This is a genomic window from Streptomyces durhamensis, assembly GCF_000725475.1.
Lineage (GTDB): Bacteria > Actinomycetota > Actinomycetes > Streptomycetales > Streptomycetaceae > Streptomyces > Streptomyces filipinensis.
Genome location: NZ_JNXR01000010.1, coordinates 54,488 through 169,830, shown reverse-complemented (window position 1 = coordinate 169,830; position 115,343 = coordinate 54,488). Strand labels below are relative to the sequence as shown.

The window sequence follows — 115,343 nt, the reverse complement described above, 5'->3', positions numbered from 1 at the left end:
CGTCGGGCGGCGACGCGAGCACGCGCGCCAGCTGCTCCTGCGCCCCGGCCAGCCGCTCGTCGAACAGCTCGCCTATGACGGAGACCTGAACCCGCTCACGTTCCACCTCGCGCGCGGCAACCTCGTTGATCTGAGACAAGAAAGGGCCCTCTCGGCTCAACCCGCCAGTATTTCGAGGCGCCACTATGCAGAGGGATCCCGGGAAAGTAAATATTGACCAAACCGCAGGGAACGTGTCCTGGGCTCCGGCTGTCGATCGGGGTCCCGGACGCGACGGCTTCCGGGACCCGCCGGAGTTTCCGAGGTGTCAGACCATCAGCAGGATCCGCGTGTTCGGGACGAGCTTCCGGTTCACGCTGGTGCTCTGCACGAAGATCGTGAAGCCGTCGTTGTGGTCCGGCTTGACGCGGACTTCGACGTCCGGCAGGCCGAGCAGGGCTCGGGCCTCGGGCCCCGTGTACACCCGGTCCGTCTTCTTGTCCAGCACCGCGATCTGCTTCCGGGCCTGTATCTTCTCCGACTTGCTCAGCTGGTAGAACGCGCCACCGGTGCGATAGGTGTGCCCGGATTCGACGACCCAGTCCCGGATCGCCGCGTCACGGGTCACGGGGATCAGCTGGTACTGCGACGGGTCCACCGGGGTGAGGCCGGCCGCCTTGATGGTGTCCTTGTTGACCGCCTCGGCACCCATGGAGAACACCGCCCGCGATCCCCGGATGCCCTTGGTGCGGCCTACCATGAACTTCTCGGTGGCCTGCTGGATGACCTGCCCGGCCTCCTCCAGGCCCTGTGTGCTCGTCGCGTCCCAGATGGCGATGTTGTCCTTCGGGAAACCGCACTGCATGGCCTCGCGCTTGCCCATCTGGTCCGGCACGAGGACCGCCAGCGTCCAGTTGTCCTCCTGCGTCTCGAACATCTCGGTCACAGCGTCGACCAGTTCACGCGGATCCCTGGCAGGGGAATCCGGGCAGCGATGACTCGCGTTCTCCTGTCCGTCGGTGAGGACGAACGTCAGAAAGCTGTGGTCGCCGTACAGTTGAGCGGTCTGCGCCAGCTCCCGCTGGGACTTCAGCGCGGCCGCCAGCAGGGCCGTCATTCCACCGACCTGGTACAGCTGCTGCAGCGACGGCATCCGCAGCACGTCCTTGTCGTAGATGACGCACTCCACCTCGTCCGCGAAGACGTACACCGTGACGCGCGTTTCCTGGTCCAGCTCCCTCGATCGGCGGGCCAGATAGGAAATCTGCTGGTCGGCGACTTCGACGACCTTGCGGCTCAGATGCGACATGGACGAACTGGCATCCAGCACAAGGGCAACGTGGTTGATGTAGTTCTGGCTTTTGGACATGACGGCTCCCCCTCATCCCGACTCGATGCTCCTACCGTCTCACGCACCACTGACAATCGATCTTGGCTCCCGAGGGGGGCGTCACCCACCGGTCCGGGCCAGTTGCGCGGCGGTGTGTTCCAGCAGCATCTCCAGGGCGGCCGGGTAGGCACTGTGTGGCATGCGCCGGGCGAGGAGCTGTGCCGTGGCGGCGATGTTGGGATGCGAATCGGCCGGCAGGTGGGCGTAGGTGGAGCGCCACATCTCCTCGTCCACGGCACGGGTCTCGTCCGCCAGCGCGAGGGATCCCGCATCGAGCGCGGCGAAGGCGAGACTCTGGTCGATGAACGCGTGGTACACGCGTACGGCCACCGGGTCGGGCAGCCCGGCACCCCGCAGAATGCCGAGAATCGTCTCGTCCACCGCGATCTCACGGGGCCGGCCCGTGACCCGGCTGGCCGTGAGCACGGCCGCCTGCGGGTGCGCAAGGTAGGCGGCATGGATGGCCCGGCCGAGCGCGCGGAGATCGGCGCGCCACTCCCCGGACGCCGTCCAGCCGGCCAGAGCCCGCCCCATCAGCTCGTCGCCGATGGCCCGGGTCAGCTCGTCCATCCCGGCGAAGTAGCGGTAAAGGGTACTGGGGTCGGCGCCCAGCGCGGCGCCCAGGCGGCGCGCGGTCAGCCCGGTGCTGCCGTGCTCGCGCAGGACGCGCAGGGCGGTGTGGACGATCATCTCCTCGCTCAGCACCGTACCGGCGCGTGTGGGCCGCCGGCGCTGGCGTGCCCCCTCCGGCACGACTTGCTTCGCCATGTGTGTCGTCTCTTCCGTCGCCGGCCGTCAGCCGTTTCTCCCGTCGCCGGCCCTTATGCCAACAGGGTTGACCTTACACCTCGGCATCCCGTTGCATCGAGCCCTGCCGGAGGCGTCCGCCTCCCGGAGGGAAGGTGTGTGACATGCGGGTACTTCTGGTGGGCGCGGGCGGTGTCGGCACGGCCGTCACCCGAATCGCGGCTCGTCGTGACTTCCTCGACCGCATGGTCGTGGCCGACTACCACCTCGACCGCGCCGAAGCCGCGGTCGCCGCGCTCAAGGAGCGCAAGGGCCGGTTCGGCGCGCGGCGGCTGGATGCCTCGGACCAGGAAGCGGTCCGCCGGATGCTCATCGAGGAGCGGTGCGACGTGCTGCTCAACGCCACCGACCCGAGGTTTGTGATGCCGCTCTTCCAGGCGTCCCTGGAGGCCGGTGTGCACTACATCGACATGGCGATGTCGCTGTCCTCGCCGCACGCCTCGCGCCCGTACGAGGAGTGTGGTGTCAAGCTCGGGGACGAGCAGTTCGCCCTGGCCCGGCGCTGGGCGGACGCTGGACGGCTGGCGCTGGTCGGCATGGGTGTCGAGCCCGGCCTGTCCGACGTCTTCGCCCGGTACGCGGCCGACGAACTCTTCGACGACATCGAGGAGATCGGCATCCGCGACGGTGCCAACCTGACGGTCGAGGGCTATGACTTCGCGCCCTCCTTCAGCATCTGGACGACCATCGAGGAGTGCCTCAACCCGCCGGTCGTGTACGAGGCGGAGCGCGGCTGGTTCACCACCGCGCCGTTCAGCGAGCCCGAGGTCTTCGACTTCCCGGAAGGCATCGGCCCGGTCGAGTGCGTCAACGTCGAACACGAGGAGGTGCTGCTCATCCCGCGCTGGGTGGATGCTCGTCGTGTCACGTTCAAGTACGGGCTCGGCGACGACTTCATCGCCAAGCTGAGGACCCTGCACGCTCTCGGCCTGGACTCGACGGCCAAGACGACCGTGCCCGGCGGCGACGGGCCCGTGGAGGTCTCCCCGCGGGACGTCGTCGCCGCCTGCCTGCCCGACCCGGCCACCCTGGGGGACCGCATGACGGGCAAGACCTGTGCCGGTACGTGGGTCAAGGGCACCAGGAACGGGGTGCCGCGCGAGGTGTACCTGTACCACGTGGTCGACAACCAGTGGTCGATGCGCGAGTACGGCTCGCAGGCCGTCGTCTGGCAGACGGCGCTCAACCCCGTCGTCGCGCTGGAACTCCTGTCTTCCGGCGCCTGGTCCGGCAAGGGTGTTCTGGGACCGGAGGCCCTGCCCCCACGACCCTTCCTGGACCTGCTCACCGAATACGGCTCTCCCTGGGGCCTGCGCGAGGACCGCTGAGCCGGGGCCGCCGTAGCGTTCAGTTTCACCAGATTGCAACGCCCGACCGCCTGTCGTCGCGTCAAGTGGGGAGGGCGTTGCAATGATTCCTCTGAGCCGTGGCGCGCTGTCCCGCACGAGCGCACGGAACAGCAACGCAGCCGCCCGAGGAGGCCGTTGCCACAACTACGCGCCGGGGAAGCCGACTTGGTCGAGGTAGAGCGGCATCTCGTGGTCCGCGTCGGCCCGGTTGTCCGCCGCCGGGCTGATCCTGGCCGGTTTCCCGCCCGGGCGGGAACGGGGCCGCGGCAGCCGGGGCGGTGCCGGCTCCGGCGCTCAGCAGAGCGGTCGCGGCGGCGGCACACAGACGGGCTGTCCTCTGGGTCCTGCGCATGGTCGATTCCCGGTCGGAATGCACCGATCCTATCGAGCGGGTGGCGTCACCGCAGGTCGGAACGGGCCGTGTCCGCACCTCGCTGCGTCGCGGCCGAACCCTCGCCGGCGGAAGGCAGATGACGTGGGGAAAGCCCACCGGTGGGGGAGGCGACGGGGCTGTGGCGCGGACCGTTTCCGGCGGGGCGGTGGCTGCCACGGCCGTCGGGCTGACCCTGGTGGCCGGGGCGACCGTCTTCCACGGCGGCCAGCGGCGGCGCGAGGCTCGGCGACGGTCGGGCCTGGGCCCGGCGGGGGCGCGGCCGGCCGGGGCGGTGACGGCCGTGTGGGAGCGGCCCCGTTGTCAGGGACCGCCCCCACCTGCCCGGTTCGGTCAGTGCGCCAGCGACAGCAGCGGGAAGGCGACCAGTCCGGGACGGTGCCCGGCCAGCAGGTCGCGGACCTGTTCGCTCAGCCGCCAGTCGTAACCGAGTGACTCGACGGCGCAGCGCAGGCTCACGTACCGGGCGCCGGGATGGCCGGCGCGCTGGACGTGGAGCCAGGCGTCCAGCTCGCTCAGGAAGGCCCTGCCGTCGGTGAGGTCGCGCGCGGCGTGCCGTCGGACGGCCCGCCGGCGCTCACGTTCGACCTCGTTGAATCCATACAGCTTCAGGCTGACGTCCTCCGCGCCCGCCAGGGTGTCGGGGCGGGTGTCCAGCAGGCCCTGGGCGAGGCGGTTGTGGTCCAGGGCCCGTGCGAGTGGCAGGCTCCAGACGCGGCCGCTGCGGCCGGTGAGCGGGATCGGGCCCGCGCCTTCCCTCGTGAGGCAGGGGCCGCGCAGCCCGGCGGCGGCTGCGGCGAGCAGGGTGCTGGCCTCGGACGGATGCCAGCGCAAGACGTTCGCCGCCCAGTCGGGGATGGTGGGGGCGAGGGCTGTGCCGTCGCCGGTGACGCGGGTCAGAAGGGTCGCTTCGGGGACCTCGCCGTCGAGGCCGGGGCCGGCGATGTGCACGGTGGTGCGGACGCCCGCCAACTGGCAGGCCGCGAGCACGAGCGCGTCGGGCAGGGGGCTCGCGAGGGTGGGTTCGTCGCCGTGGGCGAGGATGTCGCCGCCCATGTCCACGACGTCGATGTGGTCGACACCGAGTGCCCGGGCGGTCCGCCCGATCTGGTCGGCGAGTGCTTCGACGCCCTTGCCGGGGTCGAGGAGCGCGAGCCTCGTCGGCAGGTCGCCGGCCAGCCGCGGCAGGGTGGAGCCGCGCGGAGCGACCGGGTGCGATGAGGCGGTGACGAGTGGCACCGGCAGGGTGTGGTGGTCGAGGCCGGTGAAGTCGTGCGGAGCGACAGGGCCGGGGAGCGGATCCACGGTGAGGCGCTCCCAGCCGTAGGTGAGGACGACGGCATCGGCCCCGCCGCCCAGGCTCGCGTGGACGAGGGCGGTACCGATCGGGTCACCGCCGCCTCCTGCCGCGATGAACAGCTCGGTCACGAAGCCGCTCGCGCGGTGCGGATGCCCGAGATGCCGACCGGCGTGCCCATGTGCTTCCGCGCCCGCCTGTTCTGCTCGTGCAGGCGCTCGTAGTACTCGCGGTCCAGCTGGACGACCGTGTCGGAGAAGAACATCCAGGACAGGATGTCGCGGTACTTGAACCCGTCGGGGGTGAGCTGGACACGGCGGCCGAGGCGGCGCAGCAGTCCCGTCTCCTCGGCGGCGTCCAGGATCGGTTCGAACAGGTGGGCCTTGTCCTGGTAGCCGAAGCGGTCCAGCTCGGCGAGGTCCAGGTCGAAGGTGTCCAGGACGAGCCGCTTGCGGATGATCTCCTCGTCGTCGAGGACGAAGCCGGTGACGGGCCGCAGTGTGTGGGCGGTGGCCTTGGTGATGTAGTCGGTGACCTCGGACATGGACGGTTTGACGGAGCCCGCCATGTAGTCGAGGACGCCGGTGTAGGAGCGGGCGCCGACGCCGAGCCCGAGCAGTGGCACACCGTGGAAGGTGAGCACCTTCTGCTTGTAGCCGCCGCGGCCGAGCTTCTTGTAGCGGACGGAGCCTTCCTGGACGTAGCCGTGGTCGGTGAAGACCTGACGGGCGTAGTCGTAGCGCTCGTACAGGTTCGGGGACTGCGCGTACTGGTAGGCGCCGGTCTTGGAGAACCAGGCATCCGGGCGCACGGTGAGGAAGTACGTGCTGATCGTGGCCGGGTTGAGTTTCGCGAGCTCGTCGACGGAGGTCCGCCAGGTGGCGTCGGTCTGGCCGGCGAAGCCCATGATGAGGTCCGTCGACAGGTCCGGCAGGCCCTTGTCGTGCACGATCTCGATGGCCTTGCGGATGACCTGCTCGCCCGCCTGGCCGCGTCCTGCCTCGCGGATCTCCTTCGGCACGAGGGACTGGATCCCGATGTTGGCCCGGGTCAGGCCGAGTTGCAGCAGGCCTTCGAGGGTGGCCGGTTCGTTGACGATCGAGTCCGGCGTGGCCTCGATCGCCACTTCCTCCACGGTGGAGCGCCAGTTGGGGTACACCTCGTCCAGCGTGCCGAACAGCTGCTCGAAGTGCCGCAGGGACAGCAGGCTCGGGGTTCCGCCACCGATGTAGACGGTGCGCAGCCGACGGGCGCGGATGATGTCGGCGTGGTCGCGCAGCTGGGTGCACAACGCGTTCGTGTACGCCGTGTAGACGTCCACGTCCTCGCTGATGACGGTGTACAGGTTGCAGAAGCCGCACTTGTAGCGACAGAACGGCACGTGCAGATACAGGTTGAGCTCGGGAACCTGATACATGCTCAGGTCCTGCCTCCAGGCCTCCTCGGCGGTCCAGGAAGCGTCGAGCGGCCGGTAGGTGGAGCGCGAGGGATAGGAGTAGTTGTACGGCGGGATGACGCCCTGACGGATGTGGTCGGTGAGCTGTGCGGCGTAGCCGGTCACGCGAAGTTGCCCCTCTCGTACACGTGGGACGGTTTGGGTCGTCGCAGAGTCAATCCGCGATCGGCGGCAGGGGCCCAGGTCCGGTACCGACGAAACCCCGGGCCGTTGGGAGCGGGCCCTCCTGTGTGATGGTCCGAAGTCCTCCGGAGCAGTCGCTTCCGCAAAGCCGGACCCCCTAGGATCCGCGTCTCCGCCGACGGCTGGAGCTTGCTACAACCGTTGTCGTGAAATCACCATCCTGCTCCGGTGGTTACGTTCATGGCTCTGGCCCGGCGGGTGCGGTCTACTGCGCGGCGTGAAGAAGATCCTGCTGATCGAAGCGCTCGCAAACTCGGGCCCCTATGTGCTGGATGCCGCCCGGGCACTCGGTGCGCACGTCTTCGTCGCGACCCACGAGGACATCCACGAGAGCTACCCCGCAGCCCTGCGCGACAAGATCCACGGCACGGTGTTCACCGACCTCACCGACCCGGACCGGGCGCTGGCGGACCTGACCGCGTTCGCCGAGGCCACGGGCATCGACGCGGTCGCCGGCTGCTGGGAGTTCTTCACCCCGCTCGTCGCTCATCTGGCCCGGCGCCTGGGGCTGCCCGGCAACGACCCCCGGCGGGCCCGGGCGTGCCGGAACAAGGCGGAGATGGCCCAGGCCTTCCACGCGGGCCAGGTGCCCGCGCCGAGAACGATCAGCGTGCACACGGCCGGACAGGCGGCACATGCCCTCGGCCGCGCCGGCATCGGATTCCCGGTCGTCGTCAAACCCGCCGAGCAGGGCGGCTCCTGGGGCGTCAGCGTGGTCGAGGACCCCGAACAGCTCGACACCGCCGTACAGCACGCCCAGTCCTGGCCGGTCGCCGCCCCGCACGGCCTGCCCATGGACCAGCGTGTCGTCGTCCAGGAGTACGTCCCCGGACCCGAGTTCAGCCTGGACACCGTGGTCTGGCGCGAGGAGTACTTCCACCTGCCCCTGGTCGAGAAGCACACCACCGGCGGCGCCTACCGGGCCGAGACCGGGCACACGTGCCCCGCCGCCCTGCCGCCCGCCGACCTCGCCGCCGTGCGGACGGCCGTCGAACGGGCCCTTCGGGCGCTCGGCATCCGCAACGGCGTCGCCCACACCGAACTCAAGATCCCGCCCGGCCGGGGCCCCGTGGTCATCGAGGTCGGCGCCCGCCTGCCGGGAGACCACCTCGTGGACGTCGTACGCCGCGCCTCCGGCATCGACGAGGCCCGGGCCTACCTCCAGGCCGTCCTCGACGAGAAGCCGGACGTACCCGCGCCCCGGGAAGGGGCCTGCGCGATCCGGTTCCTCACCCCGCCCCGCGCCGGCACCTTCCACGGCGTGACCGTCCTCGGCCGGCACGACGGCCTGGTCGAGCAGGACATCACCACTCCGCCCGGCGCCGCCGTCGGCAGTGCCCACGACAACTCGGCCCGCCTCGGCCACCTGGTCTTCACCGCCCGCACGCCCGCACAGGTCAACGCCGACGCGGCCCACGCACTCGCCCACACCCGCATAGAAGTGAGCTGACATGCAGCGCATCGCCTTCCTCCGGTCCGTCGACATCCAGCGCGCCGACCCCTACATCCACGGCATCGCCCCCGCCCTGGCACAGCTCGGTGCCGAGGCCCGCCTCTTCCACACCCACGGAGACTGCGGTCCGGAGCTGTTCCCGGGCACGAGCGAGCGGCTCGACCCCGCCGCGACCCCGGACGAGTTCGTCGCGCGGGTGCGCGCCTGGGGCGCCGACGCCGCCGTGGCGATCTCCCTGCCGGACGAGAACGCCCTGCGCGACGCCGTCGTCAAGACCAAGCTCGAAGCCCTCGGCATCCGCACCGTCATGACACCCCTCGCCGCCACCCGCGTCCTGTGCGACAAGTGGGAGACCAAGCGCGCCCTGGAGGCGCACGGCATCACCACCCCGCCCGCCGTACTGGTCGACAGCGACCTCCTCAACGACCGGGCGCTCCCGGTCCCGGCCTACCCCGACACCGTCCGCCTCGCCGCTCAGGACCTCGGCTATCCCCTGATGGCCAAGCCGTTGTGGGACTCCACCAGCATGGGCATCGAGTTCATCCCGGACCCGGCCGCCCTCGACCGCCACCTGGCCGCACGCCCCGCGGCGCACGCGGTCCTGGAGAAGTGCGTCAGCGGACGCCTCTGCTCGGTCGACATCGTCGGCGCCGGCGGCCACTACACCGTCATGCCGCTCATCTGGACCGGCACCGCGGGTGGCCCTCCCGCCTTCACGTTCGAAGACCTGCGCTACGTCGACCCCACCCGGGACGACGGCTTCGGGCCCACCGCGCAGCGCCTCGTGGACCTGTGTACGGCACTCGGGGTCGAGGGATCCGTCAACGTCGACATGATCCACGCCGACGGCGTCTACCACGTGCTGGAGATCAACCCCCGCATCGGCGGCGCCACCACCCTGTCGATCGCCGCGAGCGGACTCAACACCTACGCCGCGCTGCTCGACATCCTGGGGGGCGCCTGGCCGACCCGGGCCGGCGCCCCGGCCGAACGCTTCGCGATCGAGTGCCTCACGGCCAACCCCACCCCCGCGCTGCTCGCCGAACTCCGCGCCCGTATCGACCTGGTCACCTGCCACGACCTGATCATCGACGGCCACGACCACGGCGGCATCCTCACGTTCACCGTGAACCCCGGTGACGAACAGCGGGCCGTGAAGGCACTCACCGCGCTGTGCGCACAGAGCGGCTTCATCCCCGCTCCCATGCTCGACAAGATCCGCCGCCTCCTGACCTCCGCGAGCCGGTGAACGTCCCCACCAGCGGGCGATCGGCGCGCCGCCGCACCCGGCCGGGGCGCGGCCGGCGCCGCGCTGATCTGCCGGGCCGTGGCCGGCACGGCGTTCTGGCGGCCCGGGCCGGGCTGCCCGGACTCACCGGAGCGGGCCGCTTCGTCGCCGCTCACACGGTCGACAGCCTCGGCACCGGGCTCGTCTTCGCCTTCACCGTCGTCTACCTCACCCACGCCACCCACCTCTCCCTGGCCGAGATCGGAGCGGCACTCACCCTGGGCAACCTCCTCGCGCTGCCCGCCCCCGCGCTCGGCGGCCCCCTCCTGGACCGCTTCGGCCCGAAGGCGGTCGTCGCGGTCGCCAACCTCGTCTCCGCCGCCGGGTTCGCGGCGTTCCTCGCGGTCCGCTCCGCGTGGCAGATCAGCCTGGCCCACCTCGTCGTCCAGGCCGGCATCAACCTGTACTGGACCGCGGCCCGCAGCCTGGTGCCGCTGGCCTGCGTGCCCGGCGAGGAACGCCTGTGGTTCGGGTTCGTCTCGTCGCTGCGCAACCTCGGAATCGGTGCCGGCGCGGCCGTCTCCGCCACCGCCCTGGCCCTGTTCGGCCCAAGCAGCCTGTACGTCCTCGTCGCCGCGAACGCGGGCACCTTCCTGTGCGCAGCCGCCCTGTTCACGACCTGGAAGCCCGCCAGAGACCCGGGCGCGCCGACCCCGCCGGACGCGCCGGGCCATCCGGGAGACGGCGGCGGACCGGTCCGGCGGGGGAGCTGGCAGGCGGTCCTCCGGGACGGCCGCTACCTCCTGCTCATCGCGGCCAATCTGGCCTTCGTCCTCGCGCAGATGGTCCCGCCAGTCCTGCTCGCCGTGTACGTCACCGGCACCCTGCACGCGGGCGCGTGGATCCCCGGCACCCTCCTGGTCGTCAACACCGCGGCCGTCGCCGTCCTCACCCCGGCCATCACCCGCCGCTCGGCGCGCCACCGTCCGCAGCGCGCGATCGCCGGCGGGTTCGTGGTCGGCGCCGCCTCCTTCGCCCTCTTCGCCGTACCCCTCGCCACAAGGGGCGCGCCCGGCTGGGCCGTGGCCACCGTACTGGTCGTGGCGATGCTGCTGTTCACCCTGTCCGAGATCCTCAGCTCTCCCGCGCTCAACGAACTCTCGGTCGCCTGCGCCCCCGTCGAGGGCAACGGCCGCCACCAGGCCGCCTTCCAGCTCTCCTGGTCCCTCGGCGGCGCCGCCGCTCCCGTCGTGCTCACCGCGCTCCTGAGCCGGCAGCCCGTCCTGCCCTGGCTGCTCCTCGCCTTGCTCAGCGTGCTCGCCGTGCCCGCGGCCCACGCCCTCGTCCCGCCCGACCGGGAGGAACCGCTGCCGTGATCCTCACCCTCGCCCATGACATCAGGGACGTCCCCGCCGCCGCGTGGGACACCCTCGCCGCCCCGGCCGGCCTCTACCTCTCCCACCGGTGGCTCGCCGCCCAGCAGCACGACCCCACCGCCCGCGTCCGCTACGCCCTGGTCCACGACGACGGCCTGCTGATCGCCGCCGCACCGCTGTACGTGGTCGACACCGAACCCAACGCCCTCTACCGCGTGCACGACCTCGTCCCCGACCGCGCACCGGTCAGGACGCTGCTCGCGGGAGCCCGCCGCGGCTACCTCAACGCCCCCCTCCTGCACCCCCGCCTCACCCCCGACCGGCGACGCGAGGCACTGAACAGGCTCGTGGCGGCGGCCGGTTCGCTCGCCGACGCCCACCAGGCGCGGCCCTGGTGGCTGTACGTCTCCGGCACGGTGGCCGCCGAACTCGCCGACGCCTGCGGCACCGAGCCCGTGCCGCTGGGCCAGGACGCCCGCATCCCGCTGCCCGGCAGCACGTTCGACGACTATCTCGCCGGCCTGCCGTCCAAGCGACGCGTCGCCATCCGCCGCGAACGCCGGGCATTCGCCGAGGCCGGATACGACCTGCGCACCCTGCGACTGTCCGAGTGCGCCGACAGCGCCGGTGCGCTGCTCGCCCGGCTCCAGCAGCGGCACGGCCACGAGGCCGACCCTGCCGCCATGGCCCGGCTGCTGCACGACCAGGCCGACGGCATGGCCGACACCGGAGTCGTCCTCGCCGCGTACGCCGACGGCCGTATGGCCGGCTTCAGCCTCTTCTACCGCCACGCGGGCACCGTCTGGCTCCGCGCCACCGGCTACGACTACGCGCGGCTGCGAGGCGCCCACGAGTACTTCAACCTCGTCTACTACCTCCCCGCCGAGCACGCCTACGCCCACGGCGCCACCGCCCTCCATCTCGGCATGGAGTCCCTCCGCGCCAAGACCCTCCGGGGAGCGGTCACGTCGCCGCTCTGGGCGATCGAAGGGGCTCGCGGCCACCAGGAGTAGCGCGCTCGCTACGGCCCGGAGACCGGGCACGGCCGTCGAAGGGGCCGTTCCCGATCACCGGGACTGTTCCGCGGCTCTCAGGGACCAGTGGCCCATTGATCACCGCGCAGCGCGGGACCACGCTTGAAGACGGAGGAAGAACGCTGTCCGTGACCTGACGACATCAGTGGTGGTGAGCGCCATGGCCGTGCCGGACAAGAACGGACCGGTTCCGACCGCACCGCACGCGGATCCCCGGGGAGACCCGTTTCTGCGGACGCAGTTCGCCATGCCGGCCCGCCCCCCGACGTTTCTGCGCCGCGATCGGTTGGCCGCACACCTCGACGAGGCTCTTCTGACACCGTTGACCGTGGTCGGCGGAGCCGCGGGGGCGGGCAAGACGATGCTGGTCGCCGACTGGGCGGCGGCGCGGGACGGGCCCGTGGCCTGGCTCACCGCGCGGGCGGCCGACAAGGGCTGTGGCACCTTCTGGGCGTGTCTTCTCCAGGCGCTGCGCCTGGCCGGCGTGGCACTGCCCATCGAGATGGATGCCCCCGCCGAGGCCGGCCACGTCGACGACGCACTGCTCACACGGCTCGCCGCCGAGCTGAGCGCTCGGGACGCACCCGTGGTCGTGGTGATCGACGAGTACGACCGGGCGAGGGACCCGGAGATCGCGGACCAGCTGGAATCCGTCCTTCGGTACGCGGGCCGCGGCATGCGTCTGGTCCTCGTCACGCGCACCGAACCGCTCCTGCCGCTGCACCGCTATCGCGCGGCCGGCGCCGTCACGGAGATCAGGAACGACGAGCTGGCCTTCACGTCCGGCGAAGCGGCCGAACTGCTCACGCTGCACGGGCTGCACCTCCCCGCCGGCGACGTCGGTGCGCTGGTGGAGCGCACCCGGGGATGGGCGGCCGGTCTGCGGCTGAGCGCGCTGGCCGCACAGGGAGAGCCGGATCCGCAGACGTACCTGAAGGAGTTCGAGGCCGACCGCACCACCATCGCCGACTTCCTGGTGGCCGAGGTGCTCAAACGGCAGCGGCCCGAGACACAGGATCTGCTGTTGCGCATCAGCATCCTCGAACGGTGCTGTCCGGACCTGGCCAACGCCCTGACGGAGCGCACCGACGCCGGACTCATCCTGACCGGGCTTCACCGCGAGAACGCGTTCGTCGAGTACCTCGGGCACGCCTGGTTCCGGCTCCATCCCCTGTTCGGGGAGATCCTCCGTGCCCGTCTGCGGGTGTGCGCTCCCGGGCTGGAAGCCGAACTCCACCGCCGTGCGGCGCACTGGCTGCGGGGCTGTGGTTCTCTCGACGAGACGCTCGGCCACGCGGCCGCGGCGGGCGACTGGGAGTGCGCCGCCGGCGCCGTGGTCGGCGATCTCGCCATCGGGGAGATCTTCACCGGGCTGCACTCGGACGACCTGTCCGAGCTGTTCTCCCACATGGGACCCGAGCCCAGGAGCCCGGCGACCGATCTCGTCCGTGCGGCCCGCGAACTGGCCCGGTGCGAGGTGGAGCGAGGCCTGTGCCGCCTGGAACGGGCGGCACAGGGCCTGGCCGGGAAGAACGGACCGGGCGAGGACGACACCCCCGAACTGGCCGCGGCCCAGCTGAGCCGTGCTCTGCTGGAAGCCCTGGCCGCCCGGCTGACCGGGTCGCCGGCGCGGGCGGAACTGGCCGCCCGGGCCGCGGAGCGGCTGCGGTGCGAGGTGCCCGGACGGCTCCTGGAAGAGCACCCCGAGCTGACCGCTCTCCTGCTCACCCACCTCGGTGCGACCCGGTTGTGGGCCGGGCGCTTCGGGGACGCGCGAGCAGCCCTGACCACGGTGGTCGACTCCGGCAGGGCCGCGTCGACGGCCCAGGCACGCGGGGAGTGCCTGGGCCACCTGGCTCTGATCGACTATCTGAAGGGGTGGCCGGACAGGGCCGAGCGCAAGGCCCGGGCCGCGGTCGCGAACGGGGACCGCCGCGGGTGCCCCCTGGAGCCCGGGCCGGGCCTGGGATACCTGGTGCTGGCGGCGGTGGCCGTCGACCGTGACGAGCTGGACCGGGCCCAGGCGTTCCTGGACGCCGCGGCGGACGCGTCGCACCCGATGCCGGATCCGGTGGCGCAGGCGGGGCGGGCCATCGTCACCGGGCGGGTCCTCCTGGCCCGCGGGGAGACGCAAGCCGCGCTCGAAGCGGTGGAGCGGACGGTCGTGGCCGATGTGGCCTCTCCCTGGGCCGAGGCGCACAGGGCGTCGGTGGCCGCCGCCGCACACCTCGCCGAGGGCAGGCCGGAGACAGCCGCCAAACTGCTGGAGGAGGAGCCCAGCCACGAGCCGCTGTGCCTCGTCGCAGCCGCACAGGCGGAGCTGGCCGCGGGCAGGACCGGCCCCGCGGTCGCACTGCTCGACCGGGTACGGCCACAGGGCCGCCCGGGCCCCGCGGTGACCGTACGGGCCGCACTGGTCAGGGCGCAGGCGGCGGGGACGTCGGGGGACTTCGCCACCCAGCGCAGACTCGTCGCCCAGGCGCTCCGGGAAGCCCGGCGCGGGCGGCTGCGGCGCCCCTTCCACGAGGCCGGACCGTGGCTGCGGCCGCTGCTCGGCACGGTGCCGCTGAGCGCACTGGCCGAGGGCTGGCTCACACCTGGCCCGCCGTCGCCCGGCTGTCCGGCGAGGCCCGGGGAGCGGTCGCCGTTGCCGGTGGTGGAAGAGCTGAGCGTACGGGAACGGGACGTGCTGCGGCGGCTGGCCGAGATGATGTCGACGGAACAGATCGCGGCCGATCTGTGTGTGTCGGTCAACACGGTCAAGACCCACCTCAAGAGCGCCTACCGGAAACTCGCTGTGAACCGTCGTCACGACGCGGTGCACCGTGCCCGCGAGCTGGGGCTCCTATGACCTTGGCGCCCGCCGGAACGCCCTGGCCGCCGGGGGCGCGGCGCGGTGCGGCGGTATCACCTCCCACGGGTGAGGCCCCTCGGTGGCCCGAGGACGGAGGATCGCCCGTACAGGGACCGGCACGTCTGGCCGAGGAAGGTGGGGGAGAGCAGCCGTGCGCTACGAGATTCGCGTTGACGGAGAGATGACGGAGATGCTGGGCAAGGCGTTTCCGGAGCTGGACTACGTGGTGATGTCCGGTCAGACCGTCCTGTTCGGCCTGGTCGTCGACGAGGCGCACCTGTTCGGGCTGCTGGCCCGCTGCCAGTCCCTGGGGTTGCGCGTGCTGGAGATGCGCCAAGCGCCGGAGTGACCTTACTCCGGCGGTCGCCCCTGCTGCCGCAGACCGGCCCGTACCGCGGCCGCGAGCACCCGTACCGCGACGCCCACCAGCAGCAGGCCGCAGATCATCTGGATCATCACCAGCACCTTGCCCGCCTGGGACCGCGCGACGATGTCGCCGAACCCCACGGTCGTGAACGTGCTGAGCGTGAAGTACAAGGCGTCCGTTCTGGTCAACGGCTCGTCGAACGAGCCCGGAACAGCACGTTCGAGCAGGTAGTACGCGCTCGCGAAGAGGACCAGATACGCGGCGACCGTGATGGCCACGGCTTCGACGGCCTTCAGCCGCGGATGGGGCGAGCGCATGATGAGCCACACCTCCCACCCGAAGACCAGGGCCAGGATCAGCAGGCCGCCCGTGAGGAGGAGCGAGGTACCGACCGTGGCGGGTCTGTCCAGCGGCAACAGGTAGTACGCGGCGACCAGGGCGACCGCGATGCACCCCGCCCGGGCGACGGACAGCGCCGCGGCCCGTCGCCTCGGCCGGCCGGAGGGCACCTCGTGCCCTGACGAGGTGTGCTTGTCCCGGGCAACCGCCGGATCGTTCATCTCGTGTCTCTTCGTCCGCTCCACAGCGGGCCTGCCACCTGCCCGCCGTACCACCTCACCGCCGCGGGCCCGGCGCGCGGATCACCCGCCGAGGGTGACGTCGCGCCAGCGCGCCGGCGGCACGCTGGCCCGGTGGGTCTCCCCACGGCCCCGCCGGCCGTCCGGGAGCGCCCGCTTGATCGCCTGACGAGTGACCAGCCCGCAAAGGAGGAGCCATGGCATCCGGTACCGCCTCCGGACCGTCCGGCTCCGGCACGCCCGCGCAGAACGCCCAGACGCTGTCCGCCGAGGAACGCGCGGAGTACGACCGGCTCCGCCGGGCCGCACAGGTACGCCACCGTAACCTGCGCCGCGTGGCCGCCTCGGTCCTCCTGGTGCTGACGCTCGTCTTCTCCCCCCTGGCGGTCGTCGCCGTATGGGTCCACAACACGGTCGCCGACACCGACCGGTACGTGCAGACCGTCGCACCGCTCGCCTCGACGCCGGCCGTGCAGAACGCCCTGGTGAACCGGCTCACCGACCGCGTGGTGGCGCAGGTGGACGTCCAGGCGGTGACGAACTCGCTGACGAAGCTGCTCGCGGACAACGGGGCGCCGCCCCGCGTCGTCGACACGTCCAAGACCCTCACCGGCCCGCTGCGCTCCGCCGTACAGACGGTCGTCCACCGCGTCATCAACCGGGTGGTGACCAGCGACGTGTTCAAGGAGGCGTGGATCGCGGGCAACCGGCGGGCGCAGTCGGCGGTGGTGGGCATGCTCACCGGAGAGGGGCAGGGAGCCCTCAAGGCCCAGGGCGACACCGTCCAGCTGGACATCGGAGTGGTGATCGACCAGGTGAAGAAGCGGCTCGTCGACGCCGGTTTCGAGAAGGCCTCCGCCATTCCGCAGGTCGACCGCTCGGTCACCCTGTTCCGCACCGACAAGCTCGACAAGGCCCAGAACGCGATGCGTCTGCTCGACATCGTCGGCACCTGGCTGCCCGTGCTGACGCTCGCCCTGGCCGCCGCGGCCGTGTGGGCGGCACCCGGGCACCGGGTGATGCTGATCGCCGTCTCCATCGGCATCGGCATCATGATGATCGTGCTGCTCGTGGGCCTGGCGGTCGCGCGCCGCGTCTACCTCGACTCGGTGCCCCCGTCCACGCTGCCCCCCGACGCCGCCGCGGCGATCTACGACACCGTCATCCGCTTCCTGCGCGACAGCGTCCGTATGCTGCTCGTCGTCTCCGTGATCACGGCGCTGGCCGCCTGCCTGTACGGCCCGAGCAGGGCCGCCCGTGCCGTGCGGTCCGTGGCGGAGCGCGGCACCACGGCGGCGGGGCACGCACTGACCCGCGTCGGCGTCCAGACGGGGCACGCCGGACAGTGGCTGGCCCGGCACCGGTCCTGGACCAGTGGCGTCACCATCGGGGCCGGCGTCCTGGCCCTCGTGCTGTGGAACCGCCCGACAGTCGGTGTGGTGGTCCTCGTCCTCGTCCTCGTCCTGGCGGTGCTGACCATCACCGCGGTGCTCGCCGCCGCCACGGGGCGGACCGCCGACGAGCCGCACCCCTCGGTTCCGTGACCGCCGTTCACCCGCCCCGGGTGAGGCCGCACCGTCCCCGCCCCGCGCACGCTGAGGGCAGCGCAGAAAGGACTACCGGGTGCAGACCCGGAACGGAGGAAGCGACATGAGCGCGCAGACCTATCTCGCGTACGACTATCCGGCGCTGAGCGTCTTCTGGTCCATGCTGGTGTTCTTCCTGTGGATCATGTGGTTCGTCCTGCTCTTCCGGGTCGTCGTCGACATCTTCCGCGACGACGCCCTCGGCGGCTGGGGCAAGGCCGCCTGGACGGTGTTCGTCGTCGTCCTGCCCTTCCTCGGTGTCTTCGTCTACCTGATCGCCCGCGGCAAGGGCATGGGCCGCCGCGAGATCGAACAGGCTCGCGCGCAGCAGCAGGCCGTGGACGACTACATCCGCCAGACCGCCCAGGCAGGTGCGCCTGCCACCCGGGCCGACGAGCTGTCCAAGCTCGCCGACATGCGGGCCCATGGCGACATCACCGACGACGAGTTCCGGCGGGCGAAGGAACTGGTCCTCACCGGCGGCGGCGCGTCCCCACGCACCGGAGCCGCCCCCTCCACCACAGCGCGTTGAGCCAGCCGCTCAGCAGAGAATCGAGGCAGCACGATGACCGCCGCACACACCGCAACCACGCCCACCACCAGAGACGTATGGGCCAGCGGCCTGACCGCTTTCGGGGCCGTCATGCTGGCGCTCGCCGGGCTTCTGGACATCTTCCGCGGCATCATGGCGATCGCCCATGACGACGTCTTCCTCACGACACGCAACTACGTGTTCCGCTTCGACCTCACGGGCTGGGGCTGGGTGCACCTGGTCCTGGGCGTCGTCGCGGTCGTCGTCGGACTCGGACTGCTCAAGGTCGCCGCGTGGGCCAGGGTCTGCGGAGTGGTCATCGCGTCGCTCATCATCATCGCCAACTTCCTGTCGCTGCCGTACTACCCCATCTGGTCGATCGTGTTGATCGCCTTCTCCGCGCTCATCATCTGGGCGCTGTGCGTGGTGCGGGAGGAGGGCACCTCCGGCCTGCTGGACTGAAGGACGGGCTCAGGAGCTACGGAAGTCCGCGCCGTCCGGATAGGTCACATGGGTGCAGCCGCGCTGCTTCGTGATGGTGTCGACGTACGCGCGGAACAGTGTGGAGAGCGTCCGGGGGCCGAGCACGTCGTCGTAGGTGTAGCTGGCGGTGAGGGTGTGCAGGGCGGGCTTGCCCGCGCAGACGGAGGCGGCCCACCAGGCGCCGCTCGCGTGGCCGGCCGTTCCCGGCCTGATGGTCTCGCCCCTTCCGCCGAGGGTGTCGTGTCCCACAGCGCGAGCCTCCGCGCCGAAGTAGGAGGCGGCGGTGTGGAGCCACCAGGGGGAGTGGGTGAGCGCGCTGCGGGCGTAGGCGCGCTTGTCCTCGTCCAGCCCGGCGGCGATACGGCCCACCTGGTCGGGGCCGACCGCCAGCAGGCAGCTCTCGATCGGGTTCGTGTCCCGGACGGGTACGGCGAGGGCGCGGTCGGGCAACCTGCCCTGCCCCTGGCGCTCGATGCGCCGGGCGAACCAGCGGCACGAACCACCCACGGCCCGCGCGGGGCGAAGGGCGGACGGCACGGCTGCCAGCTGGTCGTCGGGCAGGGCGGGCAGCCGGGTCCGGCAGCCGATCCGCGCGGTGAGGACCTCGGTGGCGGAGTGTGCGATACGGGCGAGGCGCTGACGGTCCGCTGCGGAGACGTCCTCGTAGTCGGCCCGCGCGGTGACGTGCAGCAGCCCGGGAGCCGTCGCGCGGCTGCCGGGACCGCACTCGGCGCGGACGGTGGTGTACCCGTTGCCGTACCAGCCCAGGGTGCCGTCGCCCATGGGTGATGACTCGGGGCGCCGGTCGGCGACAGCGGTCACATCGGCTTTCTGGCCGCCGTCGCCGGTCATCGTGTAGAACGGCTCGAGCCGGCTGTCGTCACCGATCCGGTTCAGCGGCGCGTAGGTGTCACTGCTCTGGACCACCAGGGTGAACAGGCTCGTCGTCCTGCCCGGCCCGGGAACCTTGTACACCGTGCAGGAATCGGGCAGCTGACGTGCGTCGAGCCTGTCGTAGTCGCCGGCCTTCGCCCGGACCATGCCACCCTGCAGGTCCATCACCGCGGCTCCGGACACGAGCCGGTCGCACGCCGCGCTGATGTCGCGTTCGCTCACGGCGCGGTCGCGTACGTCGTCGACCGTCAGCCAGCCCGCGTACAGACTCAGCCCGATCCCGCCCCACGCCGTCCAGCGCCACAGCCTGTTCCACCCCGTGTGCACCGCATTCCCCCCGTCCGAGCCCGTCCCCACGATCACCGCCGCGCTGGGCACCGAGCGTAGATGCCCGGCCTCGGGGCGGTCGACGCAGGGCAGCCGGGGACCACGGACCTGCGCCCGGCTTCCACGAAACGACACACCGCCTCAGTGCGTACGGCCGGGTTCGGCTCTCCTCACCGCCACCGAGGCGACGGAACCTCCGCCGTTTGCCCCGCGGATTGAACAAGCGCTTAGTAAGATGGCGGCTGGTGCGTGGCGGCAGGAAGGGGGCAGTGGTGGCGACGTCGCAAGCCGAGGCCTTCTACGAGCGGGAGGCCGACGACCGGTTCCTGCCCACCGCCTACACCCGGGGGCCCTGGGACGCCGATTCCCAGCACGCCGGCCCGCCGGCCGCGCTGCTCGCTCTGGCCGTCGGGCAACGGCCGGGCGCACGGCCCGACACCCGGGTCGTGCGGCTCACGTACGAGATCATGCGCCCGGTTCCCATACGGCCGCTGACCGTGGTCACACGCGTGCTGCGCGCCGGGCGCAGCGTCGAACTCGTGGAGGCCGTGCTGACCCCCGACGGGGGTCGGGAAGTGATGCGGGCGACGGCTCTGCTGATGAAGACCGTGCCGGACTCGGTACCGCAGGTGTCGCCGGGCCGGCAGGTGCCCGGCCCCTCGACCGCGCCCCCGGCGGCGTTCTTCCCGGTGCCGTGGGAGCAGGGCTACCACACCGCCATGGACGTGCGCTTCGCGGCCGGGTCGTTCCTGGAGCCCGGTCCGGCCACCGCGTGGATGCGGATGAGGGTCCCCCTCGTGTCGGGGGAGGAGATCACGCCGCTCAGCCGTGTGCTGACGGCTGCCGACTCGGGCAACGGCGTCAGCGCCGAGCTGGACTTCAGCCGCTACGTCTTCGTCAACGCCGACCTCACGGTCGGCCTGCACCGCCATCCCGTGGGGGAGTGGGTGTGCCTGGACGCCCGGACGATGGTGGACGGTGCGGGCGTCGGTCTGGCCGAGGCGGCCCTGCACGACGAGAAGGGGCCGCTCGGCCGCAGCACCCAGAGCCTCTACGTGGCCGCGCGCGGCTGAGGCCGCGGGGCGGCCGTCTGCGGGTGCCGGAGCGTGCCGAAAGGGGCGCTGACGGGTGATGCACCCCACGAGACCGAGGTCACGTCCTATCGGCGATCGTAGGGCCGCCCCGCCCCGAACAGGCGAGCAAACCGCCTGAACGCCTAATTTTGGACATTTCTCCGTAGTCGGGTAGTACGTCACATTCTTGCCACGGTTTCTGTGCGGCGCTAACCATGTTTCTCGTTGCCGGGAGCCGCGGGACGCACCGGGCCCAGATCCTCAGGCCCGCCCACGGTCCCCTGCAGCACGGGGCCTCGCCCCGACGCCCTACGGGCCGCGACCGACATCCGGCCGGCGCCTCTACGACGTCCCCACAGGAGAGACCCCTTCATGACCGCGATCACCGCCACCCGCCGCCTTGCCCGCCTCCGCACCCTCGCCCTGACCGGCATCGCCACGACCGGCGCCGCGACCGTTGCGCTCACCCTGATGCCGGCGTCCGCGCAGGCCGCCGAGGCGCCGCAGGCGAACACCGTCCACAAGGTGGCGGCCACCTCCAGCGACACCCACGCGGGCCCCAAGGGCACCACCGGTACCGCGGGGACCCTCGACGGCTGGATCAAGCAGTCCCTGGCCATCATGAAGGCCAAGGGCATCCCCGGCAGCTACGAAGGCCTCAAGCGCAACATCATGCGAGAGTCCGGCGGCAACCCCAACGCCCAGAACAACTGGGACGTCAACGCGCAGCAGGGCACCCCGTCCAAGGGCCTGCTCCAGGTGATCGACCCCACCTTCAACGCGTACCACGTCAACGGCACGGCTCACAGCGTCACCGACCCGGTGGCGAACATCACCGCAGCCGCCAACTACGCCGCGCACCGCTACGGTTCCATCGACAACGTCAACTCCGCGTACTGACGCGCAGCCCGCACGCCCGGGCAGCAGCGCCCCTCCACCACGGTGTCGTGGGCGGGGCGCCGCCCGCCACGGCCGCCACCCGCGCCGCGTCCGACGCAGACGATCACGAGCCTCAGTGTGGGAATCCCCGACCGGGGCACCGGAAATGCTGAGGCGTTCCGCTGACCTGCGGACTCGCACCCGAGGGTGTGGGAGGGCACATGGATGTGCTGGCCCGGCTGGACCGGTATCAGAGACGGCACCGGTGGGCGGGGGTGCCGCTCGCGGTCGTGTACAAGTTCTTCGACGACCAGGCCACCTACCTGGCCGCGCTGATGGCCTACTACGGCTTCGTCTCCCTCTTCCCGCTGCTGCTGTTCCTGGTCGCGATCCTCAGCGCCGCCCTGCACGGCAATCCGCAGCTGCAGCACTCGATGCTCCACTCGGCGCTGAGCCAGTTCCCGGTGATCGGTGACCAGCTCGGCCACAACATCCACTCGTTCCGCGGCAGCGGAGCCGCCGTCGTCGTGGGCATCACCGGCAGCGTCTACGGAGCCCTCGGGATCGCCCAGGCGGTCCAGCACGCGCTGAACAAGATCTTCGCAGTGCCGCGGCACGCCCGTCCCGACCCGCTGCGCTCACGGGCGAGGGGCCTGTACTTCCTGCTCCTGCTCGCCGCGGGACTCTGTCTGACGACGGCACTGGCCACCGCCTACTCCGCTGCCACCCTCTTCGGGACACGCCAGGCCACCGGCGTCAGGATCGCCGTCGGGGTCGTGGGAGTCGTCCTCAACGCCGCTCTCCTCCTGCTGAGTTACCGGCTCATGACCAGAAGGAGACTTCCGCTGCGCGTGACGTACGGGCCGGCCCTGGGAGCCGCGTGCGCCTGGCAGGCACTGCAGTGGGGCGGCTCCTACTACGTCGGGCATGTGCTGCAGGGTGCCACCGCGACCTACGGGATGTTCGGCATCGTGCTCGGCCTGCTCGCCTGGATCTACCTCGCCGCCACGGTGTACCTCGCCGCGGCGGAGGTCATCGCCGTGCGCTGCCTGCGGCTGTGGCCGCGCAGCCTGCTGACACCCTTCACCGACCACGTCCACCTCGCCACGGGCGACCTGCGCGCCTACCGCTCCTACGCCGCCACCGAGTCCTTCAAGGGCTTCGAGAAGATCTCCGTCCGCTTCGGCGAGCCGCCACCGCCGGCCGTCGGCGACAAGGGACCCCCCTGACCGGCAGGCGCGCCGAGAGCGGCCGCCGTCTCGCGGGCGTTCCCGCGATCCCCGGCTACAGCGGTGCCGGGGAGGAAGCACCCGGGACCAGCAGGCGGGGGGTGCCCGTGCCGTCCGCGGGCACGCTCCACAGGTCGCTGCTGCCGACCGTGCCGTTGGCGGGGAGCGCGTAGGCGACGGTGCGGTTGTCCAGCCAGGTGGCCTGGTCGTCCACGCTGTGGCGCTCCGCGAGCGCCGTCTCGTGCAGGGTGCGCAGGTCGAGGACGTACTCGTGCCAGAGGGCGGCACCGGACAGGACCCGCTTCTTGTAGGCGACCCGGGTCCCGTCCGGGGACAGCGAGGGACACTCCACGTTCCGGGCCAGGGTGGTGACCGTGCGTCGGGACAGGGAACCCCGGACCAGGTAGGTGCGGTCGGCGGTGTTGAGGGTGGCGTAGAAGGTGTCGTCGTCGGAGGCGAAGGTGACGCCCCAGAAGTTGATGTCCGAGGCGTGGTAGAGCTTGCCGTCCTTGACGACGGAGAACGTCTCCAGGCTGGGAGTCAGCCGCATGGTGCGGGCGTCGAGGATCGAGGTCCGGGTGGAGAAGAAGGCGGACGAGTAGGACTCGCCGGAGACGAAGACGGTCCAGGCGACGAAGCGGCCGCTGGGCGAGACCCGAGCCCGGCTGGGGGTGCCCGCGAGCGGGAACGTGCGCCGGGTGCGCAGGCCGGCGTCCAGCAGCAGGGCGCGGTCGCTCTGTCTGAGGACGCCGGGGTTGGACTGGAGGCAGATGCCGGTGCCGGCCGCCGCGTAGAAGCGCGCGCACCTCAGGTCCGCGGCGGTCCGCCCGGCCTGCGGGTCGCTGGACGGTACCGAGGCGACCGCGGTGCGGTGCGGGCCGGGGGCCGCGTTGACGAACAGCAGGCGGCTCTTCTGGTCCAGCGTCAGCTTGCCCGCGCTGACGGCGGGGCCGCCTGTCTGCGGTCGGTCCGCCCGGTCCGCGCGGGCCGCGGCGTGCAGGACCACGCCGGTGGCCAGTCCCGCGAGGAGCAGGACCGCCGCGACGAGCAGGAACAGGCGGCGGCGCATCGAGGTCATCCGGATCCCTGTGTTTCGTGGAGGCGTGGTGGTCATCGGGTCCTGTCCGCCGGCCGCAGCACCAGGCCCGCGACGGCGGCGCAGCACAGCAGGCCGGCCGCCGAGCCGGCCAGTGCCGGGCCGTCTCCCCACACCGTCCAGGCGGCGCCGAAGGCCAGCGAGCAGCAGAACCGCGCCAGCGCCTGGCTGGTGCCGACCAGGGCGAGACCGCTGGCGCGCAGCCGCTCGGGCACGATGCCGCAGAGCGCGGCCGGGAGCACCCCGTCGGTGCACGCGTAGAACGTGCCGTGCAGGGCGAGGACGAGAGGAGGCAGGACCGGTGCGGCCGGGGCCCACAGCAGGAGCGCGTAGGCGGCGAGCAGGCCCGCGTGTCCGGCGAGGAACACGGTGCGCCGCCCGATCCGGTCGGCCAGCGCGCCGAGGGGCACGGCCAGCAGCAGGAACACCACGGCGGTGCCCAGCGGCAGCAGCGTGAACCACTCCTCGCCGACCCCCGCGCGCCGCTGGAGGAGCAGGTAGACGAAGGCGTCGCTGACGGTGGTCAGGCCGAGCAGCGCGGCACAGCAGGCGAGCGCCCGCAGCCGCGGCAGCCGCAGCAGTGCCAGCGCCTCGCGTACGCGGACGGGCTGCTTGCCGTCCGCCACCCCCGGCGCACCGTGACCCCTGCCCGGTACGAACAGCACCAGCACGAGCACGCCGAGCGCGGCGACGCACGTGCTCACGCCGAACACCGCGTCGTAGCCGTCGGCCGCCGCGCGCAGGATGAGGAAGGCCGCCAGCGGGCCGAGCATCGCGCCGGTGGTGTCCATCGCCCGGTGCACGCCGAAGGCCCGGCCCTGGTCCCCGGCCGGTGTCGACAGGGAGATCATCGCGTCGCGCGGGGCGGTGCGCAGGCCCTTGCCGGTCCGTTCCAGGGCGAGGACGCATCCGAGCGTGCCGAGGCTGCCGGCGAGCAAGAGCAGCGGCTTGCACAGCGCGGACAGCCCGTAGCCGAGCCCGGCCATCAGCTTGTGGTTGCGCACCCGGTCGGCGAGGTGACCGCCGGTGAGCTGGACCAGGGCGCTGACGCCGTTGTAGACACCGTCGAGGGTGCCGAACCCCAGCGGGCTGAACCCGAGCGTGGTGACGAGGTAGAGCGGCAGGACGGCCGTGACCATCTCCGAGGAGACGTCGGTGATCAGGCTGACCGCGCCCAGCACGAGCACCAGCGGAGCGACCTTGGGCCCCGGGCCGCGTCCTCGGCCCTGCTCGGCGTCCGCCCCCGGCGGCGTGGAGCGGTCGGTGAGATACATGGTCGAGGACTCCCGGTGGCGATGCGGATCAGGACTGCCTGCTGCTCTCGTCCCGGAGCCAGGTGCCGAAGTCCTGTGCCCGGATGGCCTTTCGGGCTCCCCGCCGGGCGACGGCCGCGGCCGCGACGAAGACCACGACACCGGTGAACAGCTTCGGCTCCCCGCGCAGCACGGCCAGCAGATCCGCTCTGCTCGTGCGCGCCGAAGGTTCTTCGGGTCTTCGCTGCTGTTCGGCTCGTCGGTGTTGTTCGACCTGGGCGGTGGACACCGCGGCGCGGATCCGCCGCTTGACCAAGTCCCGCCACGTGCGCGGCGGTTGCACCACGACCCTGGCCGTGCCGACCACGAGCCGCTCCCGGGGGGTGAAGGCCAGGGACGCGGCCAGGTCGTCCGCCATCAGCGGCGGCAGTGCGGCGATCCGGGCGTGTCCGGCCTTGGAGACCGCTATGACGCCTCGGCCGAACAGCCCCTCGCGTACGGCGGGCAGCCGCTGCCACACCCGGTAGTAGGCGCGCACCCGCCACGCGCAGGCGGTCAGCGGGATCTGCCGTGCGGGGGCGGTGGCGAGAACGCCGGAGGCGTCGTCCCGCAGCGGCTCGGTCAGCGCCCGTACGTCAGCGGCTGTGATCACGACATCGGCGTCCACATACAGGCGGGGGAAGCCGCGCGCGTGATCGTCGCCGGTCCGCAGGGCAACATGTTTGGAGGGGACGGGAATCTCGACGACCCGGACGCGCGGGGCGCGTGCGGCCGCGATCCGTGCGGTGTCGTCCGTGCAGCCGTTGCACACGACCACGATGTCGGTCTCGGTCTCGGAGGAATCGGCCAGCAGCGCGTCGAGGAGCCGGCCGATGACCCGTGCCTCGTTGTGAGCCGGGATCACGATGCTCGTCACGGGGGCAGTATGCAGCCAATATCGCTCAGGCGATGCGTGTTTCGTCCAACTGTTCCCGTGACTGCGGCTGGTGGTCTAGATTGAGGATCGCCGGACCGGTTTGGGTGGGGAACGTGACCGCATGTCACGGTCCGGCGCGATGAACGGTTTTTGCACTGTCAGTACCAGCATGCTGGGGGCATGAAGGCGGTTGGGGAACCGCCGAAGCCCTCTCGCTTTCCAGTGCCGCTGTGTCGAGGGCACTTCGGTCAGGGTAGCCGTGCATGTGGGGGGAGGCATGACCATTGAGGTCACGCATGAGCAAGTGGTTGTGGAACACAGACGTCTACAAGGTCGCCGAAGACGCTGGGAGCACAGATACCGGATCGTTCTGCTGGTCGCGGACGGGTTAGCGGCCGCTGCCGCGGCCTTCCTGATCCACGCGGCCTACGGCCGCTGGGCGGTGGCTGTGGTGCTGCCTCCGATGTGGATCGTCGCCATGCTCGCCCATCGCACCTACGACCGCAGCACTCTGGGCCTGGGGGCCGAGGAGTACCGGCGGGTGCTGCGCGGCGCAGTCGCCCTGCCGGCGCTGGCCGCGGTCGTCTACTGGCTGTTCATGCACGATTCGGACTTCCTTCATGACATGACCATGGCTGCGGTGCCGGTCACCGCGATCGCCCTGCCGGTCCGCTACACACTGCGCCGTCGCCTGCACCGACGATGGGCGCGGGGCCGGGACCGCAGTGCCACGCTCCTGGTCGGTCCGGCGCGCGGCGTCGTGGAGCTGGTCGCGGTGCTGCGGCGCGGCGGCGTACAGGAACTTCAGGTCGCCGGAGTGTGTCTGAGCGATCCCGAAAACGCCGGGGAGACACGCAAGTTGGGGATCCCCTTCCTCGGTGGCCTGGGCGACATGAACGACGTGGTCCGGGCTATCGGGATCAGCACCGTGGTGGCGCTGCCGGTAGCCGAATCCGATGCCACCGCGCTGCGCCGGATGTCCTGGACGGCCGCCGTACAGGGTGTCGAGTTCCTGCTGGCCCCCGTGCTGAGCGATGTGTCCGCCGCCCGGCTCGCGGTACGGCCCACCAACGGGGTGCCGCTGATGCGGATACAGGCGCCGAACCTCTCCCGGACCTCCCGGCTGCCCAAGGAACTGCTCGACCGGACACTCGCGGCGGCCCTCCTGGCGGTCCTCGCGCTCCCCATGCTGCTGGTCGCCCTGATCGTCCGGCTGGACAGCTCCGGGCCGGCGTTGTTCCGGCAGCAGCGGGTGGGCCGGTACGGCGACCACTTCACCATGCTCAAGTTCCGTACGATGCGGCCGGATTCGGAGGCGCTCAGGGCGGAGCTGGAGCACCTCAACCAGAACAGCGACGGGCTGCTGTTCAAGGTGCGGGAAGACCCACGGATCACCCGGGTCGGATCGGTTCTGCGCCGCAGCTCGCTCGACGAACTGCCGCAGCTCATCAACGTGGTCAAGGGCCATATGTCGCTCGTCGGCCCCCGCCCACCGCTGCCCGAAGAGGTGGAGGGGTACACGCCGGACATCAAGCGCCGGTTGCTCGTCAAGCCCGGCCTCACCGGACTGTGGCAGGTCAGCGGCCGATCCGACCTGCCCTGGGAGGAAGCGGTCCGGCTCGATCTCGGATACGTGGACAACTGGTCGATGGGCCTCGACCTGTCGATCTTGGTGCGCACCGGGTCCGCGGTGGTGCGAGGAACGGGGGCGTACTGATGGATCGAGAAAAGAGGACCACAGTGGAGCAGGAGCCGTGGGGTGTCGCGGTCGTCGGGGCCGGCTACTGGGGCCCCAACCTCGTCCGCAACTTCCAGGCCAGCGAGCGGTTCCGGCTGCGCTGGCTGTGCGACCTCGACGTCGAGCGGGCCCAGCGGGTCCTCGGCGGATACTCGACGGTGCAGGCCACCGCGGACTACGCGGCCGTCCTCGCCGACCCTTCGGTGGCCGCCGTCGCCGTGGCCACGCCCGCGGGCACCCACCTCGACATCGCCCTGGCCGCCCTGCGCGCCGGCAAGCACGTCCTGGTGGAGAAGCCGCTCGCGGCGACGTACGCCGACGGTATGCGCCTGGTGACCGAGGCGGAAGAGCGTGGGCTCACCCTGATGTGCGATCACACCTACTGTTACACGCCCGCCGTGGGCCGCATCCGGGAACTGGTCCGCTCCGGCGAGCTCGGCGAGATCCACTTCGTCGACTCGGTCCGGATCAACCTCGGACTCGTCCAGAAGGACATCGACGTCCTGTGGGACCTGGCCCCGCACGATCTGTCCATCCTGGACTTCATCCTCCCCGACCACGTCGAGCCGGTCGCCGTCGCGGCCCACGGAGCCGACCCGATCGGCGCGGGACAGGCCTGCGTGGCCTATCTGACGCTCCAGCTCAACACCGGCGCCATCGCCCACGTGCACGTCAACTGGCTGTCGCCGACCAAGGTGCGGACCACCATGGTGGGCGGTGCCAAACGCACCCTGGTCTGGGACGACCTCAACCCCCTGCAGCGCGTGGCGATCTACGACCGGGGCGTGGACCTGGCCTCGCCCCAGGAGATCGGCGCGGACGAACGCCGGGACATGCTCGTCTCGTACCGCTCCGGAGACATGGTCGCGCCCGCCATCGGCGAGAAGGAGGCGCTGCGCGGCATGGTCGACGAGTTCGCCGACGCGATCAGGGGACGCCGGGCGCCGCTGACCGACGGCCGGGCGGGCCTGCGCGTGCTGGACGTGCTGGAGGCGGCCTCCCGGAGCCTTGAGTTCCGGGGCGCGGTCGTCGGCCTGCGGGCCGGGCGTTGACAGCCGTAATCCATGAGAGGGAAGTGCAGTTGAGCAGCGTACGAGGCAAGAAGATCCTGGTCACCGGGGGAGCGGGCACCATCGGCTCCAACCTGGTCGACCTCCTGGCCGAGGGCGGCGCCCGCGAGATCGTCGTACTCGACAACTTCGTGCGCGGACGGCGGGCCAACCTCGCCCAGGCCCTCCCCAGCGGTGCCGTGGAGATCGTCGAGGGCGACGTCCGCGACGCCGAAACGGTACGGAAGGCCACCGAGGGCGCCGACGTGGTGTTCCATCTCGCCGCGATCCGCATCACCCAGTGCGCGGAGGAGCCACGGCTCGCCAACGAGGTCCTGGTCGACGGCACCTTCAACGTCCTGGAGGCGGCGGCCGAGGAGGGCGTGGCCAAGGTGATCGCCTCGTCCTCGGCGTCCGTGTACGGCATGGCGGAGGACTTCCCGACGACCGAGCGCCACCACCCGTACAACAACGACACCTTCTACGGCGCCGCGAAGGCCTTCAACGAGGGCATGCTGCGCAGCTTCCACGCCATGTACGGCCTGGACTACGTGGCGCTGCGCTACTTCAACGTCTACGGCCCGCGGATGGACATCCACGGCCTCTACACCGAGGTGCTCATCCGCTGGATGGAGCGCATCGAGGCGGGCGAGCCGCCGCTGATCCTCGGCGACGGCACGCAGACCATGGACTTCGTCGACGTACGCGACATCGCCAGGGCCAACGTCCTGGCCGCCGAGTCGGACCTCACCGACGAGGTGTTCAACATCGCCAGCGGCACCGAGACCTCGCTGAAGGAGCTCGCCGAGGGCCTGCTGGAGGCGATGGGGGCCTCCGGCCTGGAGCCGGTGCACGGGCCCGCCCGCGCGGTGAACGGGGTGACCCGCCGCCTCGCGGACACCTCGCGGGCCGCAGAACGGCTCGGGTTCACGACGGACATAGACCTGCGCACGGGGCTGCGCGACCTGGTGCGGTGGTGGCGCACGGAGCGGGAGACGGCCAAGTGAGCACCGACCGCGTCCCGGTGATGATCCCCTGGCTCGGCGAGGAGGAGGCCCGGGCCGCCTCCGAGGCGGTGCTGTCCGGATGGGTCGCCCAGGGTCCCCGGGTCGCCGCGTTCGAGCGGGCCTTCGCGGAGCGGGTGGGCGCCGAGCACGGCATCGCCGTCAGCTCCTGCACCACCGCCCTGCACCTGTCGCTCGTCGCGCTCGGCCTCGGGCCCGGCGACGAGGTCGTGGTGCCCTCACTGTCGTTCATCGCCACCGCCAACGCCGTCCGGTACGTCGGCGCGGAGCCGGTGTTCGCCGACGTCGACCTCGCCACCGGCAACCTGACCACGGCCACCGTGGACGCGGTCCGCACCCCGCGCACCCGGGCCGTCCTGGCTGTCCACCAGGGCGGCGTACCGGCCGACGTACCGGCCCTGCGCGCCGCCTGCGCCGACTGGGACCTGCCCCTGGTCGAGGACGCGGCCTGTGCCGTCGGCTCGACCGTCGGTGGCAAGCCGGTGGGGCACGGTGCGCTGCTCGCCACCTGGTCCTTCCATCCCCGCAAGCTCGTCACCACGGGCGAGGGCGGCATGATCACCACGGACGACGCCGCCTGGGCGGCCCGCCTGCGCCGGCTGCGCGAGCACGGCATGAACGCCTCGGCGGTGGACCGTCACGTGAGCAACAAGCCGGTACTGGAAAGCTACCTGGAGGTCGGCTTCAACTACCGGATGACCGACATCCAGGCCGCGGTCGGCCTGGTCCAGCTCGGCAGACTCGACGCGATGATCTCCCGCCGCCGCGAACTGGCCGCCCGTTACGACGCGTTGCTGCACGACATCCCCGGCCTCACCCCCGTGCGCGACCCCGCGCACGGGCAGAGCAACTTCCAGTCCTACTGGGTGCTGTTGGACGAGGGCTTCCCCGCCGGCCGGGACGACCTGCTCGCCGCGCTCGCCGAGGCCGGCGTCTCCGCCCGCCGCGGGATCATGGCCGCGCACCTCGAACCCGCCTACGCCGGCCACCCCAGGGCGCCGCTGCCGGCCACCGAGCGGATCACCCGCGACTCGCTGATCCTGCCGCTGTTCCACACGATGACCGAGGCCCAGCAGGACCGTGTCGTCGCGGCGCTGCGCGAACAGGTCCGAAGATGAGCGGGCTGCTGATCGTCGGCGCGGGCGGCTTCGCCCGGGAGACCGCACAGGCCGTACGGGACGCGGCCGACCTGGAGCTGCTCGGGCACCTGGACGACAACCCCGCGCTGCACGGCACCGAGGTGGACGGCGTGCCCGTGCTCGGCGGTGGTGACCTGGTCCACGACCTGCCCGACGCCCGGGTCGTGATCTGCGTGGGCCATCCCGGGGACTACGCGGCCCGCGCCCGTCTGGTCCGCCGGTTCGGCCTGCCCACGGACCGCTACGCCACGGTGATCCACCCGACGGCGGCCGTGTCGGCGACCTCGCGGGTCGGGCCCGGCTCGGTCCTGCTCGCGCAGTGCGTCCTGACCGCCGCCGTCCGGGTCGGCGCCCATGTCGCCGTGATGCCACAGGCCGTCCTCACCCACGACGACGTGGTCGAGGACTACGTCACGATCGCGGCCGGCGTCCGCCTGGGCGGGGGAGTACGGCTGGAGCGCGGCGCCTATGTGGGCTCGGGGGCCCTGGTCCGGGAGGGCACGACGGTCGGCGCCTGGTCGCTGACCGGTATGGGGAGCACCGTGCTCGGCGACGTTCCGCCCGGTGAGGTCTGGGCGGGCAGCCCGGCCCGGCGGCTGCGCGAGGCGGCCGCTCCCGCGCTTGACGAGCTTGCGACGCGAACAATGGGGGGACCCGTCCGATGAACCAGATTCCGCTTGTCGACCTCAAGGCGGCCCACGCGGAGGTCGCCGAGGAGGTACGCGCCGGATTCGACCGTGTCCTGGCCGACACCGCGTTCATCGGAGGCGACGAGGTCCGTCACTTCGAGCGGGCGTACGCGGACTTCGGCGGCGTCGCGCACTGCGTGGGCGTCGCCAACGGCACCGACGCCCTCGAACTCGCCCTGCGCGCGGGCGGGATCGGGCCCGGCGACGAGGTCGTGGTGCCCGCCAACACCTTCATCGCCACCGTGGGCGCGGTCGCCAGGACCGGAGCGCGACCGGTCCTGGCGGACTGTCTGCCCGACAGCGGTCTGCTCGACCCCCGGGCCGCGCTGGACACGATCGGCCCGGCCACCCGCGCTGTCGTACCCGTGCACCTGTACGGGCAGATGGCCGACGTGACGGCACTGGCCGGCCAACTGCCCGACCGCGTACGGGTCGTCGAGGACGCCGCGCAGTGCCAGGGCGCGACCCGCGACGGCCGGACGCCGGGCAGCGGCGGGATCGCGGCCACCAGCTTCTACCCGGGCAAGAACCTCGGCGCCTACGGCGACGCGGGCGCGGTGCTGACCGACGACGGGGAACTGGCCGGCCTGGTACGGGCGATCGCCAACCACGGCGGCGTCGCCAAGTACCGCCACGACGTCCCCGGGTTCAACAGCCGTCTCGACGGGCTGCAGGCCGTCGTCCTGCGGGCCAAGCTGGCGCGGCTCGCGGACGGCAACGCCGCCCGGCGGTCGGCCGCGGCACGCTACCACGCCCTGCTCGCCGGCCTGGCGGCCACCGGCCGCGTCGTGCTCCCGACGACGACGCCCGGCAACGTCCACGTCTGGCACCTGTACGTCGTCCAGGTCACCGGCGCGGACCGCGACGACATCGTCGGCAAGCTCAACGCCGAGGGCATCGGTGCGGGGGTGCACTATCCCACCCCGGTCCACCTCACGCCGGCCTACCGCCGTCTCGGCCACTCCCGGGGCGACTTCCCGAACGCCGAGAAGGCGGCGGAGCGGATCCTCTCCCTTCCGCTGTTCCCGCAGATCACCCCCGACCAGCAGCAACGGGTCGTCGACGCGCTCACCGACGCGCTCCGCGGCTGACCGGTCCCCGCTTCACCGCTCCACCACGACCTCACGGGTCGATCCCGCACAGCACCGCTGAGAGGTACACATGAACACATGGAGCAGACGGATCCGGGGCATCCGCCTCGCCGTCGTGGCGGCATTGATATGGGCGGTGCTCCCCCAGGCTGTGCCCGCCCAGGCGGCATCCGATCCGTGCGGAGCGGGCTCGAACCCGATCGTCTGCGAGAACTCCAAGCCGGGCAGCCCGAAGTCCGACTGGTTCTCGGCCAACGCCTACGGAGACATCAAGGGCTTCACCACCAAGGAGAGCGTCCAGGCCGGCGACACCGTCCAGTTCAAGATCCAGTCGAAGGTCCCGTACCACGTCGAGATCTACCGCCTGGGCTGGTACGGCGGCGACGGCGCCCGCGAGATGTCCAGCGCGGCCCAGGCAGCGGTGACCTACCCCGCCAACTACCTGACCAAGCCGGCCGGTTGCACCACCAAGAGCGGCACCGGCCTGGTCGACTGCGGCAACTGGCCCGTCACCGCCACCTGGACCGTGCCCGGCGACGCCGTGTCCGGCCTGTACATCGCGAACCTCACGCAGACCGACGGTGACGGCCTGATGCCGTACCCGTTCGTCGTCCGCAACGACTCCAGCACCTCGGACATCGTCGTACAGACCAGCGACCAGACCTGGCAGGCCTACAACGACTACGGCGGCCAGGACCTCTACGGCGGCACCGGGCCCGCGCCGGACGGCCGCGCCTACGAGGTCAGCTACAACCGGCCCCTGGACATCGGCGGCGACAACGGCATCTACGGATCCGAGTACATGATGCTGTCCTGGCTGGAACGCAACGGCTACGACGTCAGCTACACGTCGGGCGTGGACGTGTCGTCGGCGGGCGGCGCCACCCTGCTGAAGAAGCACAAGGTCTACATGTCCTCCGGCCATGACGAGTACTGGACGCAGAGCCAGTACTCCAACGTCCTGGCGGCCCGGAAGGCCGGGGTGCGGGAGGCCTTCTTCAGCGGCAACGAGGTCTTCTGGAAGACGCGGCTCGCGCCGAGCATCGACGGCACCAGCACGGCGAACCGCACCCTGGTCTGCTACAAGATGACCAAGATGGCCCAGAACAACGGCATCGCCGACCCCAGCGGCACCTGGACCGGCACCTGGATGGATCCGGCCAGCACCGGCTACGGGCAGACCTACCAGCCGCCGAACGTCCTCACCGGCTCCATGTTCCAGGTGAACGGCTACCGCAGCGACGCGATCACCGTCCCCGGCTCGTACGGCAGGAACCGGCTGTGGCGCAACACCTCCGTCGCGAACCTCACCTCGGGCCAGACCGCCACCTTCCCGACGGGCACACTCGGCTACGAGTGGGACAGCGACCTCGACAACAGCACCCGACCCGCCGGGGCGATCGACCTGTCGTCCACGACGGTGGACATCGCCGACGGCAAGCTCCGCATGGACTGGGGCAACGTGTACGGCAACGGCACGGCGACCCACAATCTCGTCGAGTTCCGCGACCAGGACTCCGGGGCGCTGGTGTTCGGTTCGGGAACCGTGCAGTGGTCGTGGGGCCTGACCGACATCCCGACGTACAACCCCGAGGACACGGTGGTCACCGAGGACGCCCGCATGCAGCAGGCGACCGTGAACATCCTCGCCGACATGGGCGTCAAGCCGCTGACCCTGCAGAGCAACCTCGTCACCACGACGGCCTCCACCGACACCACCGGTCCGGCGGTCACCGTGAAGAGCCCGGACTCCGGGATCACCGTCCCGGCGCTCAAGCCGGTCACCATCACCGGCACCGCCACCGACTCCGGCGGGGGCGTGGTGGCCCGTGTGGAGGTCTCCACGGACGGCGGGACCACCTGGAAGGCCGCCAAGGGCCTGGCGTCCTGGAGCTACAGCTGGACCCCCACCACCCCGGGCCCGGCGTCCGTCAAGGTCCGCGCGGTCGACGACAGCGTCAACATCGGCGCCGTCACCACCGTCCCGGTGACCGTCGGCCCGCAGTCCTGCCCCTGCACCATCTGGCCGGCCTCGGCCGTCCCCGGCACCGTCAACGCGGGCGACGGCAGCGCGGTGGAACTCGGCGTCAAGTTCCGCACCACAGCGGCCGGTTCGATCACCGCCGTCCGCTTCTACAAGTCACCCGCGAACACCGGAACCCACACCGGCAGCCTGTGGACCGCCTCCGGCACCCGTCTGGCCACCGGCACCTTCAGCGCCGAGACCGCCTCCGGCTGGCAGCAGCTGAACTTCGCCACCCCGGTGAGCGTCAAGGCCAACACCACCTACGTCGCCTCCTACTTCGCCCCCAACGGCGGGTACTCCTACGACGGCGGCGCCTTCTCCGACAGCGACGCCGGCCTGGCACCCCTCACGGCACTGAAATCCGGCACCGACGGCGGCAACGGCGTGTACCACTACGGCGCCACCAGCGCCTTCCCGTCCTCGCAGTCCCCGGGCAGCAACTACTGGGTCGACGTGGTACTGGACACCTCCACGGCCAGCACGACCCCGCCCACCGTCACCTCGACCTCCCCGACGTCCGGGGCGACCGGTGTGGCGATCACGGCGCCGGTGTCGACGGTCTTCAGCTCGGCCGTCGACACCGACAGCCTGACGTACACCCTCAAGGGCCCGGACGGCACCACCGTGCCGGGCACCACCACGCTCCCCGCGTCGAACAAGGCCACCTTCACCCCGTCGACGGAGCTGGAGCTGCGCACCACCTACACCGCCTCCGTCCGGGCCTCCGACCTGTGGGGCAACACCATGACGGACCCGGTGACCTGGTCCTTCACCACCAGCTCCACCCCACCCGCGGTCACCTGCCCCTGCACGCTCTGGAACGCCTCCGCCGTGCCGGCCAGCACCGACATGACCAGCGACACCAACTCCGTGGAGCTGGGCACCCGGTTCACCTCCTCGGCGAACGGCTGGGTCACCGGCGTCACCTTCTACAAGGGCACCGGCAACACCGGAACCCACACCGGCAGCCTGTGGGCCGACAACGGCACGCTGCTCGCCACCGGGACCTTCACCGGTGAGACGGCCTCCGGCTGGCAGACGCTGACCTTCGCCACCCCGGTGGCCGTCACCGCGGGCACCCCGTACGTCGTCTCCTACCACGCGCCGCACGGCAACTACGCGGTGGACGGCGGCTACTTCGCGGCAGCCCACCAGTCCTATCCGCTCACCGCGACCGCCGACACCACCGCGCACCACAACGGGCTCTACCGGTACGGCACCGACCCGGCCTTCCCCAACGGCTCCTACGGTTCCGCGAACTACTGGGTCGGCCCCGTCTTCACCGCCGACAACCCCAGCGCCTCGCCGGCGTCGGCCACCGCCGCCTCGGAGGTCACCGCGGCGTCGGTGACACACACCGCCGACGCGGCCGGCGCCCTGGTCATGGCCGTACAGGACAAGGCAGCGGTGTCGTCCGTCGACGCGACCGTGACCATCCTGCGCGGTTCCCGGGCCGCCCGGAAGCTCCACGTCACCGCCGTCACCTCCTACGACCGGGCCACCCACCAGGCGTCCGTCCACCTGTCGGCCCCGTTGCCGGACGGCACCCGCTTCAAGGTCACGCTCACGGCCCGGGACGACCACCGGCACCCGGTGACGACCCGCAGCTGGACCCTGACCGGCAAGACCGCCCGCAAGAAGAAGAACTGACCGACCGGAACCCACCGGTGGCGGCCTCCAGCCGAGCCCGGCACAGGGCCACCACCGGGGATTGGCCTCCTGCATCGATGAGCACCGTCAGCGTTGTGATCCCCTGCTACAAGTACGGCCACTTCCTCGCCGACTGCGTCAGCAGCGTCCTGGACGAGCAGGACGGCGTCGACGTCCGGGTACTCGTCATCGACGACGCCTCACCCGACGACTCGGCGGAGATCGCGCACAAACTGGCCGCCTCCGACCCGCGGATCGAAGTCCGCGTCCACGCGACCAACAAGGGCCACATCGCCACCTACAACGAGGGCCTGCTGGAATGGGCCGACGGCGACTACGTCGCCCTGCTGTCCGCCGACGACCGGCTGGTCCCGGGCGCGCTGGTCCGCGCCGCCGCGCTGCTGGACGCCCATCCCGAGGCAGGCTTCGCCTACGGGCGCCCCCTGCGCTTCCGGCACGGCGGCCCACTGCCGAAGGCCCGCACACAGAGCACCGGCTCGGTCGTCTACCCCGGGCAGTGGTGGCTGGAGCGCCGCTTCCGCGAGGGCACCGGCTGCATCACCTCGCCGGAAGTCGTCGTCCGCACCAGCCTGCAGCGCACGGTCGGCGGCTACGACCCGGCCCTTCCCCACGCCGGTGACATCGAGATGTGGATGCGGCTCGCCGCACACGCCGACGTCGGCTACCTGCGCGGTGCCGACCAGGCCTACTACCGGGTCCACGGCAAGAACATGTCCACGACCGACTTCGGCGGCCAGCTGGACGACCTGCGCCAGCGCCTCGTGGCCTTCGACTCCGTGCTCGTCAAATGCGCCGACCGGCTGCCCCACGCCGACCGCCTGGCCGACGCGGTCCACACCCGCCTCGCCCGCTTCGCGCTGCGCCGGGCGTACCGGGCCTACGACCGGGGGCGCACCGCGGCCGTCCCCGTCGACGCATGCGAGGCGTTCGCCGAGGAGTGCCTGCCGGGATACCGGGCGCTGCCCGAGTACCGCGCGCTGCGCCTGCGCAGGCGGATCGGTCCGAAGGCCATGCCCTACCTGCAGCCACTGGTGTGGTCGGCCGTGGCCGAGCGCGGGCGGGAGTGGCTGTGGTGGGAGTCGTGGAAGCGCCGCGGCATCTGATGCGCGAGCAGTCCGGCTCAGTGGGCCGCGGGAAGCGGACCGGAGGAGTGCCGACGGCGGCCCGGAGGGGTCTTCCCGCGGCGCAGGGCGTACCGGTCGAGCCACAACGCACCGAGCACGCCCCCCGCGGCGCCCAGCAGGGCCATGCCCGCCAGGCCCCTGCTCCGGTCGCCCCGCACCTCGGCGGCGCTCGGGGAGGTCAGGACGGAGGCGGTGATCCGCGACCCGGCCGGGACCCCCTGGGCCGTCTGGAGCGCTTCGACGTGCCGGACGTAGACGTCGATGACGCGGTGGACCGCCGTCACGGCGGCGTCGGGACCGGAGGCCTGCGACTGCACCTGCAGGGAGGGGATCAGATAGCGGGGCGTCGCGCTGGTGCCGCTGTTGCGCGGGACGAGGTGGTAGGTCCCCGGAACACCCGCGGCACGCAGCTCCGCGGCTCCGGCGGGGGACTGCAGCTGCTGGACGACCGCGTAGGAGACCACGGCGAGCGGCGGCTGCAGATTGGTGAGCTGATTGGGCTGGTTCTGCGTCACCGGCGGCTTGAGGACGACCACCGCCGAGCCGACGTACCGGGCGGCCGGGCGCACCACGTGGTACGCCCCGGCGACCGTCAGCAGCAGTGCGACCACCACCACGTACCAGCGGCGGAGCAGCGCGTCGGCGACGTTCCCGGGCGACATGTGGGTTCCTTCCGTCGCCCCCGATACTGGCAGGGCGCGCGGCGGGATGCCACCGAATGGAGGGATGGTTCGTGAGTCTCGGTGAGATAGGGGCCATTCTGCGCAGACGTTGGTATTTCATGGTGCCCTTCACCCTGCTCAGCCTCCTCGGCGGCGCCTATCTGTACGTGACCGTCCCCGTCTCCTACCAGTCGCAGAGCTCGGTCGCCCTGCTGGACTCCTCGGCCGTCGCCCGGCTGGCCCCCACGTTCGGCAACCCCCTCTCGAACGCGGGTGGTTCGCTGATCGTCACGGCCGACGTGTTGATCAGGACGCTCGAATCGAGCGACGCGGCCAAGGAGTTGAGCGCCCGGGGCGTCACGGACCCGTACACGGCCGGCTTCGCGCCGGCCAGCGACAGCCCGCTGCTCGTGCTCGGCGTCACCGGAACGGACCGGGCGAAGGTACTCAGGGAGACCAACACCCTGACCACCTTCGCCGGCGAGCAGCTGACCGCCTTGCAGGAGGCCGCCAAGGTCCCGCCCGCGTACCTGGTGCAGACGGCGCCGATCGTGCTCCCGCAGGCCCCGGTGGCGAAGTCGAAGAGCCGCTACCAGGACATCGCGGCCGTCGTCATCCTGGGCGTCGTCAGCGCGTTCCTGCTGTCCATCCTCATGGAGGGTGTCGCGGTGGTGCGCCGGCGGCGGCACGCCGCTCCCCGGCCGAAACAGGCCCACGCCCCCAGGCGGCTACGCGCGGGCCCGCTGAACCGCCGGGTCGACGCCACCGCGATCCTCACCGTCTACCTGGTCCTGGCGTTCTTCGTCCCGTCGAACCTGGCCCTGCCCGCGCTCGGCGGCGTCGGCACCCCGGCCAACGTCTTCGCCCTGCTCGGACTGCTGTGGTACCTCGCCACCTGGCTGGGCGGCCGTATCCTTCCCGCGCCGGGCACCAGGGCCGCGCGGGTCGTGATGTGCGTACTCGGACTGGCGGTCCTGGCGGCGTACATGGCGGACGCGAGCCGCGAGAGCTCGCACGAGGAGGTCCTCGGGGCCGACCGCGGCCTCATCGGCTTCCTGGTGTGGGTGTCCCTGGTCGTCCTGACGTCGGCGGGCGTGCAGGACCGCGGCCGGCTGGACGTGCTGATGCGCCGGGTGGTGGTCATGGGATCCGTCGTCGCCGCGATCGGCTTCTACGACTTCTTCGCGGCCACCAACATCGCCGACTCCCTCCACGTCCCCGGACTCCAGACCAGCGTGGCCCAGGTGAACGTGATGGACCGCGGCGCCTTCACCCGGCCCCGCGCCACCACGGCCCAGCCGCTGGAGTTCGCCGGCATGCTGGCGATCCTCCTGCCCTTCGCGATCCAGCAGGCCCTGGACCCGGTACGCCGCCACCTCCACGTGCTGCGCCGCTGGAGCCCGGTGCTGCTCATGGGCGGTGCGCTGCCCCTGACGGTGTCGCGGACCTCGATCATCGGCCTCCTGCTGGTGGCCCTGGTGATGGTGCCGCGCTGGAAGCCGGCCCGGCGCTGGGCCGCGATCGGCGTGATGACGGCGTCCGTGGCCGTCTTCAAGGTGCTCATCCCCGGACTGATCGGCACGATCACGGGCCTGTTCGCGTCGTTCCTGTCCAACTCCGACAGCAGCACGCAGGCCCGCACGGTCAAGTACAGCGCGATCGTGCCCTATCTGCGGGAGCACCCGCTGTTCGGGCGGGGCTTCGGCACCTTCACGCCGGACCTGTACTTCTTCACGGACAACCAGTACATGCTGGTCCTGGCCGAGATGGGTGTGCTCGGGCTCGTCGCCCTGCTGACCCTGTTCGTCACCGGCGTCCACCACGGCGGCGCCATCCGCCGGCTGGCCCGCACCGAGTCCGACCGCGAACTGGGGCAGGCGTTCTTCGCCTCGTCGGTCGTCGCCCTGGTCATCAGCGCCACCTTCGACTCACTGAGCTTTCCGATGTTCGCCGGCATGTTCTTCCTGACGCTGGGGGCGGGGGGCAGCTATCTGGGCTTCCTCCGGCGCGAGGCCGCGACCGCCGCCGTCCCGGCCCCCCGCCGCGCCTTTGACGCGCACCTTCCCCGACCAGTGGAGTCCCGTTGAACCGAGTCGCCGTCATCGTCGTCACCTGGAACAGTGCCCCGGTGCTGCCCGGGTTCCTCGCCGCGCTCCCGGTCGGCATGGCCGGCCTCGACTGGCGGCTCGTCGTCGCCGACAACGACTCCGCCGACGACACCGTCGAGGTCCTCGGGACCCTGGCCCCCGACGCCACGGTCGTCCAGACCGGGCGCAACGCCGGGTACGCCGCCGGGATCAACGCGGCGCTGGCCGCCGCCGGCGCGTACGACGCCGTGGTGATCTGCAACCCCGACATCCGGATGCGGCAGGGCTGCGCCGGACGCCTCCTCGACAGCCTCGGCGACGGCGTCGGGATCGCCGTACCCCTGCTGTACGAAGAAGGCCGGGCCACGCCTCATTACTCGCTGCGCCGCGAGTCGAGCGTGTCCCGCGCACTCGGCGAGGCCGTCATCGGCAACCGCAGGGCCGGGCGCTTCCCGCGCCTGAGTGAACTCGTCACCGACCCCGTCGCGTATCAACGCCCGACGCGCGCGGACTGGGCGACCGGCGCGCTCATGGCCGTCTCCGCGGACTGCCTGGCCGCCTGCGGTCCGTGGGACGAGTCCTTCTTCCTCTATTCGGAGGAGACCGAGTACTGCCTGCGGGCGCGGGACCTGGGCTACGCCACGCAACTGGAGCCGACGGCAGAGGCGGTGCACCTGGGCGGCGACTCCCAGGTCTCGCCCCGGCTCTGGACGCTGCTGACCCTCAACCGCGTGCGGCTGTACGGGCGGCGTCACGGCAGCGTCGCGACGGCGTGCTTCAGGGGCGCCGTCTTCCTGCGGGAGGCGTCGCGGGCCGCGCTCGGCAGGAGGGCCAGCCGCGCGGCGGCGGCGGCCCTGTCCAGGCCGGGCGCGCTGCGGATCACGCCAGGGCCGTGAGGCGGGGGCTCAGCCGGACCAGGTCGTGTAGAAGCTGCCGGGGTTCACCAGGTACCGCACGGTGGCGTGCGGTACGTGGCGCACGCTGTGGTCGCGGCTGTACCGGTGGACCAGCTCCCAGTCCTCCCGCGGCAGCACGTCCGGCGTCCGCCGCAGACGGCTGAAGCGCAGTGCTCCGTCGCGCCGCGCGACGAACGCGTTGGTGTCCAGGAAGGACTCCCGAGCGGCCCGGCGGCGGTCGAACGGCACGGACAGGATGTCCCGCTCTGTCCCGTCCGGCAGGACCCGGCGCAGCGCGGTGTAGACGGCGTCGGGCCCGTCGGGGGACTCCAGGACCGCCAACGCCCGCTCCAGATGGTCGGGTTCCCACAGGTTGTCGTCGTCCAGGAACGCCACGTACCGCGACCGGGTGAGGCGGATGCCCACATTGCGCACGACGCCGGCCACGCCCGTGTTGCGCGTCAGCGACACGGCGAACAACCGTGGATCGTCGGGGAGTTCGGGAAGCCCGGCACCGTCGTCCACGACCATGACGACTTGGTCGTGAACGCTCTGGGCCAGGGCCGAGCGTACGGCCGCCCGCAGCTGGTCGGGGCGGCGGTGGGTGGCGATGACCGTGGCGACCAGGGCGTCGGGCAAGGGGCCGGCGGCAGCCGTGAGGCGGCGGGTCTCGGCGGTCTCGAAGCGGCGCAGCCGCAGCGCGGAGGGCGCGAGCAGGACCTTGTTGCGCAGCTCGAAGAGGACGAGCCAGCCGAAGGTGCGCTTGAGGAGTTCCCAGGGGGCACGGGCGATGCGTCGCATGATCCTCTTCCTCAGCCGGCCGGCTCGGGCGTGATCGGGGTGCCGTCGGAGAACCGGTTGCCGCGCCAGACGTTGCCGGAATCGCCGGCGTTCCAGGCGGTGACGGCCCCGTAGCCGCCGGAGTTTCGGTGGTACCGGGTGGAGAAGACGTTGTTCGTCACCTTGATCCCGGTGGCCCCGTCACCACCCCCGTAGAGGGCGTACGCGCCCCCGGCCAGCAAGTTGTCGTCGATGACGGTGTCCGAGACGTGTCCGGTGTCGGCGAACAGGCCGACGGCGGCGGACGCCCCGCGGTCGACGGCCACGGAGTTGAGCAGGGTGTTGTGCCGGATGACCAGCTTCCCCTTGCCGCCGCCGCCACTGATGACCGCGTCGGTGTGCTGCCACTCGCCGCCGTTGTTGCGGAAGGGGACGAGGTCGTGGACGTAGTTGTCGTGGAGGTGGCCCTGGCCCATGGAGAGGGCGTTGCCGAAGACGGAGATGTCGCACCAGCCGACCTCGACGGAGCTGGTGCCCATGTTGGAGACGGCGTAGTCCACGCCGCCGTTGTCCGGGCCCTTGCCGGGGACGGCCGTGACGGTGGTGTGCAGGACCCGCAGGCCGCTGTGGCCGGGCCGCAGGTTGACCCCCCACCAGTTGGTGGAGGTGATCCTGCTGTCGATGATGGTCACGTCGTTCGCGTAGATGTCGAGTGAGCCGGTGATGTCCCAGCCCCTGATGACCGTGCCGTCGGTCCTGACGCTGATGTCGCCCGTGGAGTGCGGTGTGAGGGGGATGCGGGGGCCTGTGGTGCCGGCGTCGGGGAACCCGGCCTCCCCGGGGCGCGCGGGGGACGCGCGCGGCGTGCTGGGGGACGGGCCCGGCGTGCTGTGGGAGGGGCCCGGGGTGGCCGGGGAGGAGCCGGAGCCCCCGGTGCAGCCGGCGGTCAGCACGAGGGCCAGTGCGGCGAGCAGGCGGCAGAGCCTCGTCATGCCGTCTCCGGTGTCCGGGAGCCGAGCAGGAAGCGGCGGCTGGGCAGGACGCACACCACGTAGCAGGCCAGGGCCCCCGCGCCGATGGCGAACAGGACCAGGGTGCCGTCGCCCAGGAGCCGCTTCGCGGCGAGGATCACCAGGGCCATCACCGATCCCCCGAGGAAGGGCCATGCGCAGGCCCTGGCGATGGGGGCGAGGCCGATACCGGCCCGGCCGAGGGCGTGGAGGAAGGCGGGGACGACGAGACCGGCGGCGATGAGGACGTGGGCCTGGGAGACGCCGACGATGCCGCCCCCGCGCGCGCCGACGACGAGGGCGGGGACGAGGGCGACGACCCACAGTGCCTGGGTGAGGACGAGGGCGCGGCGCCGCTCGGTGGCGACGAGACAGTCGTAGGCGAGTTCGCAGCCGATGCGGATCAGGCCGAGGGCCATCAGCCACGGCAGCGCATCGGCGGCGGGCAGCCACGTGCTCCCGTACACGAGGTGCACGACCGGGGCGGCGAGGCCGCCGAGCAGCACGCACAGGGGCACGGTGCCGGTGACCAGCACCCCCAGGGCGCGGCTGAAGCCCTGGGCCAGGGCATGCGGCGAGCCGGCGAGGCGCGAGAAGCCGGCGAACGAGACGCGTCGGGCCGCCTCGGAGATGATGCGGACCGGCCAGCCGGACATGTTGAACGCCAGGACGTAGAAGCCCAGGGCGACCTGACCGAGGGAGGAGCCGACGACCATGGTGTCCACGTTGACGACGGCGAGGGCGAGCAGGCTCGCGCCCGCCAGGGGGAGCCCGAACCTCAGCAGCGCGCGGGCCTGTTCGGGGTCCCAGCCGAACCGCAGGGTGCCGGGAGCGGCCACGGCGCAGCCGACGAGGGCGGCGACGTTGCCCGCGACCGCGCCCCAGGCGAAGCTCATGGCGCCCTGGCCGGCGAAGGCCAGCACCAGGGTCACGGAGGTGCTGAGGACGAAGTTGAGCGCGTCGACGGCCATGCGCTTGCCCTGGGCGAAGTCCCGGGTCAGGAATCCGGCGGGCACCTGTGCCACCCCGTCAATCACCAGGCACAGGCACATCACCCGCAGCACGGTCGAGGCCTCGGGCGAGTCGAGCAGCCCGGCCACCGTCGGCGCCGCGACGAAGAGGGCGGCGTAGAGCAGGCCGCTGGACGCGGTGGCCAGCGTCAGCACGGTGGGCGCGAAGCGGCGGGGATCGCCGTCCCAGCGGACGATGGCCAGGCTGACGCCCAGTTCGTTCGCGGAGAGCAGGACCAGGAGCACGGTCTGGGCGATGCCGTAGACGCCCCACTCGGCGGGTCCGAGGGCGAAGCGCGCCAGCAGGATACCGGTGGCGAAGTTGCCGAGGCGCATGACCATCGTGTTGATCAGGCTCCAGCGGGCCGCGTCGCGCACCTTCCGGCCGAAGGAGACGGGAGCGGGGGTGTCGCCCGGTTCAGCGGTCTCGCTGTCCGGTGTGCGAACGCTGTCCATGAGTCGACTCCTCGTCGAGCGGCTCGGCGGCGGGCGCCACGGCCATGGCGGGACGTCCGGCCCTCGGCTCCGCGGCGGGCCTGTTCTCGGCGGGCCGCGACCATGCGGGCGGCTGCCGGAGGGCGATCGTCTGGTCCGCGACCGCTTCCCCGGCCGCCGGGTCGGGACCGGCGACGGGCGAAGCGGTGTCCTTCGGTTGCGCCGGTGTGTGCGTGCGGCGGCGCGCCTCCACGTAGAAGGCGGCGACCAGGCTCAGGACCAGGCCCAGGCAGCCGGCCATGACCAGGTACTCGATGCGGGTCTTGGTCTGTGCCGCCGGGGTCTGCGGGGCCACGATGGTCGTCATGCGGATCATGGCCTTCGGGGCGACCGACTGCTGTTTCTGGAACTGCCCCAGCCGTTGTTCGGCATACGCGGTCAGGATGCGGTCCGAGGTCAGCACGGCGGCCTTGTCGGTGCCGGTGACCGTGAGCCACATGAGCGGCCCCTGGGCGTTGTCGGCGAGCTTGGCCTCGAACGTGCCGGTCGCGCCACGGGACTTGAGCTCCCGGACGGAGACGTCGGAGTTGAGGTTGCGGGCCAGACTGTCGGCCATCCCGGTGAGCGAGGTCTGGGTGCTCAGGAAGGGGTTCCCGTCGTAGGCCACGGTGGCCTTCTGCGAGTTCAGCAGGACCACCGTGCTCTGTGACTGGTAGGTCACCGGCACCAGCAGGGCCACGGCGACGGTGAGGGCGGCGGTCAGCAGCAGTCCGGGCAGCAGGACGTACCAGCGCCTGCGCATGACCCGGACGATCTCAGCGAGATCCATGGCGGTCCCCCCTCGCGACCCGACGTTCGACGAGCATATGTGGCAAGCGGATCATATGGGGGGTGTTCGGCCGCGGTCGGTGGGCCTCGGCCGGGTGCTCGCGGCGACGCCCGCCAGCAGCACGTCGGCGATGCGCTCACTGGCGCGACCGTCCCACAGCTCGGGCCGGCGCGGTGCGGGCGGATCGTCCAGCACCCGGTTCACGGTGGACACGATGCGCGCCGGATCCCGGCCGGCCAGTACGTTCGTGCCCTGTTCGACGGTGACGGGCCGCTCGGTGTTGTCCCGCAGGGTCACGCACGGCACTCCCAGCGCGGTGGTCTCCTCCTGGATGCCGCCGGAATCGGTCAGCACCACACGGGCGGAGTCCTGCAGGGCGATGAAGTCCAGGTAACCGGCGGGCGGCACGAGCCGGACGCCGCCGGGGACCCCGGCGTCGCCCAGCCGGCCGGCCGCGCGAGGGTGCACGGGCAGCAGGAGCGGGCAGCGGCCGGCGATCTCCCCGAGGGCCTTCAGGAGCGCGGCGAGGATCCCGGGGTCGTCCACGTTGGCGGGGCGATGCAGCGTGACCAGGCCGTACTCGCCTCGGGTCAGGCCGTATCGGTCGAGGATGCCGGAGGCCCTGGCCCGGTCCAGGTTGGCCAGCAGTGTGTCGATCATGACGTTGCCGACGAGGTGGATCTGGTCGTCCCGGTACCCCTCCGCGCGCAGGTTCTCGGCGGCGTCGGGCGAGGGGGCCAGCAGGAAGTCGCTGACCCGGTCGGTGACGACGCGGTTGACCTCCTCCGGCATGCTCCAGTCGCGGCTGCGCAGACCGGCCTCGACATGGGCCAGCAGTGGTCCGGCCTTGGCCGTGACCAGGGCGCAGGCCACGGTGGAGTTGATGTCGCCGACCACGACGACGAGATCCGGGGACACCTCGCCGAGAAGCGGCTCGAACGCGGTCATCACGCGTCCGGTCTGCTCGGCGTGCGTGCCCGAGCCGACCCCGAGGAAGCGGTCGGGCGGCCGGATGCCGAGGTCCGCGAAGAACACGTCGTTCATGGCCGGGTCGTAGTGCTGGCCGGTGTGGACGAGGAGCACCTCGGCGCCCCGGCGTTCCAGGGCGTCCATCACCGGTTTGATCTTCATGTAGTTGGGGCGCGCCCCGGCGACACAGAGGACTCGCGGCATGGGTCAGAGCACCTCGATCGTGGGTCCGGCCGGCAGCCGCCGACGGCAGTCGAGGACGAAGGGGGCGTGCTCGGCGATGAGTTCGTAGTCGAAGCTGTCGTGGTCGGTGAGGAGCACCACCACATCGGCGGCGCTCAGTTCCTCCGGCACCGGTTCGACCCGTACCAGCCGGGTGTCCACCGGCAGGCTCTCTACGACGTGCGGGTCGGCCGCCCTGACCTGGGCGCCCATGTCCAGCAGGAGTTGGGAGATGCGCAGGGCGGGCGACTCGCGGGCGTCGCCGGTGTTCTTCTTGTACGCCAGTCCGAGCAGCAGGATCCGCGAGCCGTTCACGGAACGGCGTCTTTCGTTGAACAGGTCCCCGATGCGGCGCGCCACGTACTCGGGCATGTGGTTGTTGATGTCGTTGGCCAGCTCGACGAAGCGGAAGCTCTGGCCGAGTTCGCGCTGCACCCTCCAGGACAGGTACGAAGGGTCGATGGGCAGGCAGTGGCCGCCGACGCCCGGTCCGGGTGTGAACCTCATGAAGCCGAAGGGCTTGGTGGCGGCGGCGTCGATGGCCTGCCAGACGTCGATGTCGAGGTGGTGGGCGAACATCGCGATCTCGTTGACCAGCGCGATGTTCACATGGCGGAAGGTGTTCTCCAGGAGCTTGGCGAGTTCGGCCTCCTTGGGCGAGCTCACCGGCACCGTGGTGTCGACGAGCTGCGCGTAGAAGTCCTGAACGGTCTTGCGTGACGCTTCGTTGACACCGGAGACGACCTTCGGGGTCTGCTGGAAGCCCCAGACGGCGTTTCCCGGGTCGATCCGCTCCGGGCTGTAGCCGAGGTGGAAGTCCGTGCCCGCGGTGAGACCGGAGCCCTCTTCGAGGATCGGGGCGAACAACTCCTGGGTGGTGCCGGGATAGGTGGTCGACTCCAGGACGACGGTGGCCCCGGGGCGCAGGTAGCGGGCGAGGGTGACCGCGGATTCCTTGATGTAGCGCAGGTCGGGGGTGCCCTCGTGCAACGGGGTGGGGACGGTGACCACGGCGACGTCGAAGCCGCCGCAGTCGCGGGCGGACTCGCTCGGCCGATAGGAACCGTCGTCCAGTGCGGCGCGGATCCGCTCGCAGGAGACGTCCTCGACGAAGGACTCGCCTGCGGCAAGGCTCTTGATCCGCCGGGAGTCGACGTCGAAGCCGATCACCTCGTGTCCGACCTCGGCGGCGCGGATGGCCAGCGGCAGGCCGACGTATCCCTGTCCGACCACGACGACGTGCATCAGTGACTCCTGTTCGCGGAAGCGGGCGGCGGGGTGAGCCGGATGAACTCGCGCGCCGTCATGAGGACGAAGGCAGCGTTGGTGGTGAGATAGCGCCGGCCCAGGCGGCGCGGCTCCTGCAGCGCGCGGTAGAGCCATTCGAGTCCCCACCGCTGCCAGGATGCGGGGGCCCGTCTGGTGACGCCGGCCAGGATGTCGAAGGAGCCGCCGACGCCGTGCACGACCCGGGCGCCGGTCCGTGCGCCGTAGGCGGCGGTGAAGATCTCCTTCTTTGGTGAGGTCATGCCAAGAAACAGCAGCTGGGCGCCGCTTCGTGCGATCGCGCCCGCTATGGCTTCCTGCTGTGCGTCCTCGAAGTAGCCGTTGCGGCTGCCGGCCACCTTCAGCCGGGGGAAGCGCTCGGCCACCCGGCGCAGCATCTGCTCCAGCACCTCCTGCCTGGCGCCGAGGAAGTACACGGGCATGCCGGCCGATTCCGCCTCGGCCAGCAGCCGCAGGAACAGGTCGATGCCGGCCACCCGTTCCGGAAGCGGGGCGCGTAACACCCGGCCGGCCCAGACCACCGCCTGTCCGTCGGCGAGGACGAGATCGCAGCCGGCCACGGCCTGCGCGAGGCGGTGGTCGCGCCGCATGTTCACCAGCTTCGCGGCGTTGACCACACCGATCTCGAGCTGTCTGCCGTCCCGCACCGCCGCGAGGCAGCGCTGCACGGCCTCGTCCATGGTCAGGGCGTCCAGCTCGACCCCGAAGAGAGACTGACGCCCGCTCATCCGCGGCCCCCCTGCCAGGCGTGGAGCATCCAGCCGAACTCGTACGGCCGGCATTCGCGGTCCACGGACACCGGGCGGTACAGCCGGTCCAGGGCCTTCAGCCGGAGGTTCGGAGCGACGCGGGTGCCGAGTCCCCGCACGGCGCGTACGGCCTTCTTCGGGTCGCCCCGGTACACCTTGCGCCAGGTGGCGCCGAGTGCGTCGAGGATCAGCGGCTCCCGGTCCGCCGGACGGGCGGCCAGTTCGGGCACGTCCGTCATCCAGCGCAGGCCCTTGCGGATCGACGCGCCGAAGTCGGTGCCGCCGGCGTCGGCGAGATCGAACAGAGCGGTCGGCGCCATCGCGTGCTGGTGGACGCTGTAGACCGGGTAGCCCTCCACGACACCGCCGGTGCGGGCGTCGTAGTGCCACCACCACTGCCCGCCGTCCCCCTGCAGCTCGCAGATGCGCGCCGCACAGGCCTCGGCCGCGGCCAGCGCCTCGGGATCGCCGCCCGCGTCGCCGCAGGCGTGTGCGCGGGCCAGGGCCTGGAGCGGGTAGGTCTGGTCGGCGAAGCAGCTCACGTGCTCCCGGTACCAGGGCAGCAGGCCCGGTCCGGTGGCGTGCGGGAACAGCGGGCTGTTCCCGACACGGGCCCGCAGCAGACGGTCGCGTGCCGTGGTGAAACGTCTCTCCACATCGACTGTGCTCCGGGCCGCCGCGAGGGCGGACAGCACCCACGCCGCCTCGACGGTGTACTGCGGCCGGCCGTCGTCGTCCAGGGCCTCGACCCGGGCGACGGCGTCGGACAGCTTGGGGTGCCCGGTCTCGGCGGCGGCCCAGGCGATGAGCGCGGCGTCGCCGAGGTTGGTCACCGCGGGCAGCGACTCCACCAGCAGACCCGTGAACTCCTGGGCGGTACGCCCGCCGAGCACCTGGCGCTGGCGGTCCTCGGGCAGGTACCGCACCCCGAGGGCGGTGATGGCCGCGTACCGGGTGCTGGTCCCGCGCCGCTCCAGGGCCCAGGAACCGTCGGGCGCCCTCCGTCCGGCCATGGTGAAGGTGAAGGCCTCTCCGCCGGGGAGGAGCATCGACGGGAGCCCCGACTCGGCGACCGCGAGCAGCCGTTGGGCGAGGGCGAGTAGCTGCGGCTCCTCACGACCGAGCGCCGCCAGACGTGTGATGGTCATTGTGCGGACACACCAACCCCCCTGTGGGTCCTCATTTGCGCAGACTTGTGATCGCCGCGGCACGGATGGCCGGGCGACGGAAGGAAGACGTCGGACGTCAGACGTCGGAGCGGTCGCCGCTCCGCGTTTCAGGCACAGCTGTCCCCACCCGGTAACCCCCCCTGGGCACTGGTTCGTGCGCTCATTGTGCTTGGTCTCCACAGTTCGCACACATGTTATGCAGGTAAGTGTTCGAAGATTTGCGTTTTGCGGGAAACACGCGTCATGCGCGTTCGGTGAGTTCGCCGTCCTTCTCGTCGTACAGCGCGCCCGTCTCGGGACACTCCCACCCGCCGGCCTCGCCTTCCCGCTCGACGAGTCGAACGCCGGCTCTGCCGACCCAGCCGGTCCGGCGCGCCGGAACGCCCGCCACGAGCGCGAAGTCCGGCACGTCCCGGGTCACCACGGCGCCCGCCGCGACCAGCGCCCAACGGCCGACGCGCACCGGCGCCACACACACCGAACGGGCCCCCAGCGACGCCCCCTCGCCCACCACCACGGCCACGGCCTCCCAGTCGCCTCCGCGCTTCAGCCGGCCCTGCGGGTCCACCGACCGGGGGAAGTAGTCGTTGGTGAGCACCGCCGCCGGGCCGACGAACACTCCGTCGGCGAGCACCGCCGGCTCATAGACCAACGCGTAGTTCTGGAGCTTCACGTTGTCGCCGATCCGCACGCCCGGTCCGACGTACGCTCCCCGGCCCACGACGCACCCGCTGCCCAGCCGGGCGTCCTCGCGTATCTGGGCCAGATCCCACACCGTCGTCCCGTCACCGACGGAGGCCGTCTCGTCGACCTGCGCGGTCGGCTGGACCCTGAAGTTCACCTGGAGGAACCTTTCTTCTGGTCGAGCAGAGCCGGAAACGCCGTCCGCAGCGCCTCGCGCCATCCACGGATCGGTTCCATCCCCGCCTGACGCCAGCGGTCGTGCCCCAGGACGCTGTACGCGGGGCGGGGAGCGGGCCGCGCGAAGGCGGCGCTGGTGGTCGGCCGCACACGTGCGGGGTCCGCGCCGAGCAGCCGGAAGATCTCCCGGGTCAGACCGAACCAGGTCGTCTCGCCACCGCTGGTGCCGTGGTAGACACCAGCGGGTGCGGTGCCGGCGAGGGCGGCCCGCCCGAGCCCTACCAGCCGGTCCGCGAGGTCCACCGTCCAGGTGGGCTGGCCGCGCTGGTCGTCGACCACGTCGACGGTGTCCCGCACCGATTCGAGCCCGATCATCGTGTCGATGAAGTTCCCGCCGCCCGCGCCGTACAGCCAGGCCGTGCGCACCACATACCCCGTCCGGGGGAGCGCCGTGAGCACGGCCCGTTCCCCGGCCAGCTTGGTGCGTCCGTACGCGGTGCGCGGTGCTGTCGGGGCGTCCTCGGCGTACGGGCCGGCGGCGTCGCCCGCGAACACGTAGTCCGTCGAGACCTGGATCAGCCCGGCGCCCGTCCTCGCGCACGCCTCGGCGAGGTGGCGGGGTCCGTCGCCGTTGACCCGCAGGGCCTCCGGCTCGCGCGCCTCGGCGTCGTCCACGGCCGTCCAGGCGGCGCAGTTGACCACGATCCGGGGCCGGTGCGCGTCGAACGTGTCGCGCACCGCGTCGGCGTGGGTGATGTCGAGGCTGCCACGGGCCAGGCCGACGGCCCGCTCCCCGTCCCGGCGCAGCCGTGCCAGCACGTCCCGGCCGAGCATTCCGGTGGCGCCGGTGATGAGCCAAGTGGTGGTCATGGTTACCTGTTCGTCGTCGGAAGGTGACCGGGGGGCGGGCGTTTCCTCCCGGCCGCCCCCGCCGGGATGAGGACGCGGCACTAGACCGTCGATCGCCCCTTCAGCGGTTCCCACCACGCGCGGTTCTCGCGATACCAGCCGACCGTCTCCGCAAGGCCGGTGGCGAAGTCCTTGCGGGGCTCGTAGCCCAGCTCCGCACGCAGCTTGCCGCAGTCCACCGAGTAGCGGCGGTCGTGTCCCTTGCGGTCGGCGACGTACTCGACACCGGTGTCCCAGTCCGCGCCGCAGGCGTCGAGCAGCAGCGCGGTCAGCTCCTTGTTGGACAACTCGGTACCCCCGCCGATGTTGTAGACCTCACCGGCGCGTCCCCTGTCGCGCACCAGCTCGATGCCCTGGACGTGGTCGTCGATGTGCAGCCAGTCGCGGACGTTGCCGCCGTCGCCGTACAGCGGGACCTTCTCGCCGTCCAGCAGGTTCGTGATGAACAGGGGGATGACCTTCTCGGGGAACTGGTGGTGCCCGTAGTTGTTGGAGCAGCGGGTCACCCGCACATCGAGGCCGTGGGTGCGGTGGTGGGCGAGGGCGATCAGGTCGCTGGAGGCCTTCGAGGCGGCGTACGGGGAGTTGGGCAGCAGCGGGTCCGTCTCCGGCCAGGAACCGGAGTCGATGGAGCCGTACACCTCGTCGGTGGAGACGTGCACGAACCTCTGCGGTCTCTTGTGGCGCAGGGCCGCGTCCAGCAGTGTCTGGGTGCCCAGGACATTGGTCCGGACGAACTCGGCGGCGCCCAGGATCGAGCGGTCCACATGCGACTCGGCGGCGAAGTGGACCACCTGGTCGTGTTCGGCGAGAAGCTCGTCGACCAGCGCGGCGTCACAGATGTCGCCCTTGACGAAGGTGAACCGCGGGTGATCGGCCACCTCGGCGAGGTTGGCCGGGTTGCCGGCGTAGGTGAGCTTGTCCAGCACCGTGACCGCCACGTCCCCGGGACCGGTCGGCCCGAGGAGCGTGCGGACGTAATGGGAGCCGATGAAACCGGCGCCACCGGTCACCAGGATGCGGGTCGGGCGCGCGGGAGCGGAGGAGGCCGTCATGAGGAGATCTGCACCTTGCTGTGGTCGCCGAGGACGAAACGGTGGGCGGCGGGCTTGCGGGCCGCCGGAGTGACCTCGACGCTGCGGCCGATGAGGGAGGCCTCCACCCGCCGGACACCGCTCAGCGACGAGTCGCGCAGCACGATCGAGTACTCGATCTCACTGTCCTCGATGCGGCAGTCGTCGGAGATCGAGGTGAAGGGGCCGACGTACGAGTCGGTGATGACGGTGTTCGCGCCGACGACCGCCGGGCCCACGATCCGGCTGCCGGTCACCTTGGCCCCGGGTTCGATGCGCACCCGGCCGATGATCTCGCTGGCGTCGTCGACCGTGCCGTCGATCCGGCGCTCCAGGCTCTCCAGCACCGAGCGGTTGACCTCCAGCATGTCGGTGACGTTCCCGGTGTCCTTCCAGTACCCGCAGATCGTGGTGGAGCGCACATCACGTCCGGCGTCGATCAGCCACTGGATGGCGTGCGTGATCTCCAACTCGCCGCGCCAGGACGGTTCGATCGAGCGCACGGCCTCATGGATCGCCGGGCTGAACAGATACACACCCACCAGCGCCAGTTCGCTCTTGGGGCGCCTGGGCTTCTCCTCCAGTCCGATCACCTGGCCCGCCGCGTTCAGCTCGGCCACGCCGAACGCGGTCGGGTTCGGCACCTTCGTCAGCAGGATCTGTGCCTCCGGCCGCTCGTTGCGGAAGGCGTCCACCAGATCGGTGATGCCGCCGACGACGAAGTTGTCGCCGAGGTACATCACGAAGTCGTCCTCGCCCAGGAACTCACGGGCGATCAGTACCGCGTGGGCCAGCCCCAGCGGTGCCGCCTGCGGGATGTAGGTGACATCGACGCCGAACGCGGAACCGTCGCCGACCGCCTCGCGGATCTCCTCGGCGGTGTCCCCGACGATGATCCCGACCTGGGTGATGCCCGCCTCTGCGATCGCCTCCAGGCCGTAGAACAGCACCGGCTTGTTCGCGACCGGTACGAGTTGCTTCGCCGATGTATGCGTTATGGGGCGCAATCGGGTACCTGAGCCACCAGACAACAAAAGTGCCTTCATGCGCATCACCCTACTGACGCCGGACTTGTCGACGGAGGGATTCCGCCCACCCGAGGTCCGCTGGGGACGGCCGGGGCGCCGCACAGAGGGTGCTGTCCGGCCGGCTCGGGCGTCCGGCGTCGCCCTCCGGTGGGCGGCCGACGGAGCCGGGCGGATAGACCCCCTTTTTCTCACGTTCTTTCCCGTCCGAAAAAGGCGAAGCTTCCTGTTCAACTTTTAGAGACACTTAAATCCGGAGAACTGCCTGATGTTCCGTCATCAGGACAGAAAAAGGCGGGAGTTGTGTGTTGCCGACTTTCCCTATGGCCTATTTGACGGATCAACTTGTCTCCGGTGGACGCCTGCCTTGACGAGAGGGAGGATTGCCGTAGAAGGCCGAGGTCTGTCGGGTCTTCGTCGATTGTCCGGAGACGATTATCCGGAAAGCAAGGGAGAGGGAGATCAGTTATGCCGATGCTGCTGATCAAGGGACAATACAAGATCGTCGGGGCCAGTCCTGACGGAGATTCTGTGCGCTTCTACCCGCACAACCCGGACGAGTGGGACCTGGTGCCGGGCCGCGCCGTGCACCGCAACCACGCCGGCGGCGCACAGCTGCGCCTGGACGGGATCGACACCCTGGAGACGCACTACCGCCCGCCCCACGGCCCTGAGCTCCACCAGCCCCCGCCCTTCGCCGCGCAGGCCGCGGCAGAGCTGCTCACGTGGCTGGGCTTCGAAGACGTGGAGCGCGATCTCAAAGGCATCGTCACGCACTGCGCACACGACGGCCGGCCCGGCTACATCCTGACGCGCAACGCGGACACGTACGGGCGGTGTGTGGCCCTGGCCGGCCGAGGCGACCCGGATCTGGGCGACAGCGGTGAGTCCGTCAGTGTCGACGTCGCCGCGATGAAGCAGACGGTGAACTACCACCAGCTGACCGAGGGAATGGCCTACCCGACCTTCTACCGCAACCTTTTCGTCGACCTGCGCAAGGCCATGGCCGAGGCGGTCGTGGATGCCCGGGGCGCCCAGAAAGGGCTGTGGCCGAAGGACGTGACGCAAAGCGGAGCCAAGCACGTCGATCTGGACTCGCTGACCGGTGATTCGGTGCTGATGCCCAAGCTCTTCCGCCGGCTGGCCGACTACCTCATTCTCAATGACGGGAGTTCCTCGCTGGCCGGCTTCCGGGCGTACCTGGAGCAGCGCGACGACCGGCTGTTCGTCATCTCCACCGGACAGTCGACGGGATTCGGCACCGTCGTCGACGTCTTCAACGGCAACAGCGTGAAGCTCACCCACCCTCCGGAAGACCTCGTCTTCGACGAGAAGTAGCCGCTCGGTCGCGAGTACGGACAGGGTGCGCCCCGGACGACGAGCGCACCCGGGGGACGAACACGCACACCAGGAGGGATGGTCATGACCAAGCGTCTGGTCGTCTGCTGCGACGGCACATGGAACTTCGCCGACCAGCCGAGCAAGACCAACGTCACCAAGATCGCCCTGTCCGTGCACCAGGGATCCGCCGGCGGGAAGGACCAGCGCGTCTATTACCACAGCGGCGTCGGTACCTCCCGGTGGGAGCGCCTGCGCGGCGGCGCGTTCGGGGCGGGACTGTCCCGGAACGTCATCGACGCGTACCGCTTCCTCGTCGAGACGTACGAGCCCGACGACGAGCTGTTCCTGTTCGGCTTCAGCCGGGGGGCGTTCACCGCCCGCAGCCTGGCGGGTCTGGTGCGCAACTGCGGCATCCTGCGCCGGGACCAGGCCGACCGGATCCCGCAGGCCTGGGCCCTGTACCGCGACCGGATCGAGAGGCCGAGCGGCGTGGCCTCCACGCTGTTCCGCCGCACGTACGCGCACGAGACCGAAATCCACTTCATAGGGGTCTGGGACACGGTGGGTGCGCTGGGTGTACCCGTGCCGGACCTTCGATGGCTCCAGCCGGTCGTGAACCGGTTCAACCACCGCTGGGCCTTCCACGACACCGACCTGAGCAGCTGGGTCAAGGCCGCCTTCCACGCGCTGGCCGTCGACGAACAGCGCTCGGCGTTCCAGCCGACACTGTGGCACCAGCGGCCCGGTGCCGCCGACGGGGGCCAGGTGCTGAAGCAGGTCTGGTTCGCCGGGGTGCACTGCGATGTCGGCGGCGGCTACAAGGAGACGGGACTGTCCGACATCACCCTGCAGTGGATGGTCGGCCAAGCCCGCAGATACGGGCTGAAGTTCGACGCCGAGGCGCTCAGCGCGGTCGGGCCGAGCGAGATGAAGGCGGGAGAGAGCAGCGACTTCCGTGTGGAGCCGGACGCCCTGGGCATGCTGCACTCCTCGCGCACGAAACTGTGGAGACTGGCCAGGCCGCTGCACCGGCCCATCGGATGCGCGGCGGACGAGGACGGCCGACTCGACGGAAACGAGTTCCTGTCCGTGCCGGCCAAGAACCGTTACGACATCGACAGCGACTACCGGCCCCCTGAGCTGAAGCGGTACCTCGCCGATCAGCAGCGCGTCCGACTGGAGCCGGTGCTTATGCCGGCCACCGGAGCGCGTCACCGGGAAGGAGACACCGGAAGGTGGCCGCAGGAGGAGCCGGTGACCCCCGGCTGAGCCCCTTCGGGTCACGATCGAACGCCGCGTCCGCCACATGATCGCCCAGCTTCCCGAGGGCGACGCCGCCCCGCACCGGTGGTCCTGGCCGGCGGGGCGGACCCGGCTGCGCCGCGACGGTCTTCGGGGCGCCGTGCTGCGCTGACGCCCGGCCGGCGACGGGGTGGGTCCGGCCGGACGGGCGTCTCAGATGGCCTCGCGAACGGCCCGTTCGAAGCCCTCGACATGGCTGCGGGCGAGCTCCGCCGCCCTGTCCGCCTCGCCGCCCACGATCGCCTCGATCAGCGGTACGTGCTCCTCGACGTGGCCGGCCATGTCGGACAGCCGGTCGACGAACAGGCACCAGATACGCGTGGCCAGGTTGTCGTGGCGGACGAGGGTGTCCTCCAGGTACGGGTTGTGCGTGGCGGCGTAGATCGCGCGATGGACCCGCAGGTCCAGGCGCATGAGCTCGGCGGCCTCGTGCGCACGGACGTCCCCGCCCGCCAGCTCTCCCCGCAGGGCCGTCAGGGCCGCGCGGTCCGTGGCCGTGGCGCGCCGGGCGGCCTGGGCTGCGGCCAGGGGCTCCAGCTCCTGCCGCACCTCGGAGATGTGGGCCAGGTCGGTGATGTTGACGTCGGTGGCGAAGGTCCCGCGTCGCGGGTAGGTCGTGATCAGGCGCTCGTACTGAAGCCGCTTGAGCGCCTCGCGCACCGGCGTCCGGCCGACGCCGAGGGACTGGCCCAGCTGCTCCTCGTTGATCGGTGCGCCGGGGCGGATCTCCAGCATGACCAGCCGGTCGCGGATGGCGCGGTAGGCGCGTTCGGCGAGGGACAGCTCCTCGCTTCCCGTCTCGGTCGCCCATTGCTGCATCGATGTCCCCTTGACCTGTCCAGCGAGCTCCCATACCTTAGCGCAGAGGCTAATATATCAGTTGCTCATTAGTTGGCTGTCAGGATGGTGCGCAGATGGCAACGAACCCGTCGATCAGCACGTTCGCCTCCCCTCTCTCCCTCCCGCTCGGCACACTCGACCCGGACGTCGCCGCCGCCGTGGACGCCGAGCTGCGCCGCCAGCAGTCGACCCTCGAGATGATCGCCTCGGAGAACTTCGCCCCGGCCGCCGTGATGGAGGCCCAGGGCTCGGTGCTGACCAACAAGTACGCCGAGGGCTACCCGGGCCGCCGCTACTACGGCGGCTGCGAACACGTCGACGTCGTCGAGCGGCTGGCCGTGGCCCGGGTGAAGGAACTGTTCGGCGCAGAGGCCGCGAACGTGCAGCCGCACTCCGGCGCCCAGGCCAACGCGGCCGCGATGTTCGCCCTGCTGGAGCCCGGCGACACGATCCTGGGCCTGGACCTGGCCCACGGTGGGCACCTCACCCACGGCATGCGCGTCAACTACTCCGGCAAGCTGTACAGCGTCGTGCCGTACCACGTGCGCGAGTCCGACATGCGCATCGACATGGACGAGGTCGAGCAGCTCGCTCTCGCCCACCGGCCCAGGATGATCGTCGCCGGCTGGTCCGCCTACTCCCGGCGGCTGGACTTCGCCGCGTTCCGCCGGATCGCCGACGCGGTGGGCGCGTACCTGCTGGTCGACATGGCACACTTCGCCGGCCTGGTGGCCGCGGGCCTGCACCCCAGCCCGGTGCCGTACGCCGACGTCGTGACGACCACCACCCACAAGACCCTCGGCGGCCCGCGCGGCGGCGTGATCCTCAGCCGCGCCGGCCTCGCCAAGAAGATCAACTCCGCGGTCTTCCCGGGCCAGCAGGGCGGCCCGCTGGAGCACGTCATCGCGGCGAAGGCGGTGGCCTTCAAGGTGGCGGCGGGCAAGGAGTTCAAGGAACGCCAGCAGCGCACCCTGGACGGCGCCCGCATCCTCGCCGGACGACTGCTGGCCGACGACGTGGCCGAGGCCGGGATCACGGTGCTGACCGGCGGCACCGAAGTCCACCTGGTCCTCGTCGATCTTCGCGGCTCCGCGCTCGACGGACGGCAGGCCGAGGACCGGCTGCACCGCATCGGCATCACCGTCAACCGCAACGCGGTGCCCTTCGACCCCCGCCCGCCGATGGTGTCGTCAGGACTGCGGATCGGCACCCCGGCCCTGGCCACCCGCGGCTTCGGCGAGGCGGAGTTCCGGGAGGTCGCCGACATCATCGCCGAGGCGCTGAAGGGCGAACAGCCCGACGACGAACTGCGCGCCCGGGTCGGGAAACTCGCCGCCGCCTTCCCCCTCTACCCCCACCTGAACGGAGACGCGGCATGACCACCGAGCCGCTGCCGGAGCACCCGGACTTCCTGTGGCGCAACCCCGAGCCGCGCTCCTCGTACGACGTCGTGATCGTCGGCGCGGGAGGCCACGGCCTGGCCACCGCCTACTACCTCGCCAAGAACCACGGCATCACCAGCGTCGCCGTCCTGGAGAAGGGCTGGCTGGCCGGCGGCAACATGGCCCGCAACACCACGATCATCCGCTCCAACTACCTCTGGGACGAGAGCGCGGCGATCTACGAGCACGCGCTCAAGCTGTGGGAGGGGCTCCCGGCGGAACTGGACTACGATTTCCTGTTCAGCCAGCGTGGCGTCCTCAACCTCGCGCACACCCTCCAGGACGTCCGCGAGGGCATGCGCCGCGTGGGCGCCAACCGCCTCAACGGAGTCGACGCCCAGTGGCTGGGGCCGGACGAGGTCGCCGAGGTCTGCCCCATCCTCAACGTCTCGACCCGCACCCGGTATCCGGTCCTCGGCGGCACCTTCCAGCCGCGGGCCGGCATCGCCAAGCACGACCACGTCGCCTGGGCGCTGGCCCGCCGGGCCGACGAGCTGGGCGTGGACCTGATCCAGGGCTGCGAGGTCACCGGCTTCCTCAAGGACGGCGACCGGGTGGTGGGCGTCGAGACCAACCGCGGCCGCATCCTCACCGGCCGGGTCGGCCTCGCGGCGGCCGGGCACAGCAGCCTGCTGGCCCAGCGGGCCGGCTTCCGGCTGCCCGTGCAGTCGCATCCGCTGCAGGCCCTGGTCTCCGAACTGCACGAGCCGGTGCACCCGACCGTGGTCATGTCGAACCACGTGCACGTCTACGTCTCCCAGGCGCACAAGGGCGAACTGGTGATGGGCGCGGGTGTCGACGCGTACAACGGCTACGGCCAGCGCGGCTCCTTCCATGTGATCGAGCAGCAGATGGCCGCCGCGGTCGAACTCTTCCCGGTCTTCGCCCGCGCGCATGTGCTGCGGACCTGGGGCGGCATCGTCGACGTCACCCCGGACGCCTCCCCGATCATCGGCCGCACCCCTGTCGAGAACCTCTACGTCAACTGCGGCTGGGGCACCGGCGGGTTCAAGGCCACCCCAGCCGCCGGCTGGACCTTCGCGCACACCATCGCCACCGGCGAGCCGCACCCGCTGAACGCCCCCTTCGCCCTCGAACGCTTCACGACGGGCGCGTTGATCGACGAACACGGCGCGGCAGCCGTGGCCCACTGAGGAGGACAGCGTGTTGCTGATCAGCTGCCCATGGTGCGGTCCCCGTGACGAGACCGAGTACCACTACGGGGGACAGGCCCACGTCGCCCACCCCGAGAACCCCGCGGACCTCACCGACGAGCAGTGGGCCGAGTACGTCTTCTACCGCGACAACCCCAGGGGTCCCTTCGCCGAGCGATGGGTGCACAGCACCGGCTGCCGCCGCTGGTTCAACGTCCTGCGCGACACCGTGACCTACGAGGTGCTCGCCGTCTACCGGCTCGACGAGCCCCGCCCCGAACTGCCCCAGGCCGGAGGGAACCGATGACCGACCAGCACTTCCGGCTCCGCCGAGGGGGCCGCATCGACCGCGGCACCGAACTGCGCTTCACCGTCGACGGACGGGAGCTGACCGGGCACCCCGGAGACACCGTCGCCTCGGCCATGCTGGCCAACGGCCTCACCCAGGTCGCCCCGTCGCTCTACCGCGGCCGCCCGCGCGGCATCGTCGCCGCAGGAGCCGAGGAACCCAACGCCCTGCTGCAGCTCGCCGGCCCGTGCTCGGAGGGCATGCTCCCGGCCACCACCGTGGAACTGTACGACGGCCTGTCCGCCACGACGCTGTCCGGCATGGGCCGGCTCGACCCGACCCCCGACCCCGCCCGCTACGACAAGAAGTACGTCCACACCGACGTCCTGGTCGTCGGCGCCGGACCGGCCGGGCTGGCCGCCGCCACCGCTGCCGCCGGCTCCGGTGCCCGCGTGATCCTCGTCGACGACCAGCCCGAGCCCGGCGGTTCGCTGCTCTCCGGGCGCACCGAGCGGGTCGGCGCACAGACCGCTTCGGAGTGGGTCGCCGACGTGCGCGCGGCACTCGACGCCGCCCCCGAGGTCGTCGTCCTGCAACGGACCACGGCGTTCGGGTCGTACGACGACAACTACCTGTTGGCGCTCCAGCGGCGCACCGACCACCTCGGAACTGCCGCTCCTGAGGGCGTCTCCCGCCAACGGCTGTGGCACATCCGCGCCCGCCAGGTCGTCCTCGCGACCGGCGCGCACGAGCGTCCCCTCGTCTTCGCCGGCAACGACCGGCCCGGTGTGATGCTCGCCGGAGCCGTGCGCTCGTACGTCAACCGCTACGCGGTCGTCCCGGGCTCGCGGGCCGTGGTCGGCACGACCAACGACAGTGCCTATGACACGGTCGCCGACCTCCACGCCGCTGGCATCGACATCGCCGCCGTCGTGGACGCGCGGCCCGAGCTCTCCCCCCGGGCCGCCGAGACCGCGCTCGCCACCGGCGTGCGGGTGCTGACGGGCAGCGCGGTGATCGACACCGCGGGCGACGGACGGCTGACCGGCGTCACCGTCCAGGCCCTCGGCACCGACGGCCGGCTCACCGGTGCACCACAACCGTTCGACTGCGACCTGCTCGCCGTCTCGGGCGGCTGGAGCCCCGTGGTGCACCTGCACAGCCAGCGCCAGGGCCGGCTGCGCTGGGACGAGGACCTGGTCGCCTTCGTCCCCGACGGCACCGTACGCGACCAGCAGGTCGCCGGCGCGGTCCGCGGGACGTACGACCTCGACGGCTGCCTGGCCGAAGGGGCACGGGCGGGTGCGCGGGCCGCGGCCGACGCCGGGTTCCCCGTCGCCGTACCGTCGCCCGGCGATGCCCGGCCCACCGGCCCGACGCGTGCCCTGTGGCTGGTCCCCGCCCCCGACGGCGAACCCGCCACCTGGGACACCCACTTCGTCGACCTCCAGCGCGACGTGACCGTCGCCGACGTCTGGCGCTCCACCGGCGCCGGTATGCGCGGCGTGGAGCACGTCAAGCGCTACACCTCGCTCGGTACGGCCAACGACCAGGGCAAGACGTCCGGCGTCAACGCGATCGGCGTGATCGCCGAGGCGCTCGGTGCCGGCGCGTCACCCGGCGAGATCGGCACCACGGCCTACCGGGCGCCGTACACGCCGATCGCCTTCGCCGCCCTCGCCGGGCGCGAGCGCGGTGAGCTGTTCGACCCGGAGCGCACCACCTCCCTCCACAGCTGGCACGTGGCACACGGCGCCGAGTTCGAGGACGTCGGGCAGTGGAAGCGCCCCTGGTACTACCCGCGGCCCGGTGAGGACATGGACACGGCCGTGGCCCGCGAGTGCCGGGCGGCCCGCGAGGGCGTGGCGTTCATGGACGCCTCCACCCTCGGCAAGATCGAGATCTGGGGCGCGGACGCGGGCGAGTTCCTCAACCGCGTCTACACCAACGCCTTCAAGAAGCTGAAGCCCGGCATGGCCCGCTACGGGGTCATGTGCAAGCCCGACGGCATGATCTTCGACGACGGTGTCACCCTGCGCCTCGACGACAACCGCTACTTCATGACCACCACGACCGGAGGCGCCGCCGGAGTGCTGGACTGGCTGGAGGAGTGGCTGCAGACCGAATGGCCCGAACTCGACGTGCACTGCACCTCGGTGACCGAGCAGTGGGCGACGATCGCCGTCGTGGGCCCGCAGTCGCGCCAGGTCGTCGCCCGGCTCGCGCCCGACCTCGACCTGTCCGCCGAGGCGTTCCCCTTCATGGCCTTCCGCGAGACCACCCTGGCCTGCGGCATCCCGGCCCGTGTCTGCCGGATCTCCTTCTCCGGTGAACTCGCCTACGAGATCAACGTCTCCGCCTGGTACGGCCTGGCCGTCTGGGAGCAGGTCCACGAGGCCGGACAGCCGTACGGCATCACCCCGTACGGCACCGAGACCATGCACGTCCTGCGGGCCGAGAAGGGGTACATCATCGTCGGCCAGGACACCGACGGCACCGTCACCCCGCAGGACGCGGGCATGTCCTGGGTGGTCTCCCGGCAGAAGGACTTCATCGGAAAGCGGTCCTTCGCCCGCGCCGACACCTCCCGCACCGACCGCAAGCAACTCGTCGGACTGCTGCCGAGCGACCGCACGACCCGGCTGCCCGAGGGCACCCAACTCGTCGCGCCGCACGTGCCGGTCACCCCCGAGGCGGGGCCGGTGCCGATGCTCGGGCACGTCACCTCCAGCTACCACAGCCCGGCCCTCGGCCGCCCCTTCGCCCTCGCCCTCGTCGCCGACGGACGGGCGAGGATCGGCGAGACCCTGCTCGCTCCCGTGGGCGAGGACCTGGTGCCCGTCGAGGTGACCGACTTCGTCCTCTACGACCCCGAAGGGACCAAGCGAGATGGCTGAGCCGACGTTCGACGCACGGGTGAGCCCCCTGGCACACCTGGCGGAGCGGATGCGCGCCGCCGCGGTCACCGGCGCCCGCGGCGTCACGCTGACCGAGTGGCCGTTCGTCACCATGGTGAACCTGCGCGTCGCCCCCGCTTCCGCGGCAGCCGACCGCATCGAGAAGACCCTCGGGGCACGGCTCCCGCGCCGGTGCGGCCACACCACCTCGGCCGGCCCCCACACGGTCGTCTGGCTCGGCCCCGACGAATGGCTCGTACTGTCCCAGGCCGAACCGGCCATGGTGACCGCCGAGTTGCGGGAGGCACTCGACGGCGACCGGGGCTCGGTCGTGGACGTCTCGGCGAACCGCACCACGCTGGAGCTGAGCGGCCCGTCCGCCCGGCAGGTGCTGGAGAAGGGCTGCCCGCTGGACCTGCACCCCCGGGCCTTCGCCCCCGGCCGGGCGGTGTCCACCACGGTCGGCCCCGTCGCGGTGGTCCTCTGGCAGGTCGACGACGCGCCGACGTACCGGCTGTTCCCACGCTCCTCGTTCGCCGACTACCTGGCCCGCTGGCTCATCGACGCGACGAGCGAGTACCGCAGCCCGGAGGTGCCCTGACGGCGCTCAGCGCGATGATCCGTACGCGGTCGGCATCGGCCCCTCCGCCTCCCACGCGGTGGGGCCGATAGGGGCGGCCCGGCGCCTCGCCCGGCGCCCGGACGGCGCGGGGCTGCTGCCGCCGACCACAGCCACACCCCTGACGACCTGGCATGCCCGCCGCCGCGGCGGGTACGACCCCTCCCGTACGGGAGTGTCGCGGATGCGGCCGGAGAGCGAGGGGTGTCGGAAGTGATTCGGAAGCTGCAGGCGATCGCGCTGGACTGCGCCGATGCGGTACGGCTCGCGGAGTTCTACGCGGAACTGCTCGGCGGCCGGGTGGTCATGGACTCGGAGGATCCCGACTGGGTGGAGGTGCACGGGTTCGAGGGGACGCCGCTTGCCTGCCAGCGGGTGGACGGCTACCGAGCGCCCGAATGGCCCGGCCAGCAGTACCCGCAGCAGCTCCACCTGGACTTCGACGTGGACGACCTCGACGGGGAGGAGAAGCGGGCGCTCGCCCTCGGCGCGACCGTGCTGGAGCGGACGGACCAGCTCCGCCCGGAGGCCAACTGGCGGGTCTACGCGGACCCGGCCGGCCATCCGTTCTGCCTCTGCCTCCACTGAGCCGTCGGCCCCACCGCGTCACCATGACCCACCACGTCACCACGACCCGCCTCGCACCGCGGTCGCCGAAGGAGCCGTACGAGGGGCGTAGGGGGTGAAATGCGCCGGGGGATGGTCGATCGGCAGGTCCGGACGCCATGCGGTGAGGATCTGGGCGCTGCACACGAACAGACCGTCGGGCAGCCGGTCCAGGGGATACCAGGCCCAGTCGCCGACGCTCTCGTCAGGCTGTGTCGCCGGCCGGCCCTGCCAGGCGCTCACAAGGGCGCCGACGGTGACCCGCACGACGTGTTCGACGTGGTCGACGAGCGTGCCCAGGAGTGTGATGTCGTCGGGCCTGGCGATCAGACCGGTCTCCTCGGCGAGTTCCCGGATCACGGTTGCTTCCAGGGACTCCCCGGCCTCTACGGTTCCACCCGGCAGTTCGAGCGTGCCGCGACGGTGTCGGCCGAGCAGCACGCCCTCGTCGCCGAGGACGATGGCGCCGACGCCGATGGCCGCGTGGGGCTTGGGTGGCCGGGTGGTGCGGGGCCGGCTGAAGACGCGCGTCGGGCGGTGCGGGAGGCGGCGGGCGCGGATGAGCTGCTGGACGACGGGGTTGTCGCCGTCCGAGGGGCGCAGAAGGTCGATGGCCTCGACTCGGAAGCCGTGCTCGGTGAGCAGGTCCTCCCACAGCTGCGGTGCCAGGACCCACATCCGGGTGGGCAACGGTGGATCGTCCCGCAGGATGATCGTCTGTTCACGTGGCGCGACGGTCGTGGACGGGCCGTGGCCGTGCAGGTCGGTATGGAGCAGCGAGAGGACCAGCGGTGCACCGGGGCGCAGGCCGTCGCGCAGCGCGGGCAGGACGCGGCGCGGGTCGGCGAAGGCGAGGCTGCCGATGGCGTACGCGGCGTCGAAGGGTTCCGCGGTGCGGAGGTGGTCGGCCACGTCGCCGTGCACGAACCGGACGCCGGGCGTGCCCGCATACGCACCGGTGGCGCGTTGGTGCTGGGTGAGGGACAGTTCGATCGCGGTGACCCGTGCACCGTGGGTCCGGGCCAGGTGAACGGCGTGGTGGCCGGCGCCGGAGCCGATGTCCAGGACGCGTTTGCCGGTGACGTCACCGAGGACTTCCGCCCCCGGACCGACCCCCTTCCACGGAGCCCATTCCAGCCGTTCGGGAACGGGCGGCACATACCCACGGTTCAGCTGACGTCGGCCGTACACGGTCCATGCTTCGGCGTTGAGATCCTCTACGGACAAGGGGGCTCCTGAGGGCAGAGCGGGGCCTTCCGGGCGGGGTCATGCCGGGTCGGCGACGGCGGGGGAGTCGGGGCGGGGGACAGCGGGGGCGTACTGCGTGGCCTGTGCGTCGAACATCGAGGCGTAGCGCCCCTGGACGGCCATGAGCTCGTCGTGGCTGCCCTGCTCGACGAGCCGTCCGTGGTGCAGGACGTAGATGCGGTCGGCGTGGCGGACGCCGGACATGCGGTGGGTGACCAGGACGACGGCCCGGTTCGGGGCGGCGAGCCGGCGGATGCGGTCGAACGCGGCGATCTCGGCCTCCGGGTCGAGGGCGGAGGTGGGTTCGTCCACGATGAGCACGCCCGCGGCGTCCGAGGTGGAACTGCGCCAGTGGGTTCGGGCGAGCCCGATCTTCTGCCACTCGCCGCCGGACAGTTCGCTCGCACCGCGGAACATCCGGGCCAGCAGACTCCGCAGGCCTTCGGGAAGTTTCGCGATGACCGGGCCGGCACCCGCGTAGTCGATGGACGGCTGAAGACGCTCGGGGCCGCCGTCCTGGGCAGGCCGGCCGATCCGGATGTTCAACGCCGCCGTCACGGGCCAGCGCTGGAAGTCCTGGGTGAGCAGGGAGACGCAGTCGAAGACCTGGGAGCGGTCCAGGGAGGCGACGTCGGCCGCACCCCACCGCACGGTCCCGCTCTGCGGCAGCAGCAGGCCCGACAACAGCTTCATCAGCGTGCTCTTGCCGGAGCCGTTCTCGCCGACCACGGCGGTGACCGAGCCCATGGGCAGCGTGAGGGACACCCCGTCCAGAGCGGGTGCTTCGCGGTCCGGGTAGCGGTAGCTGACGCGGTCGAGGACTACCTGCCTCACCTGTGCCGGAACGGGATCGCCCCCGCCGGGAATGGTGCGCAGGGCCGCCTCGTCCAGGAACCGGGCGTGGTCGCGGACGTAGAGGGACTCCTCGTGCAGCTGGTTCACGTTCATCACCAGCGCGCCCAGGCTCGCGGAGCCGGACCGGACGGCGATGACGGCGGTGCCGGCCACGGCCAGACTCATGCGCCCACTCGTGATCAGCAGGAACATGGCCGCGTACGTCGCCGCCATGGCGAGGCCGGACAGTGCCGCCGCCACCCATTCGGTGACGGCCTTGCTGGAGGCCAGCCGCTCCTGCTCGGCCTCGGCGCTCTCGGCCATCCGCTCGTAGCGACTGAGGAGGAACGGCCCGACGGCGTGGATGCGCACTTCCTGCGCGGCGGTGCGCTCGGTGAGCAGGTTGCCGATGAGGCGGCTGGCCCGCACGTGCTCGATCCAGCTCATCACCGACACATACCGTTCCTGCGCCACCCGCATCGCACCCCAGCCGCGCGGCGCCGCGATCAGGATCAGCATCGGCAGGAGGACGGGGTGGAGGATGGTGAGCACGCCGGCCGTGGAGACCAGCGAGATGGTCCCGTTCAGCGCGGCCACGCAGGCACCGATCATGCGGCGGGCGGAGCCGGCGCCGTACTGGGCGACGTCGATCAGCCGCCTGAACTCCGGGTCCTCGATGGCCTCCAGCTCCACCGACGCGGCGGCGGCCAGATACTGGGTCGTGGCGGTCCGCTCGACCAGCGGCTCCAGCCGGCCCGCCCGTGAGGTGGACCATCCGGCCAGGCCCGAGTTGACCACGGCCGCTCCGGCGGCGGCCAGCAAGCCCGGCAGCACCGCGTGCAGCCGCTGCCCGGGGGTGCCCGAGCCGAGCAGCGCGTGCATGACGGCGTTGACCGCGAGCAGGCCGATCGCCGCCGCGACACCCTGCGCGATCTCGCTGACCGCGACCGTGAGCAGAGCCCTGCGGTCGGCGTGCCACGCCATCCGCAAGGTCGCCCCGACCAGCCTCGGCATGGAGCGCAGTGCCGACATCATCGTCAGGTCGAGTCGGGCATGCTCGTGTTCGGACCAGCCGAAGTCGTAGCGCAAGGGGCCGCCGAAAAGCTCCTGTTCGGCGTCGGAGACCTCCGGCTCGGCCGTCTGCACGCGCCCGAATAACCTCTTCACAGGGCGCCTCCCGGCCCGGGCCGGCCCAGTGCCCGGAGAACCGGCGTCGTCGTCCTCGTCCGCGCACCGGCCCAGCGGGCGGACGCCGGGTCGCGAGTCGGTTGTGGTGGTGTGCCGGCCGAAGTCAACGTGGCCCCCCTGGACGCTTGTGCTGCTCGTTCGTATGGCTCAACGAACCAGCCAGGATTTCGAACACATGTGTTTCGGTCGTGCTCGGAACCCCGTGATTGAGCGCGCGCCGGAGCTTGCGGGGTGCACCGACCCTTGCCGCACAAGGACCGGGGCTGAAGCGGCGGTGGCCGAAACGCCGAGCGTGCCGCCGACCCGGGGGCGAAACCGGCGACACGGCACGATGGGTGCGGCAGCCGACGGCCCATTCCGATGCCGCAGGGGGGTCAGCTCACCGATTCCCTCCCGGACGAGGACGACGGCGCGCCCGCCCGTCGGCGCAGGGCGGCTTCGAGGGCGGTGACGTCGGTGACGGCGCTGGTGTCGGAGGCCCAGGCCACCACCCTGTCCGGGCGTACCAGCACCCAGGTCGGCGTCCCGTGGTGGTCGCCCACGCCGCTCACGCACCCGGGCCAGGCCGCGGCGAGGCGGGCGAACGCACCGTCAGGAGAGCGGTCGAGCAGCAGGAAGGCGCCGCGGTGGCCGGGCCGGCCAGGCCGGAGCCGTCCCACCCGGGGGACGACGCTGGGCGGTCGACCGCGACGAACTGCTACACCGGTTCACCGCCCTGCCCGCCGAGGCCTTCCCCCACACCACCCGTCACGCCGCCGAGCTCACCGCCGGCGAGGGCCACGACCGGTTCGACTTCACCCTCGACCTGATGATCGAGGGCCTCACCCACCGCCCACCGGGCCGACCCCGTCATCGCTGATCGAGTTCTCACAGCTGGATGGGCAGGTGGCGGGGTCCGCGGAGCATGGCGTTCTGGCGGTAGGGCGGCGGGTCCTGGACCAGCTGTGCGGTGGCGAGGCGGGGGAGCAGCGCGCCGAGTGCGGTGTAGGCCTCGATACGGGCGAGGGGGGCGCCGAAGCACACATGGATGCCGCTGCCGAACCCGAAGTGCTGGTTGTCCGGACGGGTGGGGTCGAACCGGTCCGGATCGTGGAACCGCCTGGGGTCACGGTTGCCCGAGCCGAATACCAGGATGACCGACGTGCCCGCGGGGATGCGGGTGCCGGCGACCTCCATGTCGGCGTGCGGGATCCGCTCGCGCATATGGACCGGTGGCTCGTAGCGCAGCAGTTCCTCCACCGCTCGCGGCAGCAGTTCGGGTTCGCGCCGCAGGCGGTCCTGCTGCTCGGGCTGGCGCAGGAGGGTGAGCACGCCGTTGGTGATGAGGTTGACCGTGGTCTCGTGTCCGGCGATGAGGAGCAGCACGGCGGTCTCCGCGAGTTCCTCCTGGGTCAGCCGCAGGGCGGGATCGGGCTCGTTGGCGAAGGCGGAGAGCATGTCGTCGCCCGGCTTGCCACGGCGCTGCTCGGCGAGGTTCACCAGGTAGCCGCCCATCTCGATGCGTGCCTGGTCGCCGGCCTTGTCGGTGTCGGTGGTGTCCTGGTCGGGCCTGACGTCGGCGGATGCGACGATCGCGTCGGACCACGCCCGGAAGAGCGGCTCGTCCTCGTGCGGTACGCCGAGCAGGCGGCAGATCACGGCGACGGGCAGCGGGTAGGCGAAGTCGTCGACGAGGTCGATCTGCCGGCCCGCCTCGAAGGTCTCCGCCAGCTCCTCGGTGATCCGGCCGATCTCGCCGCGCATGCCGTCTACTCGGCGGGGGCTGTGCGGCGGGCCGAACGGCCGCATGGTCAGCGTGCGCAGCCGGTGGTGCTCGGGGTCGTCGAGCCGCAGGAACGGCGGCTTGTGGGTCATTTCGCCGCGGGTACGGGGATCGGCACTCATGCGTGGGTCGTGGAGCAGCGCGGCGATGTGGTGGTAGCCGCCGATCAGACAGTTGCCGCCGGCCTGCCACACGACGGGACCGGCCTCGCGCAGTTCGGCGTACAGCGGGTAGGGGTTGGGGCGGCTGGCGTAGTCGGTGATCCGTGCCAGCAGGGTGTCGGAGTCCATGGCGGCTCCTTCGTAGGGGCGGGATGGGGGCTACACCACCGTCAGCCGACGGTCGGGCAGGTGACCGGTGAGGGCGACGGTCGGGCCGTGGGACAGTCCCGACGGATCGGGTACGGCGGACGGGATCGTGATGTCGGCCGCGATCGCGCGGTCCGCCGCGCCGGGCGGGGGCGGGAACGGAGCGGCCGTCTCGATCAGATGCCGGTAGTAGTCGAGCGACTTGGCCATGTCGACGGTGACCGCGGCGGTGACCCGTCCCTGGTAGCCGTAGACCATCGCCAGCCGGCGCGCCTCCAGGGAGCCCTGGGCGATGACGATGTGGTCGGAGTAGGTGGGCACGCCCACCGACTTGATGTTGAGGCCGAACTGGGTCGACCAGAACACCGGGACGGCTAGGTGCGGGCGCTGCAGCGCCCCCGGGTTGACCATGTTGTGCGCCGCCACCTCGGCCTGCTCGACCGCGTTGCCCCAGTGCTCCAGGGAGAGCATCTGGTAGCCGAACAGCGGGTGCGGGAAGCGGGAGACGTCGCCGGCCACGAAGACGTCGTCGGTGACGATCCCGTACATGGTGAAGGCGCGGCACCCGGCGTCGCAGGCGATGCCGCGCGGGCCCGCGGCAAGCCCGGACTGGGCCAACCACTCCACGTTGCGGACCGCCCCCAACGCCACGACGCACACGTCCGCCTCGATGCGGCTGCCGTCGGACAGCTCCGCGCCGGTGAACGCGCCGTTCCCGTTCAGGGCGGTGACGGTCACGCCGGTACGCAGGTCCACGCCGTGGTTGCGCTGCATCACGGCCGCGAGCTTCGACAGCGTGGCACCGAGCGCGCCCACCAGGGGTGCGGGGCCGCGTTCGGCGACCGTGACCTGAAGCCCCATCTCCCGGCAGGCCGAGGCGATCTCCGAGCCGGTGAAACCACCGCCGATGACCAGCACCCGCTCCGGCCCCGCGGCCAGCCGCTCGGCCAGTCCCGCGCCGTCCTCACGGGTGCGCAGCGTGAACACCCCGTCCAGGGCGGCCTCCTCGGAGTCGGGCCAGGGCCGCGCGCGGGTCCCGGTGGCGATGAGCAGCCGGTCGTACGGCAGGGATTCCCCGTCCTCCAGCAGCACCTGTCTCGCCAGCAGATCCACTCCTGTCGCGCGTACGCCGAAGCGCCACTCGGCGTCCGGGTCCCGGCGCAGCGGCAGCTCGGTGGTGTGCGCCGTCGCCTGGCCGAGAAGCACCTGCTTGGACAGCGGAGGCCGGTCGTACGGCGCATGGGGTTCGTCCCCGACCACGGTCAGCGCACCGGTGAATCCCTCCTCGCGCAGCGTCTCCGCGGCCCTCAGCCCGGCCAGTGACGCGCCGACGATGACGATCCGGCCTTCTTTCAGGTCAGAGGGCACGGCTGGTCACCTCTTCCCCGACGAGGATGGCCTGCACCGGGCACGCCGCCGCGGCCTCGCGAACCCGGGCGACCTGATCGTCCGGTACGGCGGTGGCGTACAGCAGTCCTTCCTCCCCGTGCAGCTCGAACACCTCGGGTGCGTGGAACACGCACTGTGCGTAGCCCTGGCACCGCGTGAGGTCGACGACGGTCCGCATCGTCACCACTTCCTCCGTTGTCTCACCCCCCTCACCTCCAGCATGAGCCGGGTGCCGGAGGCTCGCACGGTGACCGTGCGAGGGGCCCCGCGGGTCGACCGTCATCCCCAGGGGGTGGTCGAGGACGGAAGCGACGCTGATGAGGGCGGCGTGCGCGAACGCCCTTGGGCACACGTCCGGTTGCCGGCCCGTCCACTGATCTCCCTGGCACGCAGGGCGATTTTTCTTGCCTGGGCGAACAACTCCCTTGATGCGCAGGCTCGTCAGGGGGTGTCGGGTACTCCCGGGACGGCCTGGCGGCGCCACGCCGAGGGGCTGACGCCTCGGCTGCGCTTGAACGCCACGCTGAAGGCGAAGGGATCGTCGTAACCCACTTCGCGGGCGACCGCGGCGACGGTCGCCTCGGTGTTGCGCAGCAGGTCCGCCCCCAGTGTCATCCGCCAGCCGGTGAGGTAGGTGAGCGGGGGTTCACCGACCAGGGTGGTGAAGCGAGCGGCGAAGGCGGCGCGGGACATGCCGATCCGGGCGGCCAACTCGGCGACCGTCCAGCGATGGCCGGGAGCCTCGTGCAGCAGGCGCAGCGCGGTGCCGATCCCGGGATCGGACAGTGCCCGGTACCAGCCGGGCGCTCTCTCCGAGCCCGCACACCAGGCGCGCAGGGCCAGGACGAGCACGAGGTCCAGTGCCCGGTCGAGGACGGCGTCCTGACCCGGTTCGTCGCGGCTGGCCTCGGTGGCGAGGAGATCGAGTGCCGCCCGGGTCACGGGGCCGCGGGGTACGACGGCCAGGGGCGGGAGCATGCCCAGCACGCGATCGCCCAGGTCGCCGCGGATTTCGTACGCGCCCCGGAGCATGATCGTGGCTCCGGGCAAACCGTCGCCGTAGGTACGCGGGCCCAGGCTCCGGACACTGCCCGGCGCTTCCCGGCTGCCGTCCACGAAGTGCTTGCTCCGGCCGCGGATCACCACCTGAGGCGGGGTGGAGGGGGCGTCGGCGATCGTGTGGCGGCCCGGACCGGTGATCAGGGCGATGTCACCCGCACCGAGGCGTACCGGGGCGGTGTCCGCATCGTCGAGCCGGACGCAGGCGTGGCCGGCGAGCGTGGTCACGACCGTGAGCGGTGGGGTGTCGGCGAAGGTCAGCGACCATGGAGGACGCTGGATCAGCTGCCTGACCAACGCGTTCCTGGCACGGGCCCGGTGCAGCAGATCACTCAGGACGTCCACACCCTCACGTTAGACGATCACAAAGGTGGTTTCGACGTTCGCCCATGGAACGTCCACGCGCCCTCGGGGTTGTCTGGACGGCATGAAGAACATCCTCATTCTCGGTGGCACCGGCAAGACCGGCAGCCGCATCGCCCGGCAGCTGAAGGCCGCCGGACGGCCCGTGCGCACGGCGTCCCGCACGGGCGGCGACATCCGCTTCGACCTGGACGACCCGGCGACGTGGGAACCCGCGCTCGACGGGGCCGGCGCCGTCTATCTCGTGGAGCCCGGCCTTCGGCCGGGCGCGGACCGTCAGGCGCGCCTCCCGCGCTTCGTGACCGAGGCGGTGACCGCGGGCGTACGGCGGTTGGTGCTGCTGTCCGCCCCGCGCGCCGGGGAGCAGGGTCATCCGCTGCACGCCGTCGAGCAGGCCGTGCGCGGCTCCGGCGTCGACTGGGTGATCCTGCGGCCGAACTGGTTCTCGCAGAACTTCAGCGAGGGCCCCTGGCGGCCCGGCGTCCTTGCCGGAAGCCTGGCTGTGCCCACCGGTGACGGGCGTACGCCCTTCGTCGACGCCGAGGACATCGCCGAGGTCGCCGCAGCCGCGCTGACCGAAGACCGGCACAGCGGCCGGATCTACGCGCTGACGGGGCCACGGGCGATCAGCTTCGGTGAGGCGGCGCACCTCATCGCCAGGGCTACCGGGCGCAGGGTCCAGCACGTCGACGTCGATCCGGACACCTTCGTCCGGCGCCAGGTCGCGGCGGGCGCCTCACCGGCCGTCGCGCGCCTGTTCGCCGACATCCTCATGGCCATCGGCCGGGGCTCGGGCGCCGCGCTCAGTGACGGTGTGCAACGAGCCCTCGGCCGACCGCCCCGGCCTTTCGAGGACTTCGTCACCGAGGCGGCCGCCGCGGGCCACTGGACCTGAGGTTCCCCGGGCGTCGGCCACACCCAAGCTGAGCGGGGCAACGACCCGAGACGCAGCGCGGTCAGGAGCCGGCGGCGGACGCGTGGCGAGCCAGCTCGGTGGCCAGGCGTCGCATGACGGTGCGGTTGGCGCGCCGCATCGTGGCCCGGACGAGGGGTGCCAGCAGGCGTTCGGCGAAAGGGGCGCGCGTCCAGGCGTACGTGAACGAGACGAGGCTCCCCCCGGTTCGCGTCGGGCTGATGGTGTACGTGCCGTGGGCCCGGCGTCGGCCGGCCGCGCTGACGTTGTGTTCGACGATGCGCCTCGGCGCCTCCGCCTCGACCACCTCGATGGTGACGTCGGTCTTCGTGCCGGCCAGCGTGGCCGTGACCGTGGCGCACGAGCCGATGCCGCGGCCGGGGCCGCTGTAGCGCCAGTCGGTCAGGTAGTGGTCGGTGAATCGCTCGTGGTGAGCCATGACATCGAGGAAGTCGTAGACCTGCTCGGGCGTCTGCGGGACGTCGATCGACACGGAGACAGACTTCATGTCCCACACGGTACAGACCGCATGTACCAATTGGTACACTCCTGTCGTGGTGAACACGGACGACTCCCGTCCCGAGGGCGCGACCGCTCCCGGCAGGGACGGAGACCGGCGCGCGCGACTGGTGGAGGCGGCCGTCGATCACGTCGCGGCGCACGGCATCGCGGATCTGAGCCTGCGCCGCCTGGGCGCCGCGATCGGGGTCAGTCACCGCATGCTGATCCACTACTTCGGCTCCAAGGAGCAGCTGCTGGTCGAGATCGTCCGGACGTCGGAGCGGCGCCAGCGCGATCTGCTGGCCCGGATCCTGCTGGAGCCCGGTCTCTCGCCCGCCGATGTCGCGCGGCTGCTGTGGCGGCAGCTGACAGATCCTCGACTGGCCGGTCAGGAGCGGCTCTTCTTCGAGATCTGCGGGCACGCGCTGCGAGGCCGCCCCGAGGCGGTCCCGGTCCTCGACGGGCTCGTGACGGACTGGCTGGAGCCACTCGTCGCCGCCGAGACGGCGACGGGGGCGGATCCCGCCACGGCCCGGAACCGTGCCAGGCTGGGGCTCGCCACCGTCCGCGGTCTGCTGCTCGACCTGCTCGCCACCGGTGACCGCGTCGGTGTCGACGCGGCGATGGAGGAGTTCCTCCGGCTGTACTACGGCACGGACTGACGCGCCGGCCGATCATGCGGATCGCGGGCGTGCGACAGCAGGCGGTCGACAACGACCCCTGCGGGGCGTGTGGGCCGGGAACCCGCGGCGCGGGGGATGCTCGGCGCGATCGCGACGGCCTGGGTGTGGGCCGGCCGGTCCAGGCCGCATAGAGGTCGGCCGCTCAGAAACGATAAAAAGGGGGTATGAGCGGAGCTTCGGGTCAAAAAGGGCGCGATATGCCCGATGCGTCCGGGCGGACTCATCGACCCGATCGCCCCCGTCAGGTGGGAGAGGAGCGGCGGTCGGGCTCGCTGCTGAGCGTGCACAGCCTCGCCGGGCAGGTCTTCCTCCTGCAGCTGGCGGTCGTCATGCTGCTCGTCGCGGCCACCCTGGTGGCCCTGGTGGCACAGGCGCGGCGCGACGTCATGGCGGACGCCCGGCAGCGGACGCTCACCACGGCGCAGACGTTCGCGAACGCCCCGGGGACCGCGGCGGCGCTGAAAAGCGCGCACCCGTCCGCCGTACTCCAGCCGCATGCCGAGGCCGCCAGGAAAGCCGCAGGCGTCGACGCCATCATCGTGTACGGGCTGAACGGGATCACCCTCACCCACAGCGACCCGCACCAGATCGGGAAACACGTCATCGGTCCTTACGCGCAGGCGGCGACCGGCAAGCCGTTCACGCGTACCTTCAAGGGGTCCCTGGGGCTCTCCGTGATCTCGGCGGTTCCCGTCAGGGGGCCCGACGGCTCCGTCGTCGCCATCGTCTCCGTGCCCGTCACGGTCGAGACGGTGCGGCACCGGGTGAACCAGCAGGTGCCGGTCCTCTTCGGCGGCGCCGTCGCCGCGCTCGCCGTCGCGGCAGGCGGATCGGGCCTGGTCAGCCGGCGGTTGCGGCGCCAGACCCATGGCCTCGGGGCGACCGAGATGACCCGCATGTACGAGCACCACGACGCGGTGCTGCACGCGGTGCGGGAAGGAGTGCTGATCGTCAGTGGTGACGGCCGGCTGCTGCTGGCCAACGACGAGGCACGGCGCCTGCTGGACCTGCCGACGGACGCCGAGCGGCGCCAGATCGCCGAGCTCGGCCTGGAGGAGGAGCTCGCCGGGCTGCTGGCCTCCGACCGGCCGGCCACCGACGAGGTGCACCTGGCGGCCGACCGGCTGCTCGCCGTCAACAAGCGGCTCACCGCACCTCACGGACCGGCCGGCAGCGTGGTGACACTCCGGGACACCACGGAGCTCCAGGCCCTCTCCGGCCGCGCCGAAGTGGCGCGTGAACGCTTGAAGCTGCTCTACGACGCCGGGCTGCGGATCGGCACCACCCTGGATGTGCGGCGCACAGCCGAGGAAATGGCCGAAGTGGCGGTGCCCCGGTTCGCCGACGTCGTCACCGTCGAACTGCTGGAATCGGTCCTGCGCGGGGAGGAGTCCACCGGCGCGCCCGCCGCACTCACCGAGTTGCGCCGCACCGCCGTCGCCGGCCTGGCCTCGGACGATCTCCTGCACCCCGTCGGCGAGCTGATCCGGTTCGTCCCGGACCACCCCGTCGCCGTGGCGATGACCGAGGACCGGCCGGTGCTGGCCAGGGGTCTGAGCGCCTCCGACGGCTGGTGGGCCCAGCACCCCGGACGGGCCCGGCGGATCCTCGACCACCGCATCCACTCCCTGCTCGTGGCCCCGTTGCGAGCCCGCGGCGTGGTGCTGGGAGCGGTGGAGTTCTGGCGCGCCAAGGACTCCCCGCCGTTCGAGGAAGAGGACACGGCCTTCGCCGAGGAACTGGCCGCCCGGGCGGCGGTGTCCATCGACAACGCCCGCCGCTACACCCGCGAACACACCATGGCCGTCACCCTGCAGCACAGCCTGCTGCCACGCGGGCTGCCCGAACAGTCCGCCCTCGACGTGGCCTACCGCTACCTGCCGGCCCAGGCCGGGGTGGGCGGCGACTGGTTCGACGTGATCCCGCTGTCCGGCACCCGGGTGGCGCTGGTCGTGGGCGATGTCGTCGGTCACGGGCTGCACGCCGCGGCGACCATGGGCCGACTGCGCACCGCCGTACACAACTTCGCCGGCCTGGACATGCCCGTGGACGAGCTGCTGGGCCGGCTGGACGAGCTGGTGGCCCAGATCGACGCCGAGGAGGCCACCGACGCGGAGGACGGACAGACGATGATCACCGGGGCGACCTGCCAGTACGCCGTCTACGACCCCACGTCCGGGCAGCTGGTACTCGCCACGGCCGGTCATCCGGGACCCGCGGTGGTCCGGCCCGACGGCACCGTCGACTTCCCCCGGCTGCCCGTCTCGCCGCCACTGGGGCTCGGCGCCGGCCTGCCTGTCGAGACCGCCGAGCTCACCGTGCCCGAAGGGTCCCGGCTGGTGCTCTACACCGACGGACTGATCGAGGACCGCACCCGAGACCTGGACGCCGGCCTGGAGGCCCTGCGCGATGTTCTGGCGGGACACGAACGCACTCCGGAGGCGACCTGCGCGGCGGTGATGGAAGCCATGCTGTCCGACCGGCCCAGGGATGACATCGCGTTGCTGGTGGCCCGCACCTGCCGACTCGGACCAGCGCAGATCGCCGAGTGGGACGTGCCCCGCGACCCGGCGGCGGTGGCCCCGGTGCGCTCCGCCTGCGCCCGCCGGCTGACGGAGTGGGGCCTGGAGCAGGCGGCCTTCACCGCCGAACTCATCCTCAGCGAACTGATCACCAACGCCATCCGCTACGGCTCCGAGCCCATCGCCGTCCGGCTGCTCCGCACCGTGCCGACCAGCGGCCCGGCCGCAGGAAGCCTGATCTTCGAGGTCTCCGACGGCAGCAGCACCTCACCCCGGCTGCGCCGGGCGAAAGTCACCGACGAGGGGGGCCGCGGACTCTTCCTCGTCGCCCGGTTCGCCGAACGCTGGGGAACGCGCTACACCTCGACCGGCAAGGTCATCTGGGCGGAACAGTCCCTCCACCACGGCGCCACGCCGGAGCCGGAAGGACTCGGCGAGATCCTGCTGGGCCAATGGGACGACACGGCACTGTGAGCAGGACACGGCGGCATCGAGCCGCCGAGGCGGCCGAGTACCCTGGCCTCTACGACCACTTCGCCGGCACGTGGGCCCGCGGCTCGCGAGAGCCACCGGAACCCGGACCGGCCACGGCGGCCCCGGGCACTCCTCCGGTGGCGAGAGGCGCCCTGTGACAGCCACACGTCCCCCGGCGACGACCTCGACCGCCACGCCCTGGAGCAGCCGTGACCACACCCCGTGCCCGAGCAGCGGCCGCCCTCGGCTGCTTCGCTCTCGTGGCACTGGGCCTGAGCGCCTGCGAGAACACACCGACCGCCAAGCTCGCGAAGCCGGCGCTGGCCACCTCCGCCGAGAACGCGGGCGGCATGCGCGCGCTGATCGCCGCAGCGAAACGCGAGGGCGCGCTCCGAGCGATCGCGCTACCGCGTGACTGGGCCAACTACGGTGGCCTGATCGACGGCTTCGAGAAGAAGTACGGCATCAGGGTCACGGTCGACAATCCGCTGGGCCACAGCGAGGACGAGATCGACGCACTGCGGCAGCGGGGGCACCGGCCGACGGCCCCCGACGTGATCGACGTGGGGGACACGTTCGCGCGCAACGCAGCGGCGCGCAACCTGATCGCGCCGTACAAGGTCGCCGCCTACGACTCGATCCCCGACAACCAGAAGGACGCGAAGGCCCGCTGGTCCAACAACTACGGGGGCTACATCTCCATCGGCTGCGACGCCAACCGGGTCAAGCCCTGCCCGGAGACCTTCGCCGATCTGCAGAAACCCGCGTACCGGGGCCAAGTCGCACTCGAAGGCGACCCGCGCCGGTCTGCCACCGCCTTCGCCGGCGTCTACGCGGCCGCGCTGGCGAACGGCGGTTCGTTCGCCGACGTCCAGCCCGGTCTCGACTTCTTCGCCAAGCTCGACGCGAACGGCAACCTCAACCCGCTCCCGTCCAACCTGGCCACGGTCGAGGACGGCCGGACCCCCATCAGCATCAACTGGGACTACATCAACCTGCAGTACGCCGACCAGCTTCGCGGCAGGGGAGTGAACTGGCAGGTCGCGATCCCCTTCGACGGGAGCTTCGCCCAGTACTTCGCGCTGGCGATCAACAAGAACGCCCCGCACCCGGCGGCCGCCCGCCTGTGGCAGGAGTACCTCTTCAGCCCGCAAGGCCAGAACCTGCGGCTGCGCGGCTACGCCCGCCCGGTGCTCATGGACGCCATGAAGCAGGACGGCACCCTCGACAAGGTCGCCGCCGCACGACTGCCGACGGTCGAGGGCACGCCGCAGTTCCCGACGGACGCGCAACTGGAGAAGGCGAGGAAGACCGTCGCCCAGGGCTGGGCGCAGGTCGTCCCCGGCTGACCTTCCAGCAGGCGCCCGAGCGCGTGGCGCCGGCCACAGCAATAGACGTACGCCTGCGCTCTCGCGGCGGACGCGGCCGCGGCGGCCGTAGCCAGGGGGTCGCGGGCCGGGCGGCCGAGGAGCTCCGCAAGGTCGGGGGCGGTACCGTCCAGGAAGCCGTGCCGGACAGCCGTGGCGATCGAGGCGAGCATCGGCGGCTGGAACGGCAGCAGTCCCGGGGTCTCCTCAAGGAGCCGGCGCCGGTACTCGCCCAGGCTGAGCGTGCGGTGCGGGACCCCGAGCCGGTCGGCCACCTGCACCGCCGTGACCGGCGTGCCGACGAGGTCGTAGACGCGTCCGCCGTGCCGTGCCGGATCTGCCGCGACGATCGCCGCGGCCTCGGCGAGGTCCTCGCGCGCGACCGCGGCCAGGGCACCGTCGCCGAACGCGGACTCCACCCCGTGGCCGGCCCACATCAGCAGACCGCCGAAGAGTTCGGCGTACAGGCCGTTGCGCAGGATCGTCCACGGCAGTCCGCTCGCCCGCACGAGGCGTTCGGTGGCGCGGTGGGCGAGCGCGAAACCGAGATGGTCGCCGGCACCGGTCAGGCTCGTGTAGACGACGTGCCGGACGCCGTCGCGGACGGCGGCGTCCAGGACCGCCGCGTGCCGCCCGACGACCTGGTCGTCTTCGGCGTAACCGGCGGAGATCAGCACCAGAGTCGACACATCGGCAAGGTCGAGGCTCGCGGGGTCGTCGAAGTCGAGCCGCCGCGTCCCCCCGTCCGGTGTGCGGCTGCCGCCCGTCGCGACGACGCCGCGGGCGCGCAGCGCCGCAAGAATGGCCGCGCCGAGGTTCCCGTTCGCTCCGGTCACCAAGATCATGTCAATCGCCGTCTTCCGTCGGTGGTCCTCATCGGTAACTACGCTTGATCCTTGACCGCACGCCCACCGGCCACAAGAAGGCAGTTTGATGTCACTCACGCACACCGGGGTAACCACCACTCCCGCCGACCTCGACCCCTGCGGACGTGCGGACCACCCCGACTGCGGCATCCGCGACGTCCTGGACCGCATCGGGGACAAGTGGTCGGTGCTCGTGATCGTCGAGCTCGCGAGCGGACCGCGCCGGTTCCGCGAACTGCAGCGCGCCATCGACGGCATCTCCCAGCGCATGCTCACCCTCACCGTGCGCAGACTCGAACGCGACGGCCTCGTCCTGCGCACCGTCTACCCGACGGTCCCGGCCCAGGTCGACTACCGCCTGACAACGACCGGGGCCGGCCTGACCCACCTGGTCAAGGCACTCGCCGACTGGTCCCTCGCCCACCGCCCCGTCATCGCCGAGGCACGACGCGCGTACGACCGGACCCACCCGGACCACGACATCCGCTGACGCGTACCCACGGCCACGAGCATCGCCCCGCGCGGCGGACCGTGCGGGGGGTGGCTGGCGATCCCGCCCTCCTGGGCGCCGCACACTGCGAAGACCCGGTCTTCACCGGTCCCCGAAAAGTTTCGATCCCCATGCAACCTGGTGCCGAGCCCGCGCGTATAGGAGGCGATACCGCACTTCATATGGGGGGATCTCATGCATTTGGACCGTTCGGCCGGTCGGACCGCCGGCCGTCTCGGCGCCGCCGTCGTGGCCTTGGTCGCTCTGCTGTCGGCCGTCGGCTGCTCGACGGACACGGGTACCGGCGTCCGTGAGGGCGGCGGCGCACCGGATGCCCGGGCCTCCGCGGCGCCGGCCGCGAAGGCCAAGGGCGGGGGCAAGGTGTCCGAGGCGCGCCCGGCTCCGTCCATGCCGGAGCCCGCCGTGCTCGCGCAGGCGCGGGTGAACATAGCCGACGGGCAGACGGTCGGTGTGGGCATGCCGATATCGGTCACCTTCCCCCGGCCGGTCCCGGCCGACGAGCGCAAGGCCGTGGAGAGCTGGCTGCGCGTACAGACCTCGTCCGGCACGACCGGCGCGTGGAGCTGGCTGAAGGACCAGAACCTCCTGGACGGGCAGCGCGTCGACTTCCGCCCCCGTGGCACCTACTGGCAGCCCGGCACCACGGTCACCCTGCGCCGCGGTTCGCAGGGCGTCAGCCACTTCACCATCGGCCGGTCGCTGGTCGCCACGGTCGACGTGAGCGCGCACGAGATGACCGTCCGCACCGGCGGCGCGACGCAGCGGATCCCGGTCACCACCGGGCGGCCGGGGCTGGACACCTGGAAGGGGACCATGGTCGTGATGGACAAACAGTCCGAAGTGCTCATGGACTCCCACACCGTGGGCCTCGGTGCCGAGTACCGCGGCAACTACTTCTGGGCCGTGCACCTGACGACCTCCGGGACGTACGTGCACCAGAACCCGCGGGCGAACACCGAGGCAGGACACCGTAACGTCACCCACGGCTGTGTGGGCCTCGCCACCGACGGCACCGCCAAGCGCTTCTACGACCGGGTACGGGTCGGCGACGTCGTCACGGTCACCGGGTCGGACAAGGACACCGTCGCCGCCGGAAACGGCTACGGCGACTGGAACCTGACGTGGCAGCAGTGGCTCGCGCACAGCGCCGCCGGACAGACCACGACCGCATGACCCCGACCGCACCGGCCGCACACGACGCGACCCGCGCCGTCAGAGAGAGCACGAAAAGGTGACCGAGGACGAGTTCGACCTCTTCTACACGGCTGCCTACCCGCGTCTGGTCGGCCAGCTGTACGCCCTGACGGGGGACTACGCCGAGGCCCAGGACGTGGTGCAGGAGGCGTTCGTACGCGCCTGGGACCGGCGTTCGTCGGTCCTGAGCGGCGACCAGGCTCCCGAGGCGTGGATCCGCACGGTGGCACACCGTCTGGCGATGAGCCGCTGGCGGCGGGCGCGCCGCTGGTGGGAGCTCGTGCGAAGCGAGTCCGCGCCGCGGCCGGTGCGCGAACCGAGCCCGGACCACGTGGCGTTGGTCGCTGGTCTACGGCGTCTGCCCGAAGCCCAGCGGACCGCGATCGTGCTGCATCACCTGTGTGATCTGAGCGTGGAGCAGATAGCCGCCGAGACCGGCGTGGCGGTCGGCAGCGTCAAGGCACGTCTGTCGCGCGGCCGTTCGGCACTCGCCGCGCACCTGGTGAGCGAGGAACCCCACCCGACGGAGGAAGTCCGTGTCTGATCAGCCGTCACCGCACCCCCTGGCCGAGGCGGAGTTGTCCGCCCGGCTTCGTGGCCTGGCCGCGCGCGGCGCGGCACCGGCCCCCGCCACGGGAGCACAGGTGAGGAGCCGGGCGGCACGCCGCCGCCGCGGCCGACGCGTTCTGCTCTCCACCGGGGCGCTGGCGGCAGCTGCCGTCGTCACGGTCACCTCCGGCGCCCTCGGCTCCCCGCCCAGCAAGCCGGCGACGCCGCCCGCGACGTCCGTGCCCCGCCCGTCCCCGGCGCCCGTCCAGCGGGTGACGGTCGACCTGGAAGCCCACACGTTGACCATCGCGGGCAGGACGTTCCCCATCAGCGCGCCGCAGGAGAACTGCCCGATCGGCGAGACGACGGTCACGGTCACCGCCAAGTACCCCACCCTCACCCTGCGCCCCGGCATGGTCATCAAGGATCCGCACGTCAAACAGTGGGCGGTCACCTTCACCGACCGCAGTCACACCCAGCGGCTGCTGATGTGGGCGCTGGACCCCGCCGCCGGCCTCGCCAGCATCGGCCACAACGTTCCCGCCGGCTCCATCGCCCTCGCACCCAAAGCCGGGAAGTGGGTGTACGACGCCATCAGGCCCGGCGCGCGTGTGGAGATCAAGGGCAGGCAGGCCAAGAGCGCGGACCCGGACTACGTGTGCACCGACCGCCAACCGATCACCGGCAACCGCTGACGCCGAACCGCCGGCACGCCGCCCGGAGAGGAACTCCGATGCCCGCACCGGATCGAGGCCGCCCTCGACGACCTGCTCTTCGACGGTGACCTCTCGCTACCTGCGCGGCATGGTCGCCGGCGGCCACGTGGAAGTGCACGAGGAGCTGTACGACGGCAGCACGTACGCCGACCGGCACACCTGCTTCCTCACCAAGACCGACGGCACGACCGTCACCATGGAGGTCTACGTCTTCGCCGACCTCGCCCCCGACGGCCGTTGCCACCGCATCGATGATTCCCGAGCTGCCCTTGCACAGCTGCCGTCGGCTTGATCTCGACGGCGTGGCAGTCGAGGAGGTGGAGGCCGCTCACCTCAGCCGGCATCCGCCTGTCGCGCCCGGGAGGCGGTGTCGTCCAGCATTCTGCGGGTGAGGGCGGCGCGGTTGGAGACGCCGAGCTTGCGATAGACCTGTCTCAGGTGGGTCTCCACGGTCCGCACACTGAGGAACAGCGTGGTGGCGATGCCGGCGTTGGTCATGCCGGTGCTGGCGAGGTCGGCGATCTCACGTTCGCGCGCGGTCAGCGCGGGCAGTGCGTCGGCCACCGCCGTGCGGTCGGCCAGCCGGGACCGCAGGCGGCTCACGTCACCGATCAGGCGGGCGGAGCCGCACTGGTCGGCGAGGACCGCGGCGCCGGCGAGCCGGTCGGCCACCCCCTGCGTCCGTCCGGTGTGCAGGGAGAGCTCGGCCGCCGCGAGGAGGGTCGCGCAGGCCTCGATGCGTTCACCGCTGAGGGAGAAGTCGGAGAACGCTTCCACCGCCTTCTCCAGGGCCGTCTCGGTTTCCCCGCGAGCGGCGTGGGCGTGCATGCGGGCGCGCAGAGCGAAGCCGTTGCGGCCGGGGGAGGGGAGTTGTTCGACGCATCTCTCGGCCAGCCGGGCCCACTGCTCCACCGACGCCGGGTCACCCATGGCGAGCGACGCCTGTGCCAGGGTGTCGCACCAGCGTGGCTTGCGCCAGGAGGTGAGCCTGGACAACTCGGCGCCGCCGGCGGCCTCCGTCAGAAGCCACCGGGCGCGCGCGGGATCACCGGTGCGCAGGACGAGCTCGGCGTGGAAGCAGCGGACGGCGACCGCCCACGCGGTCGGCGTGTCGCCGCAGACGGCCAGGGCGCGTGCGGCCGACGCCTCCGCCTCCTCCAGATCGCCCGCCCCGTCCCGCCAGAAGAGGATCTCGGCCCGCACCATGGCGCTGACGGCCTCCTCCGCCGGACTGACGACCCGGTCGCCGCGGAGGGTGATCTGGGCAAGGGTGGCCAGCGCGCCGTCGAGGTTTCCGCACCGCAGCCGCGCGTTGGCGAGCACCGTGAGAATCTGCGGCTCGATGTACGTCTGCCGGGTCCGCCGGGACAGTACCGCCGCGCGCGTCAGGTGCCGGTCGGCGTCCAGCAGCCGTCCCAGCATTCCTTCGGTCATCCCCACCTGCACCGAGGCGTCCAGGTGGGTGAGCAAAGAGGTGTCGGAGGAGGAGTCGATGAGCTCGGCCGCGGCGGCCGCCCGTGCCTGCGCCGTGGTGACGTCACCTGTGAACAGGTAGCCGAGCGCGGCCTGTGCCAGGGCCCGCGCCTCACCGACGTGGTCGTGGTACCGGTGCGCGATCGCTGCGGCCGTGTCGGCGTGCTCGCGGCAGGTCTCGTACTCCTGGAGGTCGTAGGCGTGGTCGGCCAGTTCGGCGTGCAGGGCGGCGGCGATCGCCGCGTCCTGGTCGGCCAGCACCGCGAGACCTGAGCGTGCCAGGGCACCTGCCTCGGTGTACCGGCCGAGGCGCCGTTCGATCCGGCTCGAGTCGACGAGCGCGGTCACCTCGCCGGGGCGGCCCGGCATGGCCGACCGCAGGGCGTCGAGCAACTCCCTGCCCTCGGCCGCGTCTCCGGTCAGCAGGCGGGCGCGGGCGAGGAGGACCTGGGCCTCGTGCCAGTGCTCCTCGCCCTCGCGGAGCAGCGGCAGCGCGGCCTTCAGATAGCCGGCCGCGACCGCGGGCGAGCTGTACAGAATGCTGCGAGCGGCGGCGATCAGGATGGTCACATGTTCCGGACGGTTCGGATCGGCGGCGCCGGCGACATGACGGACCCGCCTGGAGACGGGGGCGGCCTGCTCGGCCAGCGCGGCGTCGGCCCGGCGGTGCAGGTCGGTGCGCCGGCTGGGTTCGAGCCGTTCGTAGACGACGTCGCCCACCGCTCGGTGGCGCACCGCGAGGTGCGGAGCGGGCTCGGCGGACCGGACCAGGTCGAGACGGGTGAGGGTGTCCAGTAAGCGCAGGGCGGCGGCCGTGTCCTGCCCGGCGACCGCGACCAGCAGTTCCGGGTGGAACGGTTCGCCGAGGACCGCCGCGGCCTGGAGCAGGGCGAGGGCCTCGGGATCGAGACCGGCCAGCTCCCCGAGGACCGCCGTCACGGCCTCGGCGCCGGTCCGGCCGTGCGCACCGAGGATCTTCAGATACTGCGGATTGCCCATGGCGTCGCGGCAGATCTCGTCCGCGCTCGGATGGTCTCCGAGCAGCTCCGCGGCCTGCTCGGGGGAGAGCGGCCCGAGGCCCCACACCTCCAGCAGGCCATCGGAAGCCGCCCGCGAGGCCATTTCCGCTGCCATGGCGGAGAGTTGGCGCTGCCGGTATGCCACGAGGCACAGCACGTGACCGCCGGCGGTCGCCTGGAGCAGTTGCTCGATGTACGGCAGCTGGTCGGGCGCGAGGAGGTGGACGTCATCCACCACGGCGAGCAGGGGGCCGCCCTCGGCCGCACGCGCGACCACCTCACGGAGGTCCTGCGGGGGCGGGGCGTCGTCCTGCAAGGACGCGGTGGCGGATCGTCCCCGGGCCGTGCGGACCGGTATCCCAGCGGCTCGCGCCTCGGCCGCGACCGCCCACATGAGAGCACTCTTGCCGATGCCCGGGTCCCCGACCAGCGCCACGGTCCGCCCCGGCCCGTTCTCGATTCGGATCAGGGCTGACACCAGCTCCTCGACTTCGGTCTCACGCCCGGTCAACGGACGTGCGCCGCCGGTCCCTCGGCGGGCGGGGGGCGGTATGTGACCCCGCAAGTCATCGGTCATGAAACGGCAGATTAACGGCTTCCTGTGACAGTGGGCCAAGCCGGGAAGTGCCGAGGCCGGTGCCGCTCGGGCTCGCTCGGCTTCGACGTGTCCGTGATCGGCGGCCACGGGGGTGAGGAGCGCTGCACCGGGCTGCCCGTCCACCTTCGCCCCCTGGCGGCCCGCTGCCGCCGCCCCGGGCGAACCGCTGGTGAGCGGTCCCCGGCTCGTGCACGCGCCCTCACGGAACGAAGACCGTTATGCCCCGATAAGATAACTTTGTGATCAGGATTGGACGGCCGCGGCGCCACCGCCCTCCCCCCGGTGGCCGACGCGAGACCGTACTGCTGTCCCCCGTGCTTCTCACCGTCCTGATCACCGGTCTGGCCTTCGCCACCCCCAGGGAGATCGCCTTCAGCCGTCTCCTGCCCGCCGCGCCCGCCCTCGCCGCCGCGATGTGGCCCGTGCTCCCGACGATCCTGCTGGGGGCGTTCTGCCTGCTGGTCATGATCGGGCTCAGCCTCGTCTACGTCGACCTGGGGACGCCCTACACGGCGGCCGCGATCGTCGCGGTCACTCTGGCGGCCGCCTATACGAGCCACCTCCGCATCCAGCGGGAGGAGACACTCTTCCAGGTCCGGCTCGTCGCCGACGCGGCGCAGCAGGTGCTGCTGCGTCCGCTGCCGCGCCGTGTCCAGGACGTCGATATCGAGTCGCTGTACCTGGCGGCCCAGGAGCAGGCCCGGATCGGAGGTGACTTCTACGAGGTGGCCGACACGCCGTACGGTGTTCGGCTGCTCATCGGTGATGTGCGCGGTAAGGGGCTGCCGGCGGTGGGGGCGGCCTCGGCGGTGATCAACTGCTTCAGGGAGAACGCGTACGACCAGCCCGACCTGAGGGGCATCATCCATCGCCTGGAGACGAGCATAGGGCGCTACAGCCTCGCGATCCTCGACCCGGACCAACCCGAGCACTTCGCCACCGCCCTGATCGCCGAGATCCCGTACGGGAGCGGACATGCCAAAATCCTCAACTGCGGGCACCCTCCGCCCCTGCTGATGCGGAGCGGGGAGGTCTGCGTCCTGGAGCCCACCGTCCCCTCACCGCCCCTCAACCTCGCGACGCTTCTCGGGGACGACTACAACGTCGACACCATCGCCTTCACCTCGGGTGACCAGATACTGCTCTACACCGACGGCGTAACGGAGACCCGGGACCGCACCGGCATGTTCTTCCCGCTGCCGGAGTGGATGCGGCAGCTCGGCCCGGCTGCCCCCCGTGAGCTGCTGGACCGGCTTCACCAGGACCTGCTCCACTACAGCGGCGGGAGGCTCGACGACGACATCGCGGCCGTCGCCGTCCGCTGCAGCCACCCCGTGATTCAAGAGTGCTCCGAGTAGGCGGCTGAACACGTCGCGCCCCGAGGGGGGCGGACTCGGCTGCCGTGTTCGTGCCGACGCTGTCGGCACCGGTAGAAGCGACGCCGCCGACCGGTGGTTGCCGCAATCGGTACATTTGTGAATGAAGGATCACGGCTGTCAGGCATGTGACGGTCGCGCCCATGCTCGGGAACCACGGGCGAGGACAACATGATCGACTTGAGTGCGCCGATCATGGCCACCTTCCTTGTGTATGTGGCCATCATGATCGCAACGGGTATCTGGGCCTACAGCCGCACTCACACCTTTGCCGACTTCGCCCTGGGCGGCCGCAGGCTCAGCGCGTTCGTCGCCGCCCTGTCCGCGGGGGCCAGCGACATGTCCGGCTGGTTGTTCCTCGCCTTTCCCGGCGCGGTGTACGCGGCCGGTGTCGGTGCCAGCTGGATCGCGGTCGGTCTGGTGGTCGGTACGTACCTCAACTGGCTGTTCGTCGCGCCGAGGCTGCGCACCTACACCGAGCGCGCCGGGAACGCCGTCAGCCTCTCGGCCTATCTGGAGGAAAGGTTCGAGGACCGCACCCGGACGCTCCGGATGGTCTCGGCGGCGGTCACCCTCGTGTTCTTCACCGTCTACGTCGCCAGTGGGCTGGTAGCCGGTGGCCTGCTGTTCGGGCACATCTTCGGTGTCGGGTTCGGGCTCGGAGTGACCCTGACCGCCCTGGTGATCGTCGTCTACTCGTGCCTGGGCGGCTTCCTCGCCGTGAGCCTGACACACGTCCTGCAGGCCACGCTGATGTTCCTCGCCCTGCTCGTGCTCCCCGTCGTCGGCATCGGGGCGCTCGGCGGCTTCGGGGCACTGCGTGACGCCCTCAACAGCAAGACCCCCAGCCTGCTCGACATGGGCGCCAAGGCCGACTACACGGACGGACGGTGGTCCGCGGGCGGCTCCCTCGGCGCCGTCGCGATCATCTCGCTGCTCGCCTGGGGGCTCGGGTATTTCGGTCAGCCCCACATCCTGGCCCGCTTCATGGGCATCCGCAGCACCGGCGCCGTCCCGGCGGCCCGCCGCATCGAGACCGGGTGGGCCGTCTTCGTGCTCGCCGGAGCCACCCTCGTCGGCCTGGTGGGCATCGCCCGGGCCGGCACACCGCTGAACGACCCGCAGACGGTGTACATCACTCTCAGCCGGACCCTGTTCAACCCCTGGGGCGCCGGCGTGATGCTGATCGCCGTGCTGGCCGCGATCATCTCGACCGCGGACAGCCAGCTCCTCGTGTCCTCGGTCAGCCTCACGGAGGACTTCTACCACGCGTTCCTCCACCGGCGTGCCTCGGACAGGACCCTGGTCTGGGTCGGTCGCGCCGCCGTCGTCATCGTGATCGTGGTGGCCTTCGTGATCGCGCTCAGGGGCGGCGGGCTGCTGGGCATCGTCGCCTACGCCTGGGCGGGCTTCGGAGCGGCGTTCGGGCCGGTCGTCCTGCTCTCGCTGTACTGGCCCCGGATGACCTGGGCGGGGGCCATGGCCGGGATCGTCTCGGGCGCGGTCACAGTGCTGCTGTGGAAGAAGATCAATCCGCTGCTCGGTCCCTTCGAGTCGGGCATCTACGAAATGGTGCCGGGCGTGCTGGTCGCCACGGTGGCAGCACTGGTCTTCGGCAGATTCGTCGGACGGCCCCCGAAACGGGCCTTCTGGCGGATGCCGGGCGGCGGGGTCAGCCAGCTGATGCTCACCCCCTTCCTCACCCACGCCCCCGTCGGCATCGCGGTCCTCGACACGGACCTGCGGTACGTCTGGGTGAACGAGTCACTGGACCGCCGCATCCCCCTCGAACATCGGCTGGGCCGGCGGATGGCGGAAGTGCTGCCGATCGCGGAGGCCGCGGCCTTCGAGGAGAAGATGCGCGGAGTCCTGGAGACCGGCGCTCCGGTGATGGACTACGAATACCCCAGCCCCAGCCAGCTGGACACCGACGCCGGCCGCGCGTTCTCCTCGTCGTTCTTCGTCATGAAGGACCGGCACGGTCAGAACGTCGGTGTCTGGTACATGGTCATCGACGTCACCGAACGCCGGCGCGCCCAGGAACGCCTGGCCCTCCTCAACGACGCCGCCACCCGCATCGGCAGCACCCTGGACGTGACGCGGACGGCCCAGGAACTGGCCGACGACGCCGTGCCGGCCGTCGCCGACTTCGTCGCCGTGGACCTGCTGGACTCGGTCATGAGGGGCGAGGAACCGGCACCCGGTCCGGTCGGGATGTCGCCCGTCATCCGGCGCGCGGGGCAGCAGTCGGTGCGCGAGGGCTGTCCCGAGGGGAGCCTGGCCGTGGGGGAGGCGGTCCGCCGTGCCGCCTCGTCGCCGGTGACCCGCTGCCTGATGGAAAGCAGAACCCTGGTCGAACGGACCCTGGACCGCACGGCCAGCCCGTGGGTGACCGAGGACGAGTCGCTCGGCGCCTCCTTCCGCGACTACGACTTCCGCTCGGTCATGGTGGTCCCGGTGCGAGCGCGCGGTGTCACCCTGGGTGCGGCGACGTTCGCACGGTCCGGGCGGCGGGGCCCGTTCGAGGAGGACGACGTACGTCTCGCCGAGGAACTCGTCTCCCGCGCGGCGGTGTGCATCGACAACGCGCGCCGATTCACCCGCGAGCGCACCGCGGCCCGCTCCATGCAGCGCTATCTGCTGCCGCAGGAACTGACGGGAGGTTCCGCGCTCGCGGTGGCGTCCTGGTATCTCCCGGCGGACGCCCCCACCGGTGTGGGCGGCGACTGGTTCGACGTGATCCCGCTGTCCGGGGCACGGGTCGCGCTGGTGGTCGGGGACGTGGCCGGGCACGGCCTGAACGCCGCGGCGACCATGGGACGCCTGCGCACCGCGGTACGCACCCTCGCCAACCTGGACCTCTCCCCGGACGAACTGCTGGCCCATCTGGACGACCTGGTCATCGGCCTCATGGGGGCGGACGGCAGCGAGGCTTCGCCGGCGACCGAGGACGGGGCCCCGGGCACCGCGTTCCTGGGCGCCACCTGCCTGTACGCCGTCTACGACCCGGTCAGCGGGCGGTGCACGCTGGCCCGCGCCGGTCACCTCCCGCCGGTGATCGTCTCTCCGGCCGGCGGTGCCGAAGTCCTGGACCTGCCCGCCGGACCACCACTCGGCCTCGGGTACCTGCCCTTCCAGGCCGTCGAAATGGAGCTGGCCGAGGGCAGCCTCATCGCGCTCTACACCGACGGTCTCATCGAATCCGTCGACAGGGACATCGGTGTCGGGCTGTCCCGGCTGGGCGATGTCCTCGCCGCGCCCCGGCCGACTCTGGAGGAGACGGGCCGCGGAGTGATCGATGGTCTGCTGGCCGGTCAGCCCTCCGACGACGCGGCCCTGCTCCTCGCCCGGACCCGTGTCCTGGCCCGGGACCGGATCGTCTCCTGGGACCTGCCCAGCGATCCGGCCGCCGTCGCGCGCGCCCGCTCACTCGCCACCCAGCAGCTGACGGAGTGGGGCGTACCCGACCTGACGTTCACCACGGAGCTCGTCGTCAGCGAACTGGTCACCAACGCCATCCGTCATGCGACCGGACCGGTCTGTCTCCGCCTGATCAGGGACCGTGGCCTGATCTGCGAGGTCTCCGACGCCAGCAGCACCTCGCCGCGCCTGCGCCATGCCCGCACCACCGACGAGGGAGGGCGGGGCCTGCTGATCGTGGCCCAGCTCGCCCACCGGTGGGGTACCCGCTACACCACGAACGGCAAGATCATCTGGACGGAGCAGGTCGTTCCGGCGGACGCCGCCGTCGAGGACCCGCCTGGCCGCTGATCCGGTGGGTCGTGGCGGCTCACCAGGCCCGTGCCGGCCGCCAGGTGCCCATGCTCCGTCAACTGGGCTTCAGGCCTTGTGCGTTGGGGCGCGGACCCCTACATTAACTGCGACATTAAATCCACTTAACTGAATACTTGAGCGAGGGTTGCCGTGCCGCACCGCGCAAGACCGCGTATGCGCTGGATCACCGCTGCCGGGACTGTTCTCGCCGCCGTGGCGGCGCTGGCAGGCGGAGTGAACTCAGGGTCGGCCGAGGCGGCTGCCCCGCCGGTCCGCACTCAGCACGTCGAGTACTTCCCCGGACCCCGGGCCGAGCCGCGCCAGGTGGCCGTCCCGGCGGGCGACCGGGTCTTCCGCGAAAGGCCGGGCCTGGCGGGCACCACCCCGGCGGTGAAGGCGCTCCAGCGCTCCGGACCGGTGTCCGGGCGGCTCGATCTGGTGGTGATGGGTGACGGCTACACGGCCGGCGAGCAGGGCGAGTTCGCCGCCGACGCCGAGGAGAAGCTGGACGCGATCTTCGATGTGGAGCCGTACCGGAGCTACCGCGGCCTGTTCAACATCTGGCTGGTCAACACCGTCTCCCACGATTCCGGCGTCTCCGGTGACCCGGGGGCCGACGCCGTGAAGGACACCGCGCTGGGCTCCTCCTTCTTCTGCGACGGCATCGAGCGCCTGCTGTGTGTCGACACCGACGAGGTCGCCCGGTACGCCGGCCTGGCCCCGGACGCCGACATCGTCTTCGTCATCGCCAACTCCGCGAAGTACGGCGGCGCGGGCTACTCCGCCGCCGACCTGCCGGCAGGCTCGACCTTCCACGGGGTGGCGACGATGTCGTCCGACAACGACAGGTCCTACCTCATAGGCGCCCACGAACTGGGCCACTCCATAGGCCACTTGGCCGACGAGTACCAGTACACGGGCTACGGTACCTACCCCTCGGCCGAGGAACCGGCCGCCGCGAACCTCACCATCCACCGCGACCTCGGCGCGACGAAGTGGTACCGCTGGCTCGGCGCCCAGGACCCGTCCGGTTCGGTCGTGGGCACGTACGAAGGCGGGGGGTACTACGAGGCGGGCATCTTCCGGCCGACCGAGACATCCATCATGCGCTCCCTGGCCTCGACCGACTTCAACGTCGTCGGCAGGGAGGCGATGATCGCCGGCTTCTACGCCGACGCGGACGCGCTGACCTCCTCCCTCCCCACAACCCGGCCGATCGGGCAAGGGCGCCTGATCACGGTATGCCTGGCACCGCTGACCGGGCTCGCCGACGTCGAACTGACCTGGTACGTCGACGACAGGCAGGTTCTCGCGGCGACGGGCGATCTCTCGGTGACGCCGCGCGAACTGGGCGTCCGGGGCCGCGGCCACCAGGTCACGGCGACCGTGACCGACCTCTCGACGGCCATCCGGGATCCCGCGGTCCGGGCAGCGGCGACCACCTCACTGACCTGGGCGGTACGGTGACACCGTGGCCTTCGCGGGCCTGCGTCCCGGGCCGCCCGCCCGGGGGCGGCCCGGGACGAGCGGAGTCCCGTCCGGGTGTGGTGAACGTCACCCATCGAGGCATACCTACTGGTCGGTACCCTGCTTCGAGGCTGTGAACGACAGGAGGCGCGATGTCCGTGACCAACCACCAGATCCGTCTGGCCGCCCGCCCCGTGGGCGAAGTGAAGCCGGAGGACTGGGAGCACTGCTCCGGGCCCGTCGAAGAGCCGGGCCCCGGTCTTTTCGCCGGCCGGACGCGCGTCATCTCGCTGGACCCGGCCATGCGGGGCTGGCTGGACGACCGCCCCTCGTACCTGCCGCCGGTGGGCATCGGAGAGGTGATGCGTGCCGGATCGGTCATCGAGGTCACCGCCTCCCAGCACCCCGACTTCCAGCCGGGTGATCACGTGGTCGGGACGTTCGGCGTCCAGGAGTACGTGGTCTCCGACGGCAGGGGTGCCATGAAGATCGACACCTCCCTCGCCCCGCCCTCCACGTACCTGGGCGCGCTCGGCATGCCCGGTATGACCGCCTACTTCGGCCTGCTGGAGGTCGGGGCACTGAAGGACGGCGAGACCGTCGTGGTGTCGGGGGCGGCCGGTGCCGTCGGCAGCATCGCGGGCCAGATCGCGAAGGCGAAGGGCTGCCGCGTCGTGGGCATCGCCGGAGGTCCGGAGAAGTGCGCGCTGCTCACCGGCGAACTGGGTTTCGACGCGGCGATCGACTACCGCGCCGAAGACGTCAGGAAGGCGCTGCGCCGTGAGGCTCCCGACGGCATCGACGTCTACTTCGACAACGTGGGAGGGGACGTCCTCGACGCCGCCCTGACCCGGCTCGCGATGCACGCGCGCGTCGTGATCTGCGGTGCGATCAGCCAGTACAACAACGCCACGCCGGTCCAGGGCCCCTCCAACTACCTCTCGCTGCTGGTGCGCCGCGCCCGCATGGAGGGCTTCGTCGTCTTCGACTACGCCAAGCGCTACGCCGAGGCGGCGCAGGAGATCTCCGCCTGGATCGGCGCCGGCCGCATCAAGGTCAAGGAACATGTGGTGCGGGGGAGCGTGGACGACTTCCCCGAGACGCTGCAGATGCTCTTCCGCGGGGACAACGTCGGCAAGCTCGTCCTGGATCTGGGATGACCGCGGTCGCGCGTGGGGCGGCCGTGTCCGGGTGACACAGGCGGACGGCGTGGTGCTCCCGCCTCCCGGCACCGCGCCCCGACCGCGCGTCCGGGCTCGCTGACCGTTGCAAGCGAGGGCCTGGGCGGGGAACTCCCGCGCCCAGGCCCCCGGCTCCGGGGCAGCGAGCCTCTTCGGTACGGCAGCGCCCGCCCGGACAGGGTCCGCCGACGGCGCGCGCCCGCTCAAGAGGCGTGCTTCGCCCCCTTCGCCGTCTTCGAGTAGGCGTCGTGCCAGGCGGCCTTGGCTCCGGAGTCACCGATCCGGTAGACGTCCACGACCGCTCCCACCGCGACTGCCAGCGACAGCACGCCGACGACGATCCGCACGGGCAGGGCGGACCAGCGCATGCCGCCGTTCCGGCCGGGCTCCGCCGGGGTGCGCCGCCCGGCCCACCACACGACGGCGGCCAGCACGAACAGGCCCAAGGCCCAGGGCAGCAGCCCGTCGCCCAATTCGGTGTGCCGGCGTACGAGGGCGTCGTCGTCCACGTGCCGCTCCAGCCATTCGCCGGCGTGCGTGGTCAGCGGCACGCTGGCCAGGGCCGCGAGGGCGAGCACCGGCAGCAGGGCGCCGAGCCGCCGGGCGGCGCGCGGCCACAGCGCGGCCGTCACCAGGGCCAGCGCGGTGAGGGGTATCAACACGACGACCACATGGACGAACAGCACATGGGCGGGCAGACCGTTGATCAGGGTCATCCAGGAGCTCCTCAGGGGGTGTGGGCGCGCCAGCGTGGCACAGGCACCTCTCAGTTACCTCTCAGCCGATGGGCTACGAGGTGGGTACCGGGGTCGCACGTTCGTCCGCCGCGGGGGCTCTCCCGCCCTTGACGAGCGGCCCCACCGCGTACGCGCCGGGGCCGAGGCAGGCGATCAGGAGGAACGCCCAGCAGAACATGACAGCCGGCTCGCCGCCGTTGTCGATCGGGAACAGCGCGTTGGACTGATGGACGCTGAAGTAGGCGTAGGCCATGGACCCGGAGCAGATGACGGCTGCCGTCCGTGTGAGCAGGCCGAGCGCCACGAGAGCGCCCCCCACCAGTTCGATGACCGCGGCCCACCAGCCGGGCCACTGCAGGGCCGGGACCGTGCCGCCGCCATGGGCACCGCCCAGGACCCCGAACAGGGATGCGGCGCCGTGGCAGGCGAAGAGGAACCCGGTCAGCAGGCGGAAGACGGCCTGCACGACGGGCCGCATGCTGCGTAACGTCAGTGCCGGTGAGAAGTTCATGGGGGTTACTCCTCGGTCTCGGAAACCCGGCGGCGACAGATTTCAGTCATGTACATGTCATGAATGGTGTAGCGCGGGACGCGGGCACGCACCAGTCGCCCAACGCTCTGGGTTTCCTCTGAAGCCGGTGGTCCGGGCCGGCCATACCGGCGGAAGCCGAGGTACCTGCCCGGCTCGCCACAGCGCCGCGCGGCAGTCGCGGCGGGGCTCACCCGAGGCGTCAGGCACCACGGCGGAGACGTACCGCCAGGGCCGGGCACTGGTTGACGGCCCGGCGGGCGCCGTGCTCCTGCCAGGGGGCGACCGGGATGCTGGTCGAGGCGGGGTAGCCGTGCGGGCCGAGGCGCATGAGGTCGGGGGCCAGCACGGCGCACAGCCCATGGCCGGTGCAGCGGGACCAGTCCACCTCCAGCCGGGCGCCCTGCGCGGGCGGGAGGGGCAGTACGCCGCGCACCGGACGACCGCAGCCGGGGCCGGACAGGTGGGCGTCGACGTCCTCGGAGAAGACGTCCAGCGCGGTGAGCAGGAAGCGGGCCGTGCCGTCCGGATGCGAGCAGGCTCCGCCGGCCTGGGCCGCGCCGAGGGCACGCCGGGCGTCCTCCAGTACCGCCGGCTCGGCGGCACCGGCGGCCAGCAGCGCCAGGGCCTCGGCGGCAGCGGGCAGGCCGCGCTTGCACGGTCCGCACTGGCCGGCTGACTCGGCCGCCAGCCAGGCCGCGACCCCCGCGACCTCACCGAGAGGGCAGGTGTCGTCGGGAATCGTCACGATCGCGCCCGCGCCGAGGGCTGCGCCCAGTCCGGCGAGTCCGGCGCGGGAGAGCGGCGCGTCGACGGCGTCCGGCGGGGGGAGCCAGGCGCCGTGGTAGCCGCCCACCAGCACTCCGGAGCCCGGCCCGAGGCCGCAGGCGTCCAGTACCGCCCCCAGCCGCGTGCCGGTCGCAACCTCGACCACCAGCGGACCGGCGCCTGGCCGGTTGACGGTGAGCAGCACCGTACCGGGTTCGGCGGCGGTGCCGACGGCGGCGTAGGCGTCGGGCCCGAGCCGGGCCGCGACGGCGAGCTGGGCCCAGGTCTCGGCGTTGGAGAGCAGCGTCGGACGGCCACGCACCCCGCCCGTTCCACCGTCGGCCGCGCGGGCCTTCAGCGGCGCCGGTACCACCGGATGACCGTTGATGCCGCGGATCAGGGCCCCGGATTCGCCGGAGACGAAGCGTTCGGGCAGGCACATGGTCCGGGCCGGGCAGGGAAGATCACGCTCCGCGAGGGCAGCCGGCACCGATATCTCGCCGGGGCTGCCCCCGGCGACGCCGATCACGATCTCCTCGGCGCCGAACGCGGCCGCGGCCAGGCAGGCGCCGTCCAGCACGAGATGCGGTGCGCGGGCGAACAGCATCTTGTCCTTGGCGCTGGCGGGCTCGCCCTCCGCGCCGTTCACCACGATGACCGGCGGCGCCCCGGTGCGGTCGGCGGTGGCGAGCGCGGCCCGGGCCTTACGGGCGAACGGGAAGCCGGCGCCGCCGCGGCCGGACAGGCCGACGGCCTCCGCCAGGGCGAGCAGACCGTCCCGGTCCGGTTGGCGGAGCGGCGGGTGGACACGGGTGTGGGCGGCGAGGTCCAGGCGCTGGTGGCGGTCCAGACCGGAGGTCAGCCGGGCCGCGACCAGCCGGCGCACCTCGGGCAACTCCAGCGGGGCGTGCTTCACTCGCCGCTCCCCGGCCGGGCCAGGTGGAGCGGCCGGGGTCCTGGCCTCGCGGCGTGCTTCGGCCCGGGCAGGCCGGCACTCTGCACGGACCGGCGAGCCACCGTCGACGCTACCGAGGGACGGGCGGCCCTGGCGATCGGGCGGGTGCCGGCGGCGGTGGCGGACAGGGCGGACAGCGCGGCCGGGCGGACAGCAGCGGGCCGGTACGCCTTGGCACCGCGCCGGCGGCGGCTCAGACTGCGGTGGCGGCCGACGTAGGACAGAGCACGCACCAACAGGGCGAGCGCCACCAGGGCCGCGCACACGCCGTAGCCCCAGAACACCCACGCGTGCGCCTTGCGCCCCGCCGTCAGCCCGTGCGCCAGGGAGACCGGCCAGCAGACGTACGCCAGCGAGTGCAGCACCCGCCACACCCACGGACGGCGGCTGCCGGCGAACCGACCGCGGAGCACGCCGGTGGCGGTGATCAGGACGAGCAGGTCGGCGGCGATGGTGCCCAGGCTCACCGCGAGGGCGGCCCCGCCGCTGAAGGGGACCACCGCGGTCTGCGCGGCGGCGTGCCGCTCGACGACCTTGACCGCGATGTGGGTGCCCAGGAAGCCGAGCGCCGCGACGGCGCTCGCGCGGTGCACCGACTGCACGGCCACCCGCAGCCGGGGGGTCAGCACCAGCCGGTCGGTGGCGGCGAGTCCGCACGTCACCACGGCGGTCAGCGAGAGCAGGGTGAAGACACCGGTGAAGTAGTCCAGGAAAGCCATCACCCGGCCGACTGCTCCGGCCGACGCGGCGCCGACCGCAGGACGGGCCAGCAGGACGATGCTGGACATGGGGCACCTTCTTCCTCGTACTCGGGTCGCGGCCCGCCCGTGTACTCGGGTCACAGCCGGGCCGTGGCGGGGCCGGATCGGGATTCCGCATGCCCACGTCGGGAACGGCACCGCCGGGCAGCCGGGCACCGGCGGTACTGCACGAAGGGTCCATCGTTAGCCCGTGCACCGGCCTGATGACAAAGGCGCAGATACGGCCGACGACCGTAGCGGGACCCGGTGTCGGCGCTGATTCTCGGGCCCGAGGGGCACTTGTGCTCCACGATCGTGCGTAGTAGACGCCGGAAATGGCGTGACCAGGCTCACCAGCGCTCCCCGCCTCGCGCTCCGCGAGCGGATCGAGCGGCGGCCGGGGCGGACAGCGGTCGTCCCGCGCTCCGCGGAGCACGTTCTCGTCCGCTGGCCACAGGAGGCCCGGGGGCGGGAGGCCGCCCCGAGGGCCGTCCCCTCGCTGTCAGCAGGCCGACGGCCGCCCGGACCGCCTCCGCGCCGCGCCCTGGACCGACCTGCCCGTCATGACGAGCGCGGGAGGCTCCACCTCACAATGTCACGGGTGATGCGCGTGGCGGCGTATCCGGTCCCGGCGACAAAGCGCATCATCGGGCCGAACACCGGAGCGGCCAGCGACCCGGTGAAGTACAGACCGCGGACGGCCGATTCGAAACTCCCGCTCAGCTCGGGGGCGTTCGAACCCGGTACACGGACCAGCGCCCGGCGGACGCCGGGGGACAGGAACGGCAGGACGTCCAGGTCGATGCGGTAACCGGTGGCCGCGAGAACGTGGTGGACGGTGAGGGTGTGCGGCGACCCGCTGCCCGGCGCGGCCAGTTCCAGACGTACGGCCCGCTCGGGGGTCACCTCGGCACGAGCGACACGGCAGGAGGTGTGGACCGGGACGACACCCTCGACCCGGTCCCTCAGCCACCAGCCACCGGACGGGCCCAATGCCCGTCGGTACAACAGCAGCCGGGCCGACGCGGGAAGCCGTCGTACTCCGCCCGGAGCCCGGCAGACCGCTGCCAGGATCCAGCCGGTGCCGAGCGGCGAGGCGGGCTGGGCCAGCCGCCGCATCCGGGGCCGGGACAGGTCCGGTGTCACTCCCCACCGCACCTGCCCCTCCCGGACCAGCACGCGCACCTCGGCGCCCGCCTCGTGCAGCAGCGCGGCGCTCTCCAGCGCGGACTGGCCGCCGCCGATCACGGCGATCCGCCGGCCGGCGTACCGCGACAGGTCGGTGTGGTGGCTCGTGTGGGACACCGGGGATGCGTGGCCCGGCCCCTCAGGGGCGAGCCGCCGCAGTTCCTCCGGGATGTGGGCCAGTCCGTTCAGACCCGTCGCCACGACGACGGCTCCGGCCGCCAGAGCCTCCCCGCCGGCCAGCCGGACGAGGAACCCCGGGCCGTTGCCCGTACGGTCGACGCCCGTGACCCGGGCGGACTCCACCTCGCCGACGTACCGCTTCTGGAACCACTGCCCGTAGCGCACGAAGACGTCGCACGGGATCGGCGTCAGTTCGGTCAGTTCCGGCTCACCGTGCACCCGGCGGAAGTCAGCCAGCCGTCCGCCCGGCTCGGGCGCGGAGAGGTCGGTGGCGTCCGGCGTCGACTTCAGGAACATCCCGGTGGCCATGGCGTGCCGCCAACTGCCCATCACCTCACCGAAGATGCGCACGGGTACGCCGGCCGCCCGCAGATGGGCGGCCACCGACAGCCCGTACGGACCGGCCCCGATCACGACGACGGGCAGTCCGGCACGCCCGTGCGACTTCCCGTCCGCCACCAGGCGTTGGCCCGGAAACGACTGCGTCATGCGTCCCCCCACCGACTCCCGCGCGGACTCCCCCGAGCCGGCGCGGCACTTCGGGAAGTGCGCCGGCTGACAACCGCCGCACTCGTTCCCCCACCCGGGCCCAGTGTGATTCCTCGGCGCGGTGTCGGGGCCCGATATCACCCCACGTTGCCCGAAACATGGCTGAACCGTAGGCCGCGTATTGCCTCGCGACCGGCGCGTTCACGTCCGGTGCGGACCGGTCCAGGACCATCATCCGGGGGCGTTGCGGTACCACCTCAGCGCTGCGGGCGCCATTCGAAGAGCAGGATGGTCAGGTCGTCCCGCAGTTGGTTGCGCTGGTAGTCGAGGATGGCGTGGATGAGCAGCCGCAGCACCTCGGCCGGGCGCTGTCCGGCGGCGGAGGAGCGGATGATGAAGTCGGTGAACCGGTCGAGGCCGAACTCCGTACCGTCCGCGTCGCGATCCTCCACGACTCCGTCGGTGTAGAGCAGGACGCTGTCGCCCGGTTCCAGGGTCGTCTCGTGGACCTGCCGGGCTGCCGGGGCGAGCAGGCCCGCCAGGCCGATCGGCGGCTGCGGGGGACTGTCCAGCGCCCCGGTGAGCACCTCCTCGGCACGGATCAGCAGGGGCGGGGGATGGCCGCAGTTGACCCAGCGCAGCACCCCGGTCACGGCGTCGAGCCGGCATAGCACGCCGGTGCAGAAGTGCTCGGGCAGCCACTCGGCGAGCGCTTGGTCGACGGTGCCGACGACGTCGGCCACGGCGCCACCGCCACGGCGGGCGTTGCGTGCCGCCGCCATGGCCACCGACGTGGTCAGGCCGGCGGTCAGATCGTGCCCCATGGCGTCGAGGATCATGGTGTGCAGCACGTTCTTGACCACCGAGTGGTCGAAGGCGTCGCCGGCGATGTCGTACGCCGGTTCCAGGACCGCGGTCGAGATGCACCTTCTGCTGCCGATGGTGCGGGGTGGCAGGAAGGCCCGCAGCATCTCGGCGGGCAGCCCCATGGTCGCGGTGCGGGTGCGGGCGGCGAGCCAGTCGCTGTAGGCGCGCTTGGAGGTGATCAGCATGGCGAAGAGATGGGCCAGCATCTGGCTGCGGCGCACGCGCACCTCGTCGAGCGAGGCGGTCCGCACCGCCAGCACGCCCAGCCGCTCCGCGCCGTCGACCAGAGGCATCCAGAGGACCAGGCCGTCGTCGGTCTCGGTCACCCGCGGGGAGACCGTGCGGTACGCCCTGCCGGCCGACGAGCGCTCCACCGGCAACGGATCCAAGGTCTCGTCGAGCGGGACGAGCAGCCGCTGCTGCAGGTCGACGAGATAGATCAGCGCGGTGTCCAGGCCGAGGGAGGAGGCGCACCGGTTCGCCAGGGCCGGCAGTTCGACCGGCAATGCGGTCTGGGCCTCGATGATCAGCTCTTCCAGCCGATTCTCGTCGACAGCGGTGTCGGGACCGGAGGACGCGTGCGGTGGGTCCGACACGGGGATCACCCCTTCCGTGCCCAGTCTCACACCGATCCCGGCCCCTCTCACGTCGGGCAGGCCTGCGGCGAGAGCGGCGGCCAGGGCGGTCCGTACGGCAGAGGCAACCGCTGTCCGTTACAAGACAGGGACATATCGCCGATGAACGCCTGTCTCCAGGCTGACGTCACTTCTGATGACCGCACCAAACAGCACGTACCGCACCTTCAGTGCGAACGCTTCTCTTCTCACCGAAAGGGATGTATCAGTGATGGTCTCGAAGCGGCGCTCCCTGCGCATAGCCGTCGTCGGTGCCCTCGGCGCCGCCTCCCTCGCCCTCGCCGGCACCGCCATGGCGGCCACCCCGCAGGCGCACACCGCCTCCCCGGTCGCCGTCGCGCACAAGGCGCAGGCTCCCAAGGCCGGCATCACCGCCACGCCGTCGGCGACGTCCGTCCGCGCATGGCAGCTGTTCCGGGTCACCGGCAAGACGACCGGCCTCGGGGCGGGCAGCAAGGTGACCCTGCAGCAGAAGCAGCACGGCACGTGGGTCAGCCTGCCCGCGTCCACGCCCGTCCTGCACAACGGTTCCTACTCGCTGGGCGTCAAGCTCGGCCTGAAAGGCAAGAACGACCTGCGTGTCGTCAGCGGCAGCACGGCCTCACCGGTCTTCAACGTGACGGTCCGCTGATCCTCGGCCGCCCGTGCCGGGCCGGCGCGCACCGTGTCAGGTGCGCGGCGGCCCTCCGGGGTGCGGGTCCCTCCCGCGCTTCCCGACCGCCGTGGGGTGATGTGCGGGCTCAGGCGCCGGTCAGTGCTGCCGGTGCGTCGCCCGTCTCCCGGAGGGAGGCCGACAGGGCGCGGGCCTCGTGTTCGGTCATCCGGGGGGTCTCGTACGGCACGGCGTTGACCCAACGCTGAGCCAGCCGGGCGATCCGCTCGCCGTACCGCTCCGCGGTGACCAGGTCGCCGCGCGATCCGGCCTCCTCTGCCCCCTGGTCGGCGTGGCTCTGGCTCATCAGACCCAGCCACGAGCCCAGCCGGTTCACGTCGTCGCGGTCGCCACCGCTCCAGTTGTTGCCCGGCATGTCGCCCACGCCGATCCACTGCATGCCCAACTGTGCGGCGAAGACGGCCAGTTGCTGCAGCACCGCCAGCTTGTCGCCGCTCTGCGAGGCGGACATGGTGAACCCTCCGGCCAGCTTGTCCTTCCACGCCTGCGTCGTGAACGGCGTGAACGCCGCCTCCACGAACGCCTTGAACACCGCCGACACGCTGCCCATCAGCGTCGGGCAGCCGAGCACGAGCGCATCGGAGCGCTCCAGGAGCGCCAGTACCTCCGCATCGTGCCAACGGCCCGCGGTGACGTCCTCGGCCCGGATCTCCACGAGATGCACCCGGGCGCCCGGCACCAGCCGTGCCCCGTCGGCGAGGTGCTCGGCCAGGACCCGGGTGTGTCCGTGCACCGAGTGGTAGACCACCGTCACCGTGACCGTCGGCGCATCCTGCTCACGGTCAACGTCATTGCTCGTCATATCTCTTCACTGCTTCCGGTCCTGGGGGAATCCCTGCTTTCCCAGCCATCACAGCCTGCCTACGGCACGGCATCAACGCCGGACTTCGGCATGCAGCGATCGGTCACACCGATCGATCGAGTTAGCCTGGTCCCGTGGACAGGATGGAACTGGAAGCATTCGTCGCGGTCGCGGAAGAGCTCCACTTCGGGCGCGCCGCCGCGCGCCTGCACCGGGGGCAGCCCACCGTCAGCGACGCGGTCAGGCGGCTGGAGAACACCCTGGGCGGGCGGCTGTTCCACCGCACCAGCCGCCGGGTGTCATTGACCGGGCTCGGCGAAGCGCTGCTGCCCGACGCCCGCGCCACCCTGGCCCAGCTGCGCCGCTTCCAGCAGCGCGGACGCTCCTTGGCGGCCGGCGACCGCAGCCGCACCACCCTCGTCGTCGCCCATGCCGAATACACCGGCCACCAGCTGCTGTTGCGCTGCCTTCCCCCACTGCGCGACCGCTTCCCGGAAGTGACGATCGTGCCGGAGGCCATGCCGACCACGGCCCAGCTCACCGCCCTGCGGGCGGAGACGATCGGGCTGGGCATCGGCTGGGCGACCGGCGACGTCACCGGCGTCCGCGCGAGGGTGCTGTCCACCGAGAGGTTCATGGCGCTCGTACCCGCGGCCCACCCCCTCGCCGGGCACGCCGAGCTGAGCGCGTCCGAACTGTCCACCACCGGCCTGCTCACCTGGCCCCACCAGATCAACAGCGGTCTGTGCGACCGCCTCCTGTCCGCCTTCCACATCGGCGGAGCCGACCTGCGCATCATCAGAACCGCCGACAGCGTGCACGCCATCGCCGCTCATGTCGCCGCGGGAACGGGCATCGGCATCACCGTCGAATCCGCACTCGACCACCAGCCACCCGGCCTGCGCGTCATCCCTCTCACCGGTCCTTCGACCACCGTCGACCAGATCGTCCTCACCCCCACCGAGCCGTCGGACACCGCCACGGCGCTGCGCGACCTGCTGCTGCACGCCTCGGCGGAGCCGTCCTCCGTCGATCACTGAATGGTGTGCGTGGCGCGCCCACTACGCTGTGACGACGGAGCGTGCAACCGATGTGCCCGAGAGCCTCGCCCGGTCCGCGGATCGGGACCACGTGAACGACTACGACAGCTTCGCCGAGGCATACGCGGCGGAGAACGAGAACAGCCTCGTGAACGCGTACTACGAGCGGCCCGCGATGTCGGCCCTCGCCGGAGACGTCGCCGGCCGCCGGATCCTGGACGCCGGATGCGGCTCGGGCCCCCTGTCCGCCGCACTGCGCGACCGCGGCGCGATCGTCACCGGCATCGACGCCAGCGCCGGGATGCTCGCGTTGGCCCGGCGGCGGTTCGGTGACGACGTGGCCCTGCACGAGGGCGACCTGAGGGACCGCCTGCCGTTCGCCGACGGGGCGTTCGACGACGTGGTCGCGTCGCTGGTGCTGCACCACCTGGAGGACTGGGGGCCGACGCCGGCCGAGCTGCGGCGAGTCTCAGGCCCGGCGGCCGGCTGATCGCGTCCGTCGACCATCCTTTCGTGGCCTGCACGATCCAGGATCCGCGGCCCGACTACTTCGCGACCACCACCTATTCCTTCGACTGGACGTTCGACGGGCACACCGTTCCGATGAGGTTCTGGCGCAAGCCGTTGCACGCGATGACCGACGCCTTCACCAGCGCCGGTTTCCGCCTCGCCGTCATCAGTGAGCCGCAGCCCGATCCGGCCGCCCGTGAGCTGTTCCCCGACGACTTCCACGACCTTTCGACCAAGACCGACTTCCTGTTCTTCGTCGTCGAGGCACCGCCGCCGGCGGCGGGCAGCCGGCCTTCGCGGGCCGGGTTGCGGTGACCTGCCGGGTGTTCGCATATGGGTGGTGAGGCGCGGCACGGCCGAGCCGGCCATGCTCGTGGCGACGGGAGGTGGGCATGTCCGTGCAGGACCCGGCGCGGAAGGGGCCCGCGTCAGGGTGGGTGACCTGGTGGCGCGCGCACGATCCCGATCTCGCGGCGACCCGGCGGGCCGGGCGGACCGCACTCGTGATGCCGGCCCTGTTCGCGCTGTGCGGTCAGGTGCTGCACTCTGCGACGATGGCGAGCTTCGCCGCGTTCGGATCGTTCTCGATGCTGCTGCTGGTCGATTTCAGCGGTCCGCTGGTGGAGCGGCTGCGGGCGCAGGCCGGCCTCGCGGTGGCCTGGGCTGTGCTGATCTGTGCGGGCACCGTCGTGGCGCACACGACCTGGCTCGCTGTCCTCAGCACCCTGGTGATCGGATTCGCGGTCCTCTTCTCCGGCGTCGTCAGCTCGGTCCTGGCCGGCAGCGCGACCGCGCTCCTGCTGGCCTTCGTCCTGCCGGTCAGTGCACCGGTACCCCTGTCCCAGCTTCCCGACCGCCTCGCGGGCGCGGGGCTGGCGGCAGCGGTGGCCCTGCCGGCGGTCTGCCTGCTGTGGCCGCGTCCCGTCACCGATCCCCTCAGCGCCCCCGCCGCCCGGGTCTGCCGCGCCGCCGCCGCACATCTGCGCCTGGACGCGTCCGGCCTCGGCGCCTACGGTGTGACGCCCGATGCCACGCGGCGTCGGGCGGCGGCCGCACTCACCGCCGACGCGGCAGCGGACCTGCGCCACGCCTTCGACACCGCCCCCTACCGCCCCACCGGCCTGTCCACGACCTCACGTGCCCTCGTCCGCCTGGTCGACGAGCTGACCTGGCTGACCGGCATCCTGGCCGACCGGCCGGCGTACACGGACGAGCCCCCGCCCTGCGACCCGGCCGCGCGCACGGTGCGCCTGGTCGCCGCCGACGTACTCGACCACGCCGCCGAGCTGCTCACGGATCCGCGCCGGGACGCGGGCCCGCTGCGCGCCCGCACGGAGCGGCTGCGGGCGACCATGAGCGGGATGGAGCAGAGCTCCACGGTGCGCCTGCCCGCCGAACACCCGGTGGGCGACAGTGCGGCGGAGATCTACGGTTTCCTCGCCACGCTCGACCTCTCCTTCGGCGCCCAGGAGGTCGGATTCGCCGTGGTACAGATCGCCGGCAACGTCGAGCTGGCCGCCGCCGCATGGCAGCGCCCCTGGCCCGACCGGCTGCTCGGCCGCGAACCCGGTGCCCTGACCGAGCCGCTGGCATCCGCCCGTGAACGGGCCACGGCGCATCTGGGACTCCGCTCGGTGTGGCTGCACAACAGCCTGCGCGGTGCCGCAGGGCTCGCGATCGCGGTCCTGCTCGCCGGCCTGACCGGCGTGGCGCACTCCTTCTGGGTGCTGCTGGGGACCCTGTCCGTACTGCGTTCCAACGCGCTCAGCACGGGCCAGAACGCGTTGCGCGCCGTCGCAGGCACCGTGCTCGGTTCGGTCGTCGGGGCCGGACTGCTGCAACTGATCGGGCAGCACGGCACCGCTCTGTGGTTCCTGCTGCCCGTCGCCGTACTGCTGGCCGGTATCGCTCCCGCCGTCATCTCCTTCGCCGCCGGGCAGGCCGCGTTCACCGTCACTCTCGCCGTGCTGTTCAACATCGGCCAGAACCCGGACTGGCACATCGTCCTGCTCCGGATCCAGGACATCGCCCTCGGCTGCGCGGTCAGCATCCTGGTCGCGCTGTTCTTCTGGCCCCGGGGGGCCGCGGCGGCCGTGCGCACGGCACTCGCGGACGCCTACAGCGACAGTGCCCGATACCTGGCCGAGGCGGTCGCGTACGCGCTCGGCCACTGCACCCGAGCGGCCTCCGCCGCGGCCGGTGGCGAACCGGTGCAGCCGAGCCGCGAGGCGGCGGCGTCCGCCCGGCGCCTGGACGACGCGTTCCGTACCTATCTGGCGGAGCGCGGCACCAAGCAGGTCTCGCTGGCCGACATGACCACCCTCGTCACCGGCGTCATCGCCCTCCGCCTGGCCGCCGACGCCGTCGTCTCCCTGTGGCGGAACGCCGGTCCGGCCACCGGCGGCGCCGATCGGACCGAGGCCCAGCGCGCCGTCGTCGGCGCGGCGCACCGCGTCACCGCCTGGTACGACGGCCTCGCCGCGAGCCTCGCCGACGACACGCCCGTCCCGGACTGCGTCCGGCTCCGCCCCGAGGCCCTCGCCCGCCTCGTCGAGTCCGTGCGCACCGACCTCGTCGACGGTGACGGCCAGGCCACCGCCATGGCCGTCCGCATCATCTGGACCGGCGACCACGTCGACGTCGCCCGCCGCCTCCAGCCGAGCCTCGCCGCGGCGGCGCAGGGAGACGGCCCTCGCTGACCTTCGAGGCCCACCGCCCCGGCACCGACCGTGGCCTTTCGACGGCTCACCGCTGGGACCGTCCTTGGCCGACCGGTGCGCACCGCCCTCACGTGCGGTGTCCCCGCAGCCGGTCCAGGTGTGTGCCTCCTCGGTTTGGGCCGACCATGGATGGAGACAGCACGCCCGCCGGTACGGCACAGGCCGAGGCGCCGAGCGGGAAGGAAAGTGAGACATGGGCACGACGGAGTCCTCCCGAGCAGGCGACGACCGCCCAGCAGCGGGTCGTGCCGCGCCGCCCAGCGGCCTGCTCGATCTGCTCAGCGTCGCCGCGGTGGTGCTGAACTCCCAGGGCCAGGTGGTCTTCTGGAGTCCGAAGGCCGAGGAACTGTTCGGCTGGACCGCAGCGGAGGCACTGGGCCAGTACGCGGCTCCCCTGACGGTCCACGAGGAGCACCAGGACGAGGTGATCAAGCTGTTCGCCGAGGTCCTGGAATCCGGCGCGGACTGGGCCGGGGCCTTCCCGATCCGGCACAAGGACGGCAGTACCCGCCTCGTGGAGTTCCGCAACATGCGGTTGCTGGACGACCTCGGTGAGGCCTACGCCCTGGGTCTCGCCGCGGACCAGGCAGCCGTGGAGAGGGTCGAGCGGGATGCGGCCCTGGCCATGCGTCTGGTGTCCCAGTCCCCGGTCGGGCTCGCCATTCTGGATCCTGACCTGCGGTACCTGGCCGTGAATCCCGCGCTGGAACGCATCACCGGTCAGTCCGCCGCCGAGCGTCTCGGCCGGCCCGTCGGTGAGATCCTGACCTTCCTGGACACGGACCCCGAGGCGCGTCTGCGGCGTGTCCTGGAGACGGGCGAGTCGGTGGTGGACCGGGACATCATCTGCCGGCCACCCAACGATCCCGACCACGAGCACGCCTGGTCCGTCTCGTACTACCGGCTGGAGGACTCCGGCGGGCGGGTGCTGGGTCTGGCCTACTCCGTCATCGACGTCACCGCGCGCCACCGAGCCGCTGCCGAGGCGGCACAGGCCCGGCAACGGCTGGCGCTGATCGCCACGGCTTCCGCCCGTGTGGGCACCACCCTCGACGTGGAGACGACAGCCCGCGAGCTGGCCGACGTGGTGGTACCGGTCCTGGCCGATGTGGCCTGCGTGGACCTGCTCGACAGCGCCCTCGACGGCCGCACCGCCCCGAACGAGGGCCCGGCCGTCTTCCGCGCCCTCGCCGTGAGCGCGGCCCACCCCACGGAGGCGGTCCGCGCGGCCGACCTGCCCGGGGGACTCGCCCCCTACGACAGCGACCGCCTGATCACCCAGTGCGTACGCACCCGTCAACCGGTCCTGGTGCCCCACACCACCCGGCGGGACCTGGAGCGCATCGCCCTGCACGGCGAGGCCGCCTCCCGCCTCGCAGAGACCGGCGTCCACTCCTACCTGGCCGTACCGCTCATGGCACGGGGCGAAGTCCTCGGCGCCCTCGACCTCAAACGCACCCGCAACCGGACACCCTTCGACGACGACGACGCCGTACTCGCCGCGGAGCTGGCCGCCCGGGCCGCGGTCTCCATCGACAACGCCCGCGGATACCAGGCACAGCGCCGAGCGGCCCTCACCCTGCAGCGCAGCCTGCTGCCCGAGCCCCCTTCGCGGCTGCCCGGCTTGGAGGTCGCCTGCCGCTACCAGCCCGCCGGCGCCGCGAGCGAGATCGGCGGCGACTGGTACGACGCCATACCCCTCCAGGGAGACAAGACCGCCCTGGTCGTGGGCGACGTCATGGGCAGCGGCATCAAAGCCGCCGCCACCATGGGCCAACTCCGCAGTGCCGCCCGCGCCTTCGCCGAACTCGACCTCGCCCCCGCCGAGGCCCTGCGTCACCTCGATCACCTGACCGAGGGCGCTGAGCAGGCCATCACCACCTGCATCTACTGCGTCTACGACCCTCACCAGGGCCAGTGCGAGATCTGCCTCGCCGGTCACCTGCCCCCTGCCCTGATGCGCCTCGGCCACGCAGCACAGCTGCTCGACCCGCCCACCGGCACACCGCTGGGCGTCGGCGGGGTCCCCTTCGAGGCCACCACCGTCGCCTTCCGCCCCGGCGACATGCTGGCCCTCTACACCGATGGCTTGGTGGAGACCCGAAGCGAACCCATCGACGCCCGTCTGAACACGCTCCTCGACGCGTTCACCGCGACCCGTGGCCACGATCTGGAAGACACCTGCGACCGCGTCCTGGACGCTCTGCGCTCGCCCGGCGGCGAGGACGACGTCGCGCTGCTCATCGCCCGAGCCCTGCCCTGAGCATCGACGAAGCAGGCCGGTGCCCTGCGCGGCCCCGCCCGCCGGATCGCTCGTAGATCGGTGTCGAACAGTCGCGCTCGTCGGCTGAAGAGAGCGCGCCATGACAGCGGAAGCGGAGAGCTGGTCGGGAAGTACTTCTTCGACGCCCTGCCGGAGAACCCCGGGGTGTACCCGGCGGCGCGGAACGGAACGTCAAGGCGTCGCTGGACCGGCTGCTGGACACCGGAGCCCCCGCGTTCGGCCCGGTCACGGTCGAGGACCTGATGTGGTGGACGGGCTGGACCCTCACCGACACGCGCACCACCCTCGCCGCCACCGGCGCCCGGGCCGTGGAACTCGACGAAGGCACGGGCCCGCACACCAAGGCCCTCTTCGACCGCAACGGCAACATCGGCCCGACCATCTGGTGGAACGGCCGCGTCATCGGCACCTGGGCCCAGCACGCGGACGGGCACATCAACCACCACCTCCTGACCGACCCCGGCAGCCAGGCCCGCCCCGCCGTCGAGACCGAGATCCACCGCACCCTCGCCTTCCTCGACGGCACCCGTGTCACGCCCTGCCACCGCACCCCTTCGGAACGCAGCCTCGCCACCTGACAGCGGTACCGTTCGCCGCCGGCACTCGCCCGGCACGCTGCTGGGCGTGGGCGGGTTCCGGATCGCGTCAGACCCGTCCGCCTACAGCGACGCGAGGTTGTCGGCCAGGTCGGCGAGGCCGAGCGAACCCTGGGTGAGGGCCTTCATGTGCCAGGTCCGCAGGTCGAAACCGGCGCCGAGGCGGCGGCGGGAGAGCGCACGCCCCTGCAGCCAGGCCCGCTCTCCCAGCTTGTAGCCGATGGCCTGGCCGGGCCAGCCGAGGTAGCGGTCGATCTCGCTGGTACGGCGGGCCGTGTCGCTGCCGTGGTGGGCGGCCATGAACGCCGTGGCGAGGCCCGGGGTCCAGCGTTCGCCGGGATGGAAGCCGGAGTCCGCGGGGATGGTGAGTTCCAGGTGCATGCCGATATCGATGATCACCCGGATGATGCGGAGCATCTGCTTGTCGAGATAGCCGAGGCGGCGGGCCGGGTCGGTCAGGAAGCCCAGCTCGTCCATCAGACGCTCGGCGTACAGGGCCCAGCCTTCCTTGTCGGCACTGACCGCGCCCAGGGTGATCTGGTAGAGGCTGAGGCGGTCCGCGGCGGCGGTCCACCGCGCGGTCTGCAGATGGTGCCCGGGGACACCCTCGTGGTACCAGGTGCTGACGAGCTCCCAAGTGGGGAAGGCCTGTTGGCCCGATGTGGGCAGGTAGGCGCGGCCGGGGCGGCTGAAGTCCAGGCTGGGACCGGTGTAGTAGGGGGCGCCGGAGCTGCCGGGTGGCGCGATCCTCGTCTCCACCCGGCGCACGGGGCCGGAGATGTCGAAGTGGGTGCCGTCGAGGGCGTCGATCGCCTCGTCCGTGATCTGCTGGAGCCAGGCGCGGATGTTCTCCTCGCCCACGACGGTGTGCCCGTGCCGGTTGAGGTGGTCCATCGTCTGCCCGACGCCCTCGCCCGGGAGGATCCGGCCGGCCTCGGTCCGTATCTCGGCGACCGTCCGGTGGAATTCCTCCCAGGCCCAGGCGTACGCCTCGGCCGGGTCCACCCCGGCACCGTTGGCCCAGCGGGCCGAACGCAGGTAGCGCTCACGCCCGACGGCGTCCGGGGTGCCGTCCGCGGCGGGCAGGTAGGTGTCGCGCAGCCAGTCGCGGAATGCCGCCACCGCGGTCGTGGCCCGGTCGGCGGCGGCGTCCAGTTCGGGCCTGAGCCCCTCCGGTCCACCGGCCATGAACGTGGCGAACCAGCTCGTGCCGCCGTTGTCCTGGCCGGTCCAGGCCGCGAGCTGCCCGATGACGGCCCGGGCCTGGCGGGGCGCGCACAGCAGCCCGCCGGCGATGCCCTCGGCCAGGGTCGTCCGGTAGCCGTCCAGCGCGCCGGGCAGGTTGCGCAGCCGCCCGGCGACCGTCGCCCAGTCCTCGTCCGTGTCGGTGGGCATCAGAGTGAAGATGCCCCGCACCTTGTGCAGGGGCGAGTTGACGTTGCGCAGCTCGCGGAAGTGGTCACCCGCCTCGTGCAGGGCCAGTTCAGCGGTCAGCCGTTCCCGCAGCAGCCGGGCGCAGTTCCGCTCGACGTCCTCGAACACCACGCCGTCCTTCTCGGCGTTCCGCTCGATGGCGTCGAGCGCGGACAGTGTTCGCCGGGCCAGTTCGGCGAGCGCCTCGAAGCCCTGCGGAGACAGGTCCGGCTGCCGGCCGTCCCCGGGAGACAGGCCGAGTCGGGCGGAGATCACGGGGTCGAGGGCGGCGACCTGCGCGACGTGGTCGTCGGCGATCCGGCGCGGGGTGCTCAGCTTCTCGGACATGCCGCTCATGCTGACGTACCGTCGCCGACGGTGTCAGCCACGCGCCGTCGGCTTTCGGCCGCTCGCGCTCGGCACGGAAAACCACGATGCGGCCGGCGGCGGGGGAGGGATGTCTGCTCTCCGGTGCGGAGCGACGCGGCCGGTCGCACCAGTGGACGCGCGGCCTCTCAGGCGGCGGCGGGCGGGATGTTCTGGTTGGCGTGGAAGAAGTTGTCGGGGTCGTAGACGCGCTTGATCGCGGCCAGACGGTCGTAGTGGTCGCGGTACGTGCCCCGGACGCGGTCGGTGCTCTCCTGTTCGCCCAGGAAGTTGATGCAGGCGCCGCCCATGGAATGCGGGTGCAGGTCGGTCCAGTAGTCGACGCACCACTGGCGGATCAGACCGGCGTTGGCGGGGTCGGGGTCGATACCGGCGATGACACCGGACCACACGGCGTGCCGGTAGGCCCAGGCCGTGTCGCCGGGCTCGACACGGCGGGTCGCCCCGTCCACCGGGTACAGGTGCATCGTGGACAGGCCGGTGGGCAGGTTCTGTCCGTACTTCTCGTGCACGGCGACGGCGTCGTCGGAGACGGCGTCGAAGAAGTCGCCGCGCCAGTACCACTGCAGGCCCCGGGGGATGATCTCGTCGAACATGGTCTGCAGGGCGGGGTAGGGCATGGGCGTGGTGAAGTGGAAGGCGGGCGGACCCGGCGCGTTCACGACGGTGAGCACCTTCTCCAGGCGGTCACCGCCCAGGTCGCCGGTGTAGCACCACACGACCCCGCACATCTTCTGTCCGTGGATCGGCTCGGGGAAGGGCGGCCCGGCCGGAATCGTCAGCAGGGCGAAGAAGCCGCTGAGCTCCTCGGGAGCGGCGGGCAGGAACTCCCGGTACCACCGCAGCACTTCGCAGGTGCGGTCCACGGGCCAGACGGTCACGGCGACACCGACGGCGTCCACGGGGTGCAGCCGGAACGTGAAGGACGTGACCACGCCGAAGTTGCCGCCGCCGCCCCGCAGCGCCCAGAACAGGTCCGGGTGGTCGTTCTCCGACGCGGTGACGAACGTACCGTCGGCGAGGACGACGTCGGCGGCCAGCAGGTTGTCGATGGTCAGACCGTACCTGCGGGTCAGGTGCCCGTGCCCGCCACCGAGGGTGAGACCGCCGACCCCGGTGGTCGACATGATCCCGGCCGGCGTGGCGAGACCGAAGGTGTGGGCCGCATGATCGAGGTCACCCAGCTGGCTTCCGCCGCCCGTCCGCGCGGTCCCCGCCTCCGGGTCGACGTGCACCCAGCGCATCGGCGACAGGTCGAGTGTCAGCGCGTCGTCGACCAGGCACAGCCCCGGACCGCTGTGACCGCCTCCCCGCACCGCCAGCTCCACCCCCGTGTCCTGGGCGAAGGAGAGCACGGTCCGTACGTCCGTCACGTCGACGCACCCGGCGATCGCGGCCGGTCGCCGGTCGATCATGGCGTTGTAGATGCTGCGGGCTTCGTCGTATCCGCGCTCTCCCGGCGCGAGAACGGGGCCCCGCAGCGCCTCACGCAGACTCTCAAGAGCTGGTCCGTTGATACCGCCCATGGTCGACACTCCTGCTCACGCGCGTGACACGCGGACGGACGGGGGCGCGACGTCCGGGCAGGCTGCGGGGGCGTGAAACGCGATCCGTGCGCGCCTGTGATGAGGACCGGCAGGGTGCCGCACCCGTCAGCGGCAGCAGGCGGCATCCCGTCGACAGCCATTCTCCGCCCGGCCGCAGCCCGCCGCACGCCGGAACCGCGGCCCGGCATGGTGCCCCCGACGTCCGCCAGAGGCGTCACGGGGACGGCTCTTTGGGGCCGTCACCGATAGCGGCCCGCCTACGGGTCGAGGCGCCTGTCGTCGGCGTACTCGTCCGCGTACTCGCCGGTGACCAGGTAGACCATGCGCCGGGCGACCGAGACGGCGTGGTCGGCGAAGCGTTCGTAGTAGCGGCCGACCAGCGTGACGTCGACGGCGGTCTCTACACCGTGCTGCCAGCGGTCGTCCATCAGGTGCGGGAAGATCATGCGGTGCAGTTCGTCCATGCGGTCGTCGTCCTGCTCCAGCTGCAGCGCCGCGTCGACGTCCTTGGTGAGGAGCACCTCGGCGGCCTGCGCCATCAGGCGCTGTGCGAGCTGACCCATTTCCAGAACCGTCCGGTGCAGGTCGTCGGGCACCGCGTGCTCCGGGTAGCGCAGCCGCGCAAGCTGGGCCACGTGCCGGGCCAGATCCCCGCACCGCTCCAGGTCCGCACTCATCCGCAGGGAGGCCACCACGGTGCGCAGGTCGGTGGCGACGGGTTGCTGCCGGGCCAGCAGGGCGATCGCCCGGTCCTCCAGATCCCGCTGGAGGTCGTCGATCTTGACGTCGGCCGCGATGACGCCCTCGGCGACCTGCAGGTCGGCGTCGAGCAGAGCGGTGGAGGCGCGGCCGATCGCGGACCCGGCCAGCCGGGCCATCTCCACCAGTCCGTCGCTGAGCGCGGCCAGTTCCTCGTGGTACGCCTTACGCATCGCATGACCTCCTGCCTGCATGTGCGCCGCGCCCGGGCCCGGTGCCGGACGCGCGTACGTCGCTGCGCCTCGCCGGCGGCACGGGGCGGCTCAGCCAGGGGCCGATCTGGCGCCATGACCGAACCCACCGACATGAAGTCCCGTCCCGGGCCGATGGGAGCGATGGAGCCGATGCGCGTCCGGTGTCCGGCACAGCGCGATCAGCGCGGCGTCGTCGTCCAGGCGTCCATCGACGTGATCGATCAGATCGCGGCGGATGTGGTGCAACAGCTTCTCCGGGCTGGCCCCGGCCCACTGGACGGCCCGTTCCGAGAGCGGGTAGAAGACGCCGCCGGCATCCCGCGCCTCGATGACACCGTCGGTGTACAGCAGGAGGGTGTCGCCGGGCTGGAAGGAGAACACATCGACGGTGTAGTCCCCGGGTGCCGTCTCGTGGACCCCGAGCGGGGGCGCCGGGTGCACCGGAACGGTGACGGCGCTCCCGGGACTGAGCAGAAGGGGCGGGGGGTGGCCGCAGCTGAGGATCCGGGTGACATGGCCCTCGTCGGAGATCTCCACCAGCATCACGGTGGCGAACCGCTCGCCCAGTTCTTCCTCCGTTTCGAGCTCGGGCAGGTTGCGGGCCACACTTCGTTCCAGGGCGGCGGCCAGCGTGGGCAGCGAGGTGTGGTGGTGGGCCGCTTCCCGGAAGGCTCCGATGAGGAGCGCGGCCTCGCCGATCGCGGACAGGCCCTTGCCGCGGACGTCTCCGATCATGACCCGTAGGCCGTTGTCGATGGGCGTGGCGGCGTACAGGTCACCGCCGATCTGCGCCTCGGCCTCGGCGGCCAGGTACAGGCAAGCGATCTTCATGGAGCCGATCTGTTCCGGCAGTGGCCACAGCAGAACGTGCTGCGCGGCCTCGGCGACCATGCGCACCTGTGCCAGCTGGCGCATGCGGCGCTCGCGCATCACGCAGTAGATCACGGTCAGGGCCGACAGTACGGCGAGGGCGAGGAGTTGTACCAGCACGTTGCGCGAGAAGAGCACCCCGAAGTGCCATCCGATGTACGCCTGCGCCCCCACGGTCAGGAACCCGACCAGCCCGGTCAGCCACGGTCCCGCGAACGAGACGGTGATCGCGGGGGCGATCACCAGCAGCGGACCGAGATGGATGTCGGCCGGGACCAGCTGGTCCACCACCGTGATGATGACGATGAGCACGATGGGAATCACCAGCAGCACATGACTCGACTGCCATGGCTGTCGCACACCGGCAGCGTCTCGCCGGACATTCACGCCTTCCACAGTGCACCCTCGGGGCACCGCTGACGAGCGCGCACCCGGTCCGCCGCTTCTCCGGCGCCGGCAGGACGGTCAGGGACGTCGACGCGCCGGCACCCGGGAGCGGATCGGTGCGGCGGTGACCGCTACTTCAGTTCGATCACCGGGCCGAAGTCGTTACCCACGAGGGCCAGCCGGCGGCCGCGAGGGCGATGCGCTTGCGGGACATCACGGTCGGTCACCCTTTCCGCCGGCCGGCGGACGGTTCCCCGTTGGTCTCCTTCGTGGTCCTTCGGCGCAGCACCACCGTGGCCGGCCGCCCCCGTCCCGCCCGCCGAAACTCACCGACGAAGAACTGTTATCCGGGGCGCCTCCAGCGGTCTCCCAGGTATCGGACACAATCGTTCGGCCTCGGAGATGGGAAGCACTTGTATGAGCACGCAGGACGCGATGGAGACGGCGGTACTGGTCACGGCCGCCCGAGAGGGCGATACCCGGGCTCAGGACGCCCTGGTCAACGCGTACCTCCCGCTGGTCTACAACATCGTCGGCCGCGCTCTGAACGGCTCGGTGGACGTCGACGATGTGGTCCAGGAGACCATGCTGCGGGCCCTGGACGGGCTGGGGGGACTGCGGACGCCCGAGCGCTTCCGTTCCTGGCTGGTGGCGATCGCGATGAACCAGGTCCGGGCGCACTGGGAGAATCGGCGTTCCGCCCCGGGCGCGGT

At 71.7% G+C, this 115,343-nt stretch carries 94 protein-coding genes and 2 pseudogenes (2 of these 96 running past the window's edge); 51 read left to right on the top strand and 45 right to left on the bottom strand.

Annotated features, from left to right (window positions below):
* The 3 genes from IO33_RS0116755 to IO33_RS0116745 all read right to left on the bottom strand — a co-directional run.
* A protein-coding gene (locus IO33_RS0116755; RefSeq protein WP_031165495.1) for a HelD family protein crosses the window boundary here: on the bottom strand, positions 1 to 139 show its start. The gene continues 1,976 nt to the left of window position 1, outside the view; the window shows 139 of its 2,115 coding nt (coding positions 1-139); it begins with the start codon at positions 137 to 139; its stop codon lies beyond the left edge, outside the window.
* 168 nt (positions 140 to 307) lie between these two features.
* On the bottom strand, positions 308 to 1,348 hold the full coding sequence (locus IO33_RS0116750; RefSeq protein ID WP_031165493.1) for a vWA domain-containing protein: 1,041 nt from the start codon (positions 1,346 to 1,348) through the stop codon (positions 308 to 310).
* 81 nt (positions 1,349 to 1,429) lie between these two features.
* Entirely contained in the window at positions 1,430 to 2,137 is a 708-nt protein-coding gene (locus IO33_RS0116745; RefSeq protein WP_031165491.1) for a TetR/AcrR family transcriptional regulator, read from the bottom strand.
* A gap of 143 nt (positions 2,138 to 2,280) precedes the next feature.
* Between IO33_RS0116745 and IO33_RS0116740 the strand changes: the two genes are divergently transcribed.
* On the top strand, positions 2,281 to 3,504 hold the full coding sequence (locus IO33_RS0116740) for a saccharopine dehydrogenase family protein (RefSeq protein WP_031165488.1): 1,224 nt from the start codon (positions 2,281 to 2,283) through the stop codon (positions 3,502 to 3,504).
* Between the two features lie 745 nt (positions 3,505 to 4,249).
* Here IO33_RS0116740 and IO33_RS0116735 read toward each other — a convergent pair.
* On the bottom strand, positions 4,250 to 5,344 hold the full coding sequence (locus tag IO33_RS0116735; protein ID WP_031165486.1) for a DUF1152 domain-containing protein: 1,095 nt from the start codon (positions 5,342 to 5,344) through the stop codon (positions 4,250 to 4,252).
* Complete coding sequence (locus tag IO33_RS0116730; protein WP_031165484.1) at positions 5,341 to 6,774, bottom strand: coproporphyrinogen-III oxidase family protein; 1,434 nt, start codon at positions 6,772 to 6,774, stop codon at positions 5,341 to 5,343. Before IO33_RS0116730 ends, IO33_RS0116735 begins: the two co-directional genes overlap by 4 nt.
* 295 nt (positions 6,775 to 7,069) lie before the next feature.
* Between IO33_RS0116730 and IO33_RS0116725 the strand changes: the two genes are divergently transcribed.
* From IO33_RS0116725 to IO33_RS0116700, 6 genes are all read left to right on the top strand, one after another.
* Positions 7,070 to 8,302 carry an ATP-grasp domain-containing protein gene (locus tag IO33_RS0116725; protein WP_031165482.1) on the top strand — a complete coding sequence of 411 codons (1,233 nt, stop codon included), beginning with the start codon at positions 7,070 to 7,072 and terminating at the stop codon, positions 8,300 to 8,302.
* Between the two features lies 1 nt (position 8,303).
* On the top strand, positions 8,304 to 9,554 hold the full coding sequence (locus IO33_RS0116720; protein WP_031165480.1) for an ATP-grasp domain-containing protein: 1,251 nt from the start codon (positions 8,304 to 8,306) through the stop codon (positions 9,552 to 9,554).
* The gene (locus tag IO33_RS0116715) at positions 9,551 to 10,909 is read left to right on the top strand and encodes an MFS transporter (RefSeq protein WP_051926809.1); all 1,359 of its coding nucleotides are present in this window, start codon (positions 9,551 to 9,553) and stop codon (positions 10,907 to 10,909) included. The genes IO33_RS0116720 and IO33_RS0116715 overlap by 4 nt, the downstream gene beginning before the upstream one ends.
* Complete coding sequence (locus IO33_RS0116710; protein WP_031165475.1) at positions 10,906 to 11,922, top strand: GNAT family N-acetyltransferase; 1,017 nt, start codon at positions 10,906 to 10,908, stop codon at positions 11,920 to 11,922. Before IO33_RS0116715 ends, IO33_RS0116710 begins: the two co-directional genes overlap by 4 nt.
* Before the next feature lie 181 nt (positions 11,923 to 12,103).
* A complete protein-coding gene (locus tag IO33_RS0116705; RefSeq protein ID WP_031165473.1) occupies positions 12,104 to 14,794 on the top strand; it encodes a winged helix-turn-helix domain-containing protein in 2,691 nt (896 codons plus the stop codon).
* Between the two features lie 154 nt (positions 14,795 to 14,948).
* Positions 14,949 to 15,146, top strand: coding sequence for a hypothetical protein (locus IO33_RS0116700; RefSeq protein ID WP_031165471.1), 198 nt, complete (start codon positions 14,949 to 14,951; stop codon positions 15,144 to 15,146).
* Positions 15,147 to 15,148: 2 nt separating this feature from the next.
* Here IO33_RS0116700 and IO33_RS0116695 read toward each other — a convergent pair whose 3' ends face one another.
* Entirely contained in the window at positions 15,149 to 15,724 is a 576-nt protein-coding gene (locus IO33_RS0116695) for a potassium channel family protein (RefSeq protein WP_078963692.1), read from the bottom strand.
* Positions 15,725 to 15,939: 215 nt separating this feature from the next.
* Between IO33_RS0116695 and IO33_RS0116690 the strand changes: the two genes are divergently transcribed.
* The 3 genes from IO33_RS0116690 to IO33_RS0116680 all read left to right on the top strand — a co-directional run bounded on the left by IO33_RS0116690 (position 15,940) and on the right by IO33_RS0116680 (position 18,322).
* Positions 15,940 to 17,286 (top strand): hypothetical protein, encoded by a 1,347-nt coding sequence (locus tag IO33_RS0116690; protein WP_031165467.1) that lies wholly within the window; start codon positions 15,940 to 15,942, stop codon positions 17,284 to 17,286.
* Between the two features lie 106 nt (positions 17,287 to 17,392).
* Positions 17,393 to 17,860, top strand: coding sequence for an SHOCT domain-containing protein (locus IO33_RS0116685; protein WP_031165464.1), 468 nt, complete (start codon positions 17,393 to 17,395; stop codon positions 17,858 to 17,860).
* Between the two features lie 33 nt (positions 17,861 to 17,893).
* A complete protein-coding gene (locus tag IO33_RS0116680) occupies positions 17,894 to 18,322 on the top strand; it encodes a DUF7144 family membrane protein (protein WP_031165462.1) in 429 nt (142 codons plus the stop codon).
* 9 nt (positions 18,323 to 18,331) lie between these two features.
* Here the strand turns inward: IO33_RS0116680 and IO33_RS0116675 are convergent, their stop codons facing one another.
* Positions 18,332 to 19,564, bottom strand: coding sequence for a hypothetical protein (locus IO33_RS0116675; RefSeq protein ID WP_031165460.1), 1,233 nt, complete (start codon positions 19,562 to 19,564; stop codon positions 18,332 to 18,334).
* A 272-nt stretch (positions 19,565 to 19,836) separates the two neighbouring features.
* Between IO33_RS0116675 and IO33_RS0116670 the strand changes: the two genes are divergently transcribed.
* From IO33_RS0116670 to IO33_RS0116660, 3 genes are all read left to right on the top strand, one after another.
* Complete coding sequence (locus IO33_RS0116670; protein ID WP_031165459.1) at positions 19,837 to 20,637, top strand: thioesterase family protein; 801 nt, start codon at positions 19,837 to 19,839, stop codon at positions 20,635 to 20,637.
* Between the two features lie 372 nt (positions 20,638 to 21,009).
* Positions 21,010 to 21,537, top strand: coding sequence for a transglycosylase SLT domain-containing protein (locus tag IO33_RS0116665; protein WP_031165457.1), 528 nt, complete (start codon positions 21,010 to 21,012; stop codon positions 21,535 to 21,537).
* A gap of 200 nt (positions 21,538 to 21,737) precedes the next feature.
* Positions 21,738 to 22,745, top strand: coding sequence for a YihY/virulence factor BrkB family protein (locus tag IO33_RS0116660; RefSeq protein WP_037685534.1), 1,008 nt, complete (start codon positions 21,738 to 21,740; stop codon positions 22,743 to 22,745).
* A 55-nt stretch (positions 22,746 to 22,800) separates the two neighbouring features.
* On the opposite strand, the gene IO33_RS0116655 is transcribed toward IO33_RS0116660, so the two are convergent.
* The 3 genes from IO33_RS0116655 to IO33_RS0116645 are packed head-to-tail and all read right to left on the bottom strand — an operon-like array spanning position 22,801 to position 26,010.
* Positions 22,801 to 23,823 carry a TolB family protein gene (locus IO33_RS0116655; protein ID WP_031165453.1) on the bottom strand — a complete coding sequence of 341 codons (1,023 nt, stop codon included), beginning with the start codon at positions 23,821 to 23,823 and terminating at the stop codon, positions 22,801 to 22,803.
* 32 nt (positions 23,824 to 23,855) lie between these two features.
* Complete coding sequence (locus tag IO33_RS0116650; RefSeq protein WP_031165451.1) at positions 23,856 to 25,115, bottom strand: MFS transporter; 1,260 nt, start codon at positions 25,113 to 25,115, stop codon at positions 23,856 to 23,858.
* A gap of 28 nt (positions 25,116 to 25,143) precedes the next feature.
* The gene (locus IO33_RS0116645) at positions 25,144 to 26,010 is read right to left on the bottom strand and encodes a glycosyltransferase family 2 protein (protein ID WP_037685533.1); all 867 of its coding nucleotides are present in this window, start codon (positions 26,008 to 26,010) and stop codon (positions 25,144 to 25,146) included.
* A 277-nt stretch (positions 26,011 to 26,287) separates the two neighbouring features.
* Between IO33_RS0116645 and IO33_RS0116640 the strand changes: the two genes are divergently transcribed.
* From IO33_RS0116640 to IO33_RS0116605, 8 genes are all read left to right on the top strand, one after another.
* Complete coding sequence (locus tag IO33_RS0116640) at positions 26,288 to 27,727, top strand: sugar transferase (RefSeq protein ID WP_031165447.1); 1,440 nt, start codon at positions 26,288 to 26,290, stop codon at positions 27,725 to 27,727.
* Positions 27,728 to 27,750: 23 nt separating this feature from the next.
* The gene (locus tag IO33_RS0116635; RefSeq protein ID WP_245235810.1) at positions 27,751 to 28,800 is read left to right on the top strand and encodes a Gfo/Idh/MocA family protein; all 1,050 of its coding nucleotides are present in this window, start codon (positions 27,751 to 27,753) and stop codon (positions 28,798 to 28,800) included.
* Positions 28,801 to 28,823: 23 nt separating this feature from the next.
* A complete protein-coding gene (locus IO33_RS0116630) occupies positions 28,824 to 29,804 on the top strand; it encodes an SDR family NAD(P)-dependent oxidoreductase (RefSeq protein ID WP_245235809.1) in 981 nt (326 codons plus the stop codon).
* Positions 29,801 to 30,940: a DegT/DnrJ/EryC1/StrS family aminotransferase gene (locus IO33_RS0116625; RefSeq protein WP_031165441.1), complete on the top strand. Its 1,140-nt coding sequence runs from the start codon at positions 29,801 to 29,803 to the stop codon at positions 30,938 to 30,940. Before IO33_RS0116630 ends, IO33_RS0116625 begins: the two co-directional genes overlap by 4 nt.
* On the top strand, positions 30,937 to 31,626 hold the full coding sequence (locus tag IO33_RS0116620; protein WP_031165438.1) for an acetyltransferase: 690 nt from the start codon (positions 30,937 to 30,939) through the stop codon (positions 31,624 to 31,626). The genes IO33_RS0116625 and IO33_RS0116620 overlap by 4 nt, the downstream gene beginning before the upstream one ends.
* Complete coding sequence (locus IO33_RS0116615) at positions 31,623 to 32,741, top strand: DegT/DnrJ/EryC1/StrS family aminotransferase (protein WP_031165436.1); 1,119 nt, start codon at positions 31,623 to 31,625, stop codon at positions 32,739 to 32,741. The genes IO33_RS0116620 and IO33_RS0116615 overlap by 4 nt, the downstream gene beginning before the upstream one ends.
* 70 nt (positions 32,742 to 32,811) lie before the next feature.
* Positions 32,812 to 36,417 carry a DUF4082 domain-containing protein gene (locus IO33_RS53545; protein WP_031165434.1) on the top strand — a complete coding sequence of 1,202 codons (3,606 nt, stop codon included), beginning with the start codon at positions 32,812 to 32,814 and terminating at the stop codon, positions 36,415 to 36,417.
* Between the two features lie 77 nt (positions 36,418 to 36,494).
* Positions 36,495 to 37,541, top strand: coding sequence for a glycosyltransferase (locus tag IO33_RS0116605; RefSeq protein WP_031165432.1), 1,047 nt, complete (start codon positions 36,495 to 36,497; stop codon positions 37,539 to 37,541).
* Positions 37,542 to 37,558: 17 nt separating this feature from the next.
* Here IO33_RS0116605 and IO33_RS0116600 read toward each other — a convergent pair whose 3' ends face one another.
* A complete protein-coding gene (locus IO33_RS0116600; RefSeq protein ID WP_031165430.1) occupies positions 37,559 to 38,224 on the bottom strand; it encodes a hypothetical protein in 666 nt (221 codons plus the stop codon).
* Positions 38,225 to 38,343: 119 nt separating this feature from the next.
* Here IO33_RS0116600 and IO33_RS53540 point away from each other — a divergent pair, with 119 nt between their 5' ends.
* Together IO33_RS53540 and IO33_RS0116590 are read left to right on the top strand one after the other, a co-directional pair.
* On the top strand, positions 38,344 to 40,311 hold the full coding sequence (locus IO33_RS53540) for an O-antigen ligase family protein (RefSeq protein WP_280921797.1): 1,968 nt from the start codon (positions 38,344 to 38,346) through the stop codon (positions 40,309 to 40,311).
* Positions 40,308 to 41,207 (top strand): glycosyltransferase family 2 protein, encoded by a 900-nt coding sequence (locus tag IO33_RS0116590; RefSeq protein ID WP_031165425.1) that lies wholly within the window; start codon positions 40,308 to 40,310, stop codon positions 41,205 to 41,207. Before IO33_RS53540 ends, IO33_RS0116590 begins: the two co-directional genes overlap by 4 nt.
* A gap of 9 nt (positions 41,208 to 41,216) precedes the next feature.
* On the opposite strand, the gene IO33_RS0116585 is transcribed toward IO33_RS0116590, so the two are convergent.
* The 12 genes from IO33_RS0116585 to IO33_RS0116530 form a co-directional block, all read right to left on the bottom strand.
* Positions 41,217 to 42,008 (bottom strand): glycosyltransferase family 2 protein, encoded by a 792-nt coding sequence (locus IO33_RS0116585; protein ID WP_031165423.1) that lies wholly within the window; start codon positions 42,006 to 42,008, stop codon positions 41,217 to 41,219.
* Between the two features lie 11 nt (positions 42,009 to 42,019).
* Positions 42,020 to 42,979 carry a hypothetical protein gene (locus IO33_RS0116580; protein WP_031165421.1) on the bottom strand — a complete coding sequence of 320 codons (960 nt, stop codon included), beginning with the start codon at positions 42,977 to 42,979 and terminating at the stop codon, positions 42,020 to 42,022.
* Complete coding sequence (locus tag IO33_RS0116575) at positions 42,976 to 44,463, bottom strand: oligosaccharide flippase family protein (RefSeq protein WP_031165420.1); 1,488 nt, start codon at positions 44,461 to 44,463, stop codon at positions 42,976 to 42,978. Before IO33_RS0116575 ends, IO33_RS0116580 begins: the two co-directional genes overlap by 4 nt.
* Complete coding sequence (locus IO33_RS0116570) at positions 44,426 to 45,271, bottom strand: Wzz/FepE/Etk N-terminal domain-containing protein (RefSeq protein ID WP_031165417.1); 846 nt, start codon at positions 45,269 to 45,271, stop codon at positions 44,426 to 44,428. Before IO33_RS0116570 ends, IO33_RS0116575 begins: the two co-directional genes overlap by 38 nt.
* 51 nt (positions 45,272 to 45,322) lie before the next feature.
* Positions 45,323 to 46,444 (bottom strand): non-hydrolyzing UDP-N-acetylglucosamine 2-epimerase, encoded by a 1,122-nt coding sequence (gene wecB, locus IO33_RS0116565; protein WP_031165415.1) that lies wholly within the window; start codon positions 46,442 to 46,444, stop codon positions 45,323 to 45,325.
* Positions 46,445 to 46,447: 3 nt separating this feature from the next.
* Positions 46,448 to 47,707, bottom strand: a complete 1,260-nt coding sequence (locus IO33_RS0116560; RefSeq protein ID WP_031165413.1) for a nucleotide sugar dehydrogenase — start codon at positions 47,705 to 47,707, stop codon at positions 46,448 to 46,450.
* Positions 47,707 to 48,477, bottom strand: a complete 771-nt coding sequence (locus IO33_RS0116555) for a WecB/TagA/CpsF family glycosyltransferase (RefSeq protein WP_031165412.1) — start codon at positions 48,475 to 48,477, stop codon at positions 47,707 to 47,709. Before IO33_RS0116555 ends, IO33_RS0116560 begins: the two co-directional genes overlap by 1 nt.
* Positions 48,474 to 49,646, bottom strand: coding sequence for a hypothetical protein (locus tag IO33_RS0116550; protein ID WP_031165411.1), 1,173 nt, complete (start codon positions 49,644 to 49,646; stop codon positions 48,474 to 48,476). The genes IO33_RS0116555 and IO33_RS0116550 overlap by 4 nt, the downstream gene beginning before the upstream one ends.
* A 262-nt stretch (positions 49,647 to 49,908) precedes the next feature.
* Positions 49,909 to 50,508: an acyltransferase gene (locus tag IO33_RS0116545; RefSeq protein WP_031165410.1), complete on the bottom strand. Its 600-nt coding sequence runs from the start codon at positions 50,506 to 50,508 to the stop codon at positions 49,909 to 49,911.
* Positions 50,505 to 51,398 (bottom strand): dTDP-4-dehydrorhamnose reductase, encoded by an 894-nt coding sequence (gene rfbD, locus IO33_RS0116540; protein WP_031165409.1) that lies wholly within the window; start codon positions 51,396 to 51,398, stop codon positions 50,505 to 50,507. Before rfbD ends, IO33_RS0116545 begins: the two co-directional genes overlap by 4 nt.
* An 80-nt stretch (positions 51,399 to 51,478) precedes the next feature.
* Complete coding sequence (gene rfbB / locus IO33_RS0116535; RefSeq protein WP_031165408.1) at positions 51,479 to 52,492, bottom strand: dTDP-glucose 4,6-dehydratase; 1,014 nt, start codon at positions 52,490 to 52,492, stop codon at positions 51,479 to 51,481.
* Positions 52,489 to 53,556 (bottom strand): glucose-1-phosphate thymidylyltransferase, encoded by a 1,068-nt coding sequence (locus tag IO33_RS0116530; RefSeq protein ID WP_031165407.1) that lies wholly within the window; start codon positions 53,554 to 53,556, stop codon positions 52,489 to 52,491. Before IO33_RS0116530 ends, rfbB begins: the two co-directional genes overlap by 4 nt.
* A 447-nt stretch (positions 53,557 to 54,003) precedes the next feature.
* Here IO33_RS0116530 and IO33_RS0116525 point away from each other — a divergent pair, with 447 nt between their 5' ends.
* On the top strand, positions 54,004 to 54,873 hold the full coding sequence (locus IO33_RS0116525) for a hypothetical protein (protein WP_031165406.1): 870 nt from the start codon (positions 54,004 to 54,006) through the stop codon (positions 54,871 to 54,873).
* Positions 54,874 to 54,957: 84 nt separating this feature from the next.
* Positions 54,958 to 56,145 (top strand): DUF2235 domain-containing protein, encoded by a 1,188-nt coding sequence (locus IO33_RS0116520; protein WP_051926823.1) that lies wholly within the window; start codon positions 54,958 to 54,960, stop codon positions 56,143 to 56,145.
* 186 nt (positions 56,146 to 56,331) lie between these two features.
* On the opposite strand, the gene IO33_RS0116510 is transcribed toward IO33_RS0116520, so the two are convergent.
* Positions 56,332 to 56,997 carry a GntR family transcriptional regulator gene (locus IO33_RS0116510; RefSeq protein ID WP_031165403.1) on the bottom strand — a complete coding sequence of 222 codons (666 nt, stop codon included), beginning with the start codon at positions 56,995 to 56,997 and terminating at the stop codon, positions 56,332 to 56,334.
* Between the two features lie 95 nt (positions 56,998 to 57,092).
* On the opposite strand from IO33_RS0116510, the gene glyA reads away from it, so the two are divergent.
* The 6 genes from glyA (at position 57,093) to IO33_RS0116480 (ending at position 64,007) form a co-directional block, all read left to right on the top strand.
* A complete protein-coding gene (gene glyA, locus IO33_RS0116505; RefSeq protein WP_031165401.1) occupies positions 57,093 to 58,397 on the top strand; it encodes a serine hydroxymethyltransferase in 1,305 nt (434 codons plus the stop codon).
* On the top strand, positions 58,394 to 59,614 hold the full coding sequence (locus IO33_RS0116500; protein ID WP_031165399.1) for a sarcosine oxidase subunit beta family protein: 1,221 nt from the start codon (positions 58,394 to 58,396) through the stop codon (positions 59,612 to 59,614). The genes glyA and IO33_RS0116500 overlap by 4 nt, the downstream gene beginning before the upstream one ends.
* A 10-nt stretch (positions 59,615 to 59,624) precedes the next feature.
* Positions 59,625 to 59,921, top strand: a complete 297-nt coding sequence (locus IO33_RS0116495; protein ID WP_031165397.1) for a sarcosine oxidase subunit delta — start codon at positions 59,625 to 59,627, stop codon at positions 59,919 to 59,921.
* Positions 59,918 to 62,800, top strand: a complete 2,883-nt coding sequence (locus IO33_RS0116490; RefSeq protein ID WP_031165395.1) for a sarcosine oxidase subunit alpha family protein — start codon at positions 59,918 to 59,920, stop codon at positions 62,798 to 62,800. The genes IO33_RS0116495 and IO33_RS0116490 overlap by 4 nt, the downstream gene beginning before the upstream one ends.
* On the top strand, positions 62,793 to 63,401 hold the full coding sequence (locus tag IO33_RS0116485; protein ID WP_031165393.1) for a sarcosine oxidase subunit gamma: 609 nt from the start codon (positions 62,793 to 62,795) through the stop codon (positions 63,399 to 63,401). Before IO33_RS0116490 ends, IO33_RS0116485 begins: the two co-directional genes overlap by 8 nt.
* A 231-nt stretch (positions 63,402 to 63,632) precedes the next feature.
* The gene (locus IO33_RS0116480; protein ID WP_031165390.1) at positions 63,633 to 64,007 is read left to right on the top strand and encodes a VOC family protein; all 375 of its coding nucleotides are present in this window, start codon (positions 63,633 to 63,635) and stop codon (positions 64,005 to 64,007) included.
* Positions 64,008 to 64,043: 36 nt separating this feature from the next.
* On the opposite strand, the gene IO33_RS0116475 is transcribed toward IO33_RS0116480, so the two are convergent.
* From IO33_RS0116475 to IO33_RS0116440, 7 genes are all read right to left on the bottom strand, one after another.
* The gene (locus IO33_RS0116475) at positions 64,044 to 65,252 is read right to left on the bottom strand and encodes a bifunctional class I SAM-dependent methyltransferase/NUDIX hydrolase (RefSeq protein ID WP_037685528.1); all 1,209 of its coding nucleotides are present in this window, start codon (positions 65,250 to 65,252) and stop codon (positions 64,044 to 64,046) included.
* A gap of 39 nt (positions 65,253 to 65,291) precedes the next feature.
* Positions 65,292 to 67,274 carry an ATP-binding cassette domain-containing protein gene (locus tag IO33_RS0116470; protein WP_031165386.1) on the bottom strand — a complete coding sequence of 661 codons (1,983 nt, stop codon included), beginning with the start codon at positions 67,272 to 67,274 and terminating at the stop codon, positions 65,292 to 65,294.
* Between the two features lie 395 nt (positions 67,275 to 67,669).
* The gene (locus IO33_RS0116465; RefSeq protein ID WP_031165385.1) at positions 67,670 to 67,954 is read right to left on the bottom strand and encodes an aromatic-ring hydroxylase C-terminal domain-containing protein; all 285 of its coding nucleotides are present in this window, start codon (positions 67,952 to 67,954) and stop codon (positions 67,670 to 67,672) included.
* Positions 67,955 to 68,162: 208 nt separating this feature from the next.
* Positions 68,163 to 69,347 carry a cytochrome P450 gene (locus tag IO33_RS0116455; protein ID WP_031165383.1) on the bottom strand — a complete coding sequence of 395 codons (1,185 nt, stop codon included), beginning with the start codon at positions 69,345 to 69,347 and terminating at the stop codon, positions 68,163 to 68,165.
* A 30-nt stretch (positions 69,348 to 69,377) separates the two neighbouring features.
* Positions 69,378 to 70,733, bottom strand: coding sequence for an NAD(P)/FAD-dependent oxidoreductase (locus IO33_RS0116450; protein ID WP_031165381.1), 1,356 nt, complete (start codon positions 70,731 to 70,733; stop codon positions 69,378 to 69,380).
* Entirely contained in the window at positions 70,723 to 70,932 is a 210-nt protein-coding gene (locus tag IO33_RS0116445) for a ferredoxin (RefSeq protein WP_031165379.1), read from the bottom strand. The genes IO33_RS0116450 and IO33_RS0116445 overlap by 11 nt, the downstream gene beginning before the upstream one ends.
* A gap of 263 nt (positions 70,933 to 71,195) precedes the next feature.
* Complete coding sequence (locus tag IO33_RS0116440) at positions 71,196 to 72,158, bottom strand: AraC family transcriptional regulator (RefSeq protein WP_031165376.1); 963 nt, start codon at positions 72,156 to 72,158, stop codon at positions 71,196 to 71,198.
* An 82-nt stretch (positions 72,159 to 72,240) separates the two neighbouring features.
* On the opposite strand from IO33_RS0116440, the gene IO33_RS0116435 reads away from it, so the two are divergent.
* A complete protein-coding gene (locus tag IO33_RS0116435) occupies positions 72,241 to 73,071 on the top strand; it encodes an SDR family oxidoreductase (protein ID WP_031165374.1) in 831 nt (276 codons plus the stop codon).
* Positions 73,072 to 73,132: 61 nt separating this feature from the next.
* Here the strand turns inward: IO33_RS0116435 and IO33_RS0116430 are convergent, their stop codons facing one another.
* Positions 73,133 to 73,597, bottom strand: a complete 465-nt coding sequence (locus IO33_RS0116430) for an SRPBCC family protein (RefSeq protein ID WP_031165372.1) — start codon at positions 73,595 to 73,597, stop codon at positions 73,133 to 73,135.
* 46 nt (positions 73,598 to 73,643) lie between these two features.
* Here IO33_RS0116430 and IO33_RS0116425 point away from each other — a divergent pair, with 46 nt between their 5' ends.
* The 3 genes from IO33_RS0116425 to IO33_RS0116415 all read left to right on the top strand — a co-directional run bounded on the left by IO33_RS0116425 (position 73,644) and on the right by IO33_RS0116415 (position 78,618).
* The gene (locus IO33_RS0116425; protein WP_037685526.1) at positions 73,644 to 74,252 is read left to right on the top strand and encodes a TetR/AcrR family transcriptional regulator; all 609 of its coding nucleotides are present in this window, start codon (positions 73,644 to 73,646) and stop codon (positions 74,250 to 74,252) included.
* 218 nt (positions 74,253 to 74,470) lie between these two features.
* The gene (locus IO33_RS0116420; RefSeq protein ID WP_078963687.1) at positions 74,471 to 77,269 is read left to right on the top strand and encodes a SpoIIE family protein phosphatase; all 2,799 of its coding nucleotides are present in this window, start codon (positions 74,471 to 74,473) and stop codon (positions 77,267 to 77,269) included.
* Positions 77,270 to 77,478: 209 nt separating this feature from the next.
* Positions 77,479 to 78,618, top strand: coding sequence for an ABC transporter substrate-binding protein (locus IO33_RS0116415; RefSeq protein ID WP_031165365.1), 1,140 nt, complete (start codon positions 77,479 to 77,481; stop codon positions 78,616 to 78,618).
* A gap of 59 nt (positions 78,619 to 78,677) precedes the next feature.
* Here the strand turns inward: IO33_RS0116415 and IO33_RS47400 are convergent.
* Positions 78,678 to 79,481 (bottom strand): annotated as a pseudogene (locus IO33_RS47400) (NAD(P)H-binding protein); the annotation flags it as partial.
* Positions 79,482 to 79,569: 88 nt separating this feature from the next.
* On the opposite strand from IO33_RS47400, the gene IO33_RS0116405 reads away from it, so the two are divergent.
* The 5 genes from IO33_RS0116405 (at position 79,570) to IO33_RS0116385 (ending at position 82,764) form a co-directional block, all read left to right on the top strand.
* Positions 79,570 to 79,992, top strand: a complete 423-nt coding sequence (locus tag IO33_RS0116405; RefSeq protein ID WP_031165360.1) for a winged helix-turn-helix transcriptional regulator — start codon at positions 79,570 to 79,572, stop codon at positions 79,990 to 79,992.
* A 195-nt stretch (positions 79,993 to 80,187) separates the two neighbouring features.
* Complete coding sequence (locus IO33_RS0116400) at positions 80,188 to 81,186, top strand: L,D-transpeptidase (RefSeq protein ID WP_037685525.1); 999 nt, start codon at positions 80,188 to 80,190, stop codon at positions 81,184 to 81,186.
* Between the two features lie 58 nt (positions 81,187 to 81,244).
* Positions 81,245 to 81,751 (top strand): SigE family RNA polymerase sigma factor, encoded by a 507-nt coding sequence (locus tag IO33_RS0116395; protein ID WP_031165357.1) that lies wholly within the window; start codon positions 81,245 to 81,247, stop codon positions 81,749 to 81,751.
* Positions 81,744 to 82,451 (top strand): L,D-transpeptidase family protein, encoded by a 708-nt coding sequence (locus IO33_RS0116390; protein ID WP_157857866.1) that lies wholly within the window; start codon positions 81,744 to 81,746, stop codon positions 82,449 to 82,451. Before IO33_RS0116395 ends, IO33_RS0116390 begins: the two co-directional genes overlap by 8 nt.
* Positions 82,452 to 82,536: 85 nt before the next feature.
* On the top strand, positions 82,537 to 82,764 hold the full coding sequence (locus IO33_RS0116385; RefSeq protein ID WP_209438866.1) for a hypothetical protein: 228 nt from the start codon (positions 82,537 to 82,539) through the stop codon (positions 82,762 to 82,764).
* 41 nt (positions 82,765 to 82,805) lie between these two features.
* Here IO33_RS0116385 and IO33_RS0116380 read toward each other — a convergent pair whose 3' ends face one another.
* Positions 82,806 to 85,541, bottom strand: a complete 2,736-nt coding sequence (locus IO33_RS0116380; RefSeq protein ID WP_107069325.1) for a helix-turn-helix transcriptional regulator — start codon at positions 85,539 to 85,541, stop codon at positions 82,806 to 82,808.
* Between the two features lie 335 nt (positions 85,542 to 85,876).
* Here IO33_RS0116380 and IO33_RS0116375 point away from each other — a divergent pair, with 335 nt between their 5' ends.
* The 4 genes from IO33_RS0116375 (at position 85,877) to IO33_RS0116360 (ending at position 93,339) form a co-directional block, all read left to right on the top strand.
* Entirely contained in the window at positions 85,877 to 86,920 is a 1,044-nt protein-coding gene (locus tag IO33_RS0116375) for a PP2C family protein-serine/threonine phosphatase (RefSeq protein WP_037685521.1), read from the top strand.
* A 189-nt stretch (positions 86,921 to 87,109) separates the two neighbouring features.
* A complete protein-coding gene (putP, locus tag IO33_RS0116370) occupies positions 87,110 to 90,709 on the top strand; it encodes a sodium/proline symporter PutP (protein ID WP_037685519.1) in 3,600 nt (1,199 codons plus the stop codon).
* 177 nt (positions 90,710 to 90,886) lie between these two features.
* A complete protein-coding gene (locus IO33_RS0116365; RefSeq protein ID WP_037685517.1) occupies positions 90,887 to 92,179 on the top strand; it encodes a M64 family metallopeptidase in 1,293 nt (430 codons plus the stop codon).
* Positions 92,180 to 92,331: 152 nt separating this feature from the next.
* Positions 92,332 to 93,339, top strand: a complete 1,008-nt coding sequence (locus IO33_RS0116360) for an NADP-dependent oxidoreductase (RefSeq protein WP_031165349.1) — start codon at positions 92,332 to 92,334, stop codon at positions 93,337 to 93,339.
* A 224-nt stretch (positions 93,340 to 93,563) separates the two neighbouring features.
* Here the strand turns inward: IO33_RS0116360 and IO33_RS0116355 are convergent, their stop codons facing one another.
* The 6 genes from IO33_RS0116355 to IO33_RS0116330 all read right to left on the bottom strand — a co-directional run bounded on the left by IO33_RS0116355 (position 93,564) and on the right by IO33_RS0116330 (position 100,418).
* The gene (locus tag IO33_RS0116355; protein ID WP_031165348.1) at positions 93,564 to 94,076 is read right to left on the bottom strand and encodes a DUF2231 domain-containing protein; all 513 of its coding nucleotides are present in this window, start codon (positions 94,074 to 94,076) and stop codon (positions 93,564 to 93,566) included.
* 73 nt (positions 94,077 to 94,149) lie between these two features.
* Positions 94,150 to 94,608 (bottom strand): DoxX family protein, encoded by a 459-nt coding sequence (locus IO33_RS0116350; protein WP_078963684.1) that lies wholly within the window; start codon positions 94,606 to 94,608, stop codon positions 94,150 to 94,152.
* A gap of 220 nt (positions 94,609 to 94,828) precedes the next feature.
* Positions 94,829 to 96,310: an NADH-quinone oxidoreductase subunit NuoF family protein gene (locus tag IO33_RS51720; RefSeq protein ID WP_037685515.1), complete on the bottom strand. Its 1,482-nt coding sequence runs from the start codon at positions 96,308 to 96,310 to the stop codon at positions 94,829 to 94,831.
* The gene (locus tag IO33_RS51715; protein ID WP_051926807.1) at positions 96,307 to 97,137 is read right to left on the bottom strand and encodes a hypothetical protein; all 831 of its coding nucleotides are present in this window, start codon (positions 97,135 to 97,137) and stop codon (positions 96,307 to 96,309) included. Before IO33_RS51715 ends, IO33_RS51720 begins: the two co-directional genes overlap by 4 nt.
* A 513-nt stretch (positions 97,138 to 97,650) precedes the next feature.
* The gene (locus tag IO33_RS0116335; protein ID WP_031165339.1) at positions 97,651 to 98,946 is read right to left on the bottom strand and encodes an FAD-dependent oxidoreductase; all 1,296 of its coding nucleotides are present in this window, start codon (positions 98,944 to 98,946) and stop codon (positions 97,651 to 97,653) included.
* A gap of 257 nt (positions 98,947 to 99,203) precedes the next feature.
* Positions 99,204 to 100,418, bottom strand: a complete 1,215-nt coding sequence (locus IO33_RS0116330) for a PP2C family protein-serine/threonine phosphatase (protein WP_425347966.1) — start codon at positions 100,416 to 100,418, stop codon at positions 99,204 to 99,206.
* Between the two features lie 241 nt (positions 100,419 to 100,659).
* Here IO33_RS0116330 and IO33_RS0116325 point away from each other — a divergent pair, with 241 nt between their 5' ends.
* Positions 100,660 to 101,079, top strand: a complete 420-nt coding sequence (locus IO33_RS0116325) for a hypothetical protein (RefSeq protein WP_031165334.1) — start codon at positions 100,660 to 100,662, stop codon at positions 101,077 to 101,079.
* Between the two features lie 109 nt (positions 101,080 to 101,188).
* Here the strand turns inward: IO33_RS0116325 and IO33_RS47395 are convergent, their stop codons facing one another.
* Positions 101,189 to 101,923, bottom strand: a complete 735-nt coding sequence (locus IO33_RS47395; RefSeq protein ID WP_078963680.1) for a flavodoxin family protein — start codon at positions 101,921 to 101,923, stop codon at positions 101,189 to 101,191.
* Positions 101,924 to 102,066: 143 nt separating this feature from the next.
* Between IO33_RS47395 and IO33_RS47390 the strand changes: the two genes are divergently transcribed.
* The 5 genes and pseudogenes from IO33_RS47390 (at position 102,067) to IO33_RS0116295 (ending at position 109,055) form a co-directional block, all read left to right on the top strand.
* Positions 102,067 to 102,963, top strand: coding sequence for a LysR family transcriptional regulator (locus IO33_RS47390; protein ID WP_078963678.1), 897 nt, complete (start codon positions 102,067 to 102,069; stop codon positions 102,961 to 102,963).
* Positions 102,964 to 103,015: 52 nt separating this feature from the next.
* Positions 103,016 to 103,788: pseudogene (locus IO33_RS44210) on the top strand (class I SAM-dependent methyltransferase).
* Between the two features lie 77 nt (positions 103,789 to 103,865).
* A complete protein-coding gene (locus IO33_RS0116305; RefSeq protein WP_051926805.1) occupies positions 103,866 to 106,172 on the top strand; it encodes an FUSC family protein in 2,307 nt (768 codons plus the stop codon).
* 214 nt (positions 106,173 to 106,386) lie between these two features.
* A complete protein-coding gene (locus tag IO33_RS0116300; RefSeq protein WP_031165325.1) occupies positions 106,387 to 108,456 on the top strand; it encodes a SpoIIE family protein phosphatase in 2,070 nt (689 codons plus the stop codon).
* 263 nt (positions 108,457 to 108,719) lie between these two features.
* On the top strand, positions 108,720 to 109,055 hold the full coding sequence (locus IO33_RS0116295) for a DNA glycosylase AlkZ-like family protein (protein WP_031165323.1): 336 nt from the start codon (positions 108,720 to 108,722) through the stop codon (positions 109,053 to 109,055).
* 81 nt (positions 109,056 to 109,136) lie between these two features.
* On the opposite strand, the gene IO33_RS0116290 is transcribed toward IO33_RS0116295, so the two are convergent.
* The 4 genes from IO33_RS0116290 to IO33_RS0116275 form a co-directional block, all read right to left on the bottom strand.
* Entirely contained in the window at positions 109,137 to 110,834 is a 1,698-nt protein-coding gene (locus IO33_RS0116290) for a DUF885 domain-containing protein (protein ID WP_031165320.1), read from the bottom strand.
* A 167-nt stretch (positions 110,835 to 111,001) separates the two neighbouring features.
* Positions 111,002 to 112,399 (bottom strand): FAD-binding oxidoreductase, encoded by a 1,398-nt coding sequence (locus IO33_RS0116285; protein WP_031165317.1) that lies wholly within the window; start codon positions 112,397 to 112,399, stop codon positions 111,002 to 111,004.
* Between the two features lie 278 nt (positions 112,400 to 112,677).
* Positions 112,678 to 113,352 (bottom strand): phosphate signaling complex protein PhoU, encoded by a 675-nt coding sequence (gene phoU / locus IO33_RS0116280; protein WP_031165315.1) that lies wholly within the window; start codon positions 113,350 to 113,352, stop codon positions 112,678 to 112,680.
* A gap of 90 nt (positions 113,353 to 113,442) precedes the next feature.
* Positions 113,443 to 114,603: a PP2C family protein-serine/threonine phosphatase gene (locus IO33_RS0116275; RefSeq protein WP_063765765.1), complete on the bottom strand. Its 1,161-nt coding sequence runs from the start codon at positions 114,601 to 114,603 to the stop codon at positions 113,443 to 113,445.
* A gap of 444 nt (positions 114,604 to 115,047) precedes the next feature.
* Between IO33_RS0116275 and IO33_RS0116270 the strand changes: the two genes are divergently transcribed.
* Positions 115,048 to 115,343 carry the start of a sigma-70 family RNA polymerase sigma factor gene (locus IO33_RS0116270; RefSeq protein WP_031165310.1) on the top strand. The gene runs 1,354 nt beyond the window's last position, so 296 of the gene's 1,650 nt are visible here — the first part of the coding sequence; the start codon lies at positions 115,048 to 115,050; the stop codon falls past the right edge of the window.

What these genes read in the sequence shown, in the direction of transcription:
- IO33_RS0116750 (WP_031165493.1), bottom strand. Translation starts at nt 1,348, where the DNA reads ATGTCCAAAAGCCAGAACTACATCAACCACGTTGCCCTTGTGCTGGAT.
- IO33_RS0116745 (WP_031165491.1), bottom strand. Translation starts at nt 2,137, where the DNA reads ATGGCGAAGCAAGTCGTGCCGGAGGGGGCACGCCAGCGCCGGCGGCCC.
- IO33_RS0116740 (WP_031165488.1), top strand. Translation starts at nt 2,281, where the DNA reads ATGCGGGTACTTCTGGTGGGCGCGGGCGGTGTCGGCACGGCCGTCACC.
- IO33_RS0116720 (WP_031165480.1), top strand. Translation starts at nt 8,304, where the DNA reads ATGCAGCGCATCGCCTTCCTCCGGTCCGTCGACATCCAGCGCGCCGAC.
- IO33_RS0116705 (WP_031165473.1), top strand. Translation starts at nt 12,104, where the DNA reads ATGGCCGTGCCGGACAAGAACGGACCGGTTCCGACCGCACCGCACGCG.
- IO33_RS0116695 (WP_078963692.1), bottom strand. Translation starts at nt 15,724, where the DNA reads ATGAACGATCCGGCGGTTGCCCGGGACAAGCACACCTCGTCAGGGCAC.
- IO33_RS0116690 (WP_031165467.1), top strand. Translation starts at nt 15,940, where the DNA reads ATGGCATCCGGTACCGCCTCCGGACCGTCCGGCTCCGGCACGCCCGCG.
- IO33_RS0116685 (WP_031165464.1), top strand. Translation starts at nt 17,393, where the DNA reads ATGAGCGCGCAGACCTATCTCGCGTACGACTATCCGGCGCTGAGCGTC.
- IO33_RS0116680 (WP_031165462.1), top strand. Translation starts at nt 17,894, where the DNA reads ATGACCGCCGCACACACCGCAACCACGCCCACCACCAGAGACGTATGG.
- IO33_RS0116665 (WP_031165457.1), top strand. Translation starts at nt 21,010, where the DNA reads ATGACCGCGATCACCGCCACCCGCCGCCTTGCCCGCCTCCGCACCCTC.
- IO33_RS0116660 (WP_037685534.1), top strand. Translation starts at nt 21,738, where the DNA reads ATGGATGTGCTGGCCCGGCTGGACCGGTATCAGAGACGGCACCGGTGG.
- IO33_RS0116655 (WP_031165453.1), bottom strand. Translation starts at nt 23,823, where the DNA reads ATGACCTCGATGCGCCGCCGCCTGTTCCTGCTCGTCGCGGCGGTCCTG.
- IO33_RS0116650 (WP_031165451.1), bottom strand. Translation starts at nt 25,115, where the DNA reads ATGTATCTCACCGACCGCTCCACGCCGCCGGGGGCGGACGCCGAGCAG.
- IO33_RS0116640 (WP_031165447.1), top strand. Translation starts at nt 26,288, where the DNA reads ATGACCATTGAGGTCACGCATGAGCAAGTGGTTGTGGAACACAGACGT.
- IO33_RS0116620 (WP_031165438.1), top strand. Translation starts at nt 30,937, where the DNA reads ATGAGCGGGCTGCTGATCGTCGGCGCGGGCGGCTTCGCCCGGGAGACC.
- IO33_RS0116615 (WP_031165436.1), top strand. Translation starts at nt 31,623, where the DNA reads ATGAACCAGATTCCGCTTGTCGACCTCAAGGCGGCCCACGCGGAGGTC.
- IO33_RS53545 (WP_031165434.1), top strand. Translation starts at nt 32,812, where the DNA reads ATGAACACATGGAGCAGACGGATCCGGGGCATCCGCCTCGCCGTCGTG.
- IO33_RS0116605 (WP_031165432.1), top strand. Translation starts at nt 36,495, where the DNA reads ATGAGCACCGTCAGCGTTGTGATCCCCTGCTACAAGTACGGCCACTTC.
- IO33_RS0116600 (WP_031165430.1), bottom strand. Translation starts at nt 38,224, where the DNA reads ATGTCGCCCGGGAACGTCGCCGACGCGCTGCTCCGCCGCTGGTACGTG.
- IO33_RS53540 (WP_280921797.1), top strand. Translation starts at nt 38,344, where the DNA reads ATGGTGCCCTTCACCCTGCTCAGCCTCCTCGGCGGCGCCTATCTGTAC.
- IO33_RS0116585 (WP_031165423.1), bottom strand. Translation starts at nt 42,008, where the DNA reads ATGCGACGCATCGCCCGTGCCCCCTGGGAACTCCTCAAGCGCACCTTC.
- IO33_RS0116580 (WP_031165421.1), bottom strand. Translation starts at nt 42,979, where the DNA reads ATGACGAGGCTCTGCCGCCTGCTCGCCGCACTGGCCCTCGTGCTGACC.
- IO33_RS0116575 (WP_031165420.1), bottom strand. Translation starts at nt 44,463, where the DNA reads ATGGACAGCGTTCGCACACCGGACAGCGAGACCGCTGAACCGGGCGAC.
- IO33_RS0116570 (WP_031165417.1), bottom strand. Translation starts at nt 45,271, where the DNA reads ATGGATCTCGCTGAGATCGTCCGGGTCATGCGCAGGCGCTGGTACGTC.
- wecB (WP_031165415.1), bottom strand. Translation starts at nt 46,444, where the DNA reads ATGCCGCGAGTCCTCTGTGTCGCCGGGGCGCGCCCCAACTACATGAAG.
- IO33_RS0116560 (WP_031165413.1), bottom strand. Translation starts at nt 47,707, where the DNA reads ATGCACGTCGTCGTGGTCGGACAGGGATACGTCGGCCTGCCGCTGGCC.
- IO33_RS0116555 (WP_031165412.1), bottom strand. Translation starts at nt 48,477, where the DNA reads ATGAGCGGGCGTCAGTCTCTCTTCGGGGTCGAGCTGGACGCCCTGACC.
- IO33_RS0116550 (WP_031165411.1), bottom strand. Translation starts at nt 49,646, where the DNA reads ATGACCATCACACGTCTGGCGGCGCTCGGTCGTGAGGAGCCGCAGCTA.
- rfbD (WP_031165409.1), bottom strand. Translation starts at nt 51,398, where the DNA reads ATGACCACCACTTGGCTCATCACCGGCGCCACCGGAATGCTCGGCCGG.
- rfbB (WP_031165408.1), bottom strand. Translation starts at nt 52,492, where the DNA reads ATGACGGCCTCCTCCGCTCCCGCGCGCCCGACCCGCATCCTGGTGACC.
- IO33_RS0116530 (WP_031165407.1), bottom strand. Translation starts at nt 53,556, where the DNA reads ATGAAGGCACTTTTGTTGTCTGGTGGCTCAGGTACCCGATTGCGCCCC.
- IO33_RS0116525 (WP_031165406.1), top strand. Translation starts at nt 54,004, where the DNA reads ATGCCGATGCTGCTGATCAAGGGACAATACAAGATCGTCGGGGCCAGT.
- IO33_RS0116520 (WP_051926823.1), top strand. Translation starts at nt 54,958, where the DNA reads ATGACCAAGCGTCTGGTCGTCTGCTGCGACGGCACATGGAACTTCGCC.
- IO33_RS0116510 (WP_031165403.1), bottom strand. Translation starts at nt 56,997, where the DNA reads ATGCAGCAATGGGCGACCGAGACGGGAAGCGAGGAGCTGTCCCTCGCC.
- glyA (WP_031165401.1), top strand. Translation starts at nt 57,093, where the DNA reads ATGGCAACGAACCCGTCGATCAGCACGTTCGCCTCCCCTCTCTCCCTC.
- IO33_RS0116500 (WP_031165399.1), top strand. Translation starts at nt 58,394, where the DNA reads ATGACCACCGAGCCGCTGCCGGAGCACCCGGACTTCCTGTGGCGCAAC.
- IO33_RS0116490 (WP_031165395.1), top strand. Translation starts at nt 59,918, where the DNA reads ATGACCGACCAGCACTTCCGGCTCCGCCGAGGGGGCCGCATCGACCGC.
- IO33_RS0116485 (WP_031165393.1), top strand. Translation starts at nt 62,793, where the DNA reads ATGGCTGAGCCGACGTTCGACGCACGGGTGAGCCCCCTGGCACACCTG.
- IO33_RS0116455 (WP_031165383.1), bottom strand. Translation starts at nt 69,347, where the DNA reads ATGGACTCCGACACCCTGCTGGCACGGATCACCGACTACGCCAGCCGC.
- IO33_RS0116445 (WP_031165379.1), bottom strand. Translation starts at nt 70,932, where the DNA reads ATGCGGACCGTCGTCGACCTCACGCGGTGCCAGGGCTACGCACAGTGC.
- IO33_RS0116435 (WP_031165374.1), top strand. Translation starts at nt 72,241, where the DNA reads ATGAAGAACATCCTCATTCTCGGTGGCACCGGCAAGACCGGCAGCCGC.
- IO33_RS0116430 (WP_031165372.1), bottom strand. Translation starts at nt 73,597, where the DNA reads ATGAAGTCTGTCTCCGTGTCGATCGACGTCCCGCAGACGCCCGAGCAG.
- IO33_RS0116420 (WP_078963687.1), top strand. Translation starts at nt 74,471, where the DNA reads ATGCCCGATGCGTCCGGGCGGACTCATCGACCCGATCGCCCCCGTCAG.
- IO33_RS0116405 (WP_031165360.1), top strand. Translation starts at nt 79,570, where the DNA reads ATGTCACTCACGCACACCGGGGTAACCACCACTCCCGCCGACCTCGAC.
- IO33_RS0116400 (WP_037685525.1), top strand. Translation starts at nt 80,188, where the DNA reads ATGCATTTGGACCGTTCGGCCGGTCGGACCGCCGGCCGTCTCGGCGCC.
- IO33_RS0116380 (WP_107069325.1), bottom strand. Translation starts at nt 85,541, where the DNA reads ATGACCGATGACTTGCGGGGTCACATACCGCCCCCCGCCCGCCGAGGG.
- putP (WP_037685519.1), top strand. Translation starts at nt 87,110, where the DNA reads ATGATCGACTTGAGTGCGCCGATCATGGCCACCTTCCTTGTGTATGTG.
- IO33_RS0116365 (WP_037685517.1), top strand. Translation starts at nt 90,887, where the DNA reads ATGCGCTGGATCACCGCTGCCGGGACTGTTCTCGCCGCCGTGGCGGCG.
- IO33_RS0116360 (WP_031165349.1), top strand. Translation starts at nt 92,332, where the DNA reads ATGTCCGTGACCAACCACCAGATCCGTCTGGCCGCCCGCCCCGTGGGC.
- IO33_RS0116355 (WP_031165348.1), bottom strand. Translation starts at nt 94,076, where the DNA reads ATGACCCTGATCAACGGTCTGCCCGCCCATGTGCTGTTCGTCCATGTG.
- IO33_RS0116350 (WP_078963684.1), bottom strand. Translation starts at nt 94,608, where the DNA reads ATGAACTTCTCACCGGCACTGACGTTACGCAGCATGCGGCCCGTCGTG.
- IO33_RS51715 (WP_051926807.1), bottom strand. Translation starts at nt 97,137, where the DNA reads ATGTCCAGCATCGTCCTGCTGGCCCGTCCTGCGGTCGGCGCCGCGTCG.
- IO33_RS0116335 (WP_031165339.1), bottom strand. Translation starts at nt 98,946, where the DNA reads ATGACGCAGTCGTTTCCGGGCCAACGCCTGGTGGCGGACGGGAAGTCG.
- IO33_RS0116325 (WP_031165334.1), top strand. Translation starts at nt 100,660, where the DNA reads ATGGTCTCGAAGCGGCGCTCCCTGCGCATAGCCGTCGTCGGTGCCCTC.
- IO33_RS47395 (WP_078963680.1), bottom strand. Translation starts at nt 101,923, where the DNA reads ATGACGAGCAATGACGTTGACCGTGAGCAGGATGCGCCGACGGTCACG.
- IO33_RS47390 (WP_078963678.1), top strand. Translation starts at nt 102,067, where the DNA reads ATGGAACTGGAAGCATTCGTCGCGGTCGCGGAAGAGCTCCACTTCGGG.
- IO33_RS0116305 (WP_051926805.1), top strand. Translation starts at nt 103,866, where the DNA reads ATGTCCGTGCAGGACCCGGCGCGGAAGGGGCCCGCGTCAGGGTGGGTG.
- IO33_RS0116300 (WP_031165325.1), top strand. Translation starts at nt 106,387, where the DNA reads ATGGGCACGACGGAGTCCTCCCGAGCAGGCGACGACCGCCCAGCAGCG.
- IO33_RS0116295 (WP_031165323.1), top strand. Translation starts at nt 108,720, where the DNA reads ATGTGGTGGACGGGCTGGACCCTCACCGACACGCGCACCACCCTCGCC.
- IO33_RS0116290 (WP_031165320.1), bottom strand. Translation starts at nt 110,834, where the DNA reads ATGTCCGAGAAGCTGAGCACCCCGCGCCGGATCGCCGACGACCACGTC.
- IO33_RS0116285 (WP_031165317.1), bottom strand. Translation starts at nt 112,399, where the DNA reads ATGGGCGGTATCAACGGACCAGCTCTTGAGAGTCTGCGTGAGGCGCTG.
- phoU (WP_031165315.1), bottom strand. Translation starts at nt 113,352, where the DNA reads ATGCGTAAGGCGTACCACGAGGAACTGGCCGCGCTCAGCGACGGACTG.